The sequence below is a fragment of the Eikenella corrodens genome, from assembly GCF_003990355.1.
Lineage (GTDB): Bacteria > Pseudomonadota > Gammaproteobacteria > Burkholderiales > Neisseriaceae > Eikenella > Eikenella corrodens_B.
Genome location: NZ_CP034670.1, coordinates 2,155,678 through 2,264,852, shown reverse-complemented (window position 1 = coordinate 2,264,852; position 109,175 = coordinate 2,155,678). Strand labels below are relative to the sequence as shown.

Genomic DNA, 109,175 nt, shown 5'->3' with positions numbered 1-109,175 from the left:
GTTGGCGCTGGCGGGAGCAATAAGGAACACATCGGCCTCACGGCTGAGGCGGATGTGCGCCATGCCGTCGGCGGAGTCGGCAGTATCGTCCGTCCACACGGTGCGCCCGCTCAGGGCTTGGAAGGTTTGCGGAGAAACGAAGCCGGTAGCAGCACGGCTCATGGCCACGCTCACGGTGTGCCCCTGTTTTCTGAGCAGGCGCACGAATTCGCAGGATTTATAGGCGGCAATGCCGCCGCTGATGCCGAGCAGGATGTGTTTGGTGGGCATGGTGTATGGCGTGATGTGAAAAGACGGGTGATATGGTAACACAGGGCTGGGCGGGGTGTTTCAGGTAGCCTTTTGCTGCACCGGTCTGCCCCAGTCGGCAACACTTTCCCTGCTGAATCGGCCAAAAGCGGGCGCATTTGGTTTTTTTCATTGCCCCTGCCGGTGCACTATCCTACAATTACGCTTTGCAGTCTGTGATTTATCGCTGCTTAAAATAGAAACGATACGGCCTTGGATTCGCCGCCTCGTTTCTGTTTTGCACCAGCAGACACAAACTGCCGCCTGCGGCTTCCCGTGCGGAAGCTGGTTTGCAACTGCTGCGGAGCCCTGTGCCCATGTCTGAAAAATATATTCCTCCCCAAAAGCCCTATCTGCAAATCAAAGACGTGGTGAAAACCTACGGCGAGAATTATGCGGTGGACCACATCGATTTGGATATCGACCGACACGAAATCTTCGCCCTGTTGGGCAGTTCCGGCTCGGGCAAGTCCACGCTGCTGCGTATGCTGGCGGGCATGGAAACGCCGGATCAGGGCAAAATTATTTTGGACGGGCAAGACATCACCCGCCTGCCGCCCTACGACAGGCCGATTAACATGATGTTCCAAAGCTATGCGCTATTCCCGCACATGACGGTGGAGCAGAACATCGCCTTCGGCCTGAAGCAGGACAAAATGCCCAAAGACCAGATCGCCGAACGGGTAGAAGAAATGCTGCGCCTGGTGCAGATGAGCAAATACGCCAAACGCAAACCGCACCAGCTTTCCGGCGGGCAGCAGCAACGCATCGCGCTGGCCCGCGCATTGGCCAAGCAGCCCAAACTTTTGCTGCTGGACGAGCCGTTGGGCGCGCTGGATAAAAACCTGCGCCAGCAAACCCAGCTGGAGTTGGTGGATACGCTGGAGAAGGTGGGCGTAACCTGCATCATGGTAACGCACGACCAAGAAGAAGCCATGACCATGGCCACGCGCATCGCCATCATGTCGGAAGGCCAGCTGCAGCAAGTGGGCACGCCGCGCGAGGTATACGACTTCCCCAACAGCCGCTTCACCGCCGAATTCATCGGCGAAACCAATATTTTTGAAGGCCACCTGGTGGCCGACGAGGCCGACCACGCCGAAATCGACTGCCCCGAGTTGGCACAGAATATTCTTATCGACCACAGCGTGGCCGGGCCGGAGGAGCAGACCATGTGGGTCAGCATCCGCCCGGAAGACATCAATATGCACAAGGAAAAGCCGGCCAATGTGGGCGAACACAACTGGACCATCGGCACGGTGAAGGAAATCGCCTATTTGGGCAGCTTCGCCATCTATCATGTGCAGCTGCCCAGCGGACGCATGGTGAAAAGCCAGGTGCTGTCGTCTTATTGGTATTTGGCCAACCTGGAGCCGCCCACTTGGGACGAAACCGTATATCTGAGCTGGCCGGCCAACCAGCCCGTGCCGCTCACCCGTTAGAGGCTACCTGAAAGCGAAGCTTCAACGCAGTTAAAACGAGGCTTCCGCAGGAAGACGAGTTTCTGCGGGGCTAAAGCGCAGCTTTGTGATGTTTTGGCGTTGCCAAGCAAAGTTTCCGCGCAGCCAAAACGCAGCTGCAACACAGTGAACACCAACATACCGGTTCGGCAAGGCAGCCGAACATGAAAAGGCTACCTGAAACCTGAAACCGCACTTTCAGGCCAGGGCAAGCAAGAGAGGTTACCTGAAAATGAAATGGCAGGCTTTAAAACGCAAACTCAGCCCCGGGCAGGGGCTGGTTATCGGCATACCCTATTTGTGGCTGCTGGTGCTCTTCCTGATTCCTTTCTTCTTCGTTTTGAAAATCAGCCTGGCCGAGCAAGCCACCTCGATTCCGCCCTACACCCCGCTCTACACGGTGGACGAAGCGGCCGGCCGCGTGAACATTTCCCTGAGCTACCTGAACTACACCGGCATTTTCGATAATTTCTGGCAGTCGTTGTGGCTCGGGCTCAACCCGTTTGCCGACAAATCCGGCAGCAACCTGTATGTGCACATCTACCTGCTCTCCATCAAAACCGCCATCACCACCACGCTGATCTGCCTGCTGGCCGGCTACCCCATCGCCTACGCCATCTCACGCAGCCGCGAAAAATGGCGCAACCCGTTGCTCTTGGCCATTATGCTGCCGTTTTGGACTTCGCTGCTGTTGCGCGTGTACGCCTGGATGGGCCTGCTTTCGCAAAACGGCATCATCAACAACCTGCTGTTGCGCTGGGGCTGGATTAACCAGCCACTGGATATGTTCTACAACGCCTTCTCGCTCAATATCGTGATGGTGTACACCTATCTGCCCTTTATGGTGCTGCCGCTGTACACCCAGCTCCTCAAGCTGGATAACCGCCTGCTGGAAGCCTCTGCCGATTTGGGCGCCGGGCCGGTGAAATCGTTTTTCTCCATCACCCTGCCGCTCTCCAAAAGCGGCATCATCGCCGGCTCCATGCTGGTGTTTATTCCGGCGGTGGGCGAATTTGTGATTCCCGATTTGGTGGGCGGGCCCGAACACCTGATGATCGGTAAAGCCCTGTGGCAGGCCTTCTTCACCCAAAACGACTGGCCGCTCGCCTCCGCCATGGCCGTGGTGATGGTGCTGCTCTTGGTGGTACCCATCGGCCTGTTCCACCGTCATGAAGCCAAACAGCTGGAAGGAGCACGCCGTGGCTAGAAAATCTGCATCGTCCACCTGGTTTCTGCGCATCTGCCTGTTTTTAGGGCTGGCCTTCCTCTATATCCCGCTGCTGGTGCTGGTGGTGTATTCCTTCAACCGCTCCGAGCTGGTTACGGTATGGGGCGGCTTCTCCACCAAATGGTATGGCGCGCTGCTGAATAACAGCGAGATTTTGGAAGCCACCTGGCTCTCCATCCGCATCGCCCTGATTTCTTCTGCCGCCGCCGTGGTGCTCGGCACCATGGCCGCCTACGCCTTGGCGCGCATCAAGCGTTTCCGCGGCAGCACCTTGTTCACCGGCATGGTGTCCGCCCCCATGGTGATGCCCGACATCATCACCGGCATCTCACTGGTGATGTTGATTTTGCAGGTGCAGGCTTTGCTGCGCGGTTCCAGCCTGAGCTGGCTGCAATTTGAGCGCGGCTGGTTCACCATTTGGCTCGGCCACACTACCTTGTGCATGGCCTACGTTACCGTGGTGATCCGCACCCGCCTGGGGGAGCTCGACCAATCCTTGGAAGAAGCCGCACAAGATTTGGGCGCCAAGCCGTGGAAGATTTTCTGGGTGATCACCCTGCCGCTGATCGCCCCCGCCATCGCTTCCGGTTTCCTGCTCGCCATGACCCTTTCCATGGACGACCTAGTAATCACCTCCTTCCTCAGTGGCCCCAACTACACCACCCTGCCGCAGCTGATTTTCGCCAAAGTAAAACGCGGCGTGAACCCGCAGATGAACGTGCTGGCCACCTTTCTGATCACCATCATCGGCACCCTCGTCATCACCGGCAACTACTTCATGATGCGCCGCGTCAACAAACGCGACCGCGAAGCCGCCTTGGCCTACAAACAAGCCCAAGAAGCCGCTGCCGCTGTCGCCACTCCGCCGCCTTCTGCACTGATTGAAGCGGAGGAGGCAGATATCCATGCGGAAGAGCCTGCAGCAACAGATGAAGTTTCGGAGGATTAGCATTGCCAACATTGTGAGGCAATATCCTCAGTTTGAAATAAAGGCTACCTGAAAGCACAACGCAGAAACTTTGCTGCATTGCGCTTTCAGGTAGCCTTTTTATAGTAGATTAACAAAAATCAGGACAAGGCGGCGAGCCGCAGACAGTACACACGTTACGGCAAGGCGAGACAACGCTGTACTGGTTTTTGTTAATTCACTATATCAAAAGATATGAACGGCTTCCCTAGTTGGTTTTAGCTGTGAGAAGAAGGCTACCTGAATTTTTCAGGTAGCCTTTTTGTGCGGTTACGCCAACTTGGGCAGGGTTATTCCTGCACAGTGATAGCGCTGCCGTTATCCAGCTCGATGATTTCGCCGGCGAGGATTTTGGCGGTTTTGCGGGTTTCGGTTGCGCCATTGCGGCGCACGCGGCCTTCGGCGATCCAGGTTTTAGCTTGGCCGCCGCTGTCGGACAGGCCGGTGAGTTTGAGCAGGTCGCACAGGGCGATGTGCTCGTGGCCGTTGAGGGAGAAGGTTTGCATGGCTTTCGTTTCGAATATTTGGTTTGGCGGGCGATAGAGGCTACCTGAAAAATAGGTTTCAGGTAGCCTCTTTGCCGGGCGGTTTACAGCTTGCCGAGGATGTCTTCGCTCAGGGCGAGGTCGGCATTTTTATTGATGCCGATTTGGCGGGCGAGGATGTTGCGGGCGATTTCTTTCGCTTCTTCGAGGGAGTGCATGCGGTAGGTTCCGCATTGGTATTCGTTCAGCTCGGGGATTTGGCTTTGGTTCTGTACGTTTAAAATATCCTGCATGGCGGCTTTCCAAGCGGCGGCTACGGCTTCTTCGCTGGGGGTGCCGATGAGGCTCATGTAGAAGCCGGTACGGCAGCCCATGGGGGAAATGTCGATGATTTCCACGTTGGCGCCGTTGAGATGCTCGCGCATGAAGCCGGCAAACAGGTGTTCCAGCGTGTGGATGCCTTTTTCAGGCAGGATTTCTTGGTTGGGCACGCAGAAGCGCAGGTCGAACACGGTGATGTCGTCGCCTTTTGGGGTGCGCATGTTTTTGGCCACGCGCACGGCGGGGGCGTGCATGCGGGTGTGGTCTACGGTGAAGCTGTCGAGCAGGGGCATGGCGGTTCCTTTGGTGTGTTGGGATTGCGAAGGCGGTATCATACCATTTCTGTTTGCTGCTTGAGAAAATGTATGCGTTGTGTAGAATCCCGGCTTCTTTCTTAACCAAAAAGGGAATGATGATGCAGAACTTTGGCAGCACTTTGGTTGTGTTGGGCATCCTGGCGATTTTCTTGGATCTATTCAACTATGTGCCGAAAGTATTGTTTTGGATTTATAGTGAATTAAATTTAAATCAGGACAAGGCGGCGAGCCGCAGACAGTACAAATAGTACGGCAAGGCGAGACAACGCTGTACTGGTTTAAATTTAATTCACTATATAACTGGGGCGACGGCGTGGCCTGGGGCATTAAGATTGCGCTTATCGTAGTGGGCGGTGCGTTGTGGCTGATCGGCCGCAACCAGGAAGCGGCGCATCCTGCCTTGGCAGAGGAAGACGACGAATAGTCCTCCCCCGAAGCGATAAAATCTGCCGGCAAACATGATGGCTTGCCGACGGATTTGTTTTGTTTGGATTGGGCGTTTGGACTACATTGAAGCTTCGCTTTCAGGCAGCCTTTTGATAAGAGGCTACCTGAAATCTCCAGCTACATTTCCCGCCGCTTGAAGTGGCGCGGCCGGAAGCCCAGCAGCCCGAGTGTGGAAAAATACAGCACCATGCCGAAACCGATTAGCGCAAACAGCTGCCCCGTGCGCCGCAAGCCGCCCACGCGCACCCACTCCAGCGCCACATAATGCTGCACTGCCCAAAGTCCGCCGGCCATCACGGCCAGCGCAATCGCCAGCTTCAGCAAAAACGCGCGCCAGCCCGCTTTGGGCTGATACATCTCTTTAATCCGCAACAATAAAAACAGGAACGCCGCATTGATACACGCGCCCAGGCTGATCGATAGCGCCAGCCCGGCATGCTGCAGCTTCCACACAAATATCAGATTCATCAGCTGCGTGCACACCAGCGTTACAATCGCCACCTTCACCGGCGTTTTGATGTTTTTCTGCGCGTAAAACCCCGGCGCCAGCACCTTAATCAGAATCAGCCCCAGCAGGCCCACCGCATAGGCAATCAGCGCCTGTTGCGTCATCTGTGCGTCGTGCACGCCGATTTTGTTATACATAAACAGCGTAGCCACCAGCGGGAAGGCCAGCACCGCCATGCCCACCGCCGCCGGCGCGGTGAGCAGCAGGCACAGGCGCAAGCCCCAATCCAACAGCGCGGAGAATTCTCGTTTGTCGCCCGTAGCAGCATGTTTAGACAGCCCCGGCAGCAGAATCGTGCCCAGCGCCACGCCCAACACACCGGTGGGCAGCTCCATCAGCCGGTCGGCAAAATACATCCACGATACGCTGCCGCTTTGCAAGTACGACGCGATATTTGTGTTGATCACCAACGACACCTGCGCCACTGACGTGCCCAAAATGGCCGGCGCCATCTGTTTGATTACCCGGTTCACCGCCGGATCGCCGAAACGCAGCTTCGGTATTTTCAAAAAGCCCAGCTTAAACAGCCAAGGCAGCTGGAAACCCAGTTGCAGCACCCCGCCGCAGAACACGCCCCAGCCCAAGGCCATCACCGGCTGCTCGAAATGCTTCGCTCCCAGCAGCGCAAAGCCGATGAGCGACACATTCAGCAACACCGGCGTGAAGGCCGGCACGGAAAACTTGCCATAAGTGTTGAGAATACTGCCAACTAAAGACGACAGCGAAATCAGCAGGATATACGGGAAAATAATCCGCAGAAGCTGCGAAGCCAGCACAAACTTCTCCGGCTTGCCGCCCCAGCCGCTGGCCGTGGCCCAAATCACCGCCGGCGCCGCCAGCACGCCGATGGCGGTAACGATGAGCAGCGCAAACATCAGCATCCCCGACACATGCTGCACAAATTCCTGCGTTTCTGCTGGCGATTTCTTCTGCCGGTGTTCTGCCAAAATCGGCACAAAAGCCTGCGAAAACGCCCCTTCGGCAAAAATACGGCGCAGCAGGTTGGGCAGGCGGAAGGCCACCACGAATGCGTCCATCGCAATGCCCGCGCCGAAAATCCGCGCCGACACCGCATCGCGCACAAAACCGAGCACCCGCGACAGCATGGTCATGCTGCCGATTTTCGCCAACGCGCTAAGAAGGTTCATGCTTTCCTACCTGTCGATAAAACGGGCGCAAGTGTACCGCAAGCAGCCGCTCTTGTGGGAGAGGCCGAAGAAAAGGCTACCTGAAAGCGTAGCTTCAACGAAGTTAAAACGGAGTGAAGCGAAGTTTCTGCGCAGCTAAAGCGCCGGTTGCAACGCAGTGCAAACGAGCGAAGATACGGTAGAATGCCGCGCGAAACGTCGAATAAGCTTTCAGGTAGCCTATTTTGCCAAGGAAGGCTACCTGAAACTTCCGCCAAACCAAACACATCATGACCAAACTCAGCTTCCCCCACTGGCACACCCCCGAGCAAGTCCGCGGCATCCTGCTCGGGCTGCCCGAAACCAAGCGCAACCGCGCCCTATACGAACTCGTCTGGCTGTTTGATCACGACAACCCGCAAGGCATACCGGAAAGCAAAGCCCAGCTCGCCACCCTGCGCCTGCTCTGGCACGAGCCGCGTTTTCAGGGGCTGGAAAACATTAAATATTGGCTGGAAGAAATGCTTAATTCAGGCGATGACAAGGGCTCGTGGCTCGTCCTCCAGCCCGAAATCGAAACCCTGCTCGACGTGCTCCACCCCGAAACCTGCGGCGAATACGGCGAACACGGCGGGATGCGGCATAGCGCGGGAACGCTTGAACCTTTCGTTGCCAGAATGATTGCCCGAAACACCGAAAACGCCCGCTACACCGCCCGCTGCTGCCTTTACTGGAACGAAGCCCTCCGCCGCCAGCGCCCCGATTTTGATGAATGGCTGAAAAACGAAATCCGCCAGCTGCACGGAAAATAAGGCTCGGCATCAGTTGCCGAGAGTCTGCTCCACAATATTTTTCAGGTAGCCTTTTTAGGGATTGAGGCTACCTGAAAACACCGCTTCAACGCAGTTATAGTGAATTAACAAAAACCAGTACAGCGTTGTCTTGCCTTGCCGTAACGTGTGTACTGTCTGCGGCTCGCCGCCTTGTCCTGATTTTTGTTAATCCACTATAAAACGGAGTGAAGCAAAGTTTCTGCGAAGCTAAAACCCAACTGCAATAAAGTTAAAACCTAATCCTTCCACACGCCATCCAAACTACACTATGCCATCCATCCGCCAACGCCTTTTCTCCTTCCTGCGCCAAGCCGCCGCCATGGCTGTCGCCTTTATTGTAATCAGCCTGCTGCTCGACTGGTATCGAGCCCCCGCCGTGCCGCCGCAAGCCGCCGCACTGCCGCTGCATACCCTGCAAGGGCGGCAAACCACTTTGTCCGAACTGAGCGGCGGCCGCACCACCGTGCTGTATTTTTGGGGCTCGTGGTGCGGCATCTGCCGGCATACATCTCCGGCGGTGGACAAACTCGCGCGCAACGGCGTGCCTGTGGTGGGAGTGGCTTTGCAGTCGGGCAGCGATGAGGAAGTGAGGGGCTACCTGAAAACGCACGGCTGGCAGTTCGACACGGTAAACGATGCAAGCGGCGGCTGGGCGCAACAATGGCAGGTGCAGGTAACGCCCATCATCGTGCTGGTGAAAAACGGCCGCGTGCGCCACAGTACCACCGGCCTAGCCAGCTATTGGGGCTTGCGCGCACGGATTGCTTTGTTGGATGCTTTGGATGGGTGAGGCTACCTGAAAACAGCATGGCAAGACTGGCCCGAATACCATAATACAGATGCGCAATATGATAAAAAATATCTTGTTCCAGGCAGTAAAAGACGACTTCCTGCAATTGGCCAAACTGGCGAAAGGGCGGGAAATTTACGGCTGCACCTTGGTTACGGGAAGCGATTTCGGCAACGTTGCCATGAAAATCGCGGCTTATACCAAACGCAACCGAGAGCCGAATTGGTATGCCGACGAATGGGAGCTGGACAGTTCCGATTTGCCCAGCTCCGCCTTATCCGAAGTCGATAAAAAGATTACGGCGCAGCTGATTGAGAAACAAGAATGCCTCAAAAGTGACATGCTACCCCTGTTTGTCGGCGCGTTGAAAGAATTAAAAAATTTTCTTGGCGGGCAAGAGATTGCCGATGCCGGGCAAATCTGCTTCTTTGTTAGCGTAATTGATGATGACGGGAGCGTAGAAGCCCAAACGGCACAGGAGCTTAATTCAAACGCTATTTTTCAGGCATTCTCATCCCGATAACCCATGCCTTCTGGCGGCCTGCTTGGCAAGCTGCCAAAAAAGCACTATCCTTCGCCGCGCAGTATCAACCTTCATCAACATCAAGAAAAGGATAGCAAAATGGCAAACATCACCTTCCGCGGCACGCCCGCCAACACCGTAGGCAACCTGCCCGCCGTTGGCGCCGCCGCTCCCGCCTTCACCCTCACCGCCGCCGATTTGTCCGATAAAACCTTGGCCGACTTCGCCGGCAAACGCAAAGTGCTCAATATTTTCCCCAGCATCGACACCGGCGTGTGCGCCCAATCCGTGCGCACCTTCAACCAACGCGCCGCCGCGCTGCAAAACGCCGTGGTGCTGTGCATTTCCGCCGACCTGCCCTTTGCCCTTTCCCGTTTCTGCGGCGCGGAAGGCATTGAAAACGTGGTAACGCTCTCCAGCTTCCGCAGCAGCTTCGGCGCCGACTATGGCATCACCCTGGCCGACACCCCGCTGCGCGGCCTCACCGCCCGCGCCGTGGTGGTGCTGGATGAAAACAACAAAGTGCTGCATGCCGAGCTCGTGCCTGAAATCGGCCAAGAGCCCAACTACGATGCCGCCCTGGCCGTGCTGTAACCCGGCGCCAAGCCAAAGCGAAACCGCCTGCATACAATCAATGCAGGCGGTTTTGGTTTGGGGCGATATATAGTGAATTAACAAAAACCAGTACAGCGTTGCCTCGCCTTGCCGTACTATCTGCACTGTCTGCGGCTCGTCGCCTTGTCCTGATTTTTGTTCATTCACTATAGAAGGCTACCTGAAAATCCCTGCGGGGCGAACGCTTTCAGGTAACCCCTTATCCGAAAACCGTATAGCAGGCCGGCTTAATTTCTCTACAGCCTTCTTAATTTCAATCCCCACCTTGCTGCAACCGCTGCCGCATCTGCTCAAACAAGCAAACGGTGGCCGCCATCGCTACGTTCAGCGATTCGGTTTGCGCTGCCATCGGAATATGCACGAGGCGGCTGGCTGCCGACAGCATGGTTTCGCTCACGCCCGCGCCTTCGTTGCCAAGCAGCCAGGCAGCAGGCGCGCGCAAATCGCAATCATACAGGCTCACGCTGTTGCGGCGCAGCGCGGTGGCCAGCAACGGCACACGGCATCGCTCCCGCCACGCCGCCAAATCCGGCTCAACAAATAAGCGCAACGCGAAATGTGCCCCCATGCCGGCGCGCAACACCTTGGGCGACCACGCATCGGCACAATCGGCAGAAAGCACCACCTGCCCCACGCCCGCCGCTGCCGCGCTGCGCAGAATCGTGCCAATATTGCCCGGGTCTTGAATACGCTCCAGCACCACACAATCGGCCTCGGCATCAAACGGCTCGGCAGGCGGCAGCGCAATCAGCGCGGTGATTTCTTCGGCATCGGTGAGGCTGGTGATTTTCTGCAAAGCCGCGCCCGCCGTCTGTACCACCCGTTCGGGTGGCAGCTGAGAGAGCAGCCGCGCAGTTTCCGGCTGCTGCATTTTGCTTGCCGGCACATAAACTTGCAGCACCTGCCCGCCCGCCTGCAAATGGGCAGAGAGCAAATGCGCTCCTTCCAACACGGCTTGCCCGCTTTCGCGGCGCGCACGGGCGCTGCGTAGCAATTTGGCCAGATGTTTGAGCGCGGGGTTTTGGGCGGATTCGATGGTGTTCATGGCGGCGGATTATATAGTAGGGCAAGGCAATTTTGCTTGTTCAGGTAGCCTTTCGGCACACAAACCAAAGGCTACCTGAAAACGAGGGTTCCGTAGGAAGGCGAGTTTCTGCGAAGCTAAAACACTGGCTTCAACGAAGTGAAAACTGCCTGCCCATTTTTCAGGTAGCCTCTTTCCATTACACATCAATCTTGTAATCTTCCGGCGCAATCCATTTGAGCTTCTTCACAAACAGCCAGTCCGCCGCAAACGCCCCGGCCACGGGCACAATCACAAACACCAACAGCGACACCGCCAGCTGCCCCACGCCCCAGCCGGCGAGTTTCAAATGGTTCACCGGGCCGATGAGGCCGCTGATGCCGAAGCCCGCGCTGAATTCCGTGCCTTGGATTTGAAACAGCGAAGCCAGCACCCCGGCCAGCGCGGCATTGAGCATAATCGGCAGCAAGAGCTTGGGTTTGGCCACGATATTGGGCATGGAAAGCTTGGGCGAACCCACAAAATGCGCCGCGCAAGTGCCCAGCGGGTTCACCCGCCGCCCGGCCACGGCCAGCGAAAACGCACAGGCACAAATGCCCAAATTGGCCGCACCCGAGCCCACGCCGGCCAAATGAATCGCCGTGGCAATACCCACGGACGACACCGGCGACACAATCAGGCAGGCAAACGCGATGGCAATCAGCACCGCCATCAGCGTTTGCTCCAGCGTGAGCAGGTGGGCAATCCACGAGCCTAACAGCTGCGAAAAGGCGATGAAATACGGAAACGCTAGCCGCCCCAGCGCACCCGCCACAAACAGGCTCACCACAGGCACCACCAAAATCGCATAGCCGCGCACCTTGCCGCGCAGCAGCACAATCAGGCCGGCGGCAATGGCGGCGGCGAACACCATGGTGAAAATATCGCCCGTGCCCTTGAGCTGGATGATGCCGTCGGCAAAACGCACCGCGCCGCCGGCGGCCATGGCGGCCAGCCCCACCGAAATCGACTCGATCGGCGTGAATTTAAACATATAGCCGATGGCCACGCCCACGGCAATGCCGACCATGGCGTTGGTGGCGCCGATCATCTGCGTGAACATGCCCAGCGGCTCGCAATACGGCGTGAGCGCCTTAAACAATTCGCTCAACAGCGCACCCGGCACGAGGGCAACCACAATGCCTAAGGCCGAGCCGTTGAGCAGGTGCATCATGAAGGATTTCGGAGTGAGCTTTTCCACGATTTCGCTCCTTTGGCGGAAGATTGGTGTATGGGGCAATATAACGCCGCCAATAAAAGAGCGCAAATTTGCGCGGGCATGAAAAGGAGAAGGCTACCTGAAACGAGGCCTCCTAAGGGGAGGCCTCGCTTCTGCGGAGCTAAAACGAGGCCTTCTAATGGGATACTGGGTTTCTGCGAAGCAGACCGGGGTTTGGCAAAGTCGAAGCTGAGTTGCTGACAAGGTAAAGTGTGGCTAAAACAAAAAACCATGCCGCCGAAAGACTCCGGCGGCATGGTTTTTATTGAGAAAGATTACTTACGCAGGTTCAGGCGGGTAATCACATCGCGGTAGGTATCCACATCGGTGTTGCGCAGGTAAGCCAACAGGCGGCGGCGGGCGCTCACCATTTTCAGCAGGCCGCGGCGGCTGTGGAAATCTTTCGGGTTGGCTTTGAAGTGGGGAGCCAAATCGTTGATACGGAAAGTCAAGAGAGCGATTTGCACCCCAGAAGAGCCGGTATCGCCTTCTTTGCGCTGGAAATCTTTGATGATTTGCGCTTTTTGTTCTACGGTTAATGCCATAATAAAACTCCAAAAATATAGCCTTGCGGCCGGACAAGCTGGCCGAGCCGGGAAGACCCGCGCCAACTCCTGAATGCCTGTTGAAACAGGCGGGCGCGGATTATGGCACAAAACTGCTGCCAAAAACAGCCGCATAGGCAAAATCGCGCCAAGATGATGCCGCTGTGCAACCAAAAGGCTACCTGAAAACCGGTTTTTCCAGACTATAATGGATGAAAATAAGACAACCAACCGCAGACAGTACAGATAGTACGATAAGGCTGGCCATACTTTTTTTAATCCACTGTCAAACCAAGCAGCCTGCCGTTTCCCTTCAGGTTTCTTGATGCCGTAACAGGTTGGCGGGCATACGGAAGGCGTCAATTTTGCCTGCCGCCTTTGCAAGGCTGTGGCTTACAAACAGGAAAGTAGGCAATCGCCTGTCGATTATCAGGCTACCCAATTACACATTCCTCCTCGCCCAACCACATCACCGATTGCGCCATATCCACAAAACGCACTTCGTCTGCCCGCAGCTCGGCCAGCGCGGCGACGCCTTCCGGCGTGGTGCGGGCGGCGGCGAAGTCTTCACGACTGTCATACCATAATTCGCCCATGGCATCGAAGCGAAACGCTTGGGTGTGCCGTTGTGTAGCCTGCTGGGAGGCGGCGTCCAGCGGTAGGGTTTTGGCATAGCGCCGGATGCGGAGGACGTTTTGGTATTGCAACACTTTGGCCGAATGCGCCGCCCAGTGTGCCAAAAACTCTTGCTGCGATAATTCGGCTTTCTTCTTCACCAGCATGGTGATTTTAAACATGGCTTTCTCCTTGAATGGTCGCTACTATGTGTTCTACCGCTTGCAATACTTGCGGGAATTCGGTGAAACCTTCGCTGCCCAAGAAGTGGCCGCCGCCGGGAATTTCTTCCAATTTGCCGCCCAACTGCCGCGCCAAACGGCGGGTGTTTTCCGGCGGTACAATGCTGTCGTTATCAGCGGTGAATAAGGCAATCCGGCCCGTCATTTGGCGGATGGCGGCAAAATCTATCGGGCACTGGTCTACATAGTTGTCGACATTAAAACCGTTAATCTGCGGCAGCGTGGGAATGCGCGTGCCAAAGGCAGACACCAGCACCAGCCCGCCTACTTTGTGCGGGCGAACCCGGCTCAGATAATGCAGCAGCGAAATCGTGCCCAGGCTGTGTGCCACTAAAATTGTGCGCCTGGACGGCATGCCTACTGCCTGCGATAGCCCATCTTGCCAGCGGTGGTAATCGGGCTGCATACTGTCGGGCAGCGCAACGGGCAGGGCGGTTATGCCTTGTTGCTGCAGTTGCCGTGCCAGCCATGGAAACCAATGGTCGGCCACTGTGGCGCCGTAGCCGTGGATGATAAACACGCGTACAGGCTCGCTCTGCGGTTTGGCCAAATTTTTGCAGCCTGCCAGCAATACGCCCGCGCCTGCAGCGGCACAAAATTGTCTGCGATTCATGGGGATGGGTGCTCCCGTTTGTTTACAATAGATGGGAGCTTACAGAATGACACAGTGTGAGGGTCAAGATGAAAATCGGCGAATTTGCCAAGCGAAGCGGCATCAGCGTGCGGATGCTGCGGTTTTATGAAAGTGCCGGCATCCTTGTGCCTGCGCGCACGCCGGGCGGTTATCGGGAATACCGCGATCAAGACATCGGCTTTGCCCGCAAGGTGGTGCTGCTCAACCGCGCCGGCCTCGCCCTGAAAGACATTGCCCTAATGCGCGACTGCCTAAACGACGAGCCGCAAAACTTTTGTCCTGCATTGCGCGGCAAATTGGCCGATACGCTTGCGCACATCGGCAGCCAAATCGAGAGCCTGCGCCAATCGGAACAGCTGCTGGCCGATTTGCTGGCAGCGGAGGGAAAAATATAACGGGAATAAGGCTTCAGGCTACCTGAAAATATATAGTGGATTAACAAAAATCAGGACAAGACGGCGAGCCGCAGACAGTACACACCTTACGGCAAGGCGAGACAACGCTGTACTGGTTTTTGTTAATTCACTATAACAAGCCGAGTTGGCTTCCGATGAAGGTGGTAGCGCAGACAGCACAGGAATTCGATAAGGCGAACTATAGTGGATTAAAATAAAAATGAGACAAGGCGGCAACGCCCGCCGTGTACGGGTAGTACATAAGGGCGTTGGCAACGCCGTATCATTGTAATTTTAATCCACTATAACACCGCAGCGAAAGTTAAAGTGGTTTGCTTATCTTCTGCCACGCAGAAACTTTGCTGCGTGGAGCGTTAACTTCGTTGAAGCTGCGCTTTCAGGTAGCCTTTTCTATGCTAGAGCCAGTCGTTAACCTAATCTGCAAACAAAAACCTGCCGCAGAGGGCAGGTTTTCGATAATGGCAAAGATTAATCTTCCAGTTTGCGGCCGGACAGTTTTTCTTTGATGCGGGCAGCTTTACCGGTAAGGCCGCGCAGGTAGTACAGTTTGGCACGGCGAACGTGGCCGCGGCGTTTCACTTCGATTTTTTCCACGTTGGGAGAATACAGCTGGAAAGTACGTTCTACGCCTTCACCGCTAGAGATTTTGCGCACGATGAAGTTGCTGTTCAGGCCGCGGTTGCGGCGGGAAATCACCACGCCTTCGTAGGCTTGCAGACGGGTACGGTTGCCCTCGGTTACGCGCACGGAAACGGATACGGTGTCGCCGGGAGCGAATTCGGGGATGGTTTTGTTCAAACGGGCGATTTCTTCCTGTTCGAGCTGTTGAATCAAGTTCATTGCTATAGTCCTTAAGTTTATGATGGGATATCTCGTTCCTCCTGCTGAATTTTTTGCAGGAGCCTAGATTCCTCTGGGGTTAATGCGCGGCTGGCCAAAAGGTCCGGTCGGCGCTGCAGGGTGCGGCGCAGCGCTTGCTCTAAGCGCCATTCCGCAATCAGGGCATGGTTGCCGCTGCGCAATACAGCGGGCACGGGCATGCCCTGAAATTCTATCGGGCGGGTGTAGTGCGGGCAGTCTAAAAGGCCGTTGGCAAACGAATCCTGTCTGGCCGAGTCGTCATCGCCCAGCACGCCGGGAATCAGCCTCAATACTGCATCCATCAACATCATGGCCGGCAATTCGCCGCCGGACACCACAAAGTCGCCAATGCTGATCTCTTCATCAATGGCACTGCTCAGCAGGCGCTCGTCTATGCCTTCGTAGCGGCCGCACACCAAAATCAAACCGTCCAGTTTAGCCAGTTCGGCTGCTTTTTGATGCGTGAACGAGCTGCCTTGCGGGCTGAGGTAAACCACTTTGCCGTTATGCTGCGCTTTGGCGGCATCAATTGCCGATTGCAGCGGTTCGGCCATCATGATCATGCCGGGGCCGCCGCCAAAAGGCCTGTCGTCGATGTAGCCCAATTTGTTGTCGGCAAACCGGCGTGGGTTGATGCTGTTGAACTGCCATAAACCGCGTTGCAGGGCGCGGCCGGTTACGCCGTAGTCGGTGATGCTACGGAACATCTCGCCAAACAGGGTAACGGCTTGGATATACATCAGTAATCCAAGCCCCAATCGGCAATGATGCTGCCTTGTTCCAAATCCACATTGTCGATGTAGTGATCGACAAACGGAATCAGTTTGCGGCCATGCTCACCATCTACCACCAAAATATCGTGCGCACCGGTTTCCATCAGGCTGCTTACTGTGCCGATGAGCTTGTTTCGCCGGTTGTGTACCGTCAAGCCGACCAAGTCGGCCCAGTAGTATTCGCCTTCTTGGGCGGGCTCGAAATCGCTGCGTTTGATTTCGATGGTGTAGCCGCGCAACAGCTGTGCGGCATCGCGGTCGCTGATTTCGGCGAATTTTACTTGCAATTCATCGCCGGCCACCTGGCCGTTTTCCAGCGTGTAGCTGCGGGAAACGCCGTCTTTGCTCAGCTGCCATACAGGGTAGTCCAGCAGGCTGTCGGCATATTCGGTATCGGCGGCCACTTTTACCCAGCCTTTGATGCCGAAAGCGCTTTTCACATAGCCCATGGCTACCCAGTTGTCTTGGCTGCGGCTCATGGCGGGTATTCCGGGATTAGGCGGCTTTCTGCTGCTCTTTTACCAAGCGGGCAACGGCATCGCTTACTTGCGCACCTTGGCTCACCCAGTAGTTCAGGCGTTCGGTGTTCAGGCGTACGCGCTCCTGTTTTTCGTTGGCTACAGGGTTGTAAAAGCCAACCCGCTCGATGAAGCGGCCGTCACGACGGTTGCGTGAATCGGCTACCACGATGTTGAAAAACGGAGAATGCTTGGAGCCGCCGCGCGAAAAACGGATAACTACCATATTATTATTCCTTCTTCCTTCGGGAAATTTGGTCAATAAGAAAACAGCGGATTTTAGGGTAATTTGCCATGCGGGCGCAAGCATTTGTTGAAAAAATACCGTTTTACCGTGGCATCGGGCGGACGGCATGCCTTGCGTATCCGGCCATGCCGTATTTTCAGGTAGCCCTATCCGGGAAACGGGCTACCTGAAATTTACAGCCGTCTGGCAAACTTTTTGGCCGCACTTGATTTTCGCCTTGGCGGTGCCATTTGCCTGCTATTCGTGACGGCGGATTAAATTGGCTTTTGCTACTAGATAAGCCGATGTTGGCGCAAAAGCCAGGTTAAGCCGCCCTATATTTGACTAAGCTATTTGGGAGCCGTTTTATGAGCACTTCCGTGATGACCCCGCAAGAAATCGTCCACGAGCTGGACAAACACATCATCGGCCAGCAGCAGGCCAAAAAGGCCGTAGCCGTGGCCTTGCGCAACCGCTACCGCAGAAGCCAGGTGGCCGAGCCGCTGCAAAGCGAAATCGTGCCGAAAAACATCCTGATGATCGGCCCCACCGGCGTGGGCAAAACCGAAATTGCTCGCCGTTTGGCACGGCTGGCCAATGCGCCGTTTATCAAAATCGAGGCCACCAAGTTCACCGAAGTGGGCTATGTGGGGCGCGATGTCGACAGCATTGTGCGCGATTTGATGGAAATCGCCCTGAAGAATTTGCGCGAACAGGCCGTGCGCAAAAATCGCGACCGCGCTCAAGACGCTGCCGAAAACCGTGTGCTCGACGCGCTTTTGCCGCCTCCGCCGCAAACCGGCTTCGAAGGCGAACCGGCCGAACCTCAGCCCGAAAGCCACACCCGCAAAAAATTCCGCGAAATGCTGCGCCGGGGCGAATTGGACGATAAAGAAATCAACATCGAACTGAGCCAAGCCTTGCCCGCCACCATGCAAGTGATGGGCCCGCCCGGGATGGAAGAATTCAGCAGCCAGCTGCAAGACATGTTTGCCAACCTTCACAAAGGCCGCACCAAGCCGCACAAAATCAAAGTGGCCGCCGCCATGAAGCTCTTGTTGGACGAAGAAGCCGCCAAACTGATTAACGAAGAAGAACTGCGCGAACAGGCCGTACACGCTGTGGAGCAGCATGGCATCGTATTCCTCGACGAAATCGACAAAATCGCGGCCGACCGCAACCGGCACGGCGGCGACGTATCGCGCCAAGGCGTGCAGCGCGACCTTTTGCCGTTGGTGGAAGGCACAACCGTGCAAACCAAATACGGCATGATTAAAACCGACCACATCCTCTTCATCGCTTCCGGCGCCTTCCATTTAAGCAAACCCAGCGACCTGATTCCCGAGCTGCAAGGCCGCTTCCCCATCCGCGTGGAATTAAACAGCCTAACCGTGGAAGACTTCCAAGCCATCCTCACCAGCACCGACGCCAGCCTCACCAAGCAATACCAAGCCCTGCTGGCCACCGACGGCGTAGAGCTCGATTTCGCCCCCGACGGTATCACCCGCCTGGCCGAAATCGCCTTCCAAGTGAACGAGAAAACCGAAAACATCGGGGCCCGCCGCCTGCACACCGTGCTGGAAAAACTGCTGGAAGACGTATCTTTCCATGCCCCGCAAGGCACCACGCGAATTACCGCCGCCTATGTGGACGAGCGGCTGGCCGAAGTGGCCGAACAGGAAGATTTGGCGCGGTACGTACTGTAAGCTGTTTGAATAAGAACAGGCTACCTGAAAACGAGACAACGTGAAGGTTGTTAAAATGAGCCGGTGAGTTTGTGGGGCTGAAATTTCAGGTAGCCGCCAAATCTTCAATTTATCCGCGAGAAAATTTCAATGACCCCATATCTCCAACACCAAATTGCTGCTCTTGGCAGCGAACTTTCCCCGCAGCTTATTGAAGCCACTTACCGCCTGCTAACCCCGTTAGCTGCCCGGCCTGATCCTGCTTGCGGTCAAATCTGTGCCGACCTGCCGTACGGCACACATCCGCGGCACAAACTCGACCTTTACGGCACACAATCATCTGGCAGCCGGCCGGTTGTGGTTTACATCCACGGCGGCGGTTTTGTGGCAGGTGACAAACATGGCAATGGCGGCCCGTTTTTTGCCAACATCGGTGCGTGGGCAGTAGCCAACGGGATGATTGCTGCTATCCCCAATTACCGTCTTGCCCCCGAATACCCCTATCCTGCAGGTCGGGATGACGTGTTGGCTGTTGTGCGTTGGTTATGCGCCAATGTGGCTCAATTCGGTGGCAACCCGAATGCCATTTTTCTGGTCGGGCAATCCGCAGGGGCAACCCATGTGGCTGATGCTGTAGCTGAACTGACCCGCATTGGCCAGTCTGCAACCATAGCAGGTGCGGTTATGCTTTCTGGTATTTACAACCCTGCTGCATGCGGCCGTCATCCCAGCTTGGATGCCTATTACGGTACAGATCTTGCAGCGCGCCGGGCTGCTGCCAGCCTGCCTGGGCTGCTCGATACGCCGATTCCTTGTCTGTTTGCGCTTGCAGAGTTCGATCCGCCGATGTTTCAAGAGCAGGCTGTAGAACTGGTGGCTGAATATACCGCCAAGCATGGCAGATGGCCGAACCTTCATCGCTTGCCGCACCACAATCACTTGTCGCCCGCCCTGCTGCTGGGTGCAGAATCGGAAGATGATGTCGGCAGTATTCTTTGTGAGTTTATATTGTCTGATAAATAGATGACGTAATATGCCGCCGAATTAAAAAGGCTACCTGAAAAATAGGTTTGCGGGTTTCCGCGAAGCTAAAATTTCAGGTAGCCTTTCCTCTTGCCGCTCCGCCAATGCTGCTACAATGCCCGCCTTCCGCAACCACCCGCCAAAGGCTACCTGAAAATGTCTGCTGACCGTTATGCCGTGTTTGAAAACCTAGATGCCCCCGAAACCAGTGCTTTCGCTGCTGCCGAACACGCGCAAACGCAAGCCTGGCTGGAGAGCCGGCCGGATTACGAGCCGCTGCGCCGCGATATTTTGGCGGTGTTGCAAGACGAGCAGCAGATTCCGTTTTGCCAGGAGCACCGCGCGCGGATGTATCACTTTTATCAGAGCAAGGAGTTTCCGAAGGGTGTGTACCGCGTGTGCAGCGCGGCTTCGTATCGCGCCGGGCTGCCGGAATGGGAGGTGTTGTTTTCGGTGGCAGATTTCGATGAGGTGTTGGGTGAGGATGTGTATTTAGACGGCGTGTCGCACTATGTGGAGCAGCCGAACCGGGTGTTGCTCTCGCTCAGCCCGGGCGGCGGCGATGCGGCGTTTACGCTGGAATTTGATTTGGAAACGCGCCAAGTGGTGCCCAATGGTTTCCACTTTCCGGCGGGCAAAAACCATATTGCCTGGCGTGATGAAGACAGCGTGTGGGTGTGCCCGGCTTGGGACGAGCGCCAGCTCACTGCTTCGGGCTATCCGCGCGAGGCGTGGCTGTTGCGGCGCGGGCAGAGCTTCGAGGAGGCGCAGCCGTTGCTGCAAACGGCGGTGGATTCGGTGTGGGTGCACGCTTGGCGTTATCTGGATGCGCAGGGTGCGCCGCTGGATTTGCTGGAAGAAAGCACGGGCTTTTTCAGCCGCCGTTATTTTCAGGTAGCCTCCGATGGGGCGCTGCTGCCTTTGGGGCTACCTGAAACTTGCGAAATCTGCGGTTATTTGGGCGGCTGGCTGCTGGTGTTGCTCAAGCACGACTGGCTGCGGGCAAACCAAAGCTATGCGGCGGGCAGCCTGGTGGCGGTGAAGCTGAACAAGGGCGTGCTGGGGCAGGCGCAATGTCTGTTTGCGCCGCAGGCGGGGCAGTCGGTGGAGGGCGTGGAGACCACGCGCCATTTTGTGGCGGCCACCTTGCTGGATAATGTTTCAGGTAGCCTCAAGGCTTGGCGTTTGCAGCAGGGGCAGTGGCAGCCGGCCAAAGTGCCCGAACTGCCGCTGGAAGGGGCGGGCGTGCTGGAGTTTGCCGACCAGCCTTGGGGCGGCGATGTGCTGTATATCGCGGCCAGCAGCTTCCTTTCGCCGCTCACGCTCTATACGCTGGATTTGCAGCGGCAGGAGTGGTGTGTGATGCGCCGTCAGCCTGCTCAGTTTGATCCTGAGGGGGTGGGCGTGCAGCAGTTGCATGCCGTGTCGGCCGATGGCGAGCGCATTCCGTATTATTACGTGGGCAACGGTGAGCCGAACGTGCCTGCGCTGGTGTATGCCTACGGCGGCTTCGGTGTGCCGGAACTGCCGCATTATTTGGGCATCATCGGTCGGCATTGGCTTGCGCAGGGCGGGGCGTTTGTGTTGGCCAATATCCGGGGCGGCGGCGAATTCGGCCCGGCTTGGCATGCTGCCGCCCAAGGTGCGGCACGCAAACATAAAAGCGCGGAAGATTTGGTGGCCGTGGCGCAGGATTTGGCTGTGCGCGGTTTGTCTGCGCCCGAACGCATTGTGTTGCAGGGCGGCAGCAACGGCGGATTAGTATGCGCCGCTGCTTATTGTGCCGCGCCGCAAAGCATCGGCGGCATGGTGTGCGAAGTGCCGCTCACCGATATGTTGCGCTATCCGCACCTCTTGGCCGGTGCTTCGTGGCAGGAGGAATACGGCAATCCCGATACCGAGCCGGATAGGGGTTACCTGAAAAAACTTTCGCCCTACCATAATCTGTATGATGGCCAAACCTACCCGCCCACCCTCATCACCACCAATCTGAGCGACGACCGTGTGCACCCTGCCCACGCACTCAAATTCCATGCCCGCCTGCGCGAAATCGGCGTAAAAAGCCGTCTCTACGCCCCCGAAGCCGGCGGCCATGCGGGCAATGCCTCGCAGGAAGAAGTGGCTGCCGAGTTGGCTGCCGTGCTGGTGTTTTTGCGGCAAACGGTGGGCAAATAGCGGCATGGCTGCAGCGGATGCCGGATTGATTGGCCGCTGCTGCAGTTGCCGAAATCCCACTATAAAGGCAGATGCCTGCCATTGCCTGTTGATATCGGCTTTTTGGCGCAGTTTGCAAAGGCCGTGCGCTATGCTAATATGCGCACCGTTGTTTTCAGGTAGCCTCAAATCTTGCAGGGCACGGATAGCAAAACGCATATAAATCCGTTACAATGCCGCTTTTAGAGAACTACATTTAAATTTTTCCCCGTTTATTTAAGGACAAGGACCCCGCAATGGAAAATATCGAACAACGTGTGAAGAAAATCGTTGCCGAACAATTGGGTAAGAGCGAAAGCGAAGTGAAAAACGAATCTTCCTTCAGCGAAGATTTGGGCGCCGACTCTCTGGACGTGGTTGAGCTGGTAATGGCTTTGGAAGAAGCTTTCGGCTGCGACATCCCCGATGAAGAAGCCGAAAAAATCACTACCGTTCAACAAGCCATTGACTTTGTTACTTCCCGCTCCAACTAATCGGCAGCAGGTTTAACAGCAGAATATCAGCCTCTGCCCCGGCGCATTTCCCGCCAAGGGCAGGGGTTTTGTTATTGCGGCCGCTTTCGGGCAGGCCGAAGGATAGATAAACAATCATGAGTCAGAGAAGAGTGGTGGTAACCGGGCTGGGGCAGATTTCCCCGGTGGGCAACAATGTGGCCGATGCCTGGCAAAACCTGTTGGCCGGCGTGAGCGGTATCGGACGGATTACCCGTTTTGACGCGGGCGAACTGAGCGCCCAAATTGCCGGCGAAGTGAAAGATTTCCAAATCGGCGATTACATTAGCGCCAAAGAAGCGCGCCGCATGGACACCTTCATCCACTACGGCGTTGCCGCTGCCTTGCAGGCCGTGGCCGACGCCGGGCTGGACGACTATCCCGCCCTAGATAAAACCCGCGTGGGCGTGAACATCGGTTCCGGCATCGGCGGCCTGCCTTCCATTGAGGAAACCGGCATCGTGGTGCACGAAAACGGCCCGCGCCGCATCAATCCCTTCTTTATCCCTGGCTCGCTGATCAACCTGATTGCCGGCCACGTGACCATTCTTAAAGGCTACCAAGGCCCCAGCTACGGCATCGTGTCGGCCTGCACCACCGGCGCGCACTGCATCGGCGATGCCGCCCGCATGATTCAATACGGCGATGCCGACGTGATGGTGGCCGGCGGTGCGGAAAGCGCAGTGTGCGTGCTCGGCGTGGCCGGTTTTGCCGCGATGAAAGCGTTGTCTACCCGCAATGACGACCCCGCCACTGCCTCCCGCCCGTGGGACAAAGACCGCGACGGCTTCGTGATGGGCGAAGGAGCGGGCGTGCTGGTGTTGGAAGAATACGAACACGCCAAAAAACGCGGTGCGAAAATCTACGCCGAACTGGCCGGTTTCGGCATGAGCTCCGATGCGCACCACATTACCGCGCCCAATGCCGAAGGCCCCGCCTTGGCTGTGGCACGCGCCTTGAAAGACGCCGGCCTCAATCCGAGCGACATCGATTATGTGAACGCGCACGGCACGTCTACCCCGTTGGGCGATGCCAACGAAACCACCGCGCTGAAACTTGCCTTCGGCGAGCACGCCAAAAAGCTGGTGGTCAACTCCACCAAATCCATGACCGGCCACCTGCTCGGCGGTGCCGGTGGCGTGGAAGCCGTGTATTCCGTGTTGGCGCTGCACCACCAAAAATCACCGCCCACCATCAATATCTTCGAGCAAGACGTTGAAGGCGGCTGCGATTTGGATTACTGCGCCAACGAAGCCCGCGACCTGCCCATCCGTGCCGCCATTTCCAACTCATTCGGCTTCGGCGGCACCAACGGCACGCTGGCGTTCAAACGCTTTGACGGCTGATTGAAAAGCAGGAATCAAATGTATAGGAAGGCTACCTGAAACCCGTTTGCCGTTTTCAGGTAGCCTTTATCGCAAGCAACCAACACAGGAGCACACCATGCAAATCTGCATCATCGGCGCCGGCGCTTGGGGCACGGCACTGGCCATCCACTTTGCCCAAAACGGCCAGCAAGTTTGCCTGTGGACACGCAATGCCGAACATGCCGCCGCCATGCGTGCCGAGCGCATCAACTCAGGCTACCTGAAAGATTTCCCTTTCCCCGACCGACTGGCCGTGGCCGACACGCCGCCGCCCAAGCCCGAGCTCGTCATCATCGCCACGCCCACCGCCGGCCTGCGCGGCAGCCTGCAAACCCTGCGGCAATGGGGCTGGGGCGATATTCCCGTGCTCACCGCCTGCAAAGGTTTCGAGCAGGGCAGCGGCCTGCTGCCGCACCAGGTGGCCCGCGAAGAGCTGCCGGACAACCCGCGCATCGGCATCCTGTCCGGCCCCAGCTTCGCCCAAGAATTGGCGCAACAGCTGCCCTGCGCCGTTACCCTCGCTTCCGACAACACAGCCTGGATTGAACCGCTCGCCGCCGCGCTCAGCTCCGCCGTGCTGCGCCTGTATGCCAACGACGATATGGTGGGCGTGGGCGTGGGCGGGGCGGTGAAAAACGTGATGGCCATCGCAGTGGGCATCGCCGACGGCCTGCAATACGGCCTCAACGCCCGCGCCGCCCTGATGACGCGCGGCCTGGCCGAAATCAACCGCCTGGCGCTGGCCTTGGGCGCAAAGCAAACCACCCTGATGGGCTTGGCCGGGATGGGCGACCTCATCCTCACCTGCACCGGCTCGCTCTCGCGCAACCGACAAGTTGGCCTCAAGCTGGCCGAGGGCAAACCGCTGCCCGTGATTTTGTCCGAACTCGGCCATGTGGCCGAAGGCGTGTACACCATCCGCGAAGCGGGCGCACAAGCGGCCAAACTCGGCATCGAAATGCCGATTACGCGTATCCTGAACGAGCTCCTAGACGGCCGTGTTGATGTGAATGATGTGGCCGAGCGGCTGATGCTGCGTGAAATCCGCAGCGAATAATCGCCGTTTAGCCTATCTTATCATCGTAATGCGGGCGGATTTAAGGAAGGTATTTAATTATAAATTTTCCCGGTGCTTGTTCCGTATGGCGCAAGTTTCAGTATAATGCGGCCAGGTTGCCGCTTCTGGCGGCCAGAGATTCAGCAAGAGACAGATTCATGAATAATCAACTCGAACATTTGCAAAACTCCATCGAAACGCTGGTGACCCGTTACCAGGCCGCTGTACGTGAAAAGCAGGCGCTGAGCAAAAAAATCAGCGAGATGGATGCCGCATGGCAGAAACAACGCCATGACCACCGCGCTACCGTGGACGGTTTGCAACTGGCCTACAGCGAAAGGATGTCGCGTATGGAACGCGAGCTCAGCGGCCAGATTGAAGCCTTGCAGCAAGAAAATGCCGTTTACCGTAAACTGTTGGAACAAAGTGCCGCCGATATCCGCGCCTTGCTCCAACGCTTGCCCGTGCCCGCCGCCAAGGAGCAGGTCGTATGAGTATCGAACAAGTCAATGTAGACATATTGGGCCGCCAGTTCAATATCGGCACGCCCAACAGCGAGAAAGCAACCCTGCTGCAGGCGGTGCATATGCTGAACCAGAAAATCGGCGTCATCCAATCTTCCGGCCGGATTGTGGAAACCGACAAAATCGTGATTATGGCCGCGCTGAACCTCACCCACGACCTGCTTAAAATGAGCGCGAAAGACGGTTTGGCAATCGGTGAAATTGAGCGTAGAATAAGTGCCATGATAGAAAGTTGCGATAAAGCACTTGATTTGGAAAAATAAACCGATTATTCTTCTTTATAACCCTGCGGTGTTTGTGAAGGCACACTATTCCTTTGAACCAATAATTTCGCTTCAGGCTGCAGATTGAGTGGTGGGCGTGCGCGTCCCTGGTGGACGTACCCGAAACTGCCGGAAGTGGCCAACCTTGATTCAAGGTTCAAGCGAATCGAGCCGAAGCGGCATTCGCGGGGTTACCCATACTAAAAGCCGGTATCTTAAGATGCCGGCTTTTGCGTTGGCTGCAAGATTTTTAGGTAGCCTCTATTCCGCTTGAGGCTACCTGAAAACTTAATTCCGACCGAAGCACTCGGCCAATATGTTAAAATAGCCGCCAATTCCACACCTAAACACACACCAACCACCATGGCACTCCTACAAATCGCCGAGCCCGGCCTCTCTGCCGCCCCGCACCAACACCGCCTAGCCGTCGGCATCGACTTGGGCACCACCAACAGCCTGGTTGCCACCGTGAAAAGCGGCCATGCCGCCTGCCTGCCCGATGAAGAAGGCCGCTTCCTGCTGCCTTCAGTGGTGCGCTACGGCGCCGACGGGCAAATCATCACCGGCCAGGCCGCCCTGCAAAGCCAAACCGCCGACCCGGCCAACACCGTCAGCTCCGCCAAACGCCTGATCGGCCGCAAATTGGAAGACATCGATACCAGCCACCTGCCCTACCGTTTCGGCCAATCCGACCAACTAATCGACCTGCAGACCCGCCAAGGCGCGAAAACGCCGATCGACGTATCCGCCGACATCCTGCGCACACTCAAAGCCCGTGCCGAGCAGAGCCTTGGCGGCGAACTGGTGGGCGCGGTCATCACCGTGCCGGCCTATTTTGACGATGCCCAGCGCCAGGCCACCAAAGATGCCGCCCGCCTGGCCGGGCTGAACGTACTGCGCCTGCTCAACGAGCCCACCGCCGCCGCCATCGCCTACGGGCTGGATAATGCCGCCGAAGGCACATTCGTGGTGTACGACCTCGGCGGCGGCACGTTTGACGTATCCGTGTTGCAGCTTTCCAAAGGCCTGTTCGAAGTGAAGGCCACCGGCGGCAATTCCGCGCTCGGCGGCGACGATTTCGACCACCGCGTGCTGTGCCACCTGATTGAAGCCAACCGCCTCTCCATCACCAACGCCCAAGACAGCCGCCTGCTGCTCAGCCTGGTGCGCCAAGCCAAAGAAGAGCTCAGCAGGCTACCTGAAAGCCGTATCCAAGCGGTGCTAAGCGACGGCACGCAAATCGACACCACCCTGACCCGCACCCAATTCCACGCCCTCACCCAGCATCTCGTGGCGCAAACCCTTGTGCCGGTGAAACAGGCATTGAAAGATGCCGGCATCAGCAAAGGCGATATCGGCGGCGTAATTATGGTGGGCGGCGCCACCCGCATGCTGCATGTGCAACAGGCCGTGGCCAATTTCTTCGGCCAAACCCCGCTCACCAACCTAGACCCCGACCAAGTGGTCGCGCTCGGTGCCGCCATGCAGGCCGACGTGCTGGCCGGCAACAAGCGCGACAACGACTGGCTATTGCTCGACGTTACCCCCCTCTCGCTCGGCCTCGAAACCTACGGCGGGCTGGCTGAAAAAATCATCCCGCGCAACAGCACCCTGCCCACCGCCCGCGCCCAAGAATTCACCACCTTCAAAGACGGCCAAACCGCCATGACCATCCACGTGGTGCAGGGCGAGCGCGAACTGGTGGCCGACTGCCGCAGCCTCGCCAAATTCACCCTGCGCGGCATACCGCCGATGGTGGCCGGTGCCGCCCGCATCCGCGTAACCTTCCAAATCGATGCCGACGGCCTGCTTTCCGTGTCCGCCCGCGAGCAAACCACCGGCGTGCAGGCGCAAATCGAAGTGAAACCCTCCTACGGCCTCGACGACGAAACCATCACTAAAATGTTGTCCGACAGCATCAGCCACGCCGGAGGCGATGCCGCCGCCCGCGCCCGTGCCGAAGCCGTGGTGGAAGCCGAAAGCCTGATTGATGCAGTGGAGGCCGCGCTGGAGCTGGATGGCGACCTGCTCGATGAGAGCAGCCTTGCCGCTATCCGCGCCCAAATCTCCACCCTGCAAAGCCTGCTCCCCGAAGCCGAAGCCAACCCCATCCGCAACGCCACCGCCGCCCTTGCCGCCGGCACCGACGATTTTGCCGCCAAACGCATGGACCGCAACATCCAGCGCGCCCTCACCGGTCAGCGGGTGGAAGATATGGCGTGATAGGCCAGAGTTTGATAAAGGCTACCTGAAAGCGCAGCTTCAACGAAGTTAAAACGAGGTTTCCGAAGGAGGATGAGTTTCTGCGGGGCGGACGAGGCTTCGGCGGGGCTGAAATGTGGATGACGTGCCAAAGCACGGGTGGCTGAAGCCCCTATTTCCCCTGTTCAATGAGTGCCGTCAGGCGCAGATACGGCGTTTCAATTCGTTCAATACCAGCGTTTCGCGGATTTCCTGTTCAAGCAGGATGCCGTCGTCCGGCTGCTGCGCCATACGCGACAAATCCAGCTCGATTTCCTGCCCGGATTGGGTATAGATTGCCACGCCGACTTTCACGGGAATGAAAACCGGGGCATTGTACGCCCGGTATTTGCCGGTATCTGCCAAATACCGGTTAATATTCAAACGATCTTGGTAGAAATAGGCAACGCGCCGGATTTCCGAATATTTCAGGCTGCCCGTGCAGGGGAAGATGTGAAAATGAATACCTGTGCCGTCCAGCCGCAAAAATTCAGGCTGCCCCGTGTGCCAGCGGCGGTATTGCCGCCATTTGCGGTAGGGCAGGTTGGGCGAGAAAAACAGCCAGGCAGACAGCGCGGCGCCGGAAAAAATATACATGGTGCCGTCCATCAGCCTGCCGAGCCATGCGGTAAGGATGCCGCCAATCAGGATAAAGGCGGCGATAAAGGCGAAAATCAATGTACCGACAAGCGGGTGGCGCATCGGTTGGAATACCCATTCTTGTGTTTCGGGTGTCATGTTTGTGTATCCGTTCGGCTGGGTTGGCGGATTGGACGGGCTTGTTTGCCAACGCCGTATCATTGCAATTCCGACTCACTTATTGCCTGCGGCACAATGTGGGTTAGAAGCGGCGCGGCCGTTTGGCTGTAGCCCGTTTTAGCTCCGCAGAAACTCGGCTTCCTTCGGAAGCCTCGTTTTCAGGTAGCCTTCAGCGCGGCGGGCAGCTAAACCCGCACAGCCTACCGGCATCAGACAGCCTTTGCGCCTGATGCTTTTGTTTTTCAGGTAGCCTCAATGGCGGTTTCAAGCCAACCCTTGTTCTTCCAAAAACGCTTTCAGTAATTCGGCAAATTTGCGGTAGCCCTCGGCGTTGGCATGGATTTGGTCGGACTTCAAATCCTTATCGCCGAGAATTTCCGACCAAGCGCCGCTCAGCAAGGGGATTTGGTATTGCTCGGCTATTTCTTGGTAGAGCGGGTGGTCGCTGAGTTTGCCGAACAGTGCGCCCACGGTGAAATGGGGGATGGCCACCAGTACGGCAGGAATGTTGGCGGCCTGCACGGTTTGGATGATTTTGCCGATGTTGGTGCGGGTGGTGCTTTCTGGCAGTTTGCGCAGGAAGTCATTGCCGCCGATGCTGATGATGACGAGCTTGGGCTGTTGCCGCATCAGCCCGGGCAGGCGGGCAAGGGCGTCGGCGGTGGTGTCGCCGGATACGCCGCCGTTGATGACTTCCCAGCCGGTGAGCCCGGCCAGCTGCACGGGATAGGCAGCAGCGGGGGCGGCACCGTAGCCATAGGTGAGGGAATCGCCTAAGGCGAGCACGGTGCTGCCTTTGGGGAGGGCTTGAGCACGGTTGCGGCGTTTGCCGCAGGCGGCCAGGGCGAGGATGGCGCTGCTGATGAGAAATTGTCGTCTGTTCATGGATGGGTGGGGTTCAGGTAGCCTTTGGGCAAACCTGCTGTGTGGGCGGAAATGGAAACAGCCTGAAAGCGTTGCGGCTTTCAGGCTGTTGGTTGGCGGATTAGGCGATTTCGGCAGCGTATTGCTCGGCGTTCATCAGACCGTCTAAGTCGGCAGGGTTGGCCGGCTTGATGCGGAAGAACCAGCCTTCGCCGTAGGGATCGCTGTTGACGGTTTCGGGCGCATCGGGCAGGCCTTCGTTTATGGCCACAACTTCGCCGGCAATCGGGGCGTACACATCGGAAGCGGCTTTCACCGATTCCACTACGCCGGCTTGGTCTTCGGCGGCGAGCGAGGCGCCTACTTCGGGCAGTTCAACGAATACGATGTCGCCCAAAAGCTCTTGTGCGTGGTGGGTTACGCCCACGGTCACGCTACCGTCGGCTTCGGCGCGCAGCCATTCGTGGCTGGAAACGTATTTGAGTTCGGCGGGAATGTTGTTGCTCATGGTTTTTCTCCGTAGGGTGGATAAATCATTCAAAATTGAAAATTATACACAGAGGATGGTTCTACATCTTAGTAGCTTGGTTATCTGCAAATGTTTCTCCCCCACCAATCTCCTTTTGGAACGGCTATTATTACAGAACCGTTTCTAATTAGTAAACCATCAGTTTCATAACCAACATAAGCACCAAATGAGTTTTTGGCATTGTAAGTTACACATACTAAATAACCAAACTGGGCTCCATTAATCCTATCCCCAAGCCAAGTTTTCCTTGGAGATGAGATGGATCTATATTTGACGCTATCTGGGTCTTTTAGGGCTGTAGCATAATAATCTTTTACTATAGCTTCATGATTATTAGGGAATTGACCGTAATCAGCAGAGGCAATTTCTTGTTCGCTTGGGAGAGAAACACAACCCACCAAGATAGTTGAACATATCAATAGTAATAATTTTTTCACTTTTATTCCAATCTTATTTTTTCAAAGGATTATGTTATGCCTTGATAAGCAAACTTTTTACATTATACAGAATTTAATTGTTCAAGATTTGAGTAAACACAAATAGAGTATTTTCAAATTTCACAAAACCTTTACAGGCACAAAAAATTTTCTAGTTAGTTGTGATTAGTTGTTACCATCTGCTAGGTTGAAGTTCTATTTTCAGGTAGCCTGCGTGCCCGATTGATGCAACAGGCTACCTGAAAACCTAAACGCGTTTAATCAAACTGCTTCTGGCCATTGCGCACGAAGGGCAGTTTCAATACGCGCACATCCACTTCTTTGCCACGAATCACTACTTTGGCGGTATCGCCTTCAAAGGCTTTGGGCACGCGGGCGATGGCGATGGACTGCTTGAGGCTGGGCGAGAACACGCCGCTGGTGGTGATGCCTTTGCCTTCGGGGGTGATCACTTCCATGTGCTCGCGCAGCACGCCGCCTTTGGCCAAGAGCAGGCCGACCTGCTTCACGCTCACGCCTTTTTCCTTCAAGGCCACCAGCGCGGCTTTGCCGACGAAATCGCGGGATTCGTCTTTCAAATCCACTGTCCAGGCCATGCCGGCTTCGAGCGGGCTCACGTCGTCGTCCATGTCGTTGCCGTAGAGGTTCATGCCGGCTTCCATGCGCAGGGTGTCGCGCGCGCCGAGGCCGCAGGGTTTCACGCCGGCCTGTTGTAATGCTTTGAAGAAGGCTCCGGCTTCGCTGCCGGGCAGAATCACTTCCACACCGTCTTCGCCGGTGTAGCCGGTGCGGGCGACGAACCAGTCGTTGCCCAAATCCGCGCCCTGGAAGGGCTTGAGGTTGTTTACGGTGTCGGCCCATTCGGGCTTCACGGTGAGCAGCTTGGCAATGGCTTTGGGGCCTTGCACGGCGAGCATGGCCAAATCGTAGCGTGGGGTGAGCTTGATGCCGAATTCGGCGCCGATTTTTTGGAACTGGGCGGAGTCTTTTTCGCGGGTGGCGCCGTTGGATACGATGCGGTAGCGGGTTTCGTCTTCGCTCACGCGGTACACGATAAGGTCGTCAATCACGCCGCCTTTGTCGTTGAGCATGGCGGAATAGAGGGCTTTGCCCACGAAGCCGAGCTTGGCCACGTCGTTGGCCAAAAGTTTGCGGAAGAAGGCTTTGGCTTTTTCGCCGGCCACGTCGGTAACCAGCATGTGCGACACGTCGAACATGCCGGCGTCGGTGCGCACGGCTTCGTGTTCGGCAATCTGCGAACCGTAGTGGATGGGCAGCTCCCAGCCGGCGAAATCAACCAGCTTGGCGCCTGCGTCTTGGTGGGCTTGGTGAAAGGGGGTGGTTTTGATGGCGGACATGAGGATCTCCTGTGGGGCGAAAATGGGGAAGCCTCCCTATCTGTCCCGGGTACCTGAGATTTTCGGCAGATGATGCCTTATATCCTTCGGTGGGCGCGCCGCGCCGCTCTCCAGATGAGGCCGTTTCAGAAGCCGCTCGGGCAATTGATAACAATGAAACGGGCTTGCAGTCCTTTTACCTGAGCGATTTAAGGGAATTTGCGCCTTCGGTGCCATTGTTGTATTAATGGGCTCTCCTGCAAACGCCTTGATTATCGCCTGAAAGCGGGCATTCGGGCAAGATTTCTTGGCATTTTCAATCACATTTCCATGATTAGAATAGCAATTCTAGCTACATTATGCTTACACTATAACTAAACAGAAACACGAATGGTTTTGGAGTTTGGCTTGACACCCTTTTGGGGTTCAGGTCTGAAAGTGTCCGGCAAAGCTGGCGGACAGACGGTATATTCCGCTATTGGTAAGAAATATGGCGGATTATTTCAAGGCGTTTCCCATATAATACTGCCCGGAGATACATAGTGTAGTTTAATGGTTGGCCACAAGCCTCCATAAGCGCCGTTTGGCTGCCAGCTCACCGGCGTGCAGCACATCTCTAACCCAGTAGTATGATTGGATACCGAATCATGACAACCACTGTTTCGCTTGACAAAATCGACCTGAAAATCCTTCAGGCCCTGCAACACAACGGACGATTGAGCAACGTTGAACTGTCCGAACGCGTTGCCCTTTCCCCATCCCCCTGCCTGCGGCGGCTCAAGCAGCTGGAATCCAGCGGCATTATCCGCGGCTATGCTGCCTTAGTGCATCCTTCCACCGTGGCTCTCGGCTTGCAGGTGTTTATCCGCGTATCAGTGGATAAGAGCAACCATCTGCGCGACGGCTTTGCCGATTCCGTACGCGATTGGCCGCAGGTGCTGCGCTGCTTTGCACTCACCGGCGAAACCGACTATATGCTGCACGCTTTTTTCGCCGATATGGAAAGCTTCTCCCAATTTATCCTCGATACCCTCTTGGCACATCCCGGCGTGGTGGACGCGCGCTCCAGCTTTGTATTGCAAGAAGTGAAAAACTCCACCGTATTGCCGCTGGATCATTTGCAAACAGAATAGGGTTTTATTGCCAGATTATTGAATGATTGGGAAAAGTAAAATTTCAGGTAGCCTTTTGTATACGGGCACCTGATTTTTTTACGTATGTATAGTGAATTAAATTTAAACCAGTACAGCGTTGGCTCGCCTTGCCGTAACGTGTGTACTGTCTTCGGCTCGCCGCCTTGTCCTGATTTAAATTTAATCCACTATAAAGTTTCAGGTAGCCTGCAACAGCTAGGCTACCTGAAACTTTTCGGGGCGGGCTTTATAGCCGTTCACCCAAGCGCTGATATGGAGTTGGCCAGCTTTGCAAATTGATGGGCTATGGCAATACAGCCGCTTCCCTCTCCCCATAAAAAGGCACACCGCAAAGGCGGTGTGCTTGAAGTTTTCAGGTAGCCCGGAAATGGGAGGGGGAAAGGCTACCTGAAAGGGCAGGCTTTATTGCAAACGGCTTAGGCCACTTTGCGCCATTTCTGCTGCTGCTCGCGGTGGTAGTGCCGCAGCGCGTGTTCTTTGCGCCGTCCGCTACTAAAGGCGGATACGCGTTTCAGGTAGCCGATGACGCGGGTGCCGTAGTCGATGTCGTGCGAACCGCAGTCGGAACAGGCGTGCAGGGTACGTTTGTCGATATGGCCGCATTCGTTGCAGATGGTGATGCGCACGTTCACGCAGAAGTAGTTGCAGCCGGTTTGCGCGGCGATGTCCAAGAGCGAGCGGTAGCCGGATTCGGGCAGGGCTTCGTCGAGGTTCAGGTGCAGCGCGGAGCCGCCGTCGAGCCAGTCCACCAGTTCTTTGCCGTGCAGCAGGAATTTGTCGAGCGCGTTGATTTCTTCGTCTTCGACGACATAGAAATAGGAGTTGTAGCAGTCGCGGCTGACTTGGTAGCCGTCGGCTTTGTCCCATTTGGCGTTTTTCACGCCGAGGTTTTCGGCGGGGACGAACTCGGTGTTGAACTTCACGCCGTAATGTTTGCTGGCGGCTTGGTTGGCTTCGAATATGGTTTTCAGACGACCTTGAACGAAATTGATGTAGTCGTCGTTGTAGCCGACCTTGATGCCTTGCGATTCGGCGGCTTCCGCCATGCCGTTGATGCCGATGGTGAGGAACTGTTTGTCCAGCGTGATGAAACCTGCATCGTAAACGGGCAGCATTCCGGCAGCTTGGTATTCTTCCATCAGTTTGCGGTAGGCGTATTGGTATTTGTGGATTTTGGCCACTTCGGCGGCAAGGTCGCGCCCGTCTTGTTCCAATCGGTTCATGTTGATGGTAATGACGTTAATGGAACCGGTCGCCACGCCGCCCGCACCGAGGGTGTAGCTGAAGGTGCGGTCTTCAATGGCGTTGCGCAGGCGGCAGCAGGAAGCCAAGGAGTCGGGATTGTCGGAGAGATAGACGAAGAAGGAATTGCCTTCCGCCAACTCTTTCGCCATTTCGTCGGCAAACACGGTGTCTTTGCATTTGCCGCCGTCGGTCAGCATCGCAGCGGTAACGACGGGGAAGGTCAAAACGGCTTTGGTGCGCTCCTGATTGAACCATTTGAGGAAGAAGTTTTGCAGCTTCGCCACGCTCGCCCACACCGGTTTGCTGAAATCGGGAAAGACGAAATCGCCGAACATCGCGTCGAAATAGTATTGATCGTACACGGAAATATTCCAGAATACGCTCTGATAGCCGCGCGCGGCGGCGGGCTGGTTGATGCTGTACACCACCTGCTGCATGTGGTTGGCGATTTCGGCGGCGTGGGTGTCCAAATAATCATCGCCGTAGTCTTTGCGGGCAAAGTAGTCGAAATAAGTCAGAAATTCCACCGTCGCCACCGCGCCGGCAAACTGCGCGCTGATGGCGAACACCAGGTTGATAAACGAGCCGCAAAACGATGCCAAATGTTGCGGCGCTTTGGATTCGCCGCCGAGTTTGCTTAAGCCGTCGAGCAGGAAGGGATACAGCGTAACCGACACACAATAAGGCTTGAGGCTGGTTTCGTCATGCACATAAATCTCGTGCGCCTCAATCTGGCGGATGTATTCGTCGGCCACGGATTGGTCGAAAATTTCGGCGATTTTGCGCGACACCTGGGCGCGGTTGATCTGCACGAAAAAGTCTTTCATGATTTCCGCTTCCATCGTGGCGATGTTTTTCTGGGTAACGTTGGCGTTGGCGTCCATTTTCGAGCCGTCCGCCGCGTTTTGCGCGCTGATGTAGTCGTGCATGAATTGCAGTTTGCCGTTTAACTGTTCGGGATGCAGCCGAATCATGTTTACTCTCCTTTTGATGTGGATGGGATAGCGGGATTCCGCTATCGGGAAGGCCTACATTAGGCCGGCGGGGAAAACGCGCCCTCGGCGGCCGGTTGCGGGGCGGGCGCCAAGGGGATGATTTTGGGGCGGGCGGCGGGCGTGTCTTTCACAAACAGATGGTTCAGCATTTCGCCGCTGCGCAGGTCGATAAAGCGCTGGTTGGTGTGCGGGCTGTCGAGGCCGCCGAGCTCCATTTTCCAGCGGCCGGTTTTCAGATAAGTGAGCTGCGGGATGATGGCAATGGAGGCGCGCTCCAGCTCGTCTTGCTCCAGGCCGGTGTAGAGGCAGGTGTTCAGCCCGGCTTCGCGTACCTGCGCCAGCAGCGGCAGCAGTTTTTCAGGTAGCCACTCGCCGCCCATAAACAGCACGCAGCTAATCAGCCCGCGATAGCGTTCCAAGCGGCTTTGTAAGTATTCAGCAGTCAGTTCGGTGCCCAAGCTGCCCTTCCAGCTGTCGGCACTGTGGCAGCCTTGGCAGCGCAGCGGGCAGCCGGAAAACAGAAACGCCAGCGACACTTCGCCCGGCACTTCCTGCCAAACGATCTGCTCGCGGGTAAAATTCAGCGTTTCCATAGCCCTATCCTTAAAAATACAACATATAGTGCAAATAATATTTCTAAACACTATATGTTGTGGTGGATTGTCGTGCTTTACCGGGAAAAACGCAAGCGGCTGCGCCGTTAAATCGGGTTAATTGAGAGTGATTATTAAATGTGAGCCTGCGCGGGCAAGCTGGAGAGTCTTGTGCAGAACAAGGGGTTGCGGCCGACAATCATGCAATGAAAACAGATTTCCACCGCCCTGCTGCGGCTACAAAGTTTGACTTGGCTCAAAAGAGGCCGTACCGAAAAGGTTACCTGAAAAGGCCATCTAAAACCGCGGGCTCTTTTAGCAGAAACAAACACAGGCCAAAGCGGCACACGGCAAACTGTAAACGATATAAGCAGTATGGCAAAACTCAGCCGATGCCGTAGCATTTTTGGAGAAACTTCCATTACTTTGCCGAAATCCGTACTTTCAGGTAGCCTTCAAAGCATCAGCCAAATACACAAATCCGAGTAAAACGGTTGGAAAAGTTAACAGGATTAGGCATAATATCGCAAAATTTTGCACAGCTTCACTTTGGCAAAATTTCTCCCCCCAAAATAAAAGGAAACAACTTATGAAAAAACTCGCCCTGCTGCCGATTTTGGCCGCTTTATCCCTTCCTGCTTTCGCCGCCGAACGCTACCTCGCCGACCAGGCATCCACCCACAGCGAAGCCATCAAAGGCGAAGACCCCGCCGCGCAGCTGCTGTTCCAGCGCACCGTGCGCCTGGAAGAAGGCCAAAGCAACACCACCCCGCTGGATGTGAAGGCCGGCCAGGTATACACCGTTTTTGCCGACTGCTCCGTAAACTGCTCCAACATCAAATTCAGCGTTACCCAAGGCCGCACCGTCCTGTTCCGTAAAAACCGTGGCGACGGCTCCCGCTTCACCTGGCAGGCCGACCGCGACGGCCGCGTGGAGCTTAACACCACCATGGACGAATGCTCCCGCAACCGCTGCCGCTCCGCACTGCAAGTATTCAGCGGCGGCAAAGTAGGCAACAGCGACGACGAAGGCGCATCCTTGGAATCTGCCCAGAAACGGATCCGCGAAGCACAGCAGGATGCCGATGAAAAAGCCCGCGAACTGCCCCTGATCAGCGGCCAGCTTGCCGACAGCCAAAGCCGCAGCACGGAAGTCGAACTCACCGCCGGCAAGTATTACAGCGTGTTCGGCCGCTGCGACTCAGCCTGCGGCGACCTCGACCTCACCGTCAGCGCCAACGGTAAAACCATTGCCGCCGACACCGATAGCGACGACGTACCCCAGCTAACCTTCCGTGCCGAACAGGGCGGCCGTCATCAAATCAAGGCCAGCATGGAAGACTGTGACAACGACACCTGCGCCTATTCCGTACAGGTATTTGAAAGCAGCACCGACAACGACCCCTCCTTGCAGCGCGCCCAACGGAGCAACGTGGAAATCGTTAAAGACAAAGACCCGGCCGCCCGCGTCTTCCTCCTGCGCCAACAGCGCCTCGCCGCCGGCCAGAGCCACACCGAGCAGCTCGATCTCACCGCCGGCAAAGTCTATACCTTCTACGGCGACTGCGACGACAACTGCACCGACATCGACCTCATCGTGCGCCACAACGGCCGCGTGGTGAAACAAGACGTGATGGGCGACAGCGTGCCCTTGTTCAGCTACCGCGCCCCGCGCAGCGGCCGCTACAGCGTCACCCTGCCGATGAAAACATGCTCCACCGCCACCTGCGCCGCCAGCATCCACATCTTTGAAGGCACCAAAATGGTGTACAGCAACAATGGCCGCCGCTAATTAAGCTGTGCGCAACCAGACAAAGGCTACCTGAAATTTCAGGTAGCCTTTTTGTGTAAACAACGCTGTTGATTTACACGCTAGGAAACGTTGGGCAGGGTGGTGTTGTTATGCCGATGTTTGGTTTTATCCGCCGCTATGAATTTTCAGGTAGCCTTCTTCCCGCTGAGGCCACCTGAAACCCATCCCGCCGCTTGCCGCTGCAAGCGGGATTTGTTATCATCTGCCGCGCATTAAGAGTTGGGAATCCATGCCAACCTGCCCGCCGCAAACGGCGCGTAAGGTGGACGGCCGAGAGGCCGATGTGGCTCGTCTGAATCAGGCCGGGCAATATCTCTTCCCGCTTAGTGCGGGATTTTTTATTGCCCGCTGAGCCCTCCTTGCTAAGCCGCAAGGTTTATCTATTATCCGAAAGACATATCATGAGCGAATACCTCTTCACCTCCGAATCCGTATCCGAAGGCCATCCCGACAAAGTGGCCGACCAAGTATCCGACGCCATCCTCGATGCCGTCCTCGCCCAAGACCCCAAAGCCCGCGTGGCGGCCGAAACGCTGGTGAACACCGGCCTGTGCGTGCTGGCCGGCGAAATCACCACCACCGCGCACGTGGACTACATCAAAGTCGCCCGCGAAACCATTGCCAAAATCGGCTACAACGCCTCCGAACTCGGCTTTGATGCCAACGGCTGCGCGGTGGGCGTGTATTACGACCAGCAATCGCCCGACATCGCCCAAGGCGTGAACGAAGGCGAAGGCCTCGACCTGAACCAAGGCGCGGGCGACCAAGGCCTGATGTTTGGCTACGCCTGCGACGAAACCCCCACCCTGATGCCCTTTGCCATTTATTACAGCCACCGCCTGATGCAGCGCCAGAGCGAAGTGCGCAAAAGCGGTCAACTGCCCTGGCTGCGCCCCGATGCCAAAGCGCAGCTGACCGTGGTTTACGACAGCGAAACCGGCAAAGTGAAACGCATCGACACCGTGGTGCTCTCCACCCAGCACAATCCCGAAATCAGCCACGAAGAGCTGAGCAAAGCCGTGATTGAGCACATCATCAAACCCGTGCTGCCGCCCGAAATGCTTACCGCCGACACCAAATACCTCATCAACCCCACCGGCCGCTTCGTGATTGGCGGGCCGCAGGGCGACTGCGGGCTCACCGGCCGCAAAATCATTGTCGATACATACGGCGGCGCAGCCCCGCACGGCGGCGGCGCATTCTCCGGCAAAGACCCGAGCAAAGTAGACCGCTCCGCTGCCTATGCCTGCCGCTATGTGGCGAAAAACATCGTGGCCGCCGGTTTGGCGACCCAATGCCAAATCCAAGTGTCTTACGCCATCGGCATTGCCGAGCCCACTTCCATCGCCATCGACACCTTCGGCACGGGCAAAATCAGCGAAGACAAACTCATCACCATCGTGCGCGAACATTTCGACCTGCGCCCGAAAGGCATCGTGCAGATGCTCGATCTGCTGCGCCCGATTTACAGCAAATCCGCTGCCTACGGCCACTTCGGCCGCGAAGAGCCCGAGTTCACTTGGGAGCGCACCGATAAGGCCGCAGCTTTGAAAGCGGCAGCAGGTTTGTAATCCCGTTTGGCAAATAGATGAGAGGCTACCTGAAAGTTTCAGGTAGCCTCAAACTACGTGGGCAACATTGCCTCCTGCGGCTGTTATTCCAGATTTACGCCTTCGCTTTCCATTTTGGCCTGCAGTGCCGCCAGCTTTTTCTGCGGGTCGAGCAGCGGATTGCGGATGTAGTCCAACAGTTCGCGGGCGGCATCTTAATCCAGCCTGTCCGCAGCGGCAGTTCTGATTTGGCCCGGCCGCGCCGTTTGAATCGCATTCAATCTGGAAATTCTGTTCGGATGGTACACAAAAGCCGTGCTACGAGCAATGCACTGCTGCCGGCAATTACCCACATCCACCATATCAAAGAAGACATGGTACCGTATCGGCAATTATGCAAGTCATATAGCGTCCCACCCCAGCCGTGCTGCACAAACAGTGTTTCCCACCAGCCCCATAATGAGGGCAGTAACGATGCTGTCAAACAGCGGTATCCCCCCGTAAGGATGGTGCAGAGCATGGATATGCCTGCATACAGCGCAGCCAGTTTGCCAAATACCCAAGCACCATGCCAACGGTTCTGCCATGTCAAAACAGTGGGGGTCAGCAAGGCAATCGGCATCAGGAAAACCAGCCATATGTTGATGAATAGGCGGATTTCGCCAATGTGGGGGTTGTATTCCGAGGTGTGCGATGCGATGGCCAACTTGCTGTACAGCGCGGGACAAAACAGGTACACCGCTGCCGCTGCCCATAAAATTGCCAAAAATTTCTGCAGGCTGCCTGCCCTAGGCAGTGCGCCCCATGCTTTCCAAATACTAAATAGCGAGAGGGCAAGCGACAGAACGAATAATATGCCGATAAGAATTGCTGTCATTAATGCCGTCATACAGACTTTCTCTCCAATTGTGTTGCGTAGCTGCTTTTTAGTTGGGGCTAATCTACGTCAGCCCCTTAACAAAAGCAGAACAAAACGGCGAGCCGCAGGCAGTAAGGCAAGGGATATATTTCAGGTAGCCTCAAACTGCGTGGGCAACATTCCTGCGGCTGTTATTCCAGCTTTACGCCTTCGCTTTCCATTTTGGCCTGCAGTGCCGCCAGCTTTTTCTGCGGGTCGAGCAGCGGATTGCGGATGTAGTCCAGCAGTGCATCGGCAGAAGCGCGAACGGCTTCGCTATCGGCCACCACTGCGCCGTGGAAAATAAACGGCGGCAGGAAAACGGTTTGCAGCAAGGAGGCAGTTTGCACCAAGGGTTTCAAAAACTCGCTCATGGAAAAGCGGTTATAGCCGCCTGCTTGGTAGGAGTCTGCCGGGCCGCCGGTGGAAATGGCCGACAGCCACTCTTTGCCTGCCAGCGCGTTGCCGCCCGGGCCGTATGCCCAGCCGTAGGTCAGTACATCATCGAGCCATTGCTTCATCAGCGGTGGGGTGGCGTACCAATAGAATGGGTGTTGGAACACCAAGCGGTCGTGTTCGGCCAAAGCCCGTTGTTCGGCGGCTACGTCGATTTTGCCGTCGGGATAGAGTGCGTACAGATTGCGCAGGGTAATGCCCGGCTGGTTGGCAAGACGATCCGCCCAAGCGCGGTTTACAACAGAACGTTCAAGATGAGGATGGAACAGATTAACCAAAACTTTCATGACAAGACTCCTTGGTAAGAACGCGGTTTATCAAATTTGCGGTGTTTCAGGTAGCCTCTTTGATGTGCGGGCAGAATGGTTGAAGAACCTTCCATGCCTACTTATTTAATTGGGTTTCTTTTCCCTAAGCTCTAAAAATGCATCAAACTTCGCAAACTCCGGCACTTGGATAAGGTTCTCCGCCCGTATCATCAATCTACCCTCTTGGCGGACAAATCCGGAGTGAACGGAGAAAATGAAATCGCCGTTTTCCTCTGTGGAGAAATCAGCCACAACCGTGTCTTTCCCATAAAGCAAGCCGGGATTGCCCGCTGTTTGCACCTCATACTTCACCACAAAAGGCGTATGCCTGGCCTGATAAAATAAATTGTCTATCTCTTCTTTTGAAAGATGTGTTCCGGTTTTCGGCTTCAACCTCACCGTGAGCGCAAACAAGCCATGGTGCGGAATCGGTACATCTTTTATCGTCTGTTGATAGCCTACTTGCTGCGTACTGAACGGCACAGAAACCAGCGGCGTGGTATCCACCTCTCTATTCATATCGCTGATATAGTTGCCAACAAACGGGATAATTGCCACAGTAGCAACCATACCGATGAGTGCAAACACTATCAACACCGCCAGTGCGATCCTCTTCCAGCGCTTCTGCCCCATTTCTCTTCCTCTAAAATGACTGTCTGAAAGAATGTTCAGGTAGCCTCATGCAGCCCTAGGCTACCTGAAAAATTGTCCGCCTTCCAGCTTCCATTTGTAGGTTGCCGATTAATCTTTAGGCAACCTTACGGCCTTTCAATCGTCAAACTGCACTGTTGCGGCGTTTTGCACTGCCAGCCGCCTCGTCCTGTCTGTTCGTAGCGGGGGTTCTGCCTTCCGCAATCGTACATCAGCACATCCGGCTTGGGGCGCAGCGGCGTGCAGTGCCACAACTCCGGGGCATCCGCGCGGTGCACTTTCACATACAGCTCCGCTTGATGGCGTTCATACAGGCTGCCGCCGCCCGTGCTGCCGTTCAACATCAGCCGCTCTCCCAATTCGTGATACGGCTGCGCGCCGCTGTGGCTCAGGGCAATGCGCGTGCCGCCGCCCGAATTCGACGAAGACAGCGCAAAACCGCTGTTCAACGGCACCGTCCACCGCTCATCCAAATGGAGAAACGGCAACTCCACTTCCGCATAATAACCCTGCCCCTGCACGGCTTCCGGCAGGTATAGCTCATGCTTCACCAGCGGCGGCTCTCCACTGCGGCAGGCAGATAAAAACAGCAATGCTGCCGCTAAATATATCTTCATCGCTCTTCCTTCCACATTCTGATATGGGCAAAAGCAGCCTGCACACTGAAAATCCAAGTGCAGGCTGCCTGAAAACCATCAAACCGAAATCAGACTTTCCCAATCGTGTCCGCAATCTCTTTTTGCAGCAGCGCGATAAAATCTTCCACTTTCAGGCTGCCCAAATCTTCCGCTTTGCGGCGCACGGCGACTTGGCCGTTTTCCATTTCCTTGTCGCCCACCACGATTTGGTAGGGGTAGCGGTATTGGCTGTTGTCGCGGATTTTGTAGCCGATTTTTTCGTTGCGCAAATCTGCTTCGGCGCGGAAGCCGGCGGCTTTGAGTTTTTTCACCACTTCGCGGCAGTAATCGGCCTGTTTTTCGGTAATGTTCATCACCACCATCTGCACGGGCGCGAGCCACAGTGGGAAGGAGCCGGCGTGCTCTTCAATCAGGATGCCGATGAAGCGTTCCAGCGAGCCCAAAATGGCGCGGTGCAGCATCACGGGGCGTTTTTTGCTGTTGTCTTCGGCCACGTATTCCGCGTCCAAGCGTTCGGGCAGCACGAAGTCGAGCTGGATGGTGCCGCATTGCCAAGAGCGGCCGAGCGCATCTTTGATGTGGTATTCCACTTTCGGGCCGTAGAACGCGCCTTCGCCGGGCAATTCCTGCCATTCAACGCCGCAGGCGGTGAGCGCGTCGCGCAGGCCTTGTTCGGCCTTGTCCCAAATTTCGTCCGAACCGGCGCGCTGTTCGGGGCGCAGCGAGAGTTTGACGCTGACGTGTTCAAAGCCGAACTGCTGATAAATTTTCATCACCAACAAGTTGAATTTGCGGGTTTCTTCGGCAATCTGGTCTTCGGTGCAGAAGATGTGCGCGTCGTCCTGCACGAAGCCGCGCACGCGCATCAGGCCGTGCAGCGCGCCGGAAGGTTCGTTGCGGTGGCACGAGCCGAATTCCGCCAAACGCATGGGCAGGTCGCGGTAGGAGCGCAGCGTGTTGTTGAAAATCTGCACGTGGCCGGGGCAGTTCATCGGTTTCACGGCGTATTCGCGTTTTTCGGAGGCGGTGAGGAACATATTGTCTTTGTAGTTCGCCCAGTGGCCGGATTTTTCCCAAAACGTTTTGTCCATGATTTGCGGCGTTTTCACTTCGCGGTAGCCCGCTGCGTCCAATTCGCGGCGCATGTGCTGTTCGATGACCTGCCACAGCGTCCAGCCGCGCGGATGCCAGAACACCATGCCGGGGGCTTCGTCCTGCAGGTGGAACAGGTCGAGCTGGCGGCCGAGTTTGCGGTGGTCGCGTTTTTCGGCTTCTTCAATGCGCGTGATGTAGGCCTTCAGTTCGTCTTTGCTGGCCCATGCCGTGCCGTAAATGCGTTGCAGCTGTTCGTTGTTGCTGTCGCCGCGCCAGTATGCGCCGGACATTTTGGTCAGCTTGAAGTTCTTTAAAAACCGTGTGTTGGGCACGTGCGGGCCGCGGCACATGTCCACATATTCCTGATGGAAATACATGCCCATTTCGGTAACTTCGGGCATGTCGTCCACCAGCCGCAGTTTGTAGTCTTCGCCGCGCTGTTTGAAAATTTCAATCACTTCGGCGCGCGGCAGCATTTTTTTAATCACATCGTAATCTTGGTTGATGAGCTGCTTCATGCGCTCTTCAATCGACTTCATGTCTTCGGGCGTGAACGGTTTTTCGGCGGCGATGTCGTAATAAAAGCCGTCTTCAATCACCGGGCCGATGACCATTTTCGCATTAGGGAACAACTGCTTGACGGCGTGTCCCACCAAGTGCGCGCAGGAATGGCGGATGATTTCCACGCCTTCCGGGTCTTTCGGCGTGATGATTTGCACGGTGGCATCTTCACTAATCGGGTCGCAGGCATCGCGCAATACGCCGTTCACTTTGCCGGCCACGGTGGCTTTGGCCAGTCCGGAGCCGATGGAAGCGGCGATTTGGGCAACGGTGACGGGGGATTCGTATTGGCGGATGCTGCCGTCGGGCAGGGTGATGTTGATTTGGGACATGATGGTTTGTCTTTCTTTGAAATGGATAAACGGATGAATGGTTTGGGTTTCAGGTAGCCTTTATTGTTGCATTAGGCGAAACCGAAAAAGTAAAACAGCAGGAACAGGCCGGCCAATGCTATGGCGGCCAATGCGGCCAGTGTGAGCAATAGCGCAAGCGCGGGAGGTAAACGGCGCATATGGCGGGTTCCTTACAGCGGTTTGACCGGATTTTCAGGTAGCCTTAACAGCAATCCAAAAGGCTACCTGAAACAATGTTTTTGAAGGAAACGGAATGGCTACGAAGTTAAAACTATAGCGGGCGGCCAAACAAAAAAGAACAACTGAAGTTCCCAGAAACCCCTGTTGTTCCACGAATTCTGGTAGGCACGATTGGATTCGAACCAACGACCCCCACCATGTCAAGGTGATGCTCTAACCAACTGAGCTACGTGCCTGTTTAAGGGGCAGCATTATACTGTTTTCCCACCCCCCGCGCAAAGAAAGCGCAGGGCCGGCGGCGGTTTGCCATATCGCCGGAGTAATCATTTTTCCCGCTAGGCATCGGGCGGCAGACAGTATGGTCAAGACGGCAAGGCGGGCTGATGCAGTAGGAAGAAAGAAGTGCTTTAGCTATAATCGCCGGATTATTTATAACGTTTTATTCCCATGCTCAACTTCACCCTGCACAAAAAAGACGGCTACGCCCGCCGCGGCACGCTCGAACTCAACCACGGCACCATCGAAACCCCCGTGTTCATGCCCGTCGGCACCTACGGCTCGGTCAAAGCCATGACCCCGCAAAACCTGCACGACATCAACGCCCAAATCATCCTCGGCAACACCTATCATCTCTGGCTGCGCCCCGGCCTCGAAGTTATCGAACAATTCGGCGGCCTGCACGACTTTATTGGCTGGAACAAACCCATTCTCACCGACTCCGGCGGCTTCCAAGTGTTTTCGCTGTCCAACATGCGCAAACTCACCGAAGACGGCTGCACCTTCAAAAGCCCGATTAACGGCGACAAACTCTTCCTCTCGCCCGAAATCTCCATGAAAATCCAAACCGTGCTCAATTCCGACATCGTCATGCAGCTCGACGAATGCACGCCCGGCGAAGCCACGCACGAGCAGGCGAGGAAATCTCTGCAAATGAGCCTGCGCTGGGCCGAACGCAGCAAAAAAGCCTTTGAGGACCTGAACAACCCCAACGCCCTGTTCGGCATCATCCAAGGCGCGATGTACGAAGATTTGCGCGAAGAAAGCCTGCGCGGGCTGGAAGGCATCGGCTTCAAAGGCATCGCCATCGGCGGCCTCTCCGTGGGCGAACCCAAGCCCGAAATGTACCGCATGCTCCGCGCGCTCGCCCCCATGCTACCCGAACACAAACCGCATTACCTGATGGGCGTCGGCACACCCGAAGATTTGGTGTATGGCGTGGCGCACGGCGTGGACATGTTCGACTGCGTCATGCCCACCCGCAACGCCCGCAACGGCTGGCTGTTCACCCGCTTCGGCGACCTCAAAATCCGCAACGCCAAGCACCGCCACGACAAACGTCCGCTGGACGAATCCTGCACCTGCTACGCCTGCCAAAACTTCAGCCGCAGCTACCTGCACCACTTGGACAAAGTCGGCGAAATCCTCGGCGCGCAACTGTGCACCATCCACAACCTGCATTTTTATCAAGTCATCATGGCCGAAATGCGCGAAGCCATTGAGCAAGGCAGATTCGCCGACTGGCAGGCGCAGTTCTATGAAAATCGGGCAAAAGGCACGGATTAAACTGTGAAAGGTTACCTGAAAAATTTCAGGTAGCCGTACTTGTATTGCAGGCTACCTGAAACATCAACACCATCATTCAACACCCAACCACCGGGAGGAATGCTCTATGCTCTCCAAACAAACCTTCGCTGCCTTCTGCCTCGGTGCAATCGCCGCCGTTGCCGCGCTGTTCCTGCTGTCCGCACAATATTCCGACTACCGACGCACCGCTGAAATGAAACAGGAAATCCAAATGCTTGCCCCGTTGCAGGAACAGTTAGCCGCCGAATTGGCCGACGGCGGCATCAAAAGCAGCCTGCACACCGTTCGGCAGGCCTATCCGAGCGTGTATGCCGTGAGCCGCGACGGCTGGATTCTGCTGCGCACGCCGCGCTTTGGGCAGGAAGTGGTGCTGATTCCGCAGGCGGAGGGCAAAAACATCCGCTGGACGGCGCATTACAACGATACGGACAAGGCAATCAACGGCAAGGCCTTGTGTTTTTGAATGGGGATTTTTCAGGTAGCCTCAAGCATAGACAAAATATAGTGGATTAACAAAAATCAGGACAAGGCGGCGAGCCGCAGACAGTACACACGTTACGGCAAGGCGAGCCAACGCTGTACTGGTTTTTGTTAATTCACTATAAAGCCCTGCCATTATCCGGCAGGGCTTTACTTATGCTGCAATCCTAGTTTATTCCCACTCAATCGTGGCGGGCGGTTTGCCGCTCACGTCGTACACCACGCGGTTGATGCCGCGTACTTCGTTGATGATGCGGTTGGACACTTTGCCCAAGAGCGCGTAGGGCAGTTCCGCCCAGTGTGCGGTCATGAAGTCGCTGGTGATGACGGCGCGCAGGGCGACCACGTAGTCGTAAGTTCGCCCGTCGCCCATCACGCCCACGGATTTCACGGGCAGGAACACGGCAAACGCCTGGCTGGTGAGGTCGTACCAAGAGGTGCCGTTTTCGTCGGTGCGGTTACGCAGTTCCTGAATGAAAATGTCGTCTGCCTGGCGCAGCAGGTCGGCGTATTCGCGCTTCACTTCGCCCAGAATCCGCACGCCCAAGCCGGGGCCGGGGAAGGGGTGGCGGTACACCATTTCGCGCGGCAGGCCGAGCGCCACGCCCAGTTCGCGCACTTCGTCTTTGAACAAATCGCGCAGCGGTTCGAGCAGTTTCAGCTTCATGTTTTCAGGTAGCCCGCCCACGTTGTGGTGCGATTTGATGGCGTGGGCTTTTTTGGTTTTCGCGCCGGCGGATTCAATCACGTCGGGGTAAATCGTGCCTTGCGCCAGCCATTTAGCGTTGGTGAGTTTTTTCTCTTCGGCGTCAAACACTTCAATGAATTCTGCGCCGATGATTTTGCGTTTTTGCTCGGGGTCGGTCACGCCGGCGAGTTTCGCCATAAACTGTTCGCTCGCGTCCACGTGAATCACGCGCACGCCCAAGTTGTCGGCAAACATTTTCATCACGTTTTCGGCTTCGTTCAGGCGCAGCAGGCCGTGGTCGACGAATACGCAGGTGAGCTGGTCGCCGATGGCGCGGTGAATCAGCGCGGCGGCCACGGAGGAGTCTACGCCGCCGGACAAGCCCAAAATCACTTCGTCGCTGCCGACTTGTTCGCGGATTTTGGCCACGGCTTCGTCGATGTAGTTCGGCATGGTCCAGCCGGGCTGTGCGCCGCAGATGTCGAGCACGAAGCGGTTGATGAGGGCGCGGCCTTGTTTGGTGTGGGTCACTTCGGGGTGGAACTGGATGCCGTAGAAGCGGCGTTCGGCGTTTTCCATCATGGCGATGGGGCAGGAGGGCGTGCTGCCGATGGTGCGGAAGTTTTCAGGCAGCCTGCACACTTTGTCGCCGTGGCTCATCCACACGTCCAGCGTGTTCGGCGCGCTGTCTTGAATGCCGCTGGTGAGCGCGCTGTCTTGCGTTTGCACTTGCGCGTAGCCGAATTCGCGCTGGTTGCCTGCCTGCACTTCGCCGCCCAAATGGTGCGCCATAAACTGCATACCGTAGCAGATGCCGAGCACGGGCACGCCCAAATCGAACAGCCCCGTGTCGGCCTGATATTCGCTGTCGTACACGGAATTGGGGCCGCCGGAAAGGATGATGCCTTTCGGATTGAAGGCTTTGATGTCGGCCAGCGGCATGTCGTAGGGGTGCAGCTCGCAATACACATGGGCTTCGCGTACGCGGCGGGCGATGAGCTGGGCGACTTGCGAACCGAAGTCGAGGATGAGGATTTTGTCGGGGCTGGTCATATCAGTATCTCTGTGTGGATTGGGATAGGATTTCTTGTTTCAGGTAGCCTCTGCCCGCTTTGGGCGGAAGTTCAGGCTACCTGAAATATGGGGTTAAACGCGGCAAGGTTGGTCGGCTTAGCGGTAGCGCCGCAGGATGCGCCGAATGGGTGCGGCGCTGCCGATGCAATGCCGCCGTGTCGGCGCCGGTGTCGTAACGGGCGCGCCCGGCTTGCTCTTGCGTACTGTTTTGCCTCCGTGCTCCCCCGGCGGGAGGAAAGCAGGCAAACGAAGCATTGGGATAGGGTTTTCAGGTAGCCTCACCCTCATGGCAGGCTACCTGAAAACTCAAGCAAACAGTTTTTGCACTTCCGCGCCCACATCGTTGGCACGCATGAAGGTTTCGCCGATTAGGAAGCTGTGCACACCGTGGCTGCGCATGAATTGCACGTCTTCGCGGCTACGGATGCCGCTTTCGGTAATCACGATGCGGCCTTCGCCGGTGATTTCGGGCAGCAAATCCAGCGTTTGCTGCAGGCTCACTTCGAAGGTGCGCAGGTTGCGGTTGTTCACGCCGCGCAGCGGGGTGGTGAGGTGGCGGCATTTTTCCAGCTCGTCGGCATGGTGCAGCTCCAACAGCACGGCCATGCCCGATTCGTGGGCGATGCCTTCGAATTCTTCCAGCTGGGTTGGGCTGAGCGCGGCGGCAATCAGCAGCACGGCATCGGCGCCCATGGCGCGGGATTGGTAGATTTGATAGGCGCTCACCATGAAGTCTTTGCGCAACACGGGCAGCGCCACGGCGGCACGGGCGGTTTTCAGGTAGCCTGCCGAGCCTTGGAAGTAGGGTTCGTCGGTGAGCACGGAAAGGCAGGCGGCGCCGGCGGCTTCGTAGGCGCGCGCCAGCTGCTCGGGATGGAAGTCCGGCCGGATCAGCTCCTTGCTGGGGCTGGCTTTTTTGATTTCGGCAATCAGCGCGGCGCGGCCTTGGCCGTGTTGGGCGCACATGGCCTGTACGAAGCCGCGCGGCGGCGGCATATCGGCAGCCCGGGCGCGCAGTTCGGCCAAGGGCAGGGCGGCTTGGGCGGCGGCCACTTCTTGCTGTTTGGTGGCGAGGATGCGGGTGAGGATGTCGCTCATCGGGGGGTGTGCTCCTCGGGCAGGGCGGCATGGCGCCGGTTGAACTGCTCCAGGGTTTCCAGATTGTGCAGGAAGCGCGAAAGCTCCCGCAGGGCGTTGGCGTATACATCTTTTTTAAATTCAATCACTTCGTCGATGGGTGCCCAATAGTCGTGCCAGCGCCAGGCGTCGAATTCCGGCTGGCTGCTGGCGCGCAGGTGCACATCGCTTTCGCGGCCGGTGAGCCGCAGCAGATACCAAATCTGTTTCTGCCCGCGATACGCGCCGCGCCATTGGCGGCGCACCCAGTTGCCGGGCACGTCGTAGCGCAGCCAGTCGCGGGTGCGGCCGAGGATTTTCACGTGGTGCGGCAAAAGGCCGACTTCTTCGGCCAGCTCGCGATACATGGCGGCCTCGGGGCTTTCGCCGGGCTTGATGCCGCCCTGCGGAAATTGCCAGGAATGCTCCTGCACGCGTTTGCCCCAGAACACTTCGTTGCGCTGGTTGGTGATGATGATGCCGACATTGGGGCGATAACCTTCTCTGTCCAACATAATATTTTTCGCCCGATTTGAATAATTTTAAACGTACGGATTTTCCCACAAAACGGCACGGCAGGCTACCTGAAAGCTTTCAGGTAGCCTGCCGCTACATCGCGTGAATGAAAATAAGCAGGCTATTGTGGTGGCTCTTTATGCCGTATGCGTGTATTGCCTGCAGCCTGCCGCTTTGCCCTCATTTCCATTTTAACCCGCGATATCTTGCCTACCCACGCGGATGATGCTGCGCCACCAGCTGTTTGAGCCGCTCGTTGGCCACGTGGGTGTAGATTTGCGTGGTGTTCAGGCTGGCGTGGCCGAGCATCATCTGCACGCTGCGCAGGTCGGCACCGTAGTTCACCAGATGGGTGGCGAAGGCGTGGCGCAGGCCGTGCGGGCTGAGCTCGCTGATGCCTGCTTCTGCGGCGTAACGTTTCACCATCTGCCACACCAACTGGCGGCTGATGCCGCTGCGTTTTTGCCCCACGAATACGAAATCGCACGGGGCGTGCTTGAGCAATTCGCCGCGCGCGGTTTTCAGGTAGCGTTCCAACCAATACACGGCTTCGGCGCCCAGCGGCACGATGCGCTGCTTGTTGCCCTTGCCGATTACGGTAACCACGCCGCGCTGCAAGTCTAAATCCTGCAGCTGCATTTGGGCGGCTTCGGACACGCGCAGTCCGGTGGCATACAGGGTTTCCAACACAGCTTTGTCGCGCAGGCCGAAGATGGTTTCCGTGTCGGGCGCGGCCAGAAGCGCGTCGATTTGCGCTTCGCCGATCAGCGGCGGCAAGGCGCGGCCTTGGCGCGGCGGGCGCAGGTGTTGTGCGGGGTTGTCGCTGCGGCGGTTTTGCAGCTGCAAAAAGCCGTAGAGCTGTTTGACGGCGGAGAGGGCGCGGGCTTGGGAAGCGGGTTTTTCATCCGGGGCGTACACGGCATCGGCCAAGGCATCGGCATCGGCCTGCTGCCAATCCAATCCTTGCGCGTGCAGGCGGCGGGCGATTTTTTCCAAATCGCGCCGGTAGCCGGCCAGGGTGTTGGCGGCGAGGCGGCGGGTGAGGAAGAGCTCGTCCAGCGTTTGCTCGATGGGCTCTTGCCAGGCGGCAGGCAGCGGCTCGGCCGGGTTCACCATGCCACCCCTTCGTGCGCGAGCAGCCAGCGTTTCACCGCCAGGCTGCGTTCGGCATCGCCGCCCATGCTGAAGCCGCCCAGCCCGTTGGCCGAGAGCACGCGGTGGCAGGGAATCAACAGCGGCAGCGGGTTTTTGCCGCAGGCGCCGCCCACGGGGCGCGGATGGCTGTCGATGCGTTTGGCAATCCACTGGTAGCTGCGGGTTTCGCCGAACGGAATCTGGGCAATCTGCGCCCACACGGCCTGCTGAAACGCCGTGCCTGCGGGCGGCACAAACGGCGGCAGCGGGGCAGGGCTACCTGAAAAATAGCTGTCCAGCCATTGTGCCAGCGGGGTGTCGTTGGGCAGTGCGGGCAGGAAGGGCGCGGCGCTGTGGTGCAGCAGGATTTCGGCGGGCAGGCCGTTGTGCAGGCGGCACAGCAGCGTGCCGAAAGGGGCTTGGTAGCAGTATTGCATGGAGGTGTTCTGCTAAGCTGTTTCGCGCAGCGCGTCGAGCACGGCTTGGGCGTGGCCGGCGGCTTTCACTTTGCGCCATTCGCGCGTGATGTGGCCTTGCGCATCCAAAACGAAGGTGCTGCGTTCGATGCCGAATACTTTTTTGCCATACATATTTTTCTCTTTGATGACATCGAACAGGCGGCACACGGTTTCATCTTTATCCGACAAGAGCGGCACTTCCAGCGCGTATTTGCACACGAATTTCTGATGGCTGGCCACGCTGTCGCGCGATACGCCGGCTACCTGAAAACCGAGCGCCTGAAATTCGGGCAAGAGCGCGCTGAATTCCTGCGCTTCGGTGGTGCAGCCGGGTGTGCTGTCTTTGGGATAAAAATACAGCACCAGCGGCAGGTGGTCGGCGGCGGCGAAATCGTTGCCGTTTTGGTCGGGCAGGGTGAAGAGGGGCTTGGCGCTCATTGCGGGCTTTCGGAAGGGTGGGAAACAGGCGCATTATATCGCCAAACGGCGCGGGGCGAGGCTGGCAATTTTTCAGGTAGCCTGAATGCCGGGAGTGTGGTATAAACCCCGGCCGTTATCTGCAGAAACCCCTATCGAGACTTTCCCCATGCAAGAAATATCCGTCATTCTCGCACACCCGTACGGCGGCAGCCTCAATGCCGCTATTGCCCAAACCGTAGCTGCTACGCTGCGCAGCAACGGCTACCAAGTAAACTTCCACGATTTGGATCAGGAAAAATTCAATCCCGTGATGAGCTCGGAAGAATTAGCTGGTGACCACACCAACGACAACCTGCTTAAATGCCATCAGCAGGAAATCATGCGCGCCAACGGCATCATCATCATCCATCCTAACTGGTGGGGGCAGCCACCCGCCATCTTGAAAGGCTGGGTAGACAGGGTACTGCGCCAGCACATCGCCTACACCTTCCCTGAAGGCGATAACGGCGGCGGGCTGCCCATAGGTTTGCTCAAAGCGCAGGCCGCGCTGGTATTCAACACCTCCAATACCCCGGAAGAGCGCGAAAACACCGTATTCGGCGATCCGCTGGAGCGGATTTGGAAGGACTGCGTTTTCGACTTTTGCGGCATTACCTCCTTCAAGCGGCTGATGTTCCGAGTGGTGGCCGACAGCACCGAGCAAGAACGCCAAAGCTGGTTGGCACAAACCGCCGAAACGGTCAGCCGCTACTTCCCACCCATATCAGCCAACATCACACAAGGAAACTAACAATATGAACACCCTGGATTTGCTCACCACCCGCCGCTCGGTGCGCCTCCTCACCGAACCCGCCCCCAACGATGCCCAGCTGGAAATCATCTTGCAGGCTGCCACGCAAGTGCCCGACCACGGCAACCACACGCCGTGGCATTTTGTGGTGGTGCAAAGTGAGGCGGGTTGGCAGGCTTTCCGCCATATTTTGAAGCAGTGTGCCGAAGAAATCGGCGGCGAAGCGGCGCGCAAGGCCGAAGTGCTGGGGCAGATGGCGCCGATGATGATCGGCGTGGTGTCCAAGCCTAAGCTGGACTGCCTCAAGCCGAAGCCGGAGTGGGAACAGATGCTCAGCGCCGGCTGCGCCGCCTATGCCGCCCAACTGGCTGCCAAGGCGCAAGGTTTCGACAATGTGTGGATTACCGGCCTGTGGGTCAACACTGCCGCGCTGCGCGAAGCCTTCGGCTGCGGCGAACACGACAAAATCATCGGCCTGCTGATGATCGGCACGGCGCAGAAAGAGGCCAGCGGCCCGAAAAATACGGATTTGAGCGAGTTGGTCAGCCGCTGGTAATGCGGCCGGTATGTATAGTGAATTAAATTTAAACCAGTACAGCGTTGTCTCGCCTTGCCGTACTATTTGTACTGTCTGCGGCTCGCCGCCTTGTCCTGATTTAAATTTAATTCACTATAGAAAGGCTACCTGAAATTTTCAGGTAGCCTTTTCGTATAGATAGCGGATTAAGGGGAACAGGGGCTAATGCGGCGCATCGGTTTCGCTAATCCGCCGTATTTTGGCCGACGCGGCAGGCGGGGTTGGCCGATTCAGGTTTCTGCCTGCACAAGCCGGAGGCTGCCTGCAGGTTGTTGGGTGCATTCGGGCGGTTGGCGTCCGGCCTTGCGTTATTTCCCGGACAGGGCATAAATCGCGCCGAGGTTGCGCCACATGCCGCCTGCGTCCATGCCGTAGCCGAACACGTAGCGGTCGGGCACGTGGATGCCCACATAGTCGGCGGTGATGGGCTTGGGGCGGTTGATTTTTTTGTTGGCAAACACGGCGGTGCGGCAGGAGGCGGCGCCCATGTCCATCACTTGTTTGTGGATGGCGGCCATGGTGTGGCCTTCGTCCAGGATGTCGTCGAGCACCAAAACGTGGCGGCCTTCTACGCTGTTTTGCGGGGCGCGCAGCCAGTTGAGCTGCACGCTGCCGCTCAGCTCGCTGCCGTAGCGGGAAACGTGCACGTAGTCGAAATCGAGCGGGAAGCGCAACAGGGGCAGCAGCTGGCCGGTGAATACGACTGCGCCGCCCATCACGGGCAGGAGCAGGGGGTATTGTTCGGCCAGATCGGCACTAATCTCTGCGGCCATGCGCTCCAGGGCGGCGCGGCAGGCGGCTTCGTCGAATAGGAGGTCGGCCTCTTCTAGGATGCCGTTAGCTTGCTGGAATCTTTCTTTGATGGTCATGGCGGGAATCCTTGGGCGGGGTAAAGGCTACCTGAAAACGGTGCCTTCTTGCCGTGAAGGCACGGTTTTCTTAAAGCCGGAAATAGCGGATCGGCGGTAGATTATGCCGCATAGTCCTTGATGATAATTTCCACATTGCGGCCTTTGCGCCGGAGCAGGGTTTTACGGCCGTAGATGGAACCGGGATTGGATTCCATGTAGTCTATCTGTACACGGTTTGAACCTTGATGGCGGATGGTTAGCTCAAGCGGGTAGATTTCGTTTTTGCCGTCGCCGTCTTCATCGTACAGGTTGTGGCTGCGGTAGGTGAAATTGCGGGCGGGCAGCTGGCGCGGCATGTGTGGGAAATTGAAACGCAGAATGCGGTCCTCGCTGCGGCTGGTGCTCAGGGCGGCATAGGCTTGGGCGAGGTTGCCGTGGTATATGCAGCGGTAGATGGTGGGCATGCCTTGTTTCATCTGATTGCATTCGAGATTGCCTGCGGCGGCGAAGGGGGAGGCAAGAAGGAGGGAGAGGATTAGGGAGCGGGTACGCATCGGGGTTTTCCTATAATTAGGGTGGGTTGAGAAAGGCTACCTGAAAGCGGTGTTTCCTAAAGCGGGACAGGCTGGTTCGGTGGCCGGTTTAGGGTGCCGCTACCAGTTCGCTGGTAATTTCTACATCGGAGCCTTTGCGTTGAAACAGGGCTTCGTGGGTGTAAATAGAGTTATGTTGGTCTTCGTAAAGATACTTTACCATCACGCTGTCGGGTGAGGAATATTTGATGGAAGTTTGAGCCAGGTAGCGTTCGCTTCTGCCGTTTCCATGAAGGTCGAACCGCACGTTGCCTCGGTATTGGAAGTTGTTTGCAGGCAGCCTGCGCGGCATACCTGGGAAGTCGAGGCGCAGGCGGCCATCTTCAAAGCGGTTGGTACGCATGGCGGCATAGGCTTGGGCAAGGCTGCCGTTGTGATACACGCAGCGATAGGTGGTTGGTACGTATTCCAGCGGTGTTTCGCGATTGCATTCGAGATTGCCTGCGGCGGCGAAGGGCGCGGCGAGGAGGAGGGGGAGGATTAGGGAGCGGATACGCATGGGGTTTCCCTTAATTAAGGTTGGTAAGAAAGGCTACCTGAAAACCGTGCCTCCGTTCTGTGGAGGCACAGTTTCTTTCAAAAGCGGGAAATAGCTGCCCGGCAGCGGGTTTAGGACATGTAGTCCTTGATGGTGATTTCCACGTTACGGCCTTTGCGCAGGAGCAGGGTTTCGCGGCTGTATGGGCTGGCGGGGCTGTCTTGCATATATTTTACCAACACGCGGTTTGCACCCTGATGGTGCAGGGTTAGCACAACCGGATAGGACTCGTTTTTACCGTCGTTGTCGTAGTCGTATTGGTCTTGGCTGCGATGGGTCAAGTTGCGTGTGGGCAGGGTATGCGGCAGGTGGGGGTGGTCGAGGCGCAGGGCGGGGGTTTCGTTTTGGTTGGCGTGCAGGGCGGCGTAGGCTTGGGCGAGGTTGCCGTTGCGATAGGTGCAGCGGTATACGGTGGGTACGCCTTGTTGAACCGGCTGGGGGTTGCATTCGAGATTGCCGGCGGCGGCGAATGGCGCGGCAATGAGAAGGGCGAGCAGTAGGGGCTGGGTACGCATTTGGGTTTTCCTATAACGGGGTGGATTGAAGGAAGGCTACCTGAAAGCGGGGGCTTCAACGGAGTTGAAAAGGCCGGGCGGTTGCCGCGCTGTTTTTCAGGTAGCCTGAATTATATAGTGGATTAAAATAAAAATGAGACAAGGCGGCGAGCCGCAAGGCGTACAGGTAGTACGTCAAGGCGAGCCAACGCCGTATCATTGCGATTTTAATCCACTATAGTACGGGGCAAGGGGCGTTAGTATGTGCCTTCCACCAAAATATCGCGGGTAACGTTTTGGATATTGCGGTGGCCGGTGAAGGCCATGGTGATGTCCATTTCGTTGTAGAGGATTTCCAGCGCGCGGGTCACGCCTGCTTCGCCGTAGGCGCCCAGCCCGTAGATGTAGGGGCGGCCGATGAGTACGCCGCGCGCGCCCAATGCCCAAGCGCGCAGGATGTCTTGGCCGCTGCGGATGCCGCCGTCCATCCACACTTCGATATTATTTCCGACGGCGGAAACGATGCGGGGCAGGGCACGGATGGAGGAGGGGGCGCCGTCGAGCTGGCGGCCGCCGTGGTTGGATACCACGATGGCGTCCGCACCGCTTTTCACGGCGGCTTCGGCGTCTTCCGGCTCCATGATGCCTTTGATGATGAGTTTGCCGCCCCATTCGTCTTTGATGCGGGCCACGTCGTCCCAACTCAGGCTGGGGTCGAATTGCTCGGCCGTCCAGGCGGAGAGGGAGCTCATGTCGCTCACGCCTTTGACGTGGCCTTCGATGTTGCCGAAGCCGCGCCGCCGGGTGTTGAGCATGCCCAAGCCCCATTCGGGCTTGGTGGCGAGGTTGAGCAGGTTCATCAGGGTGGGCTTGGGCGGGGTGGAGAGGCCGTTTTTGATGTCTTTGTGGCGCTGGCCGAGCACCTGCAAATCGGCGGTGAGCACGAGGGCGGAGCATTGGGCGGCTTTGGCGCGGCGGATGAGGTCGCGCATGAATTCGCGGTCGCGCATCACATAAAGTTGAAACCAGAAGGGATCGGGGCTGTTGGCGGCCACGTCTTCGATGGAGCAGATGCTCATGGTGGAGAGGATATAGGGCACGCCGAATTTGGCGGCGGCGCGGGCGGCGAGGATTTCGCCGTCGGCATGCTGCATGCCGGTGAGGCCGACGGGGGCGAGGGCGAGCGGCATTTTCACGGTTTGCCCGATCATTTTGCTCTCGAGGCTGCGGTTTTCCATGTCCACCAGTACGCGCTGGCGGAACAGGATGGATTGGAAATCGGCTTCGTTGGCGCGGTAGGTGGATTCGGTCCACGAGCCGGTGTCGGCGTATTCGTAGAACATTTTGGGCACTTTGCGCCGGGCAATGCGTTGGAGGTCGGCGATGCAGGTGATTTTGCTGAGATGGGAAGTCATGGGGATGCCTTTTGCTTGTTGGAATGAGGCCGCCGCTGATGTGTGGCGGGAAGTGATAAGGATTATATAGCTATCGCGAATTATATTCACTCTCGTGCAACTTGGCTTCACTATGCCGCATTGCGCATATTGCATGTAGTGCACTAACTTGTGTCGAAAGTGGATTAACTCGGCTGTAATAAATGGGATATTGGGCAATGGAAAAGGCTACCTGAAAGTTTCTCAGGTAGCCTTTGAATAATATGCAACGCAGATTATTTGTCCATGCGACGGGTTTCCACGATGCGGCCGTCGGCCACCATTCGGGGCAGATCGGCACGTTTCACTTCGATGCGTTCAGATTCGTCCCAAGTAATGTCGGAGAGATCGCCGTTCAGATCTTTTTGGGCACCAGCGGCTTCTGGCCAAGCAGCATCTTCGGTGATAACGATAATTTTATCAGCCTGTACGTCTACCACTTTCATCAGGCCGTAGGCCACGCCGTGCTCTTCGAAGCCTTCTTTGGAGAAGGCGCTGACTTTGGCGGCATAGAGGTCGCCCACTTTAGGTTCGGCCAGAACCGGGTCGAGTCCGGCAGCAGTAGTAGCGGTAGGTTGCACATTGCTGGCGGCAGCGGGCTGTGTATTGTCGGCAGCGGTGGATTGGGCGGAAGTGGAGTTGTTAGTTTGGCCGCCACAGGCAGCCAAAACGGAAATGAGGGCGAGGGCAAATAAACGTTGTTTCATGAAAGGATTTCCTAAAATTAACATTAACGATTAAATCAAAGGGTTTCTCGGTAGTTCCGAAAGTGAACGTATTATCGCTGGTTTATGGAAAATATACAAATTATTACGTTTCCAGATAGCACTCTCGGCAAGGTTGTTTGAAACCGATGCTGATATTTTCAGGTAGCCTTCTGCGGTTTGGGATTGCTGAAAAGAGTTACCTGAAAAATGATGTGGATGGTTTCGGCTTCATCAAAACGCCCCGGCCGCCTCGGGCATGGTTTTCATTTCGTTGAAACCTCGCTTTCAGGTAGCCTCTTGTGCGGCGGCAGCCTGTTTTTGCAGTTGATACAGCAGCTCGAGGGCTTGGCGCGGGGTGAGTTCGTCGGGGTGCAGCGCGGCGAGTTCTTGCAGCAGGGGGTGGGCGGCAGGCAGGGTGGGCTCGGCGGGGCTGTGTTCGGGCGTGGCTTCTTCGGGCAGGTTGAACATATCCATCTGCGGGCGGTGGGCGGCGGCTTGGGCTTCGAGCTGTTCGAGGTGTTTCTGCGCGGCTTTGAGGGCGGGGGCGGGCAGGCCGGCGAGTTTGGCCACGGCGATGCCGTAGCTTTTTTCGGCCGGGCCGGGCTCGATGTGGTGTAGGAAAACGATGTCTTGCCCTTCTTCTAGGGCGGAGAGGTGCATATTGACGGCGGCGCTGTGCTGCTCGGGCAGGCGGGTGAGCTCGAAATAGTGGGTGGCAAACAGGCTGAAGGATTGGTTTTTTTGGATTAGATGTTCGGCCACGGCTTGGGCGAGGGCGAGGCCGTCGAAGGTGGAGGTGCCGCGGCCGACTTCGTCCATGAGCACTAGGGATTGCTCGGTGGCGTGGCGCAGGATGTAGGCGGTTTCGCTCATTTCCACCATGAAGGTGGAGCGGTTGGCGGCGAGGTCGTCGGAGGCGCCGATGCGGGTGAAGATTTGGTCGATTTGGCCGATGCGGGCGGCTTCGGCGGGCACGAAGCTGCCGGTGTGGGCGAGCAAAACGATGTGGGCAACTTGGCGCATATAGGTGGATTTGCCGCCCATATTGGGGCCGGTGAGCAGCATGAGGCGGTGTTTGTGGTCGAGGCGGGTGTGGTTGGGGGTGAAGTGCGGCACTTGGCCTTCAACCACGGGGTGGCGGCCGTTGTCGATTTCGATGCCGGGGTAGTCGGTGAACCGGGGGGCGTGGTAATCGTGTTCGGCGGCAAAGTGGGCAAAGCAGCAGAGAACGTCCAGCGCGGCAGCGGCCTTGGCGGTACGCTGCAGCAGGGGCAGTTGTTGCTGGAGCTCTTGCAACAGGCTGTCGTAGAGGCGTTTTTCAAGGGAGAGGGCGCGCTCTTGGGCGTTGAGCACTTTGTCTTCGAAGGTTTTGAGCTCGGGAGTGATGAAGCGTTCGGCATTTTTCAGGGTTTGGCGGCGCTGGTAGTCGGCGGGGGCTTCGGCGGCTTGGATTTTGGAAAGCTCGATGTAGAAGCCGTGCACGCGGTTGTATTCGACTTTGAGGGTGGAGAGGCCGGTGCGCTCGCGTTCGCGGGCTTCGAGTTCGAGCAGGAAGTCGCTGCCGTGGTTTTGGATGCGGCGCAATTCGTCGAGCTCGGCGGAAAAGCCGTGGTTGATTACGCCGCCGTCGCGCAGCCATACGGCGGGTTCGGGCAGGATGGCCTCTTGCAGCTTCTCGGCAATGCCTGCGCCTTGCGGGAAGATGTCGGCCAGGGTATTGAGCAGGCTGCTTTCAGGTAACCTGAGTTGGGCAAGTGTGAATAAGCTGTCGCGCAGGCCGGAGAGGTCGCGCGGGCGGGCGGAGCCTACGGCGATGCGGGCGGCGATGCGTTCGATGTCGGCGATGGTTTTCAGGTAGCCTTGCAGGGCGGAATAATCGCTTTGCAGGGCGGATACGGCTTCTTGGCGGGCGCGGATGTGTTCGCGGTTGCGCAGGGGGTTGTGCAGCCATTGGGCGAGCAGGCGGCTGCCCATGTTGCCGGCGCAGCGGTCGAGGGTGGAAAAGAGGGTGGGCTCTTTTTTGCCGGACAGGGTGGCGGTGATTTCAAGGTTGCGGCGGGTGGCGGCATCCATGCCGATGTATTGCTGTTCGGTTTCGAGGCTGAGGTTGTCGAGGTGGCGCGGCAGGCGGGATTGGGTGTGGCGGATGTAGTTGAGCAGGGCGCCGGCAGCGCCGATGGCGGGGTCGTGTTCGCCGGCTTGGAGGCCGAAGCCGAGCAGGTCTTGGCAGCCGAAGTAGTCGGTGAGCAGGGTGTGGGCGCTGTCGGGGCCGAATTGCCAGTCGTGCAGGCGGGTGGGGTTGCAGTTTTCAGGTAGCCTCAGTTTGGCGGCGGCTTGGTCGGGCAGCAATACTTCGGCGGCCTGCAAGCGGGCGAGTTCGTCGGGCAGTTGGGCCGGGGCGATGATTTTGGCTTTGAATTCGCCGCTTTGCAGGGAGGCCCAGGCGAGGCCGACCGGCTGCTTGGCCTTGCCGTTCCAAGCCACGGCGGCGATGCGGTTGGTTTCTTTGTCTTCCAACAGGGCGGCATCGGTGAGCGTGCCGGGGGTAATGATGCGCACCACTTCGCGCGCTACGGGGCCTTTATTGGCGCCCACTTCGCCCACTTGCTCGCAAATGGCCACGCTGCGGCCGAGTTTGACCAGTTTGGCCAAGTATTGTTCGGCCGCATGGTGCGGCACGCCGGCCATTTTGATGGGTTCGCCGTTGATTTGGCCGCGGGTGGTGAGGGTGATGTCGAGCAGGCGGGCGGCTTCTTCGGCGTCGGTGAAGAAGAGCTCGTAGAAGTCGCCCATGCGGTAGAACAAGAGTTTGTCGGCGTGTTGGGCTTTGATGTCGAGATACTGCTGCATCATGGGGGATACGGCGCTTTTGCGGCTCATGAAAGGCTACCTGAAAAATGGAAAGGCGAAAAATAATATTGTAGCCGATGCGGCAGCGGGCGAAATGTTTGTGCTTGTAAAATGATTTGCCCGGCGGCTTGGGCGGGTGGTTAAATCCTGCCCGTTTGCGCCTGCGGCCGCCGTAAACGGGCAGGATTTGGCTAGAAAGCATCGGAAACGGTGCGGGACGGGCGGCAATGTTTATATATTATTTATCGATTTCTTTCAGTGGTATAAATTCAACTTCATGGAATGAAAACGGAAATGGCAGGAAAATTTCTTTCTTCTCGTAACGGCTGGCTGTTGCTGTCGGCATTGTTGCTGGGCGGCTGTTTTTTCCATAGCCGCCCCAAGCCTTCTGGCGGTGGTGTCAGCGGTATGTCGGCTTTGCCACCCGGGCAGCGTTATGCGGAAGGCTATCAGCACCGGGTTTCAGGTAGCCCGGCAGGGTATAAGGCGGTGTCGTTTGCGGCGTTGCCGCAGTGGCCGCAGCAGGATTTTGCCGCCAGCTTGAATGCGTTTCGCAAAAGTTGTACTGCTTTGAAAAACAAGCCGCAATGGCAGAATGTGTGTGCCCAGGCCGACAGGGTGGGCAGTCAGCCTGCGGCGGCCAGGCAGTTTTTCGAGCAATATTTCACGCCGTGGGAAGTGAGCCACAATGGGCAGTTGGGCGGCACGATAACCGGCTATTACGAGCCGGTGTTGCACGGCAGCGCGCGGCAAACTGCGCAGGCGCGCTTCCCGATTTATGGCTTGCCTGCGGATTTGGTTACTGTGCCGCTGGCCGGTGCGCCGCAATCGGGAACGGTGCGTATCCGTCTCACCGGCCGCAACAACGGCCAAATTGCCGCCAATGGCGAATACACGGCCAATCTGGCCGATTTCCCGGGGCGCGAGAAAAGCCGGTCTTTGAAAGGACGGGTTTCAGGTAGCCGTTTCGTGCCGTATTACACCCGTGCGCAAATCAATGCCGGTGCGGTAAACGGCAGTGCGCCAGTGTTGGCTTATGCCGATGATCCGGTTGAATTGTTTTTCCTGCATATCCAAGGCTCCGGCCGAATCCGTACGCCGGACGGCCGCTATATCCGCCTGGGGTTCGCCGATAAAAACGACCATCCCTATGCCTCCATCGGGCGTTATATGGCCGATAAAGGCTATCTGCCGCTGGCGCAAACCAGTATGCCGAAAATCCGCGATTGGCTGCGTGAGCATCCGGACAAATTGGCCGAAGTGTTGGGCAAAAATCCCAGTTATGTGTTTTTCCGCCAACTGCCGGACGGCAACGACGGGCCGATTGGTTCGTTGGGCGTGCCGCTGAGCGGAGGTTATTCCGGCGCGGTGGACAAACGCTTCATCACTTTGGGCGCGCCACTGTTTCTGGCCACCGCGCACCCTGAAACCGGCCATGCGTTCAACCGCCTGATTATGGCGCAAGACACTGGCAGTGCTATCAATGGTGCAGTGCGCGTGGACTTTTTTTGGGGTTATGGCGATGAGGCGGGCAGGGTGGCCGGCCGCATGAAGCAGACAGGTTATGTTTGGCTGCTGTTGCCTAACGGGGTGTTGCCGTGAAATCGCCCATTTCCATTCATGGATTACCCGTTAGACTGGTGTAAAGATATGCCGTTAGTGTGTAATCTCTTTACCTTTCGGCGGAGAGTTTGGCGAATCCGTTTGAATAGAACGTGTAAATTAATATATACTTTAGGCTAAATTTCCGACATTTGTGTTTGGAAAGACGTTAAGAGAAGTAGGATGAATATTTTCATTCAATTATGTTTAGGGAGGGTGGGATAAATGGATCTGATGATTCTGGTTCCGCTATTGGTAGTTTTGGCTGGCTTGATTTTTTTTCAGCGCCGCCAGAAGCAGCAGGCGAAAGCCGCTGTTGATGAAGAGAAAAAAGGCAGAGGTAAGCGTGCCGCCGCGAGATCGGCCGGTAAGAAGGCCGCCCAGGTGGCCGATCGTCCAGCTGCAGTTGCTTCGTCGTCTGAGCCTGAAGAGGTTGAGGTGAGTGAAGACTGGGGTTGGGAGGCTGTGCCTGATGTAGAGGTGGAAGAAGCAGCCGCCAATGTGGCGCAAGAAGTTGATGCGCTCACGGAATATAAAGTCTATAAGCAATTCGGCTACCATGAGAAAGCAGCCGAATCGCTGTCTCAATATCTCACTTCCGGTTCGGCAGCCGTGAGCGACGGTATGCGCAGCACTTTGGTTAATGAGTTGGTGCAGCTGTGGCTAGATGCTAAAAAGCCGGACGAATTGGCCGAAACCTTACGCCAGTTCGGCAACCTGCTCACCAAAGCCCAAACCGAGGACTACATCAAGCAAGGCTTGGCGGTTGATAAAAACAACCTCAACCTGCGCGTGCTGGCCGAAGAACTGTTGGGTTGGGGTGTGCAGCAGACTTCTGCCGAAATTGGCGAGCGCAGCGGATTGGATACGCCGACTCAGGCCAAACAGACCAAGCAGAAAAGCCGCCGCGCAGTTGCAGAAGCCGAGAGCGAGCAGAAAGTGGCGGATTCGTCTCCCACCAAATCCCGCAAAGAGTTGGTTACCAATTCTAAATACGCCGGTGCCATCCTTGTGCACGATGAGGAAAAAGCGGCGCTTATGGGCTTTATGGAACCCGAATCCGGCTATCGATTGATGAAGGACAGATTGGCATACGATGCGGCAGTCAGCTATGCCAATAAGGCCATCCGCCAAGCCAATAAACCTGCAGCGTTGATTATTGATGCGCTGAGCTTGGACTATAAAAATCAAAATATCGACCGCTTTGCACAGCATCTTTGGCAGCTTTACTACACCTTAGGCTCGTATGGCCGCCAAGTGAAAGAAAGAATGCTGGGCTGGGGTCTCAATTTGGGTGAACACCCTATCTTTACTCAGTTGGAAGCTAATCCGAATGAGGCTCAATTGCGCGAAATCGGAATTGCCAACGGCTTCTTGGATCGAGGCACCAGTACCCAAAAAGCGCACCGCAAACCCCTTATTAGAACACGTACTGATGATGTCAGCGTAAAACAGACGCCGGCAGAAAAAGTGTTGCGTGATGTCGAATCGTTATTGATGTACGGTCAGCTGGATGAAGCAATGAATTTGCTGGAAGAATCGATTTTGGAATACCCAAGCGAATCGCAGCTGTATATCACGCTGTTCGATATTTGCGAACGTGCGGAAGAGTGGGAGCGCTTGGAGCAGGTATTGCATAAGATACGTGCCAATATCCAGCATCCGCCAGAGGAGGTAGTATTGGCAATGAGCCAGTTGCTACAAAAAATCAACTACGGTTCTGTTCGGACATAATAAATGACTAATAACGCAATCCCCCAAGTGAAGACGGTTCACATTATGCTGTTGGGCATGGATGAGCGCCAATATGCGATGTTCCGCATGGCATTCAAAATGCACGGCATCACCAATTATGAACTGGTTACGGTGGAGCAGGGCATTCAGCCGGATATGGTATTGGCCGATGCCGATACCGATGTAGAGATTTGGAAAGATGCGAAAAACCAGTTTCCAGATGCGAAAGTGGTGTATTTCTCCAGTTCTCCGCCTCCGGTAACTGCGCCTTATTTGGCCAAACCAATTAAGTTCGATACTCTGTTTTTGAACTTGAAGAACTTGCAACAGGGTAATGGTATTTGGGTAGCCAGCAGTGGCGGCAGCTCTGGGGCACATACTTCCAGACAGCCAACACAAGAAGCTGTGCCAGCTGCCGCACAATCTCATTCGGCAAGCATTACCATCGAGAATTTTGATGAAGACAGCGGCTTGTTGGGCGAAGTGCGCAAAGCAGCCAAGCAGGATAATGATGTGGCAGTAATGCACAATGGTAAGCCTGTGTTGTTGGTGTTCCCTTCTGTTCAGAAAGTGTTGCTGGCAACCGATTCTGAAACAGTCCAATCTTTGTGTGAGCAAAAATTTGTTGATTTGCAGACACGAGTAATCACAGAAGAACATTTGAAGGCTAAGGCCAAACTCTCCATCAGCGCTTGCCTGTGGCAGCTGGCTATTTGGACAGGTAATGGCCGCTTCCCCAAAGTCATCAACAAAAATACAGTATTCAAAGTTCGCAACTGGCCAAACCTGACCCGTTTGGCACCGCTTGCCGAATCAATGCGCCTATCTGCCTTCTTAACCAAGGCTTCAGGTAGCCTGACTATCCTGCACAAACTGATGCTTATCGATAACAAAGATTTGGCTGATTATCTTACTGCAGTCTATGTTACCGACCATCTGATTGTGGAATCAGCTGGACAAGCTGAGCCTCAGGCTGCTGGAGCAGGGCAAGCTAGAGCTGCCGCACAAACGCAAACTATACAGCGTCCGGAGAGAGTCCATGCCAGATCGCATGAAGATAATGGCGATGAAGAAGTGTCGAAACAGCGCGGACTGCTGCAACGTTTGATGAATAAAATTATTGGCCGATAAAGGAATATAACATGGCAGAGAATAAGATTATTTTTACAGGCCCGGTCGGCGTGGGGAAAACTACCGCTATTGCTGCACTGTCGGATGACCCACCGATTAAAACAGATGCCCGTGCATCTGATATGACGACTTCCATGAAAAGCCACACTACCGTGGCCATGGACTACGGTGTGATTCACTTGGATGAAAAAACCAAAGTGCATTTGTACGGTACGCCTGGGCAGGAACGCTTTGATTTTATGTGGGATATTCTGAGTCAAGGCAGTATGGGCTTGGTGTTGTTGCTGGATAATACCCGTTCCAATCCTTTGAAAGATTTGAAGTTCTTCTTGGACTCATTCAGCGACTTGCTCAAAACCGCTCCTGTGGTAGTGGGCGTAACCAAGATGGATTTGAAAGCTACGCCCGGTATCGAGGTATATCAGAAATATCTGTTGCAATACGGCATGAACGTGCCAGTATTTGAAATTGATGCTCGTAATGAAAACGATGTGAAACAGCTGGTTACAGCTATGCTGTATTCAATTGATCCTGGTTTAGAGGTATAAAAATGGATTCGACACTACTTTTGCAGCCTAATCTATACCCACGAGTAACTCCTGCCGGCGCATATTATGCGGTTTCCAATAAAGGCCAGAGCGCTAGCCGTACTTTGCTGGGCGGCATTTTGCAAGCCGGTGAGCAGGAAAACGTTAGCCGCGAAAACGTATTGCGCTGGGCGCAAACCAACGATATTGATGCCGCACTCAACTTGTTGTACCGCATGCAGCGTTTGGAATTTTTGTATGGCGAAGACGAGCCGGACAAAAAAACCGATTTACTCAGCGGTACCGGCCTGCCCAATATCCTGATGCACCTTTCTGATGTGCAAAAAGCATTGCTGGTGGATCAAGATGGTTTCTATTTCTCCAGCTCCGGTTTCAACCACGAAGCAGCCGAAGAAATCGCTGTGCTGGCTAGTGAAGCCGTGCGTTTGTATGAACAGCACAGTCTTCTGATTAAGAATAACCTGAACATCTACCACAACGCGGTGGGCATTTGTGATCCGTCAGGCCAGAGTGAGCTGACCTTCTTCCCGCTGTATATCGGTGATTTGAAATTTATCTTGGTGACCGGCGGCGTGCCGCAGCTGCATAAAGACGAATTTGTATCTTTGGTGCGGGCGCTATATCAAATCGTTGATTCTGCGAACCAAATTGAAACATTCTGATTAAATTATTGGGAAAACACGATATGCAACAACAATTAGTTTCTTCCGTATTGAGCGATTTGAACAGTTCGTCTGTTGATATTACCGCTTCCGCCGTTATTTCTAGTGACGGTCTGCCGATTGCTTCCATGCTCCATGGCAATATCGACCCGGATCGCGTGGGCGCGATGTCTGCCGCTCTGCTGGCCTTGGGTAACCGTACTACCAAAGAGCTGCTGTGCGGCGAATTGGAGCAGGTGATTGTGAAAGGCACCGATGGCTACATCCTGCTGATTCAGGCCGGTGAGGACACCGTATTGGTGGTAACCGCACGCGAAAGCGCCAAACTGGGCCTGATTCTGCTTGACGCCCGCCGTGCAGCCCGCAGCATTGTGGATTTGGAAAGCAGCTAAACGCCTCTCCAATACGCAATGAGTGCCGCACGCCAGGCTACCTGAAAACACAGCCAATCTGTTTCAGGTAGCCTTTGTTCCATTGCCGGTTGGTAAACCGGTTTGTTTATGGAGTATAACCAACCAGATGGTATTTGGATTTTTTAGAAAGCGCAAAGCGCAACCCACAGCCCCGCAACAGGATGCCGAATCAGTACAAGCTGTTGAAGAAGCCGTGCAAACCGATGAGGTTGTGGCACAAGCTGCCTCAGAAACCGCAGAGCAAGCCGCTGCCCAAACGCCGGATGATGCAATTCCTGCGGCCGAATCGGAATCGACTGATTTAATTGATGAAGCATCGGCACACGGAACCGCAAGCACAGAAGCGGTAAGCGCTGAAGCAGCGCCCGCACCACCAGAAATTCTGTTGGAACCAGGCCTCGCTGCAACGCAGACAGATGAAACGGCCAATGCCTTGCCCACTGTAGAAACAGCCGAACAAGCAATGGGTGGAACATTCGCAGCTAAAGCTGAAGAAGCTGTTGCGTTTAATAAGTGCGACGCTGATGAGCAGGCAAGCAACGAGCCAGCATCCAGTGAACCGACAGCGGCGGAATCAGTTGCTCCATTAAGTACCGACATCGACCAAGCTGCTATCGAGCCAGTTTCCGAGCAGCCAACCTCGCTCGGTTGGGCTGCCCGCCTCAAGCAAGGTTTGAGCAAATCGCGCCAGCAGATGGCCAAGTCGCTGGCCGGCGTGTTTGGCGGCGGCAAGATAGACGAAGACCTGTATGAAGAGCTGGAAACCGTGCTGCTCACCAGTGATATGGGCATTGAAGCCACCGAGCATCTGATGGAAGAAGTGCGCCAACGCGTGAGCCTGCGCGGCTTGAGAGACGGTGAAGAACTGCGCGGGGCATTGAAAGAGGCCATCTACGAGCTGATTAAACCGCTGGAGCAGCCGATGGTCTTGCCCGCAGACAAGCGGCCGTTTGTGATTATGCTTGCCGGTATCAACGGCGCAGGCAAAACCACTTCCATCGGTAAGCTGGCTAAATATTTCCAAGCTCAGGGCAAAAGCGTGCTGCTGGCCGCCGGCGACACTTTCCGCGCCGCTGCCCGCGAGCAGCTGGCCGAATGGGGCGAGCGCAACGGCGTTACCGTGATTTCCCAAGCTTCCGGCGATTCTGCCGCCGTCTGCTTCGATGCCGTGGAAGCCGCCAAAGCACGCGGTATCGACATCGTGCTGGCCGATACGGCCGGCCGCCTGCCCACGCAAACCCATTTGATGGAAGAAATCAAAAAAGTGAAACGCGTGCTGCAGAAATCCATGCCCGACGCGCCGCACGAAATCGTGGTGGTGCTGGATGCCAATATCGGCCAAAACGCCGTGAACCAAGTGATTGCCTTCGATGACGCACTGGGGCTCACCGGCCTCATCGTGACCAAGCTCGACGGTACGGCCAAAGGCGGCGTGCTGGCCGCATTGGCCAGCCGTCGCCCCGTTCCGGTGCGCTTTATCGGCGTGGGTGAAGGCATCGACGATTTGCGCCCGTTCAACGCCCGAGAGTTTGTAGACGCGTTGCTGTAATCCCTATGTACACACTCAAAGGCTACCTGAAAAACCGTTTTCAGGTAGCCTCTCGGTTTTCAGGTAGCCTGTTATATAATCCGCCTCACCCTTCCTTTTCGAGAACACCATGCTGCTTGCCCTCTCTTTGCGCGATTTTGTGATTGTTGAGCAACTCCATTTGGATTTCCAGCCCGGCTTTACCGTGCTCACCGGCGAAACCGGTGCCGGCAAATCCATCACGCTCGATGCGCTCAGCCTGCTGCTCGGCGACAAGGCCGACTACAGCCAAATCCGCCACGGCTGCCCAGAAGCGCAGCTTTCCGCCCTGTTCGATTTGAGCGACCTGCCCGAATTGCGCGCCGAACTCTGCGAACAAGGCCTGCTCGGCGCAGACGAGGTCGAGCTTTCCATCCGCCGCACCATCGACAGCAAAGGCCGCAGCCGCAGCTTCATTAATAATCAGGCCGCCACCCTGACCCAACTGCGCCAAATCGGCAGCCGCCTGGTGGACATCCACGGCCAAAGCGCGCACCACTCGCTCAACAGCGAAGCCGTGCAGCGCGATCTGCTGGATGCTTTTGCCAGCAGCAAACCTTTGGCCGAGCAAGTGCAAGCCGCTTATCGGCAATGGCGGCAGGCACAAGAAGATTTGGACACGGCCGAAGCCGAGGGCGAGCGTTTGGCCGAAGAGCGCGAACGGCTAGCCTGGCAGGTGGGCGAAATGGAAAAACTTGCCCCGGTGGAAGGCGAATGGGCACAGCTTTCGCAAAGCTACGATAGCCTGGCGCACGCTGCCGAACTGTTGCAGGCTGCCGAAGAAGTGGCCGCCCACATCGACGGCGACAACGGCCTGCACAGCCTGGCCGGGCGCTGCCGCCGCCAGCTGGAAAGCCTCTCCGGCATCGAACCGCGTTTTGCCGAAAGCCTGGCCATGCTCGACAGCATCGAAGCCGAGCTGGGCGAAATCAGCAGCCACATGCACAGCGTGGCCGCCCGTGCCGAAATCAACCCCGCCGAATTGGCCGCACAGGAAGAGCGCATGGCCGAGCTGATGTCTGCCGCCCGCCGCCACCGCATCGAGCCTGAAGAACTGCCAGCCCGCCTAGCGCAGCTGCAGCAGGATTTGGCCGATTCCGAAGCCGCTGCCGACATCGAAGCCCTGCGCGAACAGGTGCGCCTGGCCGAAGCCGCCTACCAGCAGCCCGCCCGCAAGCTGTCCGCCCAAAGGCAGCAGGCTGCCGCCAAACTGGCCGAAGAAACCACCGAACACATGCAGCAGCTTTCCATGCGCGGCGCACGTTTCCACATCGAGCTCATCCCATGCGAAGCGCAGGCATACGGGCTGGAGCAGGTGCAGTTTCAGGTAGCCGCCAACCAAGGCAGCCCTTTGCGGCCGCTGAACAAAGTTGCCTCCGGCGGTGAACTGGCCCGCATCAGCCTGGCCCTGCAGGTCACCGCCAGCCAATATACGCAAATTCCCACCCTGATTTTTGACGAAGTAGACAGCGGCATCGGCGGCGGCGTGGCCGAAACCGTCGGCCGCGCCCTGCGCACGTTGGGGCGGCAGCACCAAGTGCTCGCCGTAACCCACCTGCCGCAAGTGGCCGCCTGCGGCGCGCAGCATTGGCAGGTGAGCAAACACAGCGGCGGCGGCCAAACCGTGAGCACCATCCGCGAGCTCGAAGGCAGTGCGCGCGTTGAAGAAATCGCCCGCATGCTCGGCGGCGAAACCCTCACCGACACCACCCGCCGCCATGCCGCCGAAATGCTGGAAATGGCGGCAGCAGAGTAGGGCGGTTGTTTCAGGTAGCCTGTAGGCCAAGAAAGAGGCTACCTGAAAAATCAACCCGCCAAAATTTCAGGTAGCCCGCAAACACGAAAGGCTACCTGAAAGCAGCCATCCCACTGTATAGTGGATTAACAAAAATCAGGACAAGGCGGCGAGCCGCAGACAGTACACACGTTACGGCAAGGCGAGACAACGCTGTACTGGTTTAAATTTAATTCACTATAAAACCCGCTGCCTGTTGGCAGCCAGTTTCCCACCCTATTCCAAGCCCATCCCATCATGACCGATTCCCTCTATCTGCCCGCCGCCCGCCTGCGCCCCGCCGCTATCACGCTGCCCGGCTCCAAAAGCATCAGCAACCGCAGCCTGCTGTTGGCCGCCCTGTCCGACAATGCCTGCCGCATTGAAAACCTGCTCGACGCCGACGACACCCGCCACATGCTTGCCGCGCTGCAAAGCCTCGGCGTCCGCATCGAGCATCATAGCGGCGGCAGCTACACCGTGCACGGCTGCGGCGGCCGTTTCCCGCAGCGGCAGGCCGATTTGTTCCTCGGCAACGCCGGTACCGCCTTCCGACCGCTTACCGCCGCCCTGGCCCTGCTCGGCGGCGATTACCGCCTGCACGGCGTGGCGCGGATGCACGAGCGCCCCATCGGCGATTTGGTCGATGCCCTGCGCCAAGCCGGGGCAACTATCCGCTACGAAGGCCGGAAAGGCTATCCGCCGCTGCACATCAACGAACGGCAGGCCGGCGGCCAGAGCCGCATTACCGTGCGCGGCAACGTGTCCAGCCAATTCCTCACCGCCCTCCTGATGGCCTTGCCGCTCACTGGCCAGGCGCACGAAATCGAAGTGCAGGGCGAGCTGATTTCCAAACCCTATATCGACATCACGCTCAAACTGATGGCGCAATTCGGCGTTCAGGTAGCCCACGACAGCCACCGCCTGTTCAGGCTACCTGAAAGCGCCCGCTACCATGCCCCGGCCACCCTCCATGTGGAAGGCGATGCCTCCGGCGCGTCCTATTTCCTCGCCGCCGGCCTGCTTGCCGCCGCCCCCGTGCGCGTGAACGGCATCGGGCGGCACAGCATCCAGGGCGACACCGCGTTTGCCGCCGAGCTGGAAAAAATCGGCGCCGCCGTGGAGTGGGGCGAACATTATATTCAGGTAGCCCGCCGCCCCGGCCAGCGCATCCGCCCCTTCGATTTGGATGCCAACCACATCCCCGATGCGGCAATGACCCTGGCCGTGGTGGCGCTTGCCGCCGGTGCGCGTTGCAGCCTGCGCAACATCGGCTCGTGGCGCGTGAAAGAAACCGATCGCATCGCCGCCATGGCCGCCGAACTGCGCAAACTCGGCGCGCGGGTGGAAGAGGAAGCCGAAGCCATCCACATCACCCCGCCGCCCCGCCTGGCTGCCAACGCCCACATCGACACCTACGACGACCACCGCATGGCCATGTGCTTCTCGCTGGTTTCCCTGCTCGGCGTACCCGTGTATATCAACGACCCGCAATGCGTGAACAAAACCTTTCCCGATTATTTCCGATTGTTTGAATCCATGCGGGCATGATGGGCTACCTGAAAGCTTGTAAACATTATGGATGGTGTGCAGTTGGGGCGGTGAAACCCAACATTCTACTATATTCCAAAGCCGCATGCGTGTGTTCCGCACACACCCTCCGCGGCCTGCGGCTAACCCAATCTACGCTTGCTTAATTCTAATGATATGGATTATTAAGTTATGACAAATAAATTGAATAATATAGACTTCATTAATGATTGTTTGGATAAAGCGGGGATGCTATATGAAGAAGGCGATATTGATAAAGCGCTAGAAATATATCAGGATGCTTGGTTCAATGGTTTTATACAACCACCTTATCAAAATGATATTTATGACTTAGGTTGATGTTTTTGTTATCAAATAACCTCTATCTTTGTTGAAAAAGAACAATACGGAGAAGCTATAAAATGGGCCGTTAATTTAATTAGATTTCCAAACAGGAATTATGATGATGATTATATTGTTATTGGTGAAATTTATTTGAAGATGAATAAATTTGACCTGGCATTTGAAATGTTTGATAAAGCTTATAAATCAGGCAAAGCTCGTGCTTTTAAAGGGCACGATGATGCTTGGAAGTTTTATAAAAACCATCCAGCGGCGAAGCAAGCGTAGTAAAGTAGGGTATAGCTTGGATTGGTCAACCCAACATTCCACAATTTAATTCACTATAGTAGGGCATAGGTAGGGTGCGTGAGCAAGCTTACGCACGCGGTTGTTTATCAAATAATCTTAAGCCGTATGCGCCCCCTGCATGCCTGTAACGCGAAAGGCTACCTGAAGACCGTTTTTTCAGGTAGCCTCCCACATAAAACCGCCCGCAAGTTTTCCTGCGGGCGGTTGTTTGGTTTAAGCCAACCGTGCGCTTAGTTCGGAGACACCAAAATCTTCACTTGGCTCTTCTCTTTCACCAGGGCTTCAAAGCCTTCGCTCACGATGTCTTGCAGCTTGATGCGTTTGGTAACCAGCTTGTCTTTCGGGAAGTAACCTTGTTCCATCAGTTGCAGCACGGCGGGGAAAATGTCGCGGTAGGCGATGATGCCTTTCACGGTTTTTTCCTTGATCACGATTTCGTTCGGGTGGATGGAGGCTTCGTTTTCCCAAATGCTCACGATCACGCATTCGCCGTCGTTTTCCACGGCTTCGATGGCCTGTTTCAGCACGGGGGCGACACCGGTTACTTCAAACGATACGTTCACGCCGCCATTGGTTTCGGCTTTGATGTGTTCCACCACGTTTACTTTGGAGGGATCGATGACCACGGCGCCCAGCTCGCGGGCTTTGGCTTGGCGTTCGGGAGAAAGCTCGACGGCGTAGATGGTGGTGGCGCCGGCAGCGCGCAGGGCTTCGATGGTGAGCAGGCCGATGGGGCCGCAGCCGAATACAGCAGCGGTGTCGCCGGCTTTCAGTTTGCTCTGGCGCACGGCATACAGAGCCACGGCGGCGGGCTCGGTGAGCGCGCCTTGTTCGTAGTCGATGCTGTCGGGCAGTTTGTGGCACAATTCGCCGTCTACCACGCAGTAGCTGGTGAAGCCGCCGTCGGCAGCCAGGCCGACGAAGCCGAGGTTTTTGTCGAGGTTGTATTTGCCTTTGAGGCCGTCTTTGGCCAAAATCGGCTCAACGGTTACGCGGTCGCCCACTTTTACGTTGGTTACGTCAGCGCCCACTTCCACGATTTCGCCGGCAAATTCGTGGCCGAGCGTGAGCGGGGCTTTGCGGCCGGAATAGGGGTGCTCTTTCTCTACCGGGATAAAGATAGGGCCGCCGAGGTATTCGTGCAGGTCGCTGCCGCAGATGCCTGTGTATTTCACAGCGATTTTCACTTGGGAGGGGCGTGTGATTTCGGGAACGGCTACGTCTTCCACGCGGATGTCGCGGCGACCGTACCATCTTGCAGCTTTCATTGTACTCATATCAGTATCCTTTTAAAGTTGGGTTGAGAAGGAGATTTGATTGTAGGAACTTTGGGCGGCAGTTTCAAGCGGATTCGGGCGATTATTCCAATATTATTTTTCAGGTGGCCCGGCAAAATGGCCGGCTGCCGTTGCTTTTGCTTAAAACTTAAATATTTATGATTGAAATACAGGAAATTACCTATCGCTACCCGCAGGCGCGGGAAAATGCGCTCAACGGCGTGAGCCTGCTGGTGGCCGAAGGGGCGGCGCTGGGCCTGCTCGGCCCCAACGGCGCGGGCAAAACCACGCTGATGTCGCTTTTGGCCGGGCTGTTGCCGGTGCAGGGCGGGCAGATTTTGTTTGACGGCGTGCCGCTGGGCAGGCTGCCGGCCAAAGAGCGGCAGCGTATTTCATTGGTGCCGCAGGATTTTGCCTTTTATCCCCTGCTTTCGGTGTGGGACAATATGCGCTTTTTCGCCGCGCTGTATGCCGTGCGCGACGAAGGCTACCTGAAAACTCTGCTGGAGCAGACCGGCCTGGCCGAACACCGCGCCAAGCTGGCCAAACACCTCTCCGGCGGCCTGAAGCGGCGCTTAAACTTCGCCATCGGCCTCATCAACCGCCCCAAGCTGATTTTTTTGGACGAAATCACCGTGGGCATCGACCCCGAATCGCGCCGCTTTATTTTGGACAGCGTGGCCGCGCTCACGCAGCAGGGCATCACGGTGGTGTACACCTCGCATTATTTGCAGGAAATCGAACTGTTGTGCCGCGATATTGCGCTGCTGTACGGCGGGCGGCTGGTGTATCACGGCGGCCTGCATGAGGTGTTGCGCCAAGGCGGGCAATCCGGTTTGGCTCTGCGCGCCGTGCCGCCGCTGCCCGATGCCGAGTTGGCCGGGCTGCAAGGCCGCCGCGCTGCCGACGGCACGCTGCATTTCGATACCGATGCGCCCGCCGAACTGCTGGCCGTGCTGCAAGATAAAGGCTACGCCGCCGAAGCCTGCCGTTTCGGCTTTGCCTCACTGGAAAGCTTTTATTTGGACTTCTTGGCTAAACAGGCTACCTGAAAAGAAAACAGCAGCCTGCAAGCAAGGGCTACCTGAAAACAGAAAACATCATATAATTAACCATATGCAACCATCCTTCCCCGCGAGGCCGGCCTCATGCTAGCCGCCGCCATCACCAAAGAACTCAAGCTGCTCAGCCGCGACCTGCACGGCGTGGCCGTGCTGTTTGTGATGCCGATTCTGTTTATGCTGATTATGTCGGCCGCCTTGAGCAGCAGCCGGGAAAACCTCAATCCCGACGCGCAAATCGTGCTGCTCGGCAAACCCGGCAGCCCGCTTAACCAACAGTTTCTGCAAGCCCTGCAAAACGAGAAGCTGAAAGTGCAGCTGGCCGATGAAAGCCGCCTGGCCGATTTTCAGGTAGCCTTACAGCGCGGCGAGGCCGATTTGCTGCTGCTCAATCCAAACGATGAAACCACCCCGCTGGAAAAAGAACAGCCCCTGCGCCTGTGGCTCCAGCCCGATGCCGACCGCGGCTGGCTGCTCGGCATCAAAGGCCTGATGCGCCAGCATTACACCCGGGCGCGCCTGGCGCAATACTTTGATGGCAACGAAATCGTGTTGGACAACAACAAAAACCCTGCCGTACGCCGCATTCAAGACCAAGTGAACAAAGAATTGGACGGTAAGTTCGGCCAAATCGAAACTTATCTCGGGCGCGAAATGTGGCAGGAAACGTATCTGAACCGGCAGGGCGAGGCGGTGGAGCAGCCCAATTCCGTGCAGCACAGCGTGCCCGCCTGGCTGATTTTCGGCATGTTTTTCATCATGATACCGCTATCCAACGTGATGGCGATGGAGCGGCAGACCAATACGCTCACCCGCCTGAACATGGCGCGTGCCCCCGCTTGGAAGCTCTTGGCCGCCAAGCTGATTCCCTACTTCTTAATCAACCAGTTGCAGTTTGCCGGCATGATTGCGCTGGGCGCATGGGTACTGCCCCTGCTCGGCATGCCCGCCTTTGCGCTGGCCGGCGGCTGGGCAGGTTATGCCGCCGTATCCTGCGCTGTGAGCCTGGCCGCGCTGGGCTACGGGCTTTTGGTGAGCGTGCTGGCCAAAACCACCGAACACGCCGTGGTGCTGGGTGGCGGGGGCATCATCATCATGGCCGCACTGGGCGGCGTGATGGTGCCCGTGCACATCATGCCCGCGCTGATGCAGCAAATTTCCCAGCTCTCACCGATGGGCTGGGGCTTGTCCGCCTTCCAAAAACTGCTGTTAAACCATTACACCCTGGTGCAAATCGCCCCGCAGCTGCTGCGCCTGGCCGGTTTCGGCCTCGCCGCCCTCGCCGCCGCCGCCGCGCTCTACCGCCGCCAACTCAAAACCCAAGCGAGATTTTAAAGTGAACACGCCCGATTTAAGCTCCCCCGCGCTGGAGCAGGCCTTGAAAAGCCTGATTGTGCGCGAAACAGAAAAACAAGACGATGTGGACATGGCCGCCTTTGCCGACGACTCCCCGCTGTTCGGCCCGGAAAGCCCGGTCGGCCTCGATTCGCTCGACGCGCTGCAAATCACCGTCGCCCTGCAAGCCCGTTACGGCGTGCGCCTCAACGGCGACCGCATGGTGCGCAAACACATGATGAACGTGCGCGATTTGGCCGCCTTTATCCGCGAACAGCACGGCGCATAAAGGCTACCTGAAAAATCGTTCTGCCTGTTTTCAGGTAGCCTTTGTCGTATCGCTAAGCACACCGCATGAATCCGAAAATCGCCCACCTCCAACAACGCAACGCCCAAGTCCGCCTGCGGCAGCGCTATGCCTTTTTAAACATTGCCGACATCCAATCCACAGATGGCGAGATTGCCTGCCGATTTATCGACAGCGGCATCTATCGGCTGACTAATCCGGCCGCCGCCACCTTCCCGTTTCATCAAAACGGCATCATCGGCCACTCGCTCTACCAAGCCCAGCATCAAGCCGCCCGTGCCGAAATGCTGCGCCGGATACGCGCCTTGCTTGCCGATAAGGCGTGGATAAGTCTGGAAGAAAACGGCTTCGGCTTCTGGGCGCTCATCTCCCTGCCCGCCTTGCAGGCCGCTTTGGATCATTGGTTTGAACAACATGACGATTTCGCGCTGTATCTCGAAAACGGCCATGCGCTGGCCATCCATGAGGCGGAGTATGAATGGGAATTGCTGGAAACGCCGGGCAGACCGCTTGAGGCTACCTGAAAAATGAACACTGTAAATACCCCATCCCGAGCCGCCTATTTGTGCGGCAGCAGCTATTGGTGCGCACAAGGGCAGGGCAGCCGCCCGTTCGGGCTACCTGAAGCTCCCTTTCTGCCGCCCGCCCTCCGCACCGCCCACGGCCTGGGGCAGCCGCGCGAGCTGCCGTATTTTGCCGCCTTCCCCGCCGCGCCGGCCACGCTGGCGCAGCTGTGCGGCTGGATTGAGGCTCAAATCCGCCAAGCCGCTGCGGCAGCCGGCTGGGAGGCAGACAACCTGGCCGGTATTCCCGTGTTCATCGGCTCCACCTCCTATGTGATGTCCGACCGCGAAGCCGCGCCGGCTGCCAGCCCAGAAGAAGAACACTACACCCTGTGTGAAATCGCAGGCTACCTGAAAACCCATTTCCGCAGCCCCAACGTATTTAGCTTCGCCACCTCCTGCACCGCCGCCGCCCAAGCCCTGCTCGCCGCCGCCCGCAGCATCGAAAACGGCTTGGCCGAATGCGCTATCGTGGTCGGCTTTGAGAGCTTCAACCGGCTCACCTTTGAGCATTTCCATGCCATGAATCTGCTCGATACCGAGCCGGGCAGGCTGCCGTTTCTTGATGCCGGCGGGCTGGTGTTGGGTGAAGGCATGGCTGCGCTGGCACTCTCTGCCCGGCCGCATCGCGATTACGCTTGTCGTCTGCACGGCTTCACCGCGCAAACCGATCACCTCAACCTCACCGCCTCTTCCGCTGAACCGCTGCAGCATTTGCTCGCAGAATGCCTGCGCCGCGCCGGAATGGCCGCACAGGATTTACGCGGCGTGAAAATCCACGGCAGCGGCGGTTTGAGCGACGAAGTGGAAATGCAGGTGCGCCGCCAAATCTGGCCGCATACTCCGGCCATGCTGTTCAAACCCTACACCGGCCACACCCTCGGCGCCACCGCCGCTTTGGAAACCGCCCTGCATCACGCCGCCCTGCAACAAGGCCACCTGCCGCCACTGCCTGTTGCCGCTTCGGATTTTCCCTTGCCCACCCTGCACGGCCAGCCGCTGCCAAACGGCGGCTACCTGAACTACTTCCTCGGCTTCGGCGGCAGCCATTGCGCCTGGGTGTCGGATTGGCAGGGCTGAGGCTACCTGAAAAGTATTTTTGATGATGTCAAACCCGTTAAACCCAAACCAAACAATCGCCTATCTTCATGCCACCGCCCGTTTTATCGCCGAGCCGCAGCAGCCCGACGGCGAACTGCGCCGCCTGTTGCGCGAGCAGTACGGCATCGATGCCCGCCGCCTGAGCCGTTTCACCCTGCTCGCCCTGCTCGGCGCTTTGCCGCTGTGCCAAGGGCTGGCTGAAAACCCTGCCGTTTATCTCGCCTCGCCGTTCAGCTCCCCCTCCCGCATGGTCTCGATGCGGCAGAAGCTGGCGGCCGGGCAGCCCTCGCCGCTCGATTTCATGGCCAACCTCCACAACGCCGCCACGTTCCAGCTGGCGCAAATCCTCGGCAGCAGCGGCAACAGCGTGTTTCTCGCCGCCGATGCCGAAAGCCGCCTCAGCCCGCTGTATGCCGTGCTGAACACATTGCTGGCCGAGCCCGGGCAAACCGTGTTGTTGGGCTGGGCTTATGAGCAGTCGGGGCAGGATGAGCAGGAAGGCAGCGTGTGGTGGAAAATTTCAGGTAGCCCGATGCCGCAGCGGCAGGGCTGGCGGATCAGCATGGCCGCAGGCGGCGCAGCCGCCGAACTGCCGCACCATACCGCCTTCCTGCCCGCAGCGCTGGCTTTGGAAGAGCAGTTGCACGAGAGGGGCGGGCTTCTGCTGCCACCGCACGGCATCTGGCCCGCCTTGCAGATAGAGCCGCGACCAGCTGCCCCATTGGCGGGAGATTGAGACTAAAGCACTGCATACCATCTACAGCTTCGCCGTGGACGGGCAGGCAAATCCGCAAGCCGTGCAGGCTTCCACGCCCAAGTAATCATGCCAAGGCTACCTGAAAAAGCAGTTTGTATTTTCAGGTAGCCTTTATTTTGGCCTGATGGTAGTGAATAAAAATAAGGATGCGGCGGGAAGGCGAGCTAATGCAGCGGGAGTTAAGTCGGTTTGGCCGATCTGCTGTGGCCGAACCTGCCGCTGTGTTTCGCCCTCTATGCGCTCTATCTCGCCTTGTGGCACCACACCTTGCGCGACTTCCTGCCCGACTGCCTCAGCGGGCAAAGGGCAGCACGGTAACGGGGTGGGCAAAGGTGAAGGGCATGGTGGGAGAAGATGGGCGGGCGTGGCAAGAGGCTACCTGAAGCGGGTTTCATTGAAGCTGCGCTTTCAGGTAGCCTGTTTTGAATCGGGTAGCGGAATGTGGGTATGAGGGACAAGAACGGCAGGCAAAGGCTACCTGAAAATTGCCGTCAGCGTTTTTCAAACACCAAATCCCACACGCCGTGGCCGAGCCGTTTGCCGCGGGCTTCAAACTTGGTTTCGGGGCGGTAGGCCGGGGTGGGGGCGTAGGCTTCGGCGGTGTTTTGCAGCTCGGGGAAACTGCCCAGCACTTCGAGCATCTGCACGGCGTATTCTTCCCAGTCGGTGGCGAGGTGGATATAGCCGCCGCTTTTGAGTTTGGGCAGCAGTTTGGCCACGAAGCGGGCTTGAATCAGGCGGCGTTTGTGATGGCGTTTTTTGTGCCAGGGATCGGGGAAGAAAATGTGGATGCCGCTTAAGCAGGCATCGGGCAGCATGGTTTCCACCACTTCCACGGCATCGTGGCGCATCACGCGGATATTGGTAATCTCCTGCTCGGCCATGAGCTTGCACAAATTGCCCACGCCGGGGCCGTGCACGTCGATAGCGAGAAAGTCTTTTTCAGGTAGCCTTTTGGCGATTTCGGCGGTGGCGGTGCCCATGCCGAAGCCGATTTCGAGGATTTTCGGGGCTTCTCGGCCGAAGGCGGCGTTTAAATCGACGGGCGCGTGTTGGAAATCCAGGCCGAAGCGCGGCCAGTTTTCATCGATGGCGCGCTGCTGGGCGGGGGTCATGTGGCCTTGGCGCAAAACGAAAGATTTGATGCTGCGCGGATGCTCTTGCTGTGGGTTGGAGGTGTTCATAATTCGGTGAGTGCGGAAAAATAACGGTATATTGCCAGCATCGGGCAGGGCGCTCAAGTTTCGATGGCTTTCCGGCAAACACAGCGGCGGTGCTTTGTGCGATAATCCGCCAGATTTATTCACACTTCAGAAACAGGGATTGATTATGGCAGAAGCAAAAAACAAGGCAGATAAAGCGTCTACTCCTGAAGACGATAAGAAAAAGGCTCTGGCCGCCGCGCTGGCGCAGATTGAAAAAGATTTCGGCAAAGGCGCCATCATGAAGATGGACGGCAGCCATCAGGACGAAACCTTGGAAACCATTTCCACCGGCTCTTTGGGCGTGGATTTGGCGCTGGGCGTGGGCGGTTTGCCGCGCGGACGCATTGTGGAAATCTTCGGCCCGGAGTCTTCCGGTAAAACCACGCTGTGTTTGGAAACCATCGCGCAATGCCAGAAAAACGGCGGCGTGTGCGCCTTTATCGATGCGGAAAACGCGTTCGACCCGATTTACGCGCGCAAGCTGGGCGTGAAGGTGGAAGAGCTGATGGTGTCGCAGCCGGACACGGGCGAGCAGGCGCTGGAAATCTGCGATATGCTGGTGCGCTCCGGCGGTGTGGACATGGTGGTGATCGACTCCGTGGCCGCGCTGGTGCCGAAGGCGGAAATCGAAGGCGAAATGGGCGACAGCCACGTGGGCCTGCAAGCCCGCCTGATGAGCCAGGCCTTGCGCAAGCTCACCGGCCACATTAAGAAAACCAATACTTTGGTGGTGTTCATCAACCAAATCCGCATGAAGATCGGCGTGATGTTCGGCAGCCCGGAAACCACCACCGGCGGCAACGCGCTCAAGTTCTATGCCTCCGTACGCCTCGATATCCGCCGCATCGGCCAGATTAAAAAAGGCGACGACATCCTGGGCAACGAAACCCGCGTGAAAGTGATTAAAAACAAAGTGGCGCCGCCGTTTCGCCAAGCCGAATTCGACATCCTCTACGGCGAAGGCGTGAGCCGCGAAGGCGAGCTGATCGACTGGGGCGACAAAGTCGGCATCATCAAAAAATCCGGCGCGTGGTATAGCTACAACGGCGATAAAATCGGCCAAGGCAAAGACAACGTGCGCGTGTGGCTGAAGGAAAACCCGGAAGTGGCCGCCGAAATCGAAGCGCAAATCCGTAAGGAAGTCGGCATCAATATCGAGATTACCGAAGGTCAACGCGACGACACCGACGGCGAACAGCCGGAAGAGTAGGCCAGTTGTAAAGGCTACCTGAAAATATGTGGCGAAAGGTTTTAACTTTGCCGAAGCTGCGTTTTAGCTCCGCAGAAACTTCACTTCGCCTCATCTTCAGGTGGCCTTCAATTTTTCAGGTAGCCCTAATCCTACCCGTTTGAAAACACACCATGATTACCCTGCAACAATTCCGCGAACAAGCTGCCGCCGGCTACAACCGCATCCCGCTGGTGCAAGAGCTGCTGGCCGATTTGGATACCCCGCTTTCCATCTACCTTAAGCTCGCTAACCGCCCCTTCAGCTACCTGCTCGAATCCGTGGTGGGCAGCGAACGTTTTGGCCGCTATTCCTTTATCGGCCTGCCGAGCCGCACCTATTTGAAAGCCAGCGGCCAGCAGGTGGAGGTGTACCACGACGGCCAAATTATTGAGCAATACGAAGGCAACCCGCTGCCCTTTATCGAGCAGTTTCACGCTCGCTATAAAGTGCCCGAAATCCCCGGTTTGCCGCGCTTCATCGGCGGTTTGGTGGGCTACTTCGGCTATGAAACCATCTACCATTTCGAGCAGCTCGCCCACCGCCTGAAACAGCCTGCGAAAGCCGACCCAATCGGCACGCCCGATATTTTGCTCATGCTCTCCGAAGAGCTGGCTGTAGTGGATAACCTCAGCGGCAAAATCCACCTTATCGTGTATGCCGACCCCGCTGCCGACGAAGCAGGCTACCTGAAAGCCCGCGAGCGGCTCGAAGCCTTGCGCGAACAGCTGCGCCAAAGCGTTGCCCTGCCGCTCTCGCTCGGCAGCGCCCAAACCGCACCGCAGCACGAAACCGGCGAAGCGCGCTATAAAGAATACGTGCGCCGCATCCGCCAATATATTTTAGACGGTGACTGCATGCAGGTAGTGCCCAGCCAGCGCATGAGCCTGCCCTTTGCCGACAAACCGCTCAGCCTCTATCGCGCCCTGCGCACGCTCAATCCTTCGCCCTATCTGTTTTACTACGATTTCGGCGATTTCTACATCGTCGGCTCTTCACCCGAAATCCTCGTGCGGCGCGAGCGTAACCAAATCACCGTGCGCCCCATCGCCGGTACCCGCCTGCGCGGCAAAACACCGGAAGAAGATGCCGCTCAAGCCGAGAGCCTGCTGGCCGATGCTAAAGAAATCGCCGAACACGTTATGCTCATCGACTTGGGCCGTAACGATGTGGGGCGCATCAGCCAAACCGGCAGCGTGAAGGTAACCGACAAAATGGTGATTGAACGCTATTCGCATGTGATGCACATCGTGTCCAATGTGGAAGGCGAGCTCAAACCCGGCATCGGCAATATGGACATCCTCGCCGCCACCTTCCCCGCCGGCACGCTCTCCGGCGCCCCCAAAGTGCGTGCGCTGGAAATCATCGAAGAGCTCGAACCGGCCAAACGCTGCATCTACGGCGGCGCGGTGGGCAACTGGAGCTTCAACAACGACATGGACTTGGCCATCGCCATCCGCACCGCGGTGATTAAAAACGGCACGCTCTACGTGCAAAGCGGCGGCGGCATCGTGGCCGACTCCGACGAAGAAGCCGAATGGCAGGAAACCCAAAACAAAGCCCGCGCCGTGTTGCGCGCTGCCGAGATGGTGCAGCAGGGGCTAGATGGATAGTCAGGAAAGGCTACCTGAAAACAGAGCAAAGCGAAGTTTCTGCAAAGCTGAAACGGAGCGAAATTTTCAGGTAGCCTCTTAATTAGCCAATGGAACTGTAAGGCGGTGGCTTTTGCCCGAATTGGCAGTAGCTTTTGCACCACCACAGCGTAGGAAATCGTATCAGCTTTTGCACAAATTTATCCCCGTTTAATGGTCTGTTAAACGGGGATTATCTTAATACCTTTAAAAGTAGTATGCCGCTTGCCGTCAGCTACCAAAAGCTCCGTAATGCGCTCCGTGCCTTCTCGGTAGGTGTAGGCATCCACCCCCCCCGCCGCCATCAGCACTTCGCCCTCGTCTTCGGCGTAGTCCGCGTACAAAACGCAAAAACCGTCAGGCTTGCTGACGGCTTCGATGGTTTCCGGTGCTAGGTTGTAGAGTTTCAAGCGGTGGATGTTCGGGTCTGGCTTGGCGTTTTTCTCAATCTCAAACTCAATCTGCAACGGCGGCCTGATTTCCACCACCTTGCCGCCGGACTTGCCAACCAACAGGCGATATACCCGGTTAAAGTTGCACATAACCCTTGCCTCAATCCCAATTTGGGACTATAATTACAACATCATGAAAATTATAGCCATCTCCACCCTGCGCGAATTTTGGACAATCCATCCCGATGCCGAACAGCCATTAAAGGCATGGTACACCGAAGCGAAAAACGCCGACTGGCGCACCATGCACGACATCAAAAAGATGTTCGCCAACGCCAGCGTGTTGAAAAACAACCGCGTCGTATTCAACATCAAGGGCAACCGCTACCGGCTGATTGCCTCCGTTTGGTTCAAAGCCGGCTACCTGTATATCAAATTTATCGGCACCCATGCCGAATACGACACCATCGACGCCGAAACCGTAGAAAGGAAATAACCATGCTCCCGCCGCTCAAACCCATCCGCAGCGAAACCGACTACCAAGCCGCTCTCGCATCATTGGGCGCGTTCTTCGACCGCAACCCCGACGCAGCCCCGCAGGCTGAAGCCGACTATTTCGAAGTGCTGGCCGCGTTGGTGGAAAGCTATGAAGAGGCACATTATCCGGTCGCGCCGCCCACGCCGATAGAGGCCATCAAGTTCCGTATGGAACAAATGGGGCTGGAAGTCAAAGATATGGACGGCATCATCGGCAAGCCAAACCGCGTATACGAAGTGCTGAACGGCACCCGCCCGTTGAGCCTCGCTATGATTCGCCGCTTGCACGAAAAGCTCGGCATTTCCGCCGACACCCTGATTCAGGTAGTTTGAGCGGGCAGATACACCAGTTCCGCCGAGCCGTCGGCAAACGACTGACGGCCTATCGGCTGCCCGTCCAGAGATACCGCCACCAGCTCGCCTTTCGGCACGGCCAAGTGGCGGAAGCGACCCAGCAGCGGCCAATCGGATACCAGCCGGATACCGGACAGAATCACATCGTTTTCAGCATTCTCCAGCGATAACGTCCACATTGCTTCGTCATCGTTCCACGCCAGATGCAGAAAACAGGTCATTTCGTCCAGTTCCGCTTCGACAACGAAGTCGTTTTGGTCGGAGAATGGGATTTTTACCGCTTCCATGGCATCAGCCTTTCATAATTTCCGTTCCCAAAGCCGTCTTTTAGGCGGGAGGTGGCTCTACTTGCCTGCTGCTGCGCCTGCGGGCTTGGCGTAGTTTTTGCCGCCTGCCGTCCGGCAGCCTGCCGCTGGTAACGCGGCCTGCCGGTTTTCGCGTTTCTCCCGCCTTACCCGCCGCACTCTGCCGCACTTTGCCGGGCGGAATATCTGCCTCCCGGGTTTTGGCTTTGCGGATTTTGGTTAAGCTGATGCTGATGCGTATCTGTTCGCCGTCATCCGCATTGCGCGAAATATCGCAGCTCTCCATAGCGAATTCGGGGTAAACGTCCAATCCGGTAACAACAGTAATCGGCTGCCGCTGCTCGTTAATCGTGCGTAGGGCTTCCTTGGCTTCAATCATCTTGCTGCGGTCATGCGTACCGAACAGGCTCACGCTTGCGCCGGTGACTACCCCTTCAATGGTCAGTTTTTCGGCTTCGGTTGAGATGTGGTCGCTTATCGGTGCGCCATCTTCTACCGCATACTGCGTTACCCCGTTGGCTAGTGAGGTTTGCTCACTAACCAACGCATCCAAACGCACCGCACCTATCATGGTCTGCGGTGTATCGGTCAGGCGGAATACTAAGTCGATAAGTGCCATTTTTAATAGAACGGCGCGAACTTTTGCCATTTTTGGCGAGTTCTTTTGCCCCCCTGCTCATAAAAAATTGACGGTTCTTTTGCCACTTTTAGCCCCCGTTTAACGACCCATTAAACGGGGGTTAGTTGTCCTACTGCGTGCAAACATAGGGCGGGTCTGCCCTCAAATAGATAGATGCTATTGACACTCAATGGGCGGGCTTCGTGGTAGATGCGGAGTAGGGCGTTGCTCAACGGTACGATATACGCCCTGGTTTTCATGCGTTGCAATGGGATTTCCCACAGCCCACGGTCTAGGTCGATTTCGGAAATTTCCGTGCCGGCGGCTTCGCTGGGGCGGGTCATACTGAGTAGCTGCCAGTAAATCAGCAGCTTGGCGCGCAAGCCTATCTCTGGCGATGTTTCCATCCGCTCAATCAGTAATGGCAGGTCAGTATATGGCAGTGCGGCGAAGTGGCGCTCTTGTGCACGTTTGAATACCTGCCTGCCAATAACTTTTGTCGGATTGATGGGGATAGTGCCGTCAGCAACGAGGTAATCAAAAAACAAGCCTAGGCTGCTTTTGGTGCGGCGCAGGTATTCGAGGACGCCTTTATCCTCCATCTGCCGCAAGACGGCCACAACTTCGGCGGTGGTAATGGTGCGCACGTCACGGTCGATGAAATGTGGCAGGATGTTGGCTTCTAACGCGGCCATCACTTGGGCGGCATATTTTGGATTTTTGCCGCTGCCATCTTTCCCGCCCTCTGTTGCCCATCTTTTGTGCCAATCATATAGGCGGTGCTGGAACTGGTATGCAGTATCCAGCTCTACAGGCTGCTCTGCTTTGGGATTGATACCACGCGCCAGCTTGGCTTTGATTTGGTCTCGCCAATCCCGGGCATCGGCCAGGCTGAATTCGGGATACAGTCCAAGTGTCAGGGTGTCTTGTTTTTTGTCTTCCGGTCTGGTGTAGGTCAGCCGCCACGACTTCCCGCCGCTGGGCAATACCCATAAGGCGAGGCCGCCGCCGTCGGATAGCTTGTATAGCTTGTCTTTCGGCTTTGCATTTTTCACTTGGCTGACGGAGAGTGGGCGGACAATTTTGGGCATGATTATGGTACGGGATAGGATGTACCAAATAAAATACCACAAAAAAACGAAACACGTTTTAAAAAATTGAAATGCGTTTTAAATAATTAAGACGAAGAAAACGACATAACTAACTGATTAGCTATGCCGTTTTGCTTTTTCTGAAACGTTTTAGAAAACGTTGCAAATATGTGGTGGCGGAAGCGGTGAGATTCGAACTCACGGTGGGTCTAACCCCACGACGGTTTTCAAGACCGCTGCATTAAACCACTCTGCCACGCTTCCGGTTCAAGAGCGCGAACTATACAGGATTTTTGCGAATCTGACCAGTATTATTTTTGGCAGCAGGACGGTTTCTAATAGAAAACAGGCTGCAACGGTGTGCAGCCTGTTGGCAATTCTTGGTGGGTCTGGCTGGTCTCGAACCAGCGACCAAAGGATTATGAGTCCTCTGCTCTAACCCCTGAGCTACAGACCCGGCTAGAAAGGGCGGCATTGTACCGATAAGCCGCCGGCCTAGCAAGGATTACTGCTTGTTTTCCTCGCTATCTAGGAAGCTGCGCAAGCGGTCGCTACGGGTGGGATGGCGCAGTTTGCGCAGGGCTTTGGCTTCGATTTGGCGGATACGTTCGCGGGTTACGTCGAACTGTTTGCCCACTTCTTCCAGCGTGTGGTCGGTGTTCATGTCGATACCGAAGCGCATGCGCAATACTTTGGCTTCGCGCGGGGTGAGGCTTTCGAGTACGTCTTTGGTGGCATCGCGCAGGCTGGAATACATGGCGGCTTCGGCCGGGGCAACGTTGTTCACGTCTTCGATGAAGTCGCCCAGATGGCTGTCGTCGTCGTCGCCGATCGGGGTTTCCATGGAAATCGGCTCTTTGGCAATCTTCATGATTTTGCGGATTTTCTCTTCCGGCATTTCCATCAGCTCGGCCAGCTTGGCGGCATCGGGGTCTTCGCCGGTTTCCTGCAGGTATTGGCGGGATACGCGGTTCATTTTGTTGATGGTTTCAATCATGTGTACCGGGATGCGGATGGTGCGCGCCTGGTCGGCAATCGAACGGGTGATGGCCTGGCGTATCCACCAGGTGGCGTAGGTGGAGAATTTGTAGCCGCGCCGGTATTCGAATTTGTCCACCGCTTTCATCAGGCCGATGTTGCCTTCCTGAATCAAATCGAGGAATTGCAGGCCGCGGTTGGTGTATTTTTTAGCGATGGAAATCACCAAGCGCAGGTTGGCCTGGATCATTTCCCGCTTGGCGGCGGCGGTTTCTTTTTCGTTTGCCACCATGTTCTTGCTGATTTCTTTCAGTTCGGCAATGGAAATCTGCGCGTGCTGCTCCTGCTCGATGAGGACGTTCTGTTTTTCAAGGATGGCGTATTGGAAGCGGCTCAGGGCTTCGCTCCATGTGTGGTTTTTGCCGATTTCGGTCTCTATCCAGCCCAAATCGGTAATGTTGGGCAGGAAGTTGCTGATGAAGTAGTCGCGTTCCATGTGCACACGGTTGAGGCAGATGTCGCGGATTTCGCGCTCCAGGCGGCGGATGTTGTCCACGCGGGTGCGCAGGTTGTTGCTCAGGGTTTCGATTTGGCGGGTGGTGAAGCGCACGTTGAGCAGCCGCTCGGCGATATAGTTGCGCGAAGCCAGGTAGGATTTGTGCCGGCTGTGGTGTTTTTGCAGTGCGGCAATCATTTTCCGGTAGGCGTCTTCGATGTCTTCGAAGTGGGTCAGCACTTTTTGCTTGAGCTCTTCGAGGTTGGCGGCGGAGATGGCGCCGGCATCTTCTTCGTCGGTGTCTTCTTCGTCTGCCTCTTCGTCTTCGTCTTCATCCAAATCGGTATCGGGAGCGGCTTCTTCGACTTTTTCCACGCCGATGCCCAATTCGTCGAGCAACTCTTCGTGCGGGTCGATGATGTCTTCCACCACTTCGTCCACGCGGATTTCGTCGTTGCGGATTTTTTCAATCAGTTCGAGAATTTCGGCAACCGAACCGGGGCAGGCGGAGATGGCCTGAATCATGTTGCGCAGGGCGGTTTCGATTTTTTTGGCGATAACGATTTCGTCTTCGCGCGTGAGCAAATCCACCTGCCCCATTTCGCGCATATACATGCGCACGGGGTCGGTGGTACGGCCGAATTCTGAGTCGGCGCTGGAGAGGGCGGCTTCGGCTTCGGCAACGGCGTCGTCGTCGGTCATATTGGCCGTGTTGTCGGCCATCAGCAGGGTTTCGCTGTCGGGCGTTTCTTCGGTTACCTGAATGCCCAGGCCGGAAATCATATTGACGATGTTGTCGATCTGATCGGCATCCGACATGTCGTCGGGCAGGGCGTCGTTGATTTCGGCGTAGGTGATGTAGCCGCGTTCTTTACCTTGCAGAATCAGCTGTCTGAGCCGTGCCCTTTGCTCCTCTGGGGTGAGCGGGCGGTTGCTTTCGTCTTGTTCTTCGGTGGCGGGGTTGTTCTGTTCGGACATGTTTCTCTCGTTGTTCGCAGGTCGGTGTAGTCGGCATTGCCCTAAATGGTGCCGTTGGCGGGTGGAAGCCTCAAAAGCTCCAGCAGCAGTTTGGTTTCGTCATCGCTCAAGCCGTGTTCGATGCGTTTGCGTTTCAACGCTTCAACTTGCTGGGTTTTCAAGGCGGTCATTAATTTTTGCATACCCGATTGGAACTCCAGTGCGTCGGATTCGCCATCCCCCTCGAAGTGGGCGTTGTCCGTGCCGGACTGCATGATGCGGCCGATGTTGCCGTAATAGGGGGTGTTGCGCATGGCTTCCATCAATCCGGCGCTGGATAGCGGCGAGGGGCTGCGGCGCACATGGGCGGCCATGACGCTCAGGCAGGCAAGGTCGGCATCCAGTTCCAGATGGTCGGGCAGGTCGATATATGCAGCCCATTGCGGATTTATCAATAGGCGGCGGATTTGTTGTTGAGCCAAGCTCAGCATTTGCGGTTGGCGGAAGGTTTGGCGCGGCAGGGTGTAGCGTTGCTGGGCAACATGGCGTTTGGGGGCTTCCTGCCCCATCAGGTGCGCCAGGTTGGCCGGGTCGATGCCCACTAAGTTGCTCAGTTCCTGCTTGAGCAGGAAGGCGAGGGCGGGGGCGGTAATCTGGGTGAGCAGCGGGGCGGCGGTTTTCACCAATTCGGCCTTGCCTTCTTGGCTGCGTAAATCGAGTTTGGCGGTGAGCGCGTCCCAAAAATAGGCGGAAAGCGGCTTGCTTTGGTGCAGCAGCATATCTTCAAAACGTTCGCGGCCGTGTTCGCGCACATAGCTGTCAGGGTCGTGGCTTTCAGGCAGGAAGAGGAAGTGCAGCGATTTGCCGTCTTTCAGCTGGGGCAGGGCGTTTTCCAATGCGCGCCAGGCGGCTTTGCGCCCGGCCGCGTCGCCGTCGAAGCAGAAATAGATGCTGTCGGTTTGGCGCATCAGGATTTTAACGTGCTCGGCGGTGGTGGCGGTGCCCAGTGCGGCCACGCAGTAGCCGATGCCGAACTGCGCCAGCGCCACTACGTCCATATAGCCCTCCACCACCAGGATGCGGCCGGCTTCTTTCACGGCGGCACGGGCTTCGTAGAGGCCGTAGAGGTTTTTGCCTTTATCGAACAGCGGGGTGTCGGGCGAGTTGAGGTATTTGGGTTTGGAGTCGTCCAACACGCGGCCGCCGAAGCCGATAACCTGCCCGCTGCTGTTGCGGATGGGGAACATGATGCGGTGGCGGAAGCGGTCGTAGTGGCTGCCGTCTTTTTCAATCACCATGCCGCTGTTGACCAGCGCTTCGGAAGGGTAGGGGGCGAAACTTTGCGCCAGCGGCCGCCAGCTGTCGGGTGCGTAGCCCAGGCCGTAGTGGGCGGCAACTTCATCGGAGAGGCCGCGTTTTTTCAGGTAGCCTTTGGCCGCTTCGTTGGCGGCCAGCTCGCGGGTGTAGAAGGCGGCGGCTTGGGCGGTGGTTTCTTCCAGGGTTTGCTGGCGTTGTTTGCGGCGCGCGCGCGCTTTGGGGCTTTCCTGCCGGCCTTTTTGCTGCGGCACCGCCATGCCGGCGCGGTCGGCCAGATACTGCACGGCTTCGGTGAAGCCCAGCCCTTGGTATTCCATGACGAAACCGATGGCCGTGCCGTGTGCGCCGCAGCCGAAGCAGTGGTAGAACTGTTTGCTCGGGCTGACGGAGAACGACGGGGTTTTTTCTTTGTGGAACGGGCAGCAGGCCATGTAGTTGGCGCCGCCTTTCTTCAGCGGCACGCTCTCGTCGATGATGTCGACAATATCGGTTTTGGCCAGCAGCTCGTCGATGAATTCGCTGGGAATCATGCTTCGGCGCTCGGTTTGGGAAACGGATTGAGGCTACCTGAAAACCACGGCGGGGATTTTCAGGTAGCCTTTTTCAGGTAGCCTTTGTCGGGCGGGGTTATTCGGCGGGCGGAACGTAGCCTTGCACCGTGTCGGCTTCGCCGTCGCCGAAGAAGTAGTTTTCCATCTGCTGGGCGAGATACTGGCGGGCGCGCGGGTCGGCCAGGCTGAGGCGGTTTTCGTTGATGAGCATGGTTTGGTGGCGCGTCCAGGCATCCCATGCTTCTTGCGATACGTGTTCGAAAATGCGCTTGCCCAAATCGTTGGGCAGGGGCGGGAATTTGAGGCCGGGCGCTTCTTTGCCCAGTTTGATGCAGTTTACCATGCGGGTCATGTGCTTTCCTTTTTAGGTGGTGCGGGTGGGTTAACGGTTGTTTAGGCCCAATACGTCTTGCATGTCGTATAGGCCGGTGCGTTGCTGTTGCAGCCACACGGCGGCACGCACGGCGCCGGCGGCAAAGGTCATGCGGCTGGAGGCTTTGTGGGTGATTTCCACGCGCTCGCCTTCGCCGGCAAACAGGACGGTGTGTTCGCCCACGATGTCGCCGCCGCGCACGGTGGCAAAACCGATGGTTTGCGGGCTGCGCGCGCCGGTGTGGCCTTCGCGGCCATACACGGCGCAGTCGGCCAGGTTGCGGCCGAGGGCGTGGGCAATCACTTCGCCCATACGCAGGGCGGTGCCGCTGGGGGCGTCCACTTTGTGGCGGTGGTGTGCTTCGATGATTTCGATGTCGTAGCCTTCGTTCAGCACGCGGGTTACGGTGTCGAGGATGTGGAAGGTGAGGTTTACGCCGATGCTGAAGTTGGCGGCAAACACGATGCCGGTGTGTTCTGCGGCGGCGGCGATGGCGGCTTTGCCCGCTTCGTCGAAACCGGTGGTGCCGATAACCATTTTGATGCCGTGCTCGGCGCAGCGGGGCAAAAGGCTACCTGAAACGTTGGGGCGGGTGAAATCGATGAGCACGTCGCAGTTGGCGAGCACGGCATCGATGTCGCTGCTGACGGCTACGCCCGTTTTCAAGCCGGAAGCATGGCCGGCATCCAAGCCTAAGGCTTCGGAGCCTGCGTGTTCCAGCGCGCCGGTAAGCACGGTGTGCGGATTGGCGGCTACGGCCTCAACCAGCACTTTGCCCATGCGGCCGTTTACCCCGGCCAGGGCAACTCTAATGGTGGCAGACATAATGTTCCTCAAGCGGGATTATTGCGCGGCTTGGCCGGCAGGCGCGGCTTGCTGTTGTTGCTTGCGCAACTCGTCCAATACGTCGCCTTCGGCTTTAACCAGGGAATCGTTCGCATCGAAATACAGGGTGAGGTTTTTGCGTTCGCGCACTTTGCCGCCGCGGCTCACTTCAAAAACGTAGTCCCAGCGGTTGCCGTGCAGCGGGTCGCGCAGCAGCGGCGTGCCCAGGATGTGCTGCACCTGCTCTTTGCTCAAGCCTTGGTGCAGCGAGGCTACGGCCTGCAAATCGAGCTCGTTGCCCTGCACGATGGTGAGCTTGTAGGAGGGGAAGCGGGCGAGGCGTTCGGTGCTGCACGCGGCCAAGCCGATGCAGGCGGCCAAGGCCAAATAAACGGATTTATTCACAAACATGCCTTTCAAGATAAATCGCGCACCGCCCCGGCTGAGTAATTTAAAGGTGGGCAAGTGCCTTAAAAATGCGTATTATAACGGTTGCTGACAAATTTGAGCGACAGAACATCATACATCATGGAAAACAATATTGCACAACTCAAAGGCAGCGGCCTGAAAGTAACCGGCCCGCGCCTGAAGATTTTGGATTTGTTTGAAACCCACGCCGAAGAGCACCTGAGCGCGGAAGACGTGTACCGCATCCTTCTGGAAGAAGGCGTTGAAATCGGCGTGGCCACCATTTACCGCGTTTTAACCCAGTTCGAACAGGCCGATATTTTATTGCGCCACCATTTCGAGAGCGGTAAGGCGGTGTACGAACTGAACAAGGGCGACCACCACGACCACATCGTGTGCGTGAAATGCGGCAAGGTTACCGAGTTTCACAATCCCACCATCGAAAGCCTGCAAGGCAAAATTGCCGAAGATAACGGCTACCGCATCGTGGATCACGCGCTGTATCTGTATGGCGTGTGCGGCGATTGTCAGCAGAAACACCATTTATAAGCAGGCGGCATTTTCAGGTAGCCTCACGGCTCCGAAAGGTGGCCTTTATGGCTCAAAATATTCCTTTGCTGCCGGAAGGCTGTTTGCAGTTCCCCGACCCGCATCAGGCCATTGCCGAACACGACGGCCTGGTGGCAGTGAGCCGGGATTTGACGGCACAACGGCTTTTGGCAGCCTATCAGCAGGGCATCTTCCCGTGGTTTGAGGAGGATGGCCTGTTTTTTTGGTTTGCCACCGCGCCGCGCACGGTGCTGCAGCCCCAGCGGCTGCACATCGGCCGCTCGCTGGCCAAGACCATGCGCAACCGGCATTATGCGGTAACGGTCAATCAAAACTTCCACGCCGTGATTTCCGCCTGCGCCGCCACGCCCAGGCCGCATCAGGGCGGCAGTTGGATTGCACCGGCGTTTCAGGTAGCCTACAACGAGCTGCACCGCATCGGCCATGCGCATTCGTTCGAATGCTGGTATCCCGATGAGGGCGGGCATCTGCTGTTGGCCGGCGGGCTTTACGGCGTGCAGATCGGGCGGGTGTTTTTTGGCGAATCGATGTTTGCCTGGCAGAACGATGCCTCGAAAATCGCCTTTGCCCACGCCGTGCCGTTTTTGCAGCGCTGCGGCATCGCCTTGATCGATTGCCAGCAAGACACGCCGCATCTGGCGCGTTTCGGCTCGGAGCTGCTGGCTTTTGACGATTTCCAGACCGAATTAAACCGCCTGACCGCACAAACACTTGCCGAGCCCATCGGCCAGCGCCTGCTCCAACAGCAGGGCGCGTGGTTCGGCAAGGAGGAATGATTGCCGAAACCGGTTCGCAAGAAGCGTGTTACATGGCACAATATCGGCTGTTTTAGATTGCAGGCTACCTGAAAATTTCAGGTAGCCTCCCGCTTACTCTATGGCGGATAAACCTGCTTTCGTGCCGGGCTGCCACGCCGTAGTAAAAGTGAAGTAACCCCGCCGTATCACCCATCACCTGCAAGGAAAAACCATGTCTCTACAAAGCATCATCGAAACCGCGTTTGAACAGCGCGCCGAAATTACCCCGCACAGCGTTTCCGCCGAAGTGAAGGAAGCCGTGCTCGATACGATTTATCAGCTCGATTCCGGCAGCCTGCGCGTGGCCGAGCGGCAGGGCGTGGGGCAGTGGAAAGTGAACGAGTGGGCGAAAAAGGCCGTGTTGCTTTCCTTCCGCATTGCCGATAACGAAGTATCCAGCGACGGCGTGAGCAAATATTTCGACAAAGTGCCCACCAAGTTCGCCGATTGGATTCCCCAGCAGTTTCAGGTAGCCGGTTTCCGCGCCGTGCCCGGCGCCGTGGCGCGCCGCGGCAGCTTTATCGGTAAAAACGTGGTGTTGATGCCCTCTTATGTGAATATCGGCGCCTATGTGGACGAAGGCACGATGGTGGACACTTGGGCCACCGTGGGCTCTTGCGCGCAAATCGGCAAAAACGTGCACCTGAGCGGCGGCGTGGGCATTGGCGGCGTGCTCGAGCCTTTGCAGGCCGCGCCCACCATCATTGAAGACAACTGCTTCATCGGCGCGCGTAGCGAAATCGTGGAAGGCGTGATTGTGGAAGAAGGTAGCGTGATTTCCATGGGCGTGTATATCGGCCAATCCACCAAAATCTACGACCGCGAAACCGGCGAAATCCACTACGGCCGCGTGCCTGCCGGTTCGGTGGTGGTGTCCGGCAGCCTGCCCGCGAAAGACGGCTCGCACAGCCTCTACTGCGCCGTGATCGTGAAAAAAGTGGACGCGCAAACCCGCGCCAAAACCAGCGTGAACGAATTGCTGCGCGGCGTGTAGCTTGCCGGATTTTCAGGTAGCCTGTAGGCAAGCAGGCTATCTGAAAGCTATTTAACTGAGGAGAAAACCATGCGAGCCCTTCTTTTGGTCGATATCCAAAACGACTTCATGCCAAGCGGCAGCCTGCCTGTGGCCGAGGGCGATGCCATTATCGAGCCGGTAAACCGGATTATCGGCAGCTACCCGCTGGTGGTGGCCTCGCAAGACTGGCACCCCGCCGGGCACGAGAGCTTCGCCTCCGCCCATGCCGGCAAAAAGCCGTTCGACGTCATCAACCTGCACGGTTTGGAGCAAGTGCTGTGGCCGGACCACTGCATTGCCGGCAGCAGCGGCGCAGCGTTCCATCCCGAGCTCAACACCACGCACATCGCCGCCGTATTCCGCAAGGGCATGGACAAGCACACCGACAGCTACAGCGCGTTTTACGATAACGGCCGCCGTAGCAGCACCCGGCTTGCCGCCTACCTACGCGCCCACGGCGTAACCGATATTGACGTGGCGGGGTTGGCGGCCGATTTCTGCGTGTATTTCAGCATGGTCGACGCGCTCGCCGAAGGCTTCCGCGTGCGCCTGCTCGAGCACGCCACCCGCGCCATCGATGCCGCAGGCTTCGCCGCCAAAAAAGCCGAACTGCTGGCGCATCCGAATTTTTCGCTGGCCGATTAGCTTGGGTTCGCGTTTTTCAGGTAGCCTCTGCGTTATCAAAGGCTACCTGAAAAATTTTAGCCGACGCCGCATCTGACAGCCGCCCGCGCTTTCAGGTAAAATCCGCCCGACCATCATTATATTTTCAGGTAGCCCAAACCATGCTTAATAAAGACCAATTCGCCGACAACCACTTCATCCGCACCATCATCGAAGACGACCTCAAAAGTGGCAAACACACCTCCATCCAAACCCGTTTCCCGCCCGAGCCCAACGGCTATCTGCACATCGGCCACGCCAAATCCATCTGCCTGAATTTCGGTTTGGCCTATGTTTACGACGGCCTGTGCAACCTGCGTTTTGACGACACCAATCCCGAAAAAGAAAGCGACGAATACGTCAATTCCATCAAGGAAGACGTGCACTGGCTGGGCTTTGAATGGGCGGGCGAACCGCGTTTTGCCTCCAATTATTTCGACCAACTATTCGACTACGCCGTCGGCCTGATTAAAGACGGCAAAGCCTATGTCGATGATTTGACGCCCGAAGAAATGCGCGAATACCGCGGCACGCTGACCGAAGCGGGCAAAAACAGCCCTTACCGCGACCGCAGCGTCGAAGAAAACCTCGACCTGTTCACACGCATGAAAAACGGCGAATTCCCCGACGGCAGCAAAACCCTGCGCCTGAAAATCGACATGGCATCGGGCAACATCAATATGCGCGACCCCGTCATCTACCGCATCCGCCGCGCCCACCACCACAACACCGGCGACAAATGGTGCATCTACCCGATGTACGACTACACGCATTGCATTTCCGATGCCATCGAAGGCATCACGCACTCCTTATGTACGCTCGAATTTGAAGACCACCGCCCGCTCTACGACTGGGTGTTGGACAACATCCCCGCGCCGCACCCCACCCGCCCGCGCCAATACGAGTTTTCCCGTTTGGAATTGTTGTATTCCATCACCTCCAAACGCAAGCTGAACCAACTGGTTTCAGACGGCCACGTTGCCGGTTGGGACGATCCGCGTATGCCGACGATTTCCGGCATGCGCCGCCGCGGCTACACGCCCGAAGGCCTGCGCCTGTTTGCCAAACGCGCCGGTATTTCCAAATCTGAAAACATCGTCGATATGAGCGTGTTGGAAGGCGCGATTCGCGAAGAGTTGGAAAATTCCGCCCCGCGCATGATGGCCGTGTTGAATCCGCTCAAAGTAACGCTCACCAATTTTCAGACGGCCTGGACCGAAAGCCGCACTGCACCCTATCATCCGAACCGCGAAGACATGGGTAGCCGCGAACTGCCGATTTCGTCCACGCTCTACATCGAAGCCGACGATTTCAGCGAAAACCCGCCCAAGGGCTGGAAACGCCTCACGCCCGGCGGCGAAGTGCGCCTGCGCCACAGCTATGTGATGAAGTGCGACGAAGTGGTGAAAGACGCCGCCGGCAACATCGTCGAACTCAAATGCAGCTTGGATTACGACACCTTGGGCAAAAATCCCGAAGGCCGCAAAGTGAAAGGCGTTATCCACTGGCTCTCCGCCGAACACGCCGTACCCGCCACTGTGCGCCTGTACGACCGCCTGTTTACCGTGGAGCGCCCAGATGCCGTGCGCGGCAAAGACGGCGCATACCTGCCGTTCACCGATTTCCTCAACCCCGAATCGGTCAAAGAAATCACCGCCTACGTCGAAGCCTCCGCCAACGATTTGCCGAGTGAAAGCCGCTGGCAGTTTGAGCGACTGGGCTACTTCGTTACCGACCGCCGCGACCACGCGCAAGGCAAACCCGTGTTCAACCGCACGGTTACGCTGAAAGATACTTGGCAGGCCAAAGCTTAAACGCATTTCAGGCTGCCTTCGCCGTTCGCCAAAATGGCAGTCTGAAAAACAGCGAAGCGAAAACATCGTCCCACCCCAAAACCAAAAGGAAAGAAAATATGAAAACCAAACTTCCCACCCGCGCCGCCCTGATCGGCAGCCTCTGCCTGCTGGCCGCCTGCGCCTACACGCCCCCGTCCGCGCAAGTCAGCATGAAAACCGTGCGCAGCGCAAACTACGGCAGCTACCCCAGAAACTACCAACGGCAAATCCGCCAATACCTCAACGACACCCTGCTCGACCCCGACAGCGCGAAAATCCGCATCGGCACGCCGCACAAAGTGTTCCAAATATACAATCCTCTGGCAAATACATATCCGCCAAAAACACCCAGAGAGTTGAAAACCAACGAATATTACGTAGTGTGCGCAGAAGTGAACGCCAAAAACACCTTCGGCGGCTATGCCGGCTGGCAGACCAAAATCTACCGGTTCGTAGACGGCAGGATTGAAGACGAGGAACCCCTCGGTTCCTTTGGAACCAGCTTTGAGGTGTGCTCGAGCCAAGACGAGGTCTTTATCGACCCCCGCAATATGGGTAACGTGAAAGTAAACATCGTGCCGTAAATCCGTTTTCAGACGGACGTAAAGGCAGCCTGAAAGGTTTTCAGGCTGCCTTTACGCGCCAAAACGGTTTCAGGCTGCCTGAAAACCTAAATATCCGCTTCCACCCGGTCACCTTCGGCTTCCATCCAGCTACGGCGGGCGGCGGCTTCGCCTTTGCCCATCAGGCGGGTGAAGGCGGCGAGCGTGGTTTCACTATCGTGCTCGGGAATGCCCACGCGCAGCAGGCGGCGGGTGTCGGGGTTCATGGTGGTGTCTTTGAGCTGGTCGGGGTTCATTTCGCCCAGGCCTTTGAAGCAGCTGATGGAATAGGCGGATTCTTTGACTTTTTCGGCGGCGAGCCGCTCCAAAATGCCTTCGAGTTCGCCTTGGTCGAGCGCGTAGAATTTGCGCGCGGGGCGGCTTTTGCCCTGGGCATTGACATCCACGCGGAACAGCGGCGGTTGGGCAACGTAGATATGGCCGTGGCGGATCAGCGCGGGAAAGTGGCGGTAAAACAGGGTGAGCAGCAGCACTTGGATGTGTGAGCCGTCCACATCGGCGTCCGACAAAATGGCGATTTTGCCGTAGCGCATGCCGTTCCCGCCACCGTGCGCCTGTACGACCGCCTGTTCACCGAACCCCGCCCTGATGCCGTGCGCGGTGAAGACGGCGCATACCTGCCGTTCACCGATTTCCTCAACCCCGAATCAGCTAGAGAAATCACCGCCTACGTTGAAGCCGCCGCCAACGATTTGCCTGCGGAGAGCCGCTGGCAGTTTGAACGGCTGGGCTATTTCGTGACCGACCGCAAAGACCATGTGAAGGGCAAGCCCGTGTTTAACAAAACGGTGGGTTTGCGCGACACTTGGCAGGCGAAAGCACAATAAGCCCTGTGTCGGATGTGAAGGCTACCTGAAAAAGCCGGAGCCAGGTTTAGCTTCGCAGAAACTCTGCTTCGGCTACGCCGAAACATCGTTTTCAGGTAGCCTGCTTTCATGCCGGGCAGTATCTATACTTGACTAAATCACTTGGGTATTGGAAAATCCGCATCCCCTTGATGCAACAAGACCATAGCCTATGCGATTAACCACCAAAGGCCGTTTCGCCGTAACCGCCATGCTGGACTTGGCGCTGTACGGGCGCGAAAACCCCGTCAGCCTCAATGCTATCAGCGGCCGGCAGAATATTTCCTTATCCTACCTCGAACAGCTTTTCGGCAAACTGCGCCGTGCCGGGCTGGTAGAAAGCGTGCGCGGGCCCGGCGGCGGCTATCTGCTCAGCCGACAGCCCGGCAGCATCAACATTGCCGAAATCATCCACGCCGCCGAAGACAAGCTGGATGCCACCCGCTGCGGCGGCCAAACCAACTGCCACAAAGGCGCGCCCTGCCTCACGCACGATTTGTGGGAAAGCCTCAATCAAACCATCCAAGGCTACCTGAACAGTGTCTCTCTGCAAGACGTGCTGGATAAAAGGGCTGGCCACCGCCATCATGAGGCCGCCATCAGCCTTACCCATATCCGCTATAGCTAAAGCACTTCTCTGCGGCGCCGGTTTGCCGCTCTGGGAATGTGCTCCAACTATGAATGAATTACACAACCACACCTAAAAGAGAACATCATGACCATCAAAACCCCCATCTACCTCGACTACGCCGCCACCACTCCCGTTGACCAACGCGTGGCTGAAAAAATGATTCCCTATCTGACCGAAACCTTCGGCAACCCCGCATCCAGCAGTCACGCATTCGGCTGGACGGCGGAAGAAGCCGTTGAAAAAGCCCGTGCCGACATCGCCGCCCTGATTAACGCCGATGCCAAAGAAATCGTCTTCACCAGCGGCGCGACCGAGTCCGACAACCTCGCCATCAAAGGCGCGGCAAACTTCTACAAAACCAAAGGCAAACACCTCATCACCGTCAAAACCGAACACAAAGCCGTGCTCGACACCATGCGCGAACTCGAACGCCAAGGCTTTGAAGTAACCTACCTCGGCGTGAAGGAAAACGGTTTGATTGATTTGGAAGAACTCAAAGCCGCCATCCGCGACGACACCATCCTGATTTCCGTAATGTGGGTGAACAACGAAATCGGCGTGGTGCAAGACATTCCCGCTATCGGCGAAATCTGTCGCGAACGCAAAATCATCTTCCACGTCGATGCCGCCCAAGCCTGCGGCAAAGTGCCTGTTGACGTTGAAGCCGCCAAAATCGACCTGCTGTCCATGTCCGGCCACAAAGTGTACGGCCCCAAAGGCATCGGCGCGCTGTACGTCCGCCGCAAACCCCGCGTCCGCCTCGAAGCCCAAATGCACGGCGGCGGCCACGAACGCGGCTTCCGCAGCGGCACCCTGCCGACCCACCAAATCGTCGGCATGGGCGAAGCCTTCCGCATCGCCAAAGAAGAACTCGAGCAAGACATGGCGCACTACCGCAAACTGCGGGACATCTTCCTCAAAGGCATCGAAGGCATCGAAGAAGTCTATATCAACGGCGACCTCGAACACCGCGCCCCGAACAACCTGAACGTCAGCTTCAACTTCGTCGAAGGCGAAAGCCTGATTATGGCGGTCAAAGAACTCGCCGTATCCAGCGGCTCCGCCTGTACTTCTGCCAGCCTCGAGCCAAGCTACGTACTGCGCGCGCTCGGCCGCAACGACGAACTGGCGCACTCATCCCTGCGCATCACCTTCGGCCGCATGACCACCGAAGAAGAAGTGCAGTTCGCCGCCGAACTGATTAAATCCAAAATCGGCAAACTGCGCGAACTGTCGCCGCTGTGGGAAATGTTCAAAGACGGGATTGATTTGAACTCGATTGAGTGGGCGGCGCATTAAGAGCAGTCTGCACCCGACAAACCATAACACAAGGAGCAAACTATGCTGGGTTGGTGGATAACCGTTTTCAGCGATGCGGACAGGCAGGAGCCGCACCTCATCGCCTCATGGGAATGCGGCATTTTCAGTGCAAACTGGTTGGATGAACTTTGTCAAGCAGGGCACGCCGTGCAGACCGAAAACAACGGCGGCTATCCCAATGTGTACCAAACGCAGGCGCAATACGTCGCCCCGTGGCTGCTGGAGGGCAAAATCTCGCCGGATGGCCGCCTGCCTGCCCCCGCAGAGCTATCCGTTTTTATGGAAACAGACGACGGTGAAACTGTGCCGATGGAATTATACGGCTACCGCCCTTTGGAACTGCGCCGCCCCGAATTGCTGCGCGACCTGCCGCCCGAAGCGGTTTTAACGATACGGGTATTTGATTTGAGCTGAAGCATCCGTTTTCAGGCAGCCTGAAAACGCAAAAGCTAATCCGAAATACAACACGGGCAAGGCTGCCCCGTTCAAAAGCAGCCTGCACACACAAGGAAGACAACATGAACGACCAAACCACAGACGATTTCGACAACTTGGACGCGCTCCTCGACAGCTTTGACGGCGTTACCGTGGAAGGCGGCGTAGATGCCGACAACCAAGACGACGGCTGCGAAGGCGGCGCGTGCAAGATTTGATTTCAGGCAGCCCAAAAGCAGCCTGCACTCCAAAAATTTTACTAACCTGCTAAAAACACAAGGAAACATATCATGGCATACAGCGACAAAGTTATCGACCATTACGAAAACCCACGCAACGTCGGCACGTTCGACAAAGACGACAGCGACGTCGGCACCGGCATGGTGGGCGCGCCCGCCTGCGGCGACGTGATGCGCCTGCAAATCAAAGTGAACGACCAAGGCATCATCGAAGACGCCAAATTCAAAACCTACGGCTGCGGCTCCGCCATCGCCTCATCCAGCCTGATTACCGAATGGGTGAAAGGCAAAAGCCTGGACGACGCGCTGGTGATTAAAAACAGTGAAATCGCCGAAGAATTGGAATTGCCGCCTGTAAAAATCCACTGCTCAATTTTGGCGGAAGACGCGGTGAAAGCCGCCGTGGCGGACTATAAAAAGAAAAAAGGCGCGTAACATGGCCGGCGGCTGGGCGCCCGACGGCGCGGAACAGGCGCAAATTGACGCCAATTTAGACGACGCGTTGGCGGCCGCCCGGCAAAACCTGCCCTCCGGCGAAAGCGCCCGCGAATGCGCCGAATGCGGCGAGCCGATTCCCGAAGCCCGCCGCCGCGCCCTGCCCGGCGTGCAGTTGTGCATTGCCTGCCAAGAAGAGGCGGACAAGCAACAGCGTTTTCAGGCTGCCTACAACCGGCGCGGCAGTAAGGACAGCCAGCTGAAATAGGCAGCCTGAAACCGATAAATCCATAGTAACCCAGTTTTTCAATTTACAGAAAAGCCTTCAAAATGGCCGATACCCTGATTATCAACGCCCATCCCAATCCGCATTCATCCATGTCCGCCACCAACCGCATGGTTGCCCACCTGCTGGCCAAGCTTCCCGCAGGCAGCGTGCAAACCGTTAATCTGGCGGAAACCGACATCCAGACGTTGGACAAGGCCGCGGTGGAAATGTTTATCGCCACCGTGTTCCAAAGGCAGCAGCCGAACGCGGAACAGGCGGCGTTATTTGCTCGGATGATGTCTGTGGTGGAGCAAGTAAAATCCGCCCGCCGCCTCGTTATCGCCTATCCGATGTATAACTTCGGCATCCCCGCCCGCCTGAAAGACTGGCTGGACAATCTGGTTGTGCCCGACGAAACCTTCCGCTTCGGCGAAGACGGCGCACCGCAAGGCCTGATGGGCGCGCACAAAGTGCTGCTGTTACAAGCCAGCGGCAGCGTTTATTCCGCAGGCCCGATGGCGCAAATGGATTTCGCTTCAAGCTACCTGAAAACCCTGCTCGGCGGTTTCTTGGGCTTCGCTTCGGTGGACACCGTCCGCGCCGAAGGCACATCGGGTGATAATCGGGAAGTAGCGGTTCAACGTGCCTGCGCCGACATCGATGCCGTGTATGACCGCTTCGCCGCCTAACGGTTTTCAGGCAGCCTGCACCCTAAGCCCTGCGAAATACGAATGAGGAGCAAGCCTATGTTCAGCCAAGAAGAAACCCAATCTCTGCTCGCTGAAAAAGGCATCGGCAAAACCGTGCTGCAACGCTTGCAGCAAATGGGCTTGGACAACGTGGCCAAACTGGCCGCCGCCGATGTGGACGACATGCTGCAACAGGGCGCGGCGCTCACCGGCAGCACCTGCTGGAAAAACAGCCCGCAGGCACGCGCCGCCATGCAGGCTGCCGTGAGCTGGGCAAAGCGGCAGAAGGCGGCAAAGTAAGGCTACCTGAAAATAAGTGGATTAAAAGCGGCTAGCCTCAGGGCGTGCAGGCAATATATCAATGCAGGTCAACGCCCTTGCATGGCGATTTTAATCCGCTATATCCGCCGCTCGAACAACGAGGCCTTATGCAAACCAAATTGCTTCTTCCAATCCCTACCGTATTGCTGCTGGTTGGTTGTGCCGTCTCCATCGGCAATCTGCCCGCGCTCACGGCGGAAAATGAAGAGAGCCTGCGGATGTGCGAAAAACAGCATGCCCGCATCCTCCCGCCGCTGCCGGAAGGCCTGCCCGACGGCAAATACCGTTGGCCGCCCGGGGGAGATAGGCAGGTCGTGATCAAAAACGGCCGGCTCTCGCAGTTGGAAATATTCCATCCAAACGGCAGAGTCCGCACCCGGCACAGCTATAACGCACAGGGCAAGATTGAAGGTTGGTCACCCGGCTACCTGTCGGACGGCACATTGCGCCTGCGCCTGCTCTACCGGAACGGCACTGTTACCCGCCTGCAGGCATACAATCGGGCGGGCCGTTTGGAAAAAGACGAAATCATCGACTGCGCCGCCCGCACGAGAACGCCAGTGGCAGTACGGCCGGATAATGCCAAACCTTAACCGAAAGGCTGCCTGAAACCTGATACTGCTTTTCAGGTAGCCTCTATCAAAAATCGAAAACAAAGGAAACCCCATGATTACACTCACCCCCAACGCTGCCGACCATATCCGCAGCTTCCTCACCAAGCGCGGCAAAGGCGAAGGCATCCGCATCGGCGTGAAAACCAGCGGCTGCTCCGGCATGGCCTATACGCTGGAATTTGCCGACGAAATCCTGCCTGATGATTTGGTATTTGAAGGGCATGGCGTGAAAGTGTTTGTTGATCCGAAAAGTCATGTGTATCTCGACGGCACCGAACTGGACTTTACCAAAGAAGGCTTGCAGGAAGGCTTTAAGTTCGCCAACCCGAACGTGAAAAACGAATGCGGTTGCGGCGAAAGCTTTAATGTTTGAGCCCTTGGATTAGTGCATCAGAAGGCTACCTGAAACCGCGATTGTGGTTTTCAGGTAGCCTTATCGGCTACAATGCGGCCGTTTCTTTGATTGGATTGATGATGGCAACCCGTTCCAAATCCTCCAAAAGTTGGCTGAACGAGCACGTGAACGACCCCTATGTGCATCAGGCGCAGAAAGACGGCTACCGTGCCCGGGCGGCATACAAATTGCTGGAGATCAACGAAAAAGACAAGTTGATTAAAAACGGCACGGTGCTGGCCGATTTGGGCAGCGCACCGGGCAGCTGGTCGCAGGTGGCGGTTAAGCTGGCGGGGGCGCAGGGCAGGGTGTTTGCATTGGATATTTTGCCGATGGAGCCGATTGCCGGGGTATCGTTTATCCAAGGAGATTTCCGCGAAAACGAGGTGCTGGAAGAGTTGGAAAACCTGCTCGAAGGCCGCGCGCTAGACCTTGTAATTTGCGATATGGCACCCAATATGTCGGGCAATGCGGTAACCGATCAGGCGCGCAGCTATGTTTTGTGCGAGCTGGCGCTGGATTTTGCCGCCGAGCATCTGAAAACCGGCGGCAATATGTTGGTGAAGGTGTTCCAAGGCGCGGGTTTTCAGGAATATATGCAGGCCATGCGCGGGGTGTTTTCCCAAGTGCAGGTGCGCAAGCCCAAGGCCTCGCGCAGCCGTTCCAGCGAGGTATATCTGCTGGGCAGGAATAAGCGGTAATCAGCAAGGTGCTGGTTATCATCTGTTTTTTTATTTGTGGCATTTTAATTAGTTAGGAGCTTGTTACCGTGCGTAACACCATGAGGACGATTTTGGTTTGGCTGTTTCTGGCCGGGGTGCTGCTTGCCTCGGCCCAAACGTTGCTAGGCAAGAGGGAAGACAAACAGCTGATCAACTATTCGCAGTTTATCCAGCAGGTAAACAAAGGCGAAGTGGCCAAGGTGGATATTGAAGGCACGCTGCTGAGCGGTTATGTGATCAAAGGCGAGCGCACCGACAAATCCAAGTTCTACACCAATGCGCCGATGGACGACAAACTCCTGACGATGCTGCAGGATAAAAACGTTGATTTCCGCTATATCCCCGAAGAAAAGCCCGGTCTGTGGAGCAATATTTTCTTCACCAGCCTGTTGCCGGTATTGTTGCTGATTGGCGCTTGGTTCTACTTTTTGCGTATGCAAAACGGCGGCGGGGGCAAAGGCGGGGCGTTTTCCTTCGGTAAAAGCCGTGCCCGGCTGCTGGATAAAGATGCCAACCGCGTAACCTTCGCCGATGTGGCCGGTTGCGACGAGGCGAAAGAAGAAGTGCAGGAAATCGTGGATTACCTCCAAGCGCCGAACCGTTACCAGAGCTTGGGCGGCCGCGTGCCGCGCGGAATTTTGCTGGCCGGCAGCCCGGGTACGGGTAAAACCTTGCTGGCCAAGGCGATTGCCGGCGAAGCAGGCGTGCCGTTTTTCAGCATTTCCGGCTCGGACTTTGTGGAAATGTTCGTGGGCGTGGGTGCTTCCCGCGTGCGCGATATGTTTGAGCAGGCCAAGAAAAATGCGCCCTGCATCATTTTTATCGACGAAATCGACGCCGTGGGCCGCCAGCGTGGTGCCGGTTTGGGCGGCGGCAACGATGAACGCGAACAAACCTTGAACCAGCTCCTGGTGGAGATGGATGGTTTTGAAAGCAATCAAACAGTGATCGTGATTGCCGCTACCAACCGCCCAGACGTGCTCGATCCGGCTTTGCAGCGCCCCGGCCGTTTCGACCGCCAAGTGGTGGTGCCGCTGCCCGATATCCGCGGCCGCGAGCAGATTTTGAAAGTGCACGCCAAGCGAGTGCCGCTGGATGCTTCGGTGGATTTGGTATCGCTGGCGCGCGGCACGCCCGGTTTTTCCGGCGCGGATTTGGCCAACTTGGTGAACGAGGCTGCTCTGTTTGCCGGCCGTCGCAATAAAATCAAAGTCGATCAGAGCGACTTTGAAGATGCCAAAGACAAAATCTATATGGGCCCCGAGCGGCGCAGCATGGTGATGCATGAAGACGAAAAACGCGCCACCGCTTATCACGAAGCCGGCCATGCCATCGTGGCGGAGAGCCTGCCGTTTACCGATCCGGTGCACAAAGTAACCATCATGCCGCGCGGCCGTGCGCTGGGTCTGACCTGGCAGCTGCCGGAGCGCGACCGCATTTCGATGTATAAAGACCAAATGCTCAGCCAGCTGGCCATCCTGTTTGGCGGGCGCATTGCCGAAGATATTTTTATCGGCCGCATTTCCACCGGCGCGTCTAACGATTTCGAACGCGCCACGCAGATGGCGCGGGAGATGGTAACGCGTTATGGCATGAGCGAGAAAATGGGCGTCATGGTGTATGCCGAAAACGAAGGCGAAGTGTTCCTCGGCCGCAGCGTTACCCGTTCGCAGCATATTTCCGAAAAAACCCAGCAGGAAGTAGATGCCGAAATCCGCCGCATTCTGGACGAACAATATGCGGTGGCCTACAAAATCTTGGATGAAAACCGCGATAAGATGGAAACCATGTGCAAGGCTTTGATGGAATGGGAAACCATCGATCGCGATCAAGTGCTGGAGATTATGGCAGGCAAACAGCCCAGCCCACCGAAAGACTACAGCCACAATGTTCGTGGCGACAACGACGCTGATGCGGGCAATAATGAGGCAACGGATGCGGACGAAACCGACCGGCCAATTGCCGACCCCGCTCCGGCTCTGGCAGATGAAGCCGCCGGGCAAGACCAAGTTGTTGCCCCATTGAGCACGCAGGCTGCAGAGGATACGGAGCAGCAAGAGGCTGCTGCCGACAAACAGCCTTGAAATCACGGTATATATTTCCCCACCCACATATCCGATGAAAGGAAAAACGATGAGCCAAAATGAAAACCTCCAGCCGGAAGCTGCCGATAACAATGCACCGCAAGTACAGGAAGATATCGAGCTGAAGGTGCTCAACAATGCCGATAGCAACAACGGCGAAACCACCGAAAGCGGCTGCTGCGGCGTTTGCGGCGGCTAAATTCGGTTGGTTCTTTCAATAAAGGCTACCTGAAAGCGTGAGCTGCAACGCTAAACTTTCAGGTAGCCTTTTGGTTGTGCTATTAAAGTATAGAGATAAAGCTTTCGGTAAAGTGTGGGTGATGCAAACCAACGAGGTATGCAGAAGCCGCTTTGAATACCAGAAAGGCTACCTGAAAGTAGGCTTTGCACATGTCTGCGAAGCCGATTTTCAGGTAGCTTTTTTATAGTGAATTAACAAAAACCGGTACGGCGTTGGCTCGCCTTGCCGTAACGTGTGTACTGTCTGCGGCTCGCCGCCTTGCCCTGATTTTTGTTAATCCACTATATTGCGGAACAGTACTCAGCCTTTACCCTTGCCGCCTGGCGGCCATGCGTTTGCCGATGATGTGCAGTTCGGCCTCGGGAATTTTTTGGTCGCCTAGGTTGAACAGCTGCTCTTCGCGCGGAATGTGGAAGTCGTAGCCGGCAGTGAAGCGGGTGATGAGCTCGGAGTTGAGCGGCGTGCCGTCGGCGAGGGATGCCAGGTGTCGGTTGAGCAAATCCCAGTTGCTGTGCAGGGATTGGTGTTCGCTTTCCAACTCTTGGATCAGCGCTTTGGCTTCGGGGGCGTATTGCAGCAGCAGGGGAAAGAAATCTTCTTCTTCGTCTTGGTGGTGCAGCGGGGCGGCTACGTTGAAATAGTGACGGATTTGGGTAACGGCTTGCTCAGCTATGGTGTTGTAGCCGTGCTGTTGCAGATAGTCGGGCAGGGCGTGCAGCTGGCTGCAGAAGCGTTTTACTTTGCCATGGCAGGCGCGCAGCATGGCGGTGGGTTGCTCGAAGGTAACGGAGCGGGTGTTGAATAAGTCCATGATGTGTATTGTTGAGGCTACCTGAAAAGCAAAATGCTGCCGTAATACGGCAGCAGTGTCAATGTGTGGGCAGGGTTAGGTGGGTGGCGACGGCAACGCGGCTATTGCAGGCTGTTTTTGCCGGCGGCAGCCTGATGGTTGTCGCTGTGGTCGCCTAGGTAGGAAACGGCCAAATCGGCGCAGCAGCCGCAGCAGGTGGCCACGCCCAAGGCGTTTTGCAGATCGGTAAGGCTGGTGGCTCCGGCGGCAACGGTTTCTTTGATTTGACGGTCGGAAATGGCATTGCAAACGCAGACGAACATGGGTGTGCCCCTTGAAAATAGTGGTTCTATTGATAATCAGTATTATTGATATATGGTAATGGAAACCAGTTGGGATGGCAATAGGTTTTTATGTAAATAGGGCAGGGCGGGGAGCGATGTTGCAATTGTGGTTTCAGGTAGCCTGATAGTGGTGCATTGCAACCCCAATTCATTTTCGCTACAGCGTTACTTTGACTTGCCGTACCGCCGTATTGTCTGCGGCTCGCTACCTTGTATTAAAAGCTAATTTGGTTTGCATGGTAGGGCTTATGCCATAAGTTTGGCTGTCTGCTGGCGCTTTATAGTAAAATGCGGCCACTTTTTTATCTGTTGGGTAATGATGAATATGAAGGAAGTTTCGTGGTTCCGGTTGTGGCCGTATGCTTTGTTGGCGGCTTTGGTGGTGGTGTTGGATCAGTGGAGCAAGCTGTGGGTGGTGGATCATATTATGTACAACTGGCGCGAGCCGGTGATCGAGGGTTTTTTCGATTTGACTCATGTGTACAACCCCGGTGCGGCGTTTAGTTTCTTGGCCGGTGCTTCTGGCTGGCAGAAATACCTGTTTGCCGGTTTGGCGGCGGTGGTGACGCTGTATTTGGCATCGGGTATCCGTTCGGGGAAATTCGGCCGGTTGGGCGATGTGGCGGCGGCGATGATTATCGGCGGCGCCATCGGCAATGTTATCGACCGTATCAACTACGGCCATGTCATTGATTTCTTGTTGTTTTATTGGAATAATCACTACTATCCGGCATTTAATGTGGCCGACAGTTTTATCTGCATTGGCGCAGCATTGTTCGTAATTGACGGTTTCCGTCAGGGCAAGCGTAATCAGGCTACCTGAAAGTGTCAGCTTCAGTGATAGCCAAACCAACCACACTCAGAGGAAAAAATATGGCGAAAACCATTATGCTGGCCAATCCGCGCGGCTTTTGCGCGGGGGTGGACCGCGCCATCAATATTGTGGAACGGGCATTGGAGCTGTTTGGCGCGCCGATTTATGTGCGGCACGAAGTGGTGCACAATAAATTCGTGGTGGACAATTTGCGCGCCAAAGGAGCGGTTTTTATCGAAGAATTGGCAGATGTGCCGCCTGGCGCTACGCTGATTTACTCGGCGCACGGCGTATCCAAGGCGGTGCAGGAGGAAGCGGCGGAGCGCGGTTTCCGCGTGTTTGATGCTACTTGCCCACTGGTTACCAAGGTGCACCGCGAAGTGGCGCGTTTGGATGAGCATGGCTACCAAATCATCATGATTGGTCATGCCGGCCATCCGGAAGTGGAAGGCACTATGGGGCAGCTGCCGCCGGGCAGTATGCTTTTGGTGGAAACGGCGGCGGATGTGGCCGATTTGGAAGTGCGCAATCCCGATAAACTCGCGCACGTGAGCCAAACCACGTTGTCGATTGACGAAACTAAGGAAATCATCGATGCGCT

The 109,175-nt window shown here is 56.8% G+C and carries 120 protein-coding genes, 3 tRNA genes, 1 other RNA gene, 5 pseudogenes and 2 riboswitches (2 of these 131 only partly in view); of the genes and pseudogenes, 71 read left to right on the top strand and 58 right to left on the bottom strand.

The genetic code is table 11. The annotated features are described in order from the left end of the window. Positions 1-270, bottom strand: partial view of a bifunctional phosphopantothenoylcysteine decarboxylase/phosphopantothenate--cysteine ligase CoaBC gene (gene coaBC, locus ELB75_RS11510; protein WP_126984014.1) — the beginning only. Its footprint begins 918 nt before the window's first position; the window shows 270 of its 1,188 coding nt (coding positions 1-270); it begins with the start codon at positions 268-270; the stop codon falls past the left edge of the window. 335 nt (positions 271-605) lie between these two features. Here coaBC and ELB75_RS11505 point away from each other — a divergent pair, with 335 nt between their 5' ends. The 3 genes from ELB75_RS11505 (at position 606) to ELB75_RS11495 (ending at position 3,925) form a co-directional block, all read left to right on the top strand. Continuing rightward, positions 606-1,730 carry an ABC transporter ATP-binding protein gene (locus tag ELB75_RS11505; protein ID WP_126984013.1) on the top strand — a complete coding sequence of 375 codons (1,125 nt, stop codon included), beginning with the start codon at positions 606-608 and terminating at the stop codon, positions 1,728-1,730. Between the two features lie 250 nt (positions 1,731-1,980). Further along, positions 1,981-2,955 carry an ABC transporter permease subunit gene (locus tag ELB75_RS11500; RefSeq protein ID WP_126984012.1) on the top strand — a complete coding sequence of 325 codons (975 nt, stop codon included), beginning with the start codon at positions 1,981-1,983 and terminating at the stop codon, positions 2,953-2,955. Next, a complete protein-coding gene (locus ELB75_RS11495) occupies positions 2,918-3,925 on the top strand; it encodes an ABC transporter permease (protein ID WP_126984011.1) in 1,008 nt (335 codons plus the stop codon). The genes ELB75_RS11500 and ELB75_RS11495 overlap by 38 nt, the downstream gene beginning before the upstream one ends. Before the next feature lie 308 nt (positions 3,926-4,233). On the opposite strand, the gene ELB75_RS11490 is transcribed toward ELB75_RS11495, so the two are convergent. Together ELB75_RS11490 and luxS are read right to left on the bottom strand one after the other, a co-directional pair. Beyond that, entirely contained in the window at positions 4,234-4,449 is a 216-nt protein-coding gene (locus ELB75_RS11490) for an RNA-binding S4 domain-containing protein (protein ID WP_126984010.1), read from the bottom strand. Between the two features lie 83 nt (positions 4,450-4,532). Then, complete coding sequence (gene luxS / locus ELB75_RS11485; RefSeq protein ID WP_126984009.1) at positions 4,533-5,042, bottom strand: S-ribosylhomocysteine lyase; 510 nt, start codon at positions 5,040-5,042, stop codon at positions 4,533-4,535. A gap of 215 nt (positions 5,043-5,257) precedes the next feature. On the opposite strand from luxS, the pseudogene ELB75_RS13305 reads away from it, so the two are divergent. Further along, positions 5,258-5,364 (top strand): annotated as a pseudogene (locus tag ELB75_RS13305) (IS5/IS1182 family transposase); the annotation flags it as partial. Positions 5,365-5,630: 266 nt separating this feature from the next. On the opposite strand, the gene murJ reads toward ELB75_RS13305, so the two are convergent. Next, complete coding sequence (gene murJ / locus ELB75_RS11475) at positions 5,631-7,169, bottom strand: murein biosynthesis integral membrane protein MurJ (RefSeq protein ID WP_126984007.1); 1,539 nt, start codon at positions 7,167-7,169, stop codon at positions 5,631-5,633. 269 nt (positions 7,170-7,438) lie between these two features. Here murJ and ELB75_RS11470 point away from each other — a divergent pair, with 269 nt between their 5' ends. From ELB75_RS11470 to tpx, 4 genes are all read left to right on the top strand, one after another. Then, on the top strand, positions 7,439-7,960 hold the full coding sequence (locus tag ELB75_RS11470) for a hypothetical protein (protein ID WP_126984006.1): 522 nt from the start codon (positions 7,439-7,441) through the stop codon (positions 7,958-7,960). A gap of 298 nt (positions 7,961-8,258) precedes the next feature. Then, positions 8,259-8,771 carry a protein disulfide oxidoreductase gene (locus ELB75_RS11465; protein ID WP_164726936.1) on the top strand — a complete coding sequence of 171 codons (513 nt, stop codon included), beginning with the start codon at positions 8,259-8,261 and terminating at the stop codon, positions 8,769-8,771. 58 nt (positions 8,772-8,829) lie between these two features. Then, positions 8,830-9,294, top strand: coding sequence for a DUF4303 domain-containing protein (locus ELB75_RS11460; protein ID WP_164726899.1), 465 nt, complete (start codon positions 8,830-8,832; stop codon positions 9,292-9,294). 99 nt (positions 9,295-9,393) lie between these two features. Continuing rightward, positions 9,394-9,888, top strand: a complete 495-nt coding sequence (gene tpx / locus ELB75_RS11455) for a thiol peroxidase (RefSeq protein ID WP_064090003.1) — start codon at positions 9,394-9,396, stop codon at positions 9,886-9,888. 274 nt (positions 9,889-10,162) lie between these two features. Here tpx and ELB75_RS11450 read toward each other — a convergent pair whose 3' ends face one another. The 5 genes from ELB75_RS11450 to ELB75_RS11430 all read right to left on the bottom strand — a co-directional run bounded on the left by ELB75_RS11450 (position 10,163) and on the right by ELB75_RS11430 (position 14,206). Further along, positions 10,163-10,954, bottom strand: a complete 792-nt coding sequence (locus tag ELB75_RS11450) for a TrmH family RNA methyltransferase (RefSeq protein ID WP_126984003.1) — start codon at positions 10,952-10,954, stop codon at positions 10,163-10,165. A 178-nt stretch (positions 10,955-11,132) separates the two neighbouring features. Continuing rightward, complete coding sequence (locus ELB75_RS11445) at positions 11,133-12,212, bottom strand: PTS sugar transporter subunit IIC (RefSeq protein ID WP_241236081.1); 1,080 nt, start codon at positions 12,210-12,212, stop codon at positions 11,133-11,135. Between the two features lie 254 nt (positions 12,213-12,466). Continuing rightward, the gene (rpsO, locus tag ELB75_RS11440; RefSeq protein ID WP_126984002.1) at positions 12,467-12,736 is read right to left on the bottom strand and encodes a 30S ribosomal protein S15; all 270 of its coding nucleotides are present in this window, start codon (positions 12,734-12,736) and stop codon (positions 12,467-12,469) included. A 434-nt stretch (positions 12,737-13,170) separates the two neighbouring features. Continuing rightward, complete coding sequence (locus ELB75_RS11435; RefSeq protein ID WP_126984001.1) at positions 13,171-13,533, bottom strand: EthD domain-containing protein; 363 nt, start codon at positions 13,531-13,533, stop codon at positions 13,171-13,173. Further along, positions 13,526-14,206 carry an RBBP9/YdeN family alpha/beta hydrolase gene (locus ELB75_RS11430; RefSeq protein WP_126984000.1) on the bottom strand — a complete coding sequence of 227 codons (681 nt, stop codon included), beginning with the start codon at positions 14,204-14,206 and terminating at the stop codon, positions 13,526-13,528. Before ELB75_RS11430 ends, ELB75_RS11435 begins: the two co-directional genes overlap by 8 nt. Before the next feature lie 68 nt (positions 14,207-14,274). Here ELB75_RS11430 and ELB75_RS11425 point away from each other — a divergent pair, with 68 nt between their 5' ends. Continuing rightward, positions 14,275-14,622 carry a MerR family DNA-binding transcriptional regulator gene (locus ELB75_RS11425; RefSeq protein ID WP_126983999.1) on the top strand — a complete coding sequence of 116 codons (348 nt, stop codon included), beginning with the start codon at positions 14,275-14,277 and terminating at the stop codon, positions 14,620-14,622. Positions 14,623-15,111: 489 nt separating this feature from the next. On the opposite strand, the gene rplS is transcribed toward ELB75_RS11425, so the two are convergent. Genes rplS through rpsP form a run of 4 tightly spaced genes read right to left on the bottom strand, consistent with a single transcriptional unit; the run spans position 15,112 to position 17,021 of the window. Then, positions 15,112-15,483 (bottom strand): 50S ribosomal protein L19, encoded by a 372-nt coding sequence (gene rplS, locus ELB75_RS11415; protein WP_003824892.1) that lies wholly within the window; start codon positions 15,481-15,483, stop codon positions 15,112-15,114. A gap of 17 nt (positions 15,484-15,500) precedes the next feature. Next, the gene (gene trmD / locus ELB75_RS11410; protein ID WP_126983998.1) at positions 15,501-16,244 is read right to left on the bottom strand and encodes a tRNA (guanosine(37)-N1)-methyltransferase TrmD; all 744 of its coding nucleotides are present in this window, start codon (positions 16,242-16,244) and stop codon (positions 15,501-15,503) included. After that, positions 16,244-16,756 (bottom strand): ribosome maturation factor RimM, encoded by a 513-nt coding sequence (rimM, locus tag ELB75_RS11405; RefSeq protein WP_126983997.1) that lies wholly within the window; start codon positions 16,754-16,756, stop codon positions 16,244-16,246. The genes trmD and rimM overlap by 1 nt, the downstream gene beginning before the upstream one ends. A gap of 16 nt (positions 16,757-16,772) precedes the next feature. After that, complete coding sequence (rpsP, locus tag ELB75_RS11400; RefSeq protein WP_023887900.1) at positions 16,773-17,021, bottom strand: 30S ribosomal protein S16; 249 nt, start codon at positions 17,019-17,021, stop codon at positions 16,773-16,775. A gap of 368 nt (positions 17,022-17,389) precedes the next feature. Between rpsP and hslU the strand changes: the two genes are divergently transcribed. The 10 genes from hslU to hscA all read left to right on the top strand — a co-directional run bounded on the left by hslU (position 17,390) and on the right by hscA (position 27,868). Further along, the gene (gene hslU / locus ELB75_RS11395) at positions 17,390-18,727 is read left to right on the top strand and encodes an ATP-dependent protease ATPase subunit HslU (RefSeq protein ID WP_241236080.1); all 1,338 of its coding nucleotides are present in this window, start codon (positions 17,390-17,392) and stop codon (positions 18,725-18,727) included. A 129-nt stretch (positions 18,728-18,856) separates the two neighbouring features. Further along, positions 18,857-19,729: an alpha/beta hydrolase gene (locus ELB75_RS11390; RefSeq protein WP_126983996.1), complete on the top strand. Its 873-nt coding sequence runs from the start codon at positions 18,857-18,859 to the stop codon at positions 19,727-19,729. Positions 19,730-19,879: 150 nt separating this feature from the next. Next, positions 19,880-21,904 carry a prolyl oligopeptidase family serine peptidase gene (locus ELB75_RS11385; protein ID WP_431306061.1) on the top strand — a complete coding sequence of 675 codons (2,025 nt, stop codon included), beginning with the start codon at positions 19,880-19,882 and terminating at the stop codon, positions 21,902-21,904. Between the two features lie 275 nt (positions 21,905-22,179). After that, positions 22,180-22,416 carry an acyl carrier protein gene (acpP, locus tag ELB75_RS11380; protein ID WP_003824915.1) on the top strand — a complete coding sequence of 79 codons (237 nt, stop codon included), beginning with the start codon at positions 22,180-22,182 and terminating at the stop codon, positions 22,414-22,416. 116 nt (positions 22,417-22,532) lie between these two features. After that, entirely contained in the window at positions 22,533-23,780 is a 1,248-nt protein-coding gene (gene fabF, locus ELB75_RS11375; RefSeq protein WP_126983994.1) for a beta-ketoacyl-ACP synthase II, read from the top strand. A gap of 97 nt (positions 23,781-23,877) precedes the next feature. Then, the gene (locus ELB75_RS11370) at positions 23,878-24,858 is read left to right on the top strand and encodes an NAD(P)H-dependent glycerol-3-phosphate dehydrogenase (protein WP_126983993.1); all 981 of its coding nucleotides are present in this window, start codon (positions 23,878-23,880) and stop codon (positions 24,856-24,858) included. Between the two features lie 158 nt (positions 24,859-25,016). Beyond that, entirely contained in the window at positions 25,017-25,352 is a 336-nt protein-coding gene (locus tag ELB75_RS11365) for a hypothetical protein (RefSeq protein ID WP_126983992.1), read from the top strand. Further along, a complete protein-coding gene (locus ELB75_RS11360; protein WP_126983991.1) occupies positions 25,349-25,645 on the top strand; it encodes a cell division protein ZapA in 297 nt (98 codons plus the stop codon). The genes ELB75_RS11365 and ELB75_RS11360 overlap by 4 nt, the downstream gene beginning before the upstream one ends. 17 nt (positions 25,646-25,662) lie before the next feature. After that, positions 25,663-25,841: non-coding RNA, 6S RNA (ssrS, locus tag ELB75_RS11355), on the top strand. A gap of 167 nt (positions 25,842-26,008) precedes the next feature. After that, positions 26,009-27,868, top strand: coding sequence for a Fe-S protein assembly chaperone HscA (hscA, locus tag ELB75_RS11350; RefSeq protein ID WP_126983990.1), 1,860 nt, complete (start codon positions 26,009-26,011; stop codon positions 27,866-27,868). On the opposite strand, the gene ELB75_RS12565 is transcribed toward hscA, so the two are convergent. The 6 genes from ELB75_RS12565 to gcvT form a co-directional block, all read right to left on the bottom strand. Then, positions 27,844-27,999 (bottom strand): hypothetical protein, encoded by a 156-nt coding sequence (locus ELB75_RS12565; protein WP_164726897.1) that lies wholly within the window; start codon positions 27,997-27,999, stop codon positions 27,844-27,846. The two genes, hscA and ELB75_RS12565, sit on opposite strands and share 25 nt — an antisense overlap. Before the next feature lie 46 nt (positions 28,000-28,045). Continuing rightward, positions 28,046-28,624 (bottom strand): hypothetical protein, encoded by a 579-nt coding sequence (locus ELB75_RS11345; protein ID WP_126983989.1) that lies wholly within the window; start codon positions 28,622-28,624, stop codon positions 28,046-28,048. A gap of 285 nt (positions 28,625-28,909) precedes the next feature. Then, positions 28,910-29,530 carry a GDSL-type esterase/lipase family protein gene (locus ELB75_RS11340; RefSeq protein WP_126983988.1) on the bottom strand — a complete coding sequence of 207 codons (621 nt, stop codon included), beginning with the start codon at positions 29,528-29,530 and terminating at the stop codon, positions 28,910-28,912. A 100-nt stretch (positions 29,531-29,630) separates the two neighbouring features. After that, positions 29,631-30,017 carry a glycine cleavage system protein GcvH gene (gene gcvH / locus ELB75_RS11335; RefSeq protein ID WP_126983987.1) on the bottom strand — a complete coding sequence of 129 codons (387 nt, stop codon included), beginning with the start codon at positions 30,015-30,017 and terminating at the stop codon, positions 29,631-29,633. A gap of 80 nt (positions 30,018-30,097) precedes the next feature. Continuing rightward, positions 30,098-30,475, bottom strand: a complete 378-nt coding sequence (locus ELB75_RS11330; protein ID WP_126983986.1) for a hypothetical protein — start codon at positions 30,473-30,475, stop codon at positions 30,098-30,100. A gap of 257 nt (positions 30,476-30,732) precedes the next feature. After that, a complete protein-coding gene (gene gcvT, locus ELB75_RS11325) occupies positions 30,733-31,833 on the bottom strand; it encodes a glycine cleavage system aminomethyltransferase GcvT (RefSeq protein ID WP_126983985.1) in 1,101 nt (366 codons plus the stop codon). Between the two features lie 30 nt (positions 31,834-31,863). Continuing rightward, positions 31,864-31,957: riboswitch (glycine riboswitch) on the bottom strand. A 33-nt stretch (positions 31,958-31,990) separates the two neighbouring features. Beyond that, positions 31,991-32,082, bottom strand: a riboswitch (glycine riboswitch). Positions 32,083-32,459: 377 nt separating this feature from the next. Between gcvT and ELB75_RS11320 the strand changes: the two genes are divergently transcribed. Further along, on the top strand, positions 32,460-32,945 hold the full coding sequence (locus ELB75_RS11320) for an Lrp/AsnC family transcriptional regulator (RefSeq protein WP_126983984.1): 486 nt from the start codon (positions 32,460-32,462) through the stop codon (positions 32,943-32,945). 83 nt (positions 32,946-33,028) lie between these two features. Here the strand turns inward: ELB75_RS11320 and ELB75_RS13300 are convergent. The 3 genes and pseudogenes from ELB75_RS13300 to nrdG all read right to left on the bottom strand — a co-directional run. Then, a pseudogene (locus ELB75_RS13300) lies at positions 33,029-33,138 on the bottom strand (IS5/IS1182 family transposase); the annotation flags it as partial. A gap of 244 nt (positions 33,139-33,382) precedes the next feature. Beyond that, positions 33,383-35,185 (bottom strand): anaerobic ribonucleoside-triphosphate reductase, encoded by a 1,803-nt coding sequence (gene nrdD, locus ELB75_RS11310; protein ID WP_126983982.1) that lies wholly within the window; start codon positions 35,183-35,185, stop codon positions 33,383-33,385. A 59-nt stretch (positions 35,186-35,244) separates the two neighbouring features. Beyond that, complete coding sequence (gene nrdG, locus ELB75_RS11305; protein WP_126983981.1) at positions 35,245-35,799, bottom strand: anaerobic ribonucleoside-triphosphate reductase activating protein; 555 nt, start codon at positions 35,797-35,799, stop codon at positions 35,245-35,247. 589 nt (positions 35,800-36,388) lie between these two features. Here nrdG and ELB75_RS11300 point away from each other — a divergent pair. From ELB75_RS11300 to metK, 3 genes are all read left to right on the top strand, one after another. Then, on the top strand, positions 36,389-37,591 hold the full coding sequence (locus tag ELB75_RS11300; protein WP_126983980.1) for a hypothetical protein: 1,203 nt from the start codon (positions 36,389-36,391) through the stop codon (positions 37,589-37,591). Between the two features lie 250 nt (positions 37,592-37,841). Continuing rightward, a complete protein-coding gene (locus tag ELB75_RS13075) occupies positions 37,842-37,964 on the top strand; it encodes a hypothetical protein (protein ID WP_277600820.1) in 123 nt (40 codons plus the stop codon). 49 nt (positions 37,965-38,013) lie between these two features. Beyond that, positions 38,014-39,183: a methionine adenosyltransferase gene (gene metK / locus ELB75_RS11295; RefSeq protein WP_126983979.1), complete on the top strand. Its 1,170-nt coding sequence runs from the start codon at positions 38,014-38,016 to the stop codon at positions 39,181-39,183. A gap of 256 nt (positions 39,184-39,439) precedes the next feature. Here metK and ELB75_RS11285 read toward each other — a convergent pair whose 3' ends face one another. The 6 genes from ELB75_RS11285 to ELB75_RS11260 all read right to left on the bottom strand — a co-directional run bounded on the left by ELB75_RS11285 (position 39,440) and on the right by ELB75_RS11260 (position 44,538). Next, positions 39,440-40,051 carry a hypothetical protein gene (locus ELB75_RS11285; RefSeq protein ID WP_126983978.1) on the bottom strand — a complete coding sequence of 204 codons (612 nt, stop codon included), beginning with the start codon at positions 40,049-40,051 and terminating at the stop codon, positions 39,440-39,442. A 161-nt stretch (positions 40,052-40,212) separates the two neighbouring features. Next, positions 40,213-40,803, bottom strand: a complete 591-nt coding sequence (locus ELB75_RS11280; RefSeq protein WP_126983977.1) for an NAD(P)H-dependent oxidoreductase — start codon at positions 40,801-40,803, stop codon at positions 40,213-40,215. A 105-nt stretch (positions 40,804-40,908) separates the two neighbouring features. Continuing rightward, positions 40,909-41,457, bottom strand: coding sequence for a hypothetical protein (locus ELB75_RS11275; protein ID WP_126983976.1), 549 nt, complete (start codon positions 41,455-41,457; stop codon positions 40,909-40,911). 125 nt (positions 41,458-41,582) lie between these two features. Beyond that, positions 41,583-42,092: a hypothetical protein gene (locus ELB75_RS11270; RefSeq protein ID WP_126983975.1), complete on the bottom strand. Its 510-nt coding sequence runs from the start codon at positions 42,090-42,092 to the stop codon at positions 41,583-41,585. An 89-nt stretch (positions 42,093-42,181) separates the two neighbouring features. Next, the gene (thrS, locus tag ELB75_RS11265) at positions 42,182-44,101 is read right to left on the bottom strand and encodes a threonine--tRNA ligase (RefSeq protein WP_126983974.1); all 1,920 of its coding nucleotides are present in this window, start codon (positions 44,099-44,101) and stop codon (positions 42,182-42,184) included. 360 nt (positions 44,102-44,461) lie between these two features. Continuing rightward, positions 44,462-44,538: transfer RNA gene (locus ELB75_RS11260), tRNA-Val, on the bottom strand. 211 nt (positions 44,539-44,749) lie between these two features. On the opposite strand from ELB75_RS11260, the gene tgt reads away from it, so the two are divergent. Both tgt and ELB75_RS11250 read left to right on the top strand, forming a co-directional pair. Next, on the top strand, positions 44,750-45,865 hold the full coding sequence (gene tgt / locus ELB75_RS11255) for a tRNA guanosine(34) transglycosylase Tgt (RefSeq protein WP_126983973.1): 1,116 nt from the start codon (positions 44,750-44,752) through the stop codon (positions 45,863-45,865). Between the two features lie 106 nt (positions 45,866-45,971). Next, a complete protein-coding gene (locus ELB75_RS11250; RefSeq protein ID WP_126983972.1) occupies positions 45,972-46,349 on the top strand; it encodes a hypothetical protein in 378 nt (125 codons plus the stop codon). Between the two features lie 189 nt (positions 46,350-46,538). On the opposite strand, the gene guaA is transcribed toward ELB75_RS11250, so the two are convergent. The 6 genes from guaA to ELB75_RS11220 form a co-directional block, all read right to left on the bottom strand. After that, a complete protein-coding gene (gene guaA / locus ELB75_RS11245; RefSeq protein ID WP_126983971.1) occupies positions 46,539-48,107 on the bottom strand; it encodes a glutamine-hydrolyzing GMP synthase in 1,569 nt (522 codons plus the stop codon). Between the two features lie 327 nt (positions 48,108-48,434). Next, the gene (gene trpC / locus ELB75_RS11240) at positions 48,435-49,226 is read right to left on the bottom strand and encodes an indole-3-glycerol phosphate synthase TrpC (RefSeq protein WP_126983970.1); all 792 of its coding nucleotides are present in this window, start codon (positions 49,224-49,226) and stop codon (positions 48,435-48,437) included. Beyond that, complete coding sequence (locus ELB75_RS11235) at positions 49,223-49,759, bottom strand: RNA pyrophosphohydrolase (RefSeq protein ID WP_126983969.1); 537 nt, start codon at positions 49,757-49,759, stop codon at positions 49,223-49,225. Before ELB75_RS11235 ends, trpC begins: the two co-directional genes overlap by 4 nt. Before the next feature lie 211 nt (positions 49,760-49,970). Further along, the gene (xerD, locus tag ELB75_RS11230; RefSeq protein ID WP_126983968.1) at positions 49,971-50,876 is read right to left on the bottom strand and encodes a site-specific tyrosine recombinase XerD; all 906 of its coding nucleotides are present in this window, start codon (positions 50,874-50,876) and stop codon (positions 49,971-49,973) included. Then, entirely contained in the window at positions 50,870-51,331 is a 462-nt protein-coding gene (locus tag ELB75_RS11225; protein ID WP_126983967.1) for a methylated-DNA--[protein]-cysteine S-methyltransferase, read from the bottom strand. The genes xerD and ELB75_RS11225 overlap by 7 nt, the downstream gene beginning before the upstream one ends. 12 nt (positions 51,332-51,343) lie before the next feature. Next, the gene (locus tag ELB75_RS11220) at positions 51,344-51,790 is read right to left on the bottom strand and encodes a peroxiredoxin (protein WP_126983966.1); all 447 of its coding nucleotides are present in this window, start codon (positions 51,788-51,790) and stop codon (positions 51,344-51,346) included. A gap of 148 nt (positions 51,791-51,938) precedes the next feature. On the opposite strand from ELB75_RS11220, the gene ELB75_RS11215 reads away from it, so the two are divergent. Continuing rightward, entirely contained in the window at positions 51,939-52,562 is a 624-nt protein-coding gene (locus ELB75_RS11215) for an NAD(P)H-dependent oxidoreductase (protein ID WP_126983965.1), read from the top strand. A gap of 4 nt (positions 52,563-52,566) precedes the next feature. Next, positions 52,567-53,118: a nitroreductase family protein gene (locus ELB75_RS11210; protein WP_126983964.1), complete on the top strand. Its 552-nt coding sequence runs from the start codon at positions 52,567-52,569 to the stop codon at positions 53,116-53,118. A gap of 9 nt (positions 53,119-53,127) precedes the next feature. On the opposite strand, the pseudogene ELB75_RS13295 reads toward ELB75_RS11210, so the two are convergent. From ELB75_RS13295 to mutS, 8 genes and pseudogenes are all read right to left on the bottom strand, one after another. Further along, positions 53,128-53,237, bottom strand: a pseudogene (locus tag ELB75_RS13295) (IS5/IS1182 family transposase); the annotation flags it as partial. 210 nt (positions 53,238-53,447) lie between these two features. Continuing rightward, positions 53,448-54,008, bottom strand: a complete 561-nt coding sequence (locus tag ELB75_RS11205) for a hypoxanthine-guanine phosphoribosyltransferase (RefSeq protein ID WP_126983963.1) — start codon at positions 54,006-54,008, stop codon at positions 53,448-53,450. 101 nt (positions 54,009-54,109) lie between these two features. Then, a complete protein-coding gene (locus tag ELB75_RS11200; protein ID WP_126983962.1) occupies positions 54,110-54,544 on the bottom strand; it encodes a hypothetical protein in 435 nt (144 codons plus the stop codon). A gap of 88 nt (positions 54,545-54,632) precedes the next feature. After that, entirely contained in the window at positions 54,633-55,082 is a 450-nt protein-coding gene (locus ELB75_RS11195) for a hypothetical protein (protein ID WP_126983961.1), read from the bottom strand. 110 nt (positions 55,083-55,192) lie between these two features. Next, on the bottom strand, positions 55,193-55,636 hold the full coding sequence (locus tag ELB75_RS11190) for a hypothetical protein (RefSeq protein WP_126983960.1): 444 nt from the start codon (positions 55,634-55,636) through the stop codon (positions 55,193-55,195). Between the two features lie 236 nt (positions 55,637-55,872). Continuing rightward, entirely contained in the window at positions 55,873-57,030 is a 1,158-nt protein-coding gene (locus ELB75_RS11185; protein ID WP_126983959.1) for an alpha-hydroxy acid oxidase, read from the bottom strand. Between the two features lie 254 nt (positions 57,031-57,284). Next, positions 57,285-57,755 carry a hypothetical protein gene (locus ELB75_RS11180; protein WP_126983958.1) on the bottom strand — a complete coding sequence of 157 codons (471 nt, stop codon included), beginning with the start codon at positions 57,753-57,755 and terminating at the stop codon, positions 57,285-57,287. A 285-nt stretch (positions 57,756-58,040) separates the two neighbouring features. Further along, a complete protein-coding gene (gene mutS, locus ELB75_RS11175) occupies positions 58,041-60,635 on the bottom strand; it encodes a DNA mismatch repair protein MutS (protein ID WP_126983957.1) in 2,595 nt (864 codons plus the stop codon). A 264-nt stretch (positions 60,636-60,899) separates the two neighbouring features. On the opposite strand from mutS, the gene mltA reads away from it, so the two are divergent. The 11 genes from mltA (at position 60,900) to ELB75_RS13070 (ending at position 72,196) form a co-directional block, all read left to right on the top strand. After that, complete coding sequence (gene mltA / locus ELB75_RS11170) at positions 60,900-62,207, top strand: murein transglycosylase A (RefSeq protein WP_241236079.1); 1,308 nt, start codon at positions 60,900-60,902, stop codon at positions 62,205-62,207. Between the two features lie 225 nt (positions 62,208-62,432). After that, the gene (locus ELB75_RS11165) at positions 62,433-63,941 is read left to right on the top strand and encodes a hypothetical protein (protein WP_126983955.1); all 1,509 of its coding nucleotides are present in this window, start codon (positions 62,433-62,435) and stop codon (positions 63,939-63,941) included. 3 nt (positions 63,942-63,944) lie between these two features. Beyond that, positions 63,945-65,072 (top strand): hypothetical protein, encoded by a 1,128-nt coding sequence (locus ELB75_RS11160; protein WP_126983954.1) that lies wholly within the window; start codon positions 63,945-63,947, stop codon positions 65,070-65,072. Between the two features lie 11 nt (positions 65,073-65,083). After that, on the top strand, positions 65,084-65,620 hold the full coding sequence (locus ELB75_RS11155) for a GTP-binding protein (protein WP_003824085.1): 537 nt from the start codon (positions 65,084-65,086) through the stop codon (positions 65,618-65,620). A gap of 2 nt (positions 65,621-65,622) precedes the next feature. Next, complete coding sequence (locus ELB75_RS11150; RefSeq protein WP_126983953.1) at positions 65,623-66,282, top strand: roadblock/LC7 domain-containing protein; 660 nt, start codon at positions 65,623-65,625, stop codon at positions 66,280-66,282. Positions 66,283-66,305: 23 nt separating this feature from the next. Next, on the top strand, positions 66,306-66,674 hold the full coding sequence (locus tag ELB75_RS11145; RefSeq protein ID WP_064106599.1) for a roadblock/LC7 domain-containing protein: 369 nt from the start codon (positions 66,306-66,308) through the stop codon (positions 66,672-66,674). 127 nt (positions 66,675-66,801) lie between these two features. Continuing rightward, on the top strand, positions 66,802-68,244 hold the full coding sequence (gene ftsY, locus ELB75_RS11140; protein WP_126983952.1) for a signal recognition particle-docking protein FtsY: 1,443 nt from the start codon (positions 66,802-66,804) through the stop codon (positions 68,242-68,244). A 109-nt stretch (positions 68,245-68,353) separates the two neighbouring features. Further along, positions 68,354-70,018: a DNA repair protein RecN gene (recN, locus tag ELB75_RS11135; RefSeq protein ID WP_126983951.1), complete on the top strand. Its 1,665-nt coding sequence runs from the start codon at positions 68,354-68,356 to the stop codon at positions 70,016-70,018. Positions 70,019-70,294: 276 nt separating this feature from the next. Further along, positions 70,295-71,587: a 3-phosphoshikimate 1-carboxyvinyltransferase gene (aroA, locus tag ELB75_RS11130; RefSeq protein WP_126983950.1), complete on the top strand. Its 1,293-nt coding sequence runs from the start codon at positions 70,295-70,297 to the stop codon at positions 71,585-71,587. Between the two features lie 171 nt (positions 71,588-71,758). After that, on the top strand, positions 71,759-71,926 hold the full coding sequence (locus ELB75_RS12560) for a hypothetical protein (RefSeq protein WP_164726895.1): 168 nt from the start codon (positions 71,759-71,761) through the stop codon (positions 71,924-71,926). Between the two features lie 141 nt (positions 71,927-72,067). Then, positions 72,068-72,196, top strand: coding sequence for a hypothetical protein (locus ELB75_RS13070; RefSeq protein WP_277600819.1), 129 nt, complete (start codon positions 72,068-72,070; stop codon positions 72,194-72,196). 251 nt (positions 72,197-72,447) lie between these two features. On the opposite strand, the gene ELB75_RS11125 is transcribed toward ELB75_RS13070, so the two are convergent. Continuing rightward, positions 72,448-73,494 (bottom strand): 2,3-butanediol dehydrogenase, encoded by a 1,047-nt coding sequence (locus ELB75_RS11125; protein ID WP_064089944.1) that lies wholly within the window; start codon positions 73,492-73,494, stop codon positions 72,448-72,450. 158 nt (positions 73,495-73,652) lie between these two features. On the opposite strand from ELB75_RS11125, the gene ELB75_RS11120 reads away from it, so the two are divergent. The 7 genes from ELB75_RS11120 (at position 73,653) to ELB75_RS13065 (ending at position 78,936) form a co-directional block, all read left to right on the top strand. Further along, positions 73,653-74,546: an ABC transporter ATP-binding protein gene (locus ELB75_RS11120; protein WP_126983949.1), complete on the top strand. Its 894-nt coding sequence runs from the start codon at positions 73,653-73,655 to the stop codon at positions 74,544-74,546. A gap of 96 nt (positions 74,547-74,642) precedes the next feature. Beyond that, positions 74,643-75,890: an ABC transporter permease gene (locus ELB75_RS11115; RefSeq protein ID WP_126983948.1), complete on the top strand. Its 1,248-nt coding sequence runs from the start codon at positions 74,643-74,645 to the stop codon at positions 75,888-75,890. Between the two features lies 1 nt (position 75,891). Next, positions 75,892-76,179, top strand: coding sequence for an acyl carrier protein (locus ELB75_RS11110; RefSeq protein ID WP_067447944.1), 288 nt, complete (start codon positions 75,892-75,894; stop codon positions 76,177-76,179). A gap of 65 nt (positions 76,180-76,244) precedes the next feature. Further along, entirely contained in the window at positions 76,245-76,721 is a 477-nt protein-coding gene (locus tag ELB75_RS11105) for a hypothetical protein (protein ID WP_126983947.1), read from the top strand. A 3-nt stretch (positions 76,722-76,724) separates the two neighbouring features. After that, positions 76,725-77,840, top strand: coding sequence for a beta-ketoacyl synthase N-terminal-like domain-containing protein (locus tag ELB75_RS11100; RefSeq protein ID WP_126983946.1), 1,116 nt, complete (start codon positions 76,725-76,727; stop codon positions 77,838-77,840). 22 nt (positions 77,841-77,862) lie between these two features. Then, entirely contained in the window at positions 77,863-78,597 is a 735-nt protein-coding gene (locus tag ELB75_RS11095) for a beta-ketoacyl synthase chain length factor (protein WP_126983945.1), read from the top strand. A 210-nt stretch (positions 78,598-78,807) separates the two neighbouring features. Continuing rightward, a complete protein-coding gene (locus tag ELB75_RS13065; RefSeq protein WP_277600818.1) occupies positions 78,808-78,936 on the top strand; it encodes a hypothetical protein in 129 nt (42 codons plus the stop codon). Between the two features lie 173 nt (positions 78,937-79,109). Here ELB75_RS13065 and trmB read toward each other — a convergent pair whose 3' ends face one another. Then, the gene (gene trmB / locus ELB75_RS11085) at positions 79,110-79,802 is read right to left on the bottom strand and encodes a tRNA (guanosine(46)-N7)-methyltransferase TrmB (protein WP_126983944.1); all 693 of its coding nucleotides are present in this window, start codon (positions 79,800-79,802) and stop codon (positions 79,110-79,112) included. A 145-nt stretch (positions 79,803-79,947) separates the two neighbouring features. Here trmB and recA point away from each other — a divergent pair, with 145 nt between their 5' ends. Both recA and trpE read left to right on the top strand, forming a co-directional pair. Beyond that, entirely contained in the window at positions 79,948-81,033 is a 1,086-nt protein-coding gene (gene recA, locus ELB75_RS11080) for a recombinase RecA (protein ID WP_126983943.1), read from the top strand. A 152-nt stretch (positions 81,034-81,185) separates the two neighbouring features. Continuing rightward, entirely contained in the window at positions 81,186-82,664 is a 1,479-nt protein-coding gene (trpE, locus tag ELB75_RS11075; RefSeq protein WP_126983942.1) for an anthranilate synthase component I, read from the top strand. A gap of 200 nt (positions 82,665-82,864) precedes the next feature. Here trpE and ELB75_RS11070 read toward each other — a convergent pair whose 3' ends face one another. Next, positions 82,865-83,224 carry a hypothetical protein gene (locus ELB75_RS11070; RefSeq protein ID WP_126983941.1) on the bottom strand — a complete coding sequence of 120 codons (360 nt, stop codon included), beginning with the start codon at positions 83,222-83,224 and terminating at the stop codon, positions 82,865-82,867. A gap of 43 nt (positions 83,225-83,267) precedes the next feature. Between ELB75_RS11070 and ELB75_RS11065 the strand changes: the two genes are divergently transcribed. Then, positions 83,268-83,570: a type II toxin-antitoxin system HigB family toxin gene (locus tag ELB75_RS11065; protein WP_126983940.1), complete on the top strand. Its 303-nt coding sequence runs from the start codon at positions 83,268-83,270 to the stop codon at positions 83,568-83,570. Positions 83,571-83,572: 2 nt separating this feature from the next. After that, positions 83,573-83,944 (top strand): helix-turn-helix domain-containing protein, encoded by a 372-nt coding sequence (locus tag ELB75_RS11060; protein ID WP_126983939.1) that lies wholly within the window; start codon positions 83,573-83,575, stop codon positions 83,942-83,944. Here ELB75_RS11060 and ELB75_RS11055 read toward each other — a convergent pair. From ELB75_RS11055 to ELB75_RS11010, 10 genes are all read right to left on the bottom strand, one after another. Next, positions 83,932-84,252 (bottom strand): phage baseplate plug family protein, encoded by a 321-nt coding sequence (locus ELB75_RS11055; RefSeq protein ID WP_126983938.1) that lies wholly within the window; start codon positions 84,250-84,252, stop codon positions 83,932-83,934. The genes ELB75_RS11060 and ELB75_RS11055 overlap by 13 nt on opposite strands. A 40-nt stretch (positions 84,253-84,292) precedes the next feature. Then, the gene (locus ELB75_RS11050) at positions 84,293-84,919 is read right to left on the bottom strand and encodes a phage baseplate protein (protein ID WP_126983937.1); all 627 of its coding nucleotides are present in this window, start codon (positions 84,917-84,919) and stop codon (positions 84,293-84,295) included. 80 nt (positions 84,920-84,999) lie between these two features. Beyond that, positions 85,000-85,980: a tyrosine-type recombinase/integrase gene (locus tag ELB75_RS11045; protein ID WP_126983936.1), complete on the bottom strand. Its 981-nt coding sequence runs from the start codon at positions 85,978-85,980 to the stop codon at positions 85,000-85,002. Positions 85,981-86,154: 174 nt separating this feature from the next. Further along, positions 86,155-86,244: transfer RNA gene (locus ELB75_RS11040), tRNA-Ser, on the bottom strand. A gap of 117 nt (positions 86,245-86,361) precedes the next feature. Beyond that, positions 86,362-86,437, bottom strand: a tRNA-Ile gene (locus ELB75_RS11035). A 48-nt stretch (positions 86,438-86,485) separates the two neighbouring features. Then, entirely contained in the window at positions 86,486-88,432 is a 1,947-nt protein-coding gene (gene rpoD, locus ELB75_RS11030) for an RNA polymerase sigma factor RpoD (RefSeq protein ID WP_126983935.1), read from the bottom strand. Between the two features lie 41 nt (positions 88,433-88,473). Continuing rightward, positions 88,474-90,258 carry a DNA primase gene (gene dnaG, locus ELB75_RS11025; protein ID WP_126983934.1) on the bottom strand — a complete coding sequence of 595 codons (1,785 nt, stop codon included), beginning with the start codon at positions 90,256-90,258 and terminating at the stop codon, positions 88,474-88,476. A 97-nt stretch (positions 90,259-90,355) separates the two neighbouring features. Further along, positions 90,356-90,631, bottom strand: coding sequence for an oxidative damage protection protein (locus tag ELB75_RS11020; RefSeq protein ID WP_064089928.1), 276 nt, complete (start codon positions 90,629-90,631; stop codon positions 90,356-90,358). A 30-nt stretch (positions 90,632-90,661) separates the two neighbouring features. Beyond that, positions 90,662-91,477, bottom strand: a complete 816-nt coding sequence (dapB, locus tag ELB75_RS11015; protein WP_126983933.1) for a 4-hydroxy-tetrahydrodipicolinate reductase — start codon at positions 91,475-91,477, stop codon at positions 90,662-90,664. Positions 91,478-91,495: 18 nt separating this feature from the next. Then, positions 91,496-91,882, bottom strand: a complete 387-nt coding sequence (locus ELB75_RS11010) for an outer membrane protein assembly factor BamE (protein ID WP_035573696.1) — start codon at positions 91,880-91,882, stop codon at positions 91,496-91,498. 123 nt (positions 91,883-92,005) lie between these two features. Between ELB75_RS11010 and fur the strand changes: the two genes are divergently transcribed. The 6 genes from fur to ELB75_RS10980 all read left to right on the top strand — a co-directional run bounded on the left by fur (position 92,006) and on the right by ELB75_RS10980 (position 97,349). Next, the gene (gene fur / locus ELB75_RS11005) at positions 92,006-92,434 is read left to right on the top strand and encodes a ferric iron uptake transcriptional regulator (protein WP_064089926.1); all 429 of its coding nucleotides are present in this window, start codon (positions 92,006-92,008) and stop codon (positions 92,432-92,434) included. 47 nt (positions 92,435-92,481) lie between these two features. Next, positions 92,482-93,231, top strand: a complete 750-nt coding sequence (gene aat, locus ELB75_RS11000) for a leucyl/phenylalanyl-tRNA--protein transferase (RefSeq protein WP_126983932.1) — start codon at positions 92,482-92,484, stop codon at positions 93,229-93,231. A 193-nt stretch (positions 93,232-93,424) separates the two neighbouring features. Beyond that, on the top strand, positions 93,425-94,246 hold the full coding sequence (gene dapD / locus ELB75_RS10995; protein WP_126983931.1) for a 2,3,4,5-tetrahydropyridine-2,6-dicarboxylate N-succinyltransferase: 822 nt from the start codon (positions 93,425-93,427) through the stop codon (positions 94,244-94,246). A gap of 69 nt (positions 94,247-94,315) precedes the next feature. Next, complete coding sequence (pncA, locus tag ELB75_RS10990; RefSeq protein WP_126983930.1) at positions 94,316-94,912, top strand: bifunctional nicotinamidase/pyrazinamidase; 597 nt, start codon at positions 94,316-94,318, stop codon at positions 94,910-94,912. Between the two features lie 140 nt (positions 94,913-95,052). Further along, complete coding sequence (locus tag ELB75_RS10985; RefSeq protein WP_126983929.1) at positions 95,053-96,744, top strand: glutamine--tRNA ligase/YqeY domain fusion protein; 1,692 nt, start codon at positions 95,053-95,055, stop codon at positions 96,742-96,744. A 98-nt stretch (positions 96,745-96,842) separates the two neighbouring features. Further along, complete coding sequence (locus tag ELB75_RS10980) at positions 96,843-97,349, top strand: hypothetical protein (RefSeq protein ID WP_126983928.1); 507 nt, start codon at positions 96,843-96,845, stop codon at positions 97,347-97,349. Between the two features lie 86 nt (positions 97,350-97,435). On the opposite strand, the pseudogene ELB75_RS10975 reads toward ELB75_RS10980, so the two are convergent. Continuing rightward, positions 97,436-98,035, bottom strand: a pseudogene (locus ELB75_RS10975) (DNA topoisomerase IV subunit B); the annotation flags it as partial. Between ELB75_RS10975 and ELB75_RS10970 the strand changes: the two are divergent. The 14 genes and pseudogenes from ELB75_RS10970 to ELB75_RS12555 form a co-directional block, all read left to right on the top strand. Further along, positions 97,919-98,215 (top strand): annotated as a pseudogene (locus tag ELB75_RS10970) (glutamine--tRNA ligase); the annotation flags it as partial. The pseudogenes ELB75_RS10975 and ELB75_RS10970 sit on opposite strands and share 117 nt — an antisense overlap. Before the next feature lie 190 nt (positions 98,216-98,405). Beyond that, positions 98,406-98,861, top strand: a complete 456-nt coding sequence (locus ELB75_RS10965; RefSeq protein ID WP_126983927.1) for an Rrf2 family transcriptional regulator — start codon at positions 98,406-98,408, stop codon at positions 98,859-98,861. A gap of 87 nt (positions 98,862-98,948) precedes the next feature. After that, a complete protein-coding gene (locus ELB75_RS10960; RefSeq protein WP_126983926.1) occupies positions 98,949-100,163 on the top strand; it encodes an IscS subfamily cysteine desulfurase in 1,215 nt (404 codons plus the stop codon). A gap of 42 nt (positions 100,164-100,205) precedes the next feature. Continuing rightward, complete coding sequence (locus ELB75_RS10955; RefSeq protein ID WP_126983925.1) at positions 100,206-100,598, top strand: hypothetical protein; 393 nt, start codon at positions 100,206-100,208, stop codon at positions 100,596-100,598. A 104-nt stretch (positions 100,599-100,702) separates the two neighbouring features. Continuing rightward, the gene (locus ELB75_RS13060; RefSeq protein ID WP_277600817.1) at positions 100,703-100,837 is read left to right on the top strand and encodes a hypothetical protein; all 135 of its coding nucleotides are present in this window, start codon (positions 100,703-100,705) and stop codon (positions 100,835-100,837) included. Between the two features lie 72 nt (positions 100,838-100,909). Further along, entirely contained in the window at positions 100,910-101,293 is a 384-nt protein-coding gene (gene iscU, locus ELB75_RS10950) for a Fe-S cluster assembly scaffold IscU (RefSeq protein ID WP_126983924.1), read from the top strand. A gap of 1 nt (position 101,294) precedes the next feature. Then, positions 101,295-101,561 (top strand): DksA/TraR family C4-type zinc finger protein, encoded by a 267-nt coding sequence (locus ELB75_RS10945; RefSeq protein ID WP_023887210.1) that lies wholly within the window; start codon positions 101,295-101,297, stop codon positions 101,559-101,561. A 62-nt stretch (positions 101,562-101,623) separates the two neighbouring features. Further along, the gene (locus ELB75_RS10940; protein WP_126983923.1) at positions 101,624-102,250 is read left to right on the top strand and encodes an FMN-dependent NADH-azoreductase; all 627 of its coding nucleotides are present in this window, start codon (positions 101,624-101,626) and stop codon (positions 102,248-102,250) included. Positions 102,251-102,307: 57 nt separating this feature from the next. Then, entirely contained in the window at positions 102,308-102,550 is a 243-nt protein-coding gene (locus ELB75_RS10935; protein WP_126983922.1) for a recombinase RecA, read from the top strand. A gap of 128 nt (positions 102,551-102,678) precedes the next feature. Further along, positions 102,679-103,164 (top strand): toxin-antitoxin system YwqK family antitoxin, encoded by a 486-nt coding sequence (locus tag ELB75_RS10930; protein WP_126983921.1) that lies wholly within the window; start codon positions 102,679-102,681, stop codon positions 103,162-103,164. A gap of 73 nt (positions 103,165-103,237) precedes the next feature. Further along, the gene (gene iscA, locus ELB75_RS10925) at positions 103,238-103,558 is read left to right on the top strand and encodes an iron-sulfur cluster assembly protein IscA (RefSeq protein ID WP_126983920.1); all 321 of its coding nucleotides are present in this window, start codon (positions 103,238-103,240) and stop codon (positions 103,556-103,558) included. Positions 103,559-103,659: 101 nt separating this feature from the next. Then, positions 103,660-104,280, top strand: a complete 621-nt coding sequence (locus ELB75_RS10920) for an RlmE family RNA methyltransferase (protein WP_126984295.1) — start codon at positions 103,660-103,662, stop codon at positions 104,278-104,280. An 80-nt stretch (positions 104,281-104,360) separates the two neighbouring features. Next, positions 104,361-106,385: an ATP-dependent zinc metalloprotease FtsH gene (gene ftsH / locus ELB75_RS10915; protein ID WP_126984294.1), complete on the top strand. Its 2,025-nt coding sequence runs from the start codon at positions 104,361-104,363 to the stop codon at positions 106,383-106,385. 49 nt (positions 106,386-106,434) lie between these two features. Beyond that, positions 106,435-106,584 carry a hypothetical protein gene (locus ELB75_RS12555; RefSeq protein WP_164726893.1) on the top strand — a complete coding sequence of 50 codons (150 nt, stop codon included), beginning with the start codon at positions 106,435-106,437 and terminating at the stop codon, positions 106,582-106,584. Between the two features lie 349 nt (positions 106,585-106,933). Here the strand turns inward: ELB75_RS12555 and ELB75_RS10910 are convergent, their stop codons facing one another. Both ELB75_RS10910 and ELB75_RS10905 read right to left on the bottom strand, forming a co-directional pair. Next, positions 106,934-107,437: a hemerythrin domain-containing protein gene (locus tag ELB75_RS10910; protein WP_126983919.1), complete on the bottom strand. Its 504-nt coding sequence runs from the start codon at positions 107,435-107,437 to the stop codon at positions 106,934-106,936. A 101-nt stretch (positions 107,438-107,538) separates the two neighbouring features. Next, positions 107,539-107,739 carry a (2Fe-2S)-binding protein gene (locus ELB75_RS10905; RefSeq protein ID WP_126983918.1) on the bottom strand — a complete coding sequence of 67 codons (201 nt, stop codon included), beginning with the start codon at positions 107,737-107,739 and terminating at the stop codon, positions 107,539-107,541. A gap of 337 nt (positions 107,740-108,076) precedes the next feature. Between ELB75_RS10905 and lspA the strand changes: the two genes are divergently transcribed. Next, the gene (lspA, locus tag ELB75_RS10900) at positions 108,077-108,583 is read left to right on the top strand and encodes a signal peptidase II (RefSeq protein WP_431306047.1); all 507 of its coding nucleotides are present in this window, start codon (positions 108,077-108,079) and stop codon (positions 108,581-108,583) included. A gap of 50 nt (positions 108,584-108,633) precedes the next feature. Continuing rightward, positions 108,634-109,175 carry the 5' portion of a 4-hydroxy-3-methylbut-2-enyl diphosphate reductase gene (gene ispH, locus ELB75_RS10895; RefSeq protein ID WP_064089908.1) on the top strand. The gene runs 391 nt beyond the window's last position, so 542 of the gene's 933 nt are visible here — the first part of the coding sequence; the start codon lies at positions 108,634-108,636; the stop codon falls past the right edge of the window.

Excerpts from the sequence above, each read along its gene's own strand:
- ELB75_RS11505 (WP_126984013.1), top strand. The coding sequence starts at position 606 with ATGTCTGAAAAATATATTCCTCCCCAAAAGCCCTATCTGCAAATCAAA.
- ELB75_RS11500 (WP_126984012.1), top strand. The coding sequence starts at position 1,981 with ATGAAATGGCAGGCTTTAAAACGCAAACTCAGCCCCGGGCAGGGGCTG.
- ELB75_RS11495 (WP_126984011.1), top strand. The coding sequence starts at position 2,918 with ATGAAGCCAAACAGCTGGAAGGAGCACGCCGTGGCTAGAAAATCTGCA.
- ELB75_RS11490 (WP_126984010.1), bottom strand. The coding sequence starts at position 4,449 with ATGCAAACCTTCTCCCTCAACGGCCACGAGCACATCGCCCTGTGCGAC.
- luxS (WP_126984009.1), bottom strand. The coding sequence starts at position 5,042 with ATGCCCCTGCTCGACAGCTTCACCGTAGACCACACCCGCATGCACGCC.
- murJ (WP_126984007.1), bottom strand. The coding sequence starts at position 7,169 with ATGAACCTTCTTAGCGCGTTGGCGAAAATCGGCAGCATGACCATGCTG.
- ELB75_RS11470 (WP_126984006.1), top strand. The coding sequence starts at position 7,439 with ATGACCAAACTCAGCTTCCCCCACTGGCACACCCCCGAGCAAGTCCGC.
- ELB75_RS11460 (WP_164726899.1), top strand. The coding sequence starts at position 8,830 with ATGATAAAAAATATCTTGTTCCAGGCAGTAAAAGACGACTTCCTGCAA.
- tpx (WP_064090003.1), top strand. The coding sequence starts at position 9,394 with ATGGCAAACATCACCTTCCGCGGCACGCCCGCCAACACCGTAGGCAAC.
- ELB75_RS11450 (WP_126984003.1), bottom strand. The coding sequence starts at position 10,954 with ATGAACACCATCGAATCCGCCCAAAACCCCGCGCTCAAACATCTGGCC.
- rpsO (WP_126984002.1), bottom strand. The coding sequence starts at position 12,736 with ATGGCATTAACCGTAGAACAAAAAGCGCAAATCATCAAAGATTTCCAG.
- ELB75_RS11435 (WP_126984001.1), bottom strand. The coding sequence starts at position 13,533 with ATGTTTAAAATCACCATGCTGGTGAAGAAGAAAGCCGAATTATCGCAG.
- ELB75_RS11430 (WP_126984000.1), bottom strand. The coding sequence starts at position 14,206 with ATGAATCGCAGACAATTTTGTGCCGCTGCAGGCGCGGGCGTATTGCTG.
- ELB75_RS11425 (WP_126983999.1), top strand. The coding sequence starts at position 14,275 with ATGAAAATCGGCGAATTTGCCAAGCGAAGCGGCATCAGCGTGCGGATG.
- rplS (WP_003824892.1), bottom strand. The coding sequence starts at position 15,483 with ATGAACTTGATTCAACAGCTCGAACAGGAAGAAATCGCCCGTTTGAAC.
- trmD (WP_126983998.1), bottom strand. The coding sequence starts at position 16,244 with ATGTATATCCAAGCCGTTACCCTGTTTGGCGAGATGTTCCGTAGCATC.
- rimM (WP_126983997.1), bottom strand. The coding sequence starts at position 16,756 with ATGAGCCGCAGCCAAGACAACTGGGTAGCCATGGGCTATGTGAAAAGC.
- rpsP (WP_023887900.1), bottom strand. The coding sequence starts at position 17,021 with ATGGTAGTTATCCGTTTTTCGCGCGGCGGCTCCAAGCATTCTCCGTTT.
- hslU (WP_241236080.1), top strand. The coding sequence starts at position 17,390 with ATGAGCACTTCCGTGATGACCCCGCAAGAAATCGTCCACGAGCTGGAC.
- ELB75_RS11390 (WP_126983996.1), top strand. The coding sequence starts at position 18,857 with ATGACCCCATATCTCCAACACCAAATTGCTGCTCTTGGCAGCGAACTT.
- acpP (WP_003824915.1), top strand. The coding sequence starts at position 22,180 with ATGGAAAATATCGAACAACGTGTGAAGAAAATCGTTGCCGAACAATTG.
- fabF (WP_126983994.1), top strand. The coding sequence starts at position 22,533 with ATGAGTCAGAGAAGAGTGGTGGTAACCGGGCTGGGGCAGATTTCCCCG.
- ELB75_RS11370 (WP_126983993.1), top strand. The coding sequence starts at position 23,878 with ATGCAAATCTGCATCATCGGCGCCGGCGCTTGGGGCACGGCACTGGCC.
- ELB75_RS11365 (WP_126983992.1), top strand. The coding sequence starts at position 25,017 with ATGAATAATCAACTCGAACATTTGCAAAACTCCATCGAAACGCTGGTG.
- ELB75_RS11360 (WP_126983991.1), top strand. The coding sequence starts at position 25,349 with ATGAGTATCGAACAAGTCAATGTAGACATATTGGGCCGCCAGTTCAAT.
- hscA (WP_126983990.1), top strand. The coding sequence starts at position 26,009 with ATGGCACTCCTACAAATCGCCGAGCCCGGCCTCTCTGCCGCCCCGCAC.
- ELB75_RS11345 (WP_126983989.1), bottom strand. The coding sequence starts at position 28,624 with ATGACACCCGAAACACAAGAATGGGTATTCCAACCGATGCGCCACCCG.
- ELB75_RS11340 (WP_126983988.1), bottom strand. The coding sequence starts at position 29,530 with ATGAACAGACGACAATTTCTCATCAGCAGCGCCATCCTCGCCCTGGCC.
- gcvH (WP_126983987.1), bottom strand. The coding sequence starts at position 30,017 with ATGAGCAACAACATTCCCGCCGAACTCAAATACGTTTCCAGCCACGAA.
- gcvT (WP_126983985.1), bottom strand. The coding sequence starts at position 31,833 with ATGTCCGCCATCAAAACCACCCCCTTTCACCAAGCCCACCAAGACGCA.
- ELB75_RS11320 (WP_126983984.1), top strand. The coding sequence starts at position 32,460 with ATGACAACCACTGTTTCGCTTGACAAAATCGACCTGAAAATCCTTCAG.
- nrdD (WP_126983982.1), bottom strand. The coding sequence starts at position 35,185 with ATGATTCGGCTGCATCCCGAACAGTTAAACGGCAAACTGCAATTCATG.
- nrdG (WP_126983981.1), bottom strand. The coding sequence starts at position 35,799 with ATGGAAACGCTGAATTTTACCCGCGAGCAGATCGTTTGGCAGGAAGTG.
- ELB75_RS11300 (WP_126983980.1), top strand. The coding sequence starts at position 36,389 with ATGAAAAAACTCGCCCTGCTGCCGATTTTGGCCGCTTTATCCCTTCCT.
- ELB75_RS13075 (WP_277600820.1), top strand. The coding sequence starts at position 37,842 with ATGCCAACCTGCCCGCCGCAAACGGCGCGTAAGGTGGACGGCCGAGAG.
- metK (WP_126983979.1), top strand. The coding sequence starts at position 38,014 with ATGAGCGAATACCTCTTCACCTCCGAATCCGTATCCGAAGGCCATCCC.
- ELB75_RS11285 (WP_126983978.1), bottom strand. The coding sequence starts at position 40,051 with ATGACGGCATTAATGACAGCAATTCTTATCGGCATATTATTCGTTCTG.
- ELB75_RS11280 (WP_126983977.1), bottom strand. The coding sequence starts at position 40,803 with ATGAAAGTTTTGGTTAATCTGTTCCATCCTCATCTTGAACGTTCTGTT.
- ELB75_RS11275 (WP_126983976.1), bottom strand. The coding sequence starts at position 41,457 with ATGGGGCAGAAGCGCTGGAAGAGGATCGCACTGGCGGTGTTGATAGTG.
- ELB75_RS11270 (WP_126983975.1), bottom strand. The coding sequence starts at position 42,092 with ATGAAGATATATTTAGCGGCAGCATTGCTGTTTTTATCTGCCTGCCGC.
- thrS (WP_126983974.1), bottom strand. The coding sequence starts at position 44,101 with ATGTCCCAAATCAACATCACCCTGCCCGACGGCAGCATCCGCCAATAC.
- tgt (WP_126983973.1), top strand. The coding sequence starts at position 44,750 with ATGCTCAACTTCACCCTGCACAAAAAAGACGGCTACGCCCGCCGCGGC.
- ELB75_RS11250 (WP_126983972.1), top strand. The coding sequence starts at position 45,972 with ATGCTCTCCAAACAAACCTTCGCTGCCTTCTGCCTCGGTGCAATCGCC.
- guaA (WP_126983971.1), bottom strand. The coding sequence starts at position 48,107 with ATGACCAGCCCCGACAAAATCCTCATCCTCGACTTCGGTTCGCAAGTC.
- trpC (WP_126983970.1), bottom strand. The coding sequence starts at position 49,226 with ATGAGCGACATCCTCACCCGCATCCTCGCCACCAAACAGCAAGAAGTG.
- ELB75_RS11235 (WP_126983969.1), bottom strand. The coding sequence starts at position 49,759 with ATGTTGGACAGAGAAGGTTATCGCCCCAATGTCGGCATCATCATCACC.
- xerD (WP_126983968.1), bottom strand. The coding sequence starts at position 50,876 with ATGGTGAACCCGGCCGAGCCGCTGCCTGCCGCCTGGCAAGAGCCCATC.
- ELB75_RS11225 (WP_126983967.1), bottom strand. The coding sequence starts at position 51,331 with ATGCAATACTGCTACCAAGCCCCTTTCGGCACGCTGCTGTGCCGCCTG.
- ELB75_RS11220 (WP_126983966.1), bottom strand. The coding sequence starts at position 51,790 with ATGAGCGCCAAGCCCCTCTTCACCCTGCCCGACCAAAACGGCAACGAT.
- ELB75_RS11215 (WP_126983965.1), top strand. The coding sequence starts at position 51,939 with ATGCAAGAAATATCCGTCATTCTCGCACACCCGTACGGCGGCAGCCTC.
- ELB75_RS11210 (WP_126983964.1), top strand. The coding sequence starts at position 52,567 with ATGAACACCCTGGATTTGCTCACCACCCGCCGCTCGGTGCGCCTCCTC.
- ELB75_RS11205 (WP_126983963.1), bottom strand. The coding sequence starts at position 54,008 with ATGACCATCAAAGAAAGATTCCAGCAAGCTAACGGCATCCTAGAAGAG.
- ELB75_RS11200 (WP_126983962.1), bottom strand. The coding sequence starts at position 54,544 with ATGCGTACCCGCTCCCTAATCCTCTCCCTCCTTCTTGCCTCCCCCTTC.
- ELB75_RS11195 (WP_126983961.1), bottom strand. The coding sequence starts at position 55,082 with ATGCGTATCCGCTCCCTAATCCTCCCCCTCCTCCTCGCCGCGCCCTTC.
- ELB75_RS11190 (WP_126983960.1), bottom strand. The coding sequence starts at position 55,636 with ATGCGTACCCAGCCCCTACTGCTCGCCCTTCTCATTGCCGCGCCATTC.
- ELB75_RS11185 (WP_126983959.1), bottom strand. The coding sequence starts at position 57,030 with ATGACTTCCCATCTCAGCAAAATCACCTGCATCGCCGACCTCCAACGC.
- ELB75_RS11180 (WP_126983958.1), bottom strand. The coding sequence starts at position 57,755 with ATGAAACAACGTTTATTTGCCCTCGCCCTCATTTCCGTTTTGGCTGCC.
- mutS (WP_126983957.1), bottom strand. The coding sequence starts at position 60,635 with ATGAGCCGCAAAAGCGCCGTATCCCCCATGATGCAGCAGTATCTCGAC.
- mltA (WP_241236079.1), top strand. The coding sequence starts at position 60,900 with ATGGCAGGAAAATTTCTTTCTTCTCGTAACGGCTGGCTGTTGCTGTCG.
- ELB75_RS11165 (WP_126983955.1), top strand. The coding sequence starts at position 62,433 with ATGGATCTGATGATTCTGGTTCCGCTATTGGTAGTTTTGGCTGGCTTG.
- ELB75_RS11160 (WP_126983954.1), top strand. The coding sequence starts at position 63,945 with ATGACTAATAACGCAATCCCCCAAGTGAAGACGGTTCACATTATGCTG.
- ELB75_RS11155 (WP_003824085.1), top strand. The coding sequence starts at position 65,084 with ATGGCAGAGAATAAGATTATTTTTACAGGCCCGGTCGGCGTGGGGAAA.
- ELB75_RS11150 (WP_126983953.1), top strand. The coding sequence starts at position 65,623 with ATGGATTCGACACTACTTTTGCAGCCTAATCTATACCCACGAGTAACT.
- ELB75_RS11145 (WP_064106599.1), top strand. The coding sequence starts at position 66,306 with ATGCAACAACAATTAGTTTCTTCCGTATTGAGCGATTTGAACAGTTCG.
- ftsY (WP_126983952.1), top strand. The coding sequence starts at position 66,802 with ATGGTATTTGGATTTTTTAGAAAGCGCAAAGCGCAACCCACAGCCCCG.
- recN (WP_126983951.1), top strand. The coding sequence starts at position 68,354 with ATGCTGCTTGCCCTCTCTTTGCGCGATTTTGTGATTGTTGAGCAACTC.
- aroA (WP_126983950.1), top strand. The coding sequence starts at position 70,295 with ATGACCGATTCCCTCTATCTGCCCGCCGCCCGCCTGCGCCCCGCCGCT.
- ELB75_RS12560 (WP_164726895.1), top strand. The coding sequence starts at position 71,759 with ATGACAAATAAATTGAATAATATAGACTTCATTAATGATTGTTTGGAT.
- ELB75_RS13070 (WP_277600819.1), top strand. The coding sequence starts at position 72,068 with ATGAATAAATTTGACCTGGCATTTGAAATGTTTGATAAAGCTTATAAA.
- ELB75_RS11125 (WP_064089944.1), bottom strand. The coding sequence starts at position 73,494 with ATGAGTACAATGAAAGCTGCAAGATGGTACGGTCGCCGCGACATCCGC.
- ELB75_RS11120 (WP_126983949.1), top strand. The coding sequence starts at position 73,653 with ATGATTGAAATACAGGAAATTACCTATCGCTACCCGCAGGCGCGGGAA.
- ELB75_RS11115 (WP_126983948.1), top strand. The coding sequence starts at position 74,643 with ATGCTAGCCGCCGCCATCACCAAAGAACTCAAGCTGCTCAGCCGCGAC.
- ELB75_RS11105 (WP_126983947.1), top strand. The coding sequence starts at position 76,245 with ATGAATCCGAAAATCGCCCACCTCCAACAACGCAACGCCCAAGTCCGC.
- ELB75_RS11100 (WP_126983946.1), top strand. The coding sequence starts at position 76,725 with ATGAACACTGTAAATACCCCATCCCGAGCCGCCTATTTGTGCGGCAGC.
- ELB75_RS11095 (WP_126983945.1), top strand. The coding sequence starts at position 77,863 with ATGATGTCAAACCCGTTAAACCCAAACCAAACAATCGCCTATCTTCAT.
- trmB (WP_126983944.1), bottom strand. The coding sequence starts at position 79,802 with ATGAACACCTCCAACCCACAGCAAGAGCATCCGCGCAGCATCAAATCT.
- recA (WP_126983943.1), top strand. The coding sequence starts at position 79,948 with ATGGCAGAAGCAAAAAACAAGGCAGATAAAGCGTCTACTCCTGAAGAC.
- trpE (WP_126983942.1), top strand. The coding sequence starts at position 81,186 with ATGATTACCCTGCAACAATTCCGCGAACAAGCTGCCGCCGGCTACAAC.
- ELB75_RS11070 (WP_126983941.1), bottom strand. The coding sequence starts at position 83,224 with ATGTGCAACTTTAACCGGGTATATCGCCTGTTGGTTGGCAAGTCCGGC.
- ELB75_RS11065 (WP_126983940.1), top strand. The coding sequence starts at position 83,268 with ATGAAAATTATAGCCATCTCCACCCTGCGCGAATTTTGGACAATCCAT.
- ELB75_RS11060 (WP_126983939.1), top strand. The coding sequence starts at position 83,573 with ATGCTCCCGCCGCTCAAACCCATCCGCAGCGAAACCGACTACCAAGCC.
- ELB75_RS11055 (WP_126983938.1), bottom strand. The coding sequence starts at position 84,252 with ATGGAAGCGGTAAAAATCCCATTCTCCGACCAAAACGACTTCGTTGTC.
- ELB75_RS11050 (WP_126983937.1), bottom strand. The coding sequence starts at position 84,919 with ATGGCAAAAGTTCGCGCCGTTCTATTAAAAATGGCACTTATCGACTTA.
- ELB75_RS11045 (WP_126983936.1), bottom strand. The coding sequence starts at position 85,980 with ATGCCCAAAATTGTCCGCCCACTCTCCGTCAGCCAAGTGAAAAATGCA.
- rpoD (WP_126983935.1), bottom strand. The coding sequence starts at position 88,432 with ATGTCCGAACAGAACAACCCCGCCACCGAAGAACAAGACGAAAGCAAC.
- dnaG (WP_126983934.1), bottom strand. The coding sequence starts at position 90,258 with ATGATTCCCAGCGAATTCATCGACGAGCTGCTGGCCAAAACCGATATT.
- ELB75_RS11020 (WP_064089928.1), bottom strand. The coding sequence starts at position 90,631 with ATGACCCGCATGGTAAACTGCATCAAACTGGGCAAAGAAGCGCCCGGC.
- dapB (WP_126983933.1), bottom strand. The coding sequence starts at position 91,477 with ATGTCTGCCACCATTAGAGTTGCCCTGGCCGGGGTAAACGGCCGCATG.
- fur (WP_064089926.1), top strand. The coding sequence starts at position 92,006 with ATGGAAAACAATATTGCACAACTCAAAGGCAGCGGCCTGAAAGTAACC.
- aat (WP_126983932.1), top strand. The coding sequence starts at position 92,482 with ATGGCTCAAAATATTCCTTTGCTGCCGGAAGGCTGTTTGCAGTTCCCC.
- dapD (WP_126983931.1), top strand. The coding sequence starts at position 93,425 with ATGTCTCTACAAAGCATCATCGAAACCGCGTTTGAACAGCGCGCCGAA.
- pncA (WP_126983930.1), top strand. The coding sequence starts at position 94,316 with ATGCGAGCCCTTCTTTTGGTCGATATCCAAAACGACTTCATGCCAAGC.
- ELB75_RS10985 (WP_126983929.1), top strand. The coding sequence starts at position 95,053 with ATGCTTAATAAAGACCAATTCGCCGACAACCACTTCATCCGCACCATC.
- ELB75_RS10980 (WP_126983928.1), top strand. The coding sequence starts at position 96,843 with ATGAAAACCAAACTTCCCACCCGCGCCGCCCTGATCGGCAGCCTCTGC.
- ELB75_RS10965 (WP_126983927.1), top strand. The coding sequence starts at position 98,406 with ATGCGATTAACCACCAAAGGCCGTTTCGCCGTAACCGCCATGCTGGAC.
- ELB75_RS10960 (WP_126983926.1), top strand. The coding sequence starts at position 98,949 with ATGACCATCAAAACCCCCATCTACCTCGACTACGCCGCCACCACTCCC.
- ELB75_RS10955 (WP_126983925.1), top strand. The coding sequence starts at position 100,206 with ATGCTGGGTTGGTGGATAACCGTTTTCAGCGATGCGGACAGGCAGGAG.
- ELB75_RS13060 (WP_277600817.1), top strand. The coding sequence starts at position 100,703 with ATGAACGACCAAACCACAGACGATTTCGACAACTTGGACGCGCTCCTC.
- iscU (WP_126983924.1), top strand. The coding sequence starts at position 100,910 with ATGGCATACAGCGACAAAGTTATCGACCATTACGAAAACCCACGCAAC.
- ELB75_RS10945 (WP_023887210.1), top strand. The coding sequence starts at position 101,295 with ATGGCCGGCGGCTGGGCGCCCGACGGCGCGGAACAGGCGCAAATTGAC.
- ELB75_RS10940 (WP_126983923.1), top strand. The coding sequence starts at position 101,624 with ATGGCCGATACCCTGATTATCAACGCCCATCCCAATCCGCATTCATCC.
- ELB75_RS10935 (WP_126983922.1), top strand. The coding sequence starts at position 102,308 with ATGTTCAGCCAAGAAGAAACCCAATCTCTGCTCGCTGAAAAAGGCATC.
- ELB75_RS10930 (WP_126983921.1), top strand. The coding sequence starts at position 102,679 with ATGCAAACCAAATTGCTTCTTCCAATCCCTACCGTATTGCTGCTGGTT.
- iscA (WP_126983920.1), top strand. The coding sequence starts at position 103,238 with ATGATTACACTCACCCCCAACGCTGCCGACCATATCCGCAGCTTCCTC.
- ELB75_RS10920 (WP_126984295.1), top strand. The coding sequence starts at position 103,660 with ATGGCAACCCGTTCCAAATCCTCCAAAAGTTGGCTGAACGAGCACGTG.
- ftsH (WP_126984294.1), top strand. The coding sequence starts at position 104,361 with ATGAGGACGATTTTGGTTTGGCTGTTTCTGGCCGGGGTGCTGCTTGCC.
- ELB75_RS12555 (WP_164726893.1), top strand. The coding sequence starts at position 106,435 with ATGAGCCAAAATGAAAACCTCCAGCCGGAAGCTGCCGATAACAATGCA.
- ELB75_RS10910 (WP_126983919.1), bottom strand. The coding sequence starts at position 107,437 with ATGGACTTATTCAACACCCGCTCCGTTACCTTCGAGCAACCCACCGCC.
- ELB75_RS10905 (WP_126983918.1), bottom strand. The coding sequence starts at position 107,739 with ATGTTCGTCTGCGTTTGCAATGCCATTTCCGACCGTCAAATCAAAGAA.
- lspA (WP_431306047.1), top strand. The coding sequence starts at position 108,077 with ATGATGAATATGAAGGAAGTTTCGTGGTTCCGGTTGTGGCCGTATGCT.